This is a genomic window from Sheuella amnicola (assembly GCF_010499255.1).
GTDB lineage: Bacteria > Pseudomonadota > Gammaproteobacteria > Burkholderiales > Burkholderiaceae_B > Zwartia > Zwartia amnicola.
Window position 1 is genome coordinate 1 of the sequence record NZ_JAAGRN010000004.1, and the last position, 115,343, is coordinate 115,343.

105 protein-coding genes, 4 tRNA genes, 1 other RNA gene and 2 pseudogenes (1 of these 112 running past the window's edge) are annotated in these 115,343 nt (G+C 53.0%); 76 read left to right on the forward strand and 36 right to left on the reverse strand.

The window, feature by feature from the left end:
- The first annotated feature begins 230 nt into the window (after positions 1-230).
- Positions 231-590 (forward strand): DUF4870 family protein, encoded by a 360-nt coding sequence (locus G3I67_RS06545; RefSeq protein WP_163652993.1) that lies wholly within the window; start codon positions 231-233, stop codon positions 588-590.
- Positions 591-654: 64 nt separating this feature from the next.
- On the opposite strand, the gene G3I67_RS06550 is transcribed toward G3I67_RS06545, so the two are convergent.
- Positions 655-957 (reverse strand): SWIB/MDM2 domain-containing protein, encoded by a 303-nt coding sequence (locus tag G3I67_RS06550; RefSeq protein ID WP_163652995.1) that lies wholly within the window; start codon positions 955-957, stop codon positions 655-657.
- Between the two features lie 170 nt (positions 958-1,127).
- On the opposite strand from G3I67_RS06550, the gene G3I67_RS06555 reads away from it, so the two are divergent.
- On the forward strand, positions 1,128-2,321 hold the full coding sequence (locus G3I67_RS06555; protein ID WP_163652997.1) for a M20 aminoacylase family protein: 1,194 nt from the start codon (positions 1,128-1,130) through the stop codon (positions 2,319-2,321).
- Positions 2,322-2,323: 2 nt separating this feature from the next.
- Complete coding sequence (gene pyrC / locus G3I67_RS06560; protein ID WP_163653000.1) at positions 2,324-3,376, forward strand: dihydroorotase; 1,053 nt, start codon at positions 2,324-2,326, stop codon at positions 3,374-3,376.
- 41 nt (positions 3,377-3,417) lie between these two features.
- On the opposite strand, the gene G3I67_RS06565 is transcribed toward pyrC, so the two are convergent.
- Positions 3,418-5,247, reverse strand: a complete 1,830-nt coding sequence (locus tag G3I67_RS06565) for an ATP-binding cassette domain-containing protein (protein WP_163653018.1) — start codon at positions 5,245-5,247, stop codon at positions 3,418-3,420.
- 116 nt (positions 5,248-5,363) lie between these two features.
- Between G3I67_RS06565 and rnpB the strand changes: the two genes are divergently transcribed.
- From rnpB to lpxC, 16 genes are all read left to right on the forward strand, one after another.
- An RNA gene (rnpB, locus tag G3I67_RS06570) (RNase P RNA component class A) lies at positions 5,364-5,776 on the forward strand.
- Positions 5,777-6,047: 271 nt separating this feature from the next.
- Positions 6,048-6,476: a division/cell wall cluster transcriptional repressor MraZ gene (gene mraZ / locus G3I67_RS06575; RefSeq protein ID WP_163653021.1), complete on the forward strand. Its 429-nt coding sequence runs from the start codon at positions 6,048-6,050 to the stop codon at positions 6,474-6,476.
- A 3-nt stretch (positions 6,477-6,479) separates the two neighbouring features.
- Positions 6,480-7,544, forward strand: a complete 1,065-nt coding sequence (gene rsmH / locus G3I67_RS06580; RefSeq protein WP_311197055.1) for a 16S rRNA (cytosine(1402)-N(4))-methyltransferase RsmH — start codon at positions 6,480-6,482, stop codon at positions 7,542-7,544.
- Entirely contained in the window at positions 7,544-7,852 is a 309-nt protein-coding gene (gene ftsL / locus G3I67_RS06585) for a cell division protein FtsL (RefSeq protein ID WP_163653024.1), read from the forward strand. Before rsmH ends, ftsL begins: the two co-directional genes overlap by 1 nt.
- Positions 7,849-9,579: a peptidoglycan D,D-transpeptidase FtsI family protein gene (locus G3I67_RS06590; protein WP_163653027.1), complete on the forward strand. Its 1,731-nt coding sequence runs from the start codon at positions 7,849-7,851 to the stop codon at positions 9,577-9,579. The genes ftsL and G3I67_RS06590 overlap by 4 nt, the downstream gene beginning before the upstream one ends.
- The gene (gene murF / locus G3I67_RS06595; protein WP_163653029.1) at positions 9,576-12,404 is read left to right on the forward strand and encodes a bifunctional UDP-N-acetylmuramoyl-L-alanyl-D-glutamate--2,6-diaminopimelate ligase MurE/UDP-N-acetylmuramoyl-tripeptide--D-alanyl-D-alanine ligase MurF; all 2,829 of its coding nucleotides are present in this window, start codon (positions 9,576-9,578) and stop codon (positions 12,402-12,404) included. Before G3I67_RS06590 ends, murF begins: the two co-directional genes overlap by 4 nt.
- Positions 12,394-13,566 carry a phospho-N-acetylmuramoyl-pentapeptide-transferase gene (gene mraY / locus G3I67_RS06600; protein WP_163653031.1) on the forward strand — a complete coding sequence of 391 codons (1,173 nt, stop codon included), beginning with the start codon at positions 12,394-12,396 and terminating at the stop codon, positions 13,564-13,566. Before murF ends, mraY begins: the two co-directional genes overlap by 11 nt.
- Complete coding sequence (gene murD / locus G3I67_RS06605; RefSeq protein ID WP_163653035.1) at positions 13,563-15,095, forward strand: UDP-N-acetylmuramoyl-L-alanine--D-glutamate ligase; 1,533 nt, start codon at positions 13,563-13,565, stop codon at positions 15,093-15,095. Before mraY ends, murD begins: the two co-directional genes overlap by 4 nt.
- Entirely contained in the window at positions 15,092-16,297 is a 1,206-nt protein-coding gene (gene ftsW / locus G3I67_RS06610) for a putative lipid II flippase FtsW (protein ID WP_163653038.1), read from the forward strand. The genes murD and ftsW overlap by 4 nt, the downstream gene beginning before the upstream one ends.
- Positions 16,294-17,370 (forward strand): undecaprenyldiphospho-muramoylpentapeptide beta-N-acetylglucosaminyltransferase, encoded by a 1,077-nt coding sequence (murG, locus tag G3I67_RS06615; protein WP_163653042.1) that lies wholly within the window; start codon positions 16,294-16,296, stop codon positions 17,368-17,370. Before ftsW ends, murG begins: the two co-directional genes overlap by 4 nt.
- Positions 17,367-18,764: a UDP-N-acetylmuramate--L-alanine ligase gene (murC, locus tag G3I67_RS06620; protein ID WP_163653045.1), complete on the forward strand. Its 1,398-nt coding sequence runs from the start codon at positions 17,367-17,369 to the stop codon at positions 18,762-18,764. Before murG ends, murC begins: the two co-directional genes overlap by 4 nt.
- Complete coding sequence (locus G3I67_RS06625; RefSeq protein ID WP_163653048.1) at positions 18,761-19,708, forward strand: D-alanine--D-alanine ligase; 948 nt, start codon at positions 18,761-18,763, stop codon at positions 19,706-19,708. The genes murC and G3I67_RS06625 overlap by 4 nt, the downstream gene beginning before the upstream one ends.
- 18 nt (positions 19,709-19,726) lie before the next feature.
- The gene (locus G3I67_RS06630) at positions 19,727-20,533 is read left to right on the forward strand and encodes a cell division protein FtsQ/DivIB (RefSeq protein WP_163653051.1); all 807 of its coding nucleotides are present in this window, start codon (positions 19,727-19,729) and stop codon (positions 20,531-20,533) included.
- Positions 20,534-20,537: 4 nt separating this feature from the next.
- The gene (gene ftsA, locus G3I67_RS06635; protein ID WP_163653054.1) at positions 20,538-21,764 is read left to right on the forward strand and encodes a cell division protein FtsA; all 1,227 of its coding nucleotides are present in this window, start codon (positions 20,538-20,540) and stop codon (positions 21,762-21,764) included.
- Between the two features lie 248 nt (positions 21,765-22,012).
- Positions 22,013-23,185 (forward strand): cell division protein FtsZ, encoded by a 1,173-nt coding sequence (gene ftsZ, locus G3I67_RS06640; protein ID WP_163653058.1) that lies wholly within the window; start codon positions 22,013-22,015, stop codon positions 23,183-23,185.
- A gap of 208 nt (positions 23,186-23,393) precedes the next feature.
- Complete coding sequence (gene lpxC, locus G3I67_RS06645) at positions 23,394-24,317, forward strand: UDP-3-O-acyl-N-acetylglucosamine deacetylase (RefSeq protein ID WP_163653062.1); 924 nt, start codon at positions 23,394-23,396, stop codon at positions 24,315-24,317.
- Here lpxC and G3I67_RS06650 read toward each other — a convergent pair.
- Entirely contained in the window at positions 24,314-24,811 is a 498-nt protein-coding gene (locus G3I67_RS06650) for a DciA family protein (RefSeq protein WP_163653065.1), read from the reverse strand. The two genes, lpxC and G3I67_RS06650, sit on opposite strands and share 4 nt — an antisense overlap.
- Positions 24,812-24,829: 18 nt before the next feature.
- Between G3I67_RS06650 and G3I67_RS06655 the strand changes: the two genes are divergently transcribed.
- Positions 24,830-25,816: a M23 family metallopeptidase gene (locus G3I67_RS06655; protein ID WP_163653068.1), complete on the forward strand. Its 987-nt coding sequence runs from the start codon at positions 24,830-24,832 to the stop codon at positions 25,814-25,816.
- A 127-nt stretch (positions 25,817-25,943) separates the two neighbouring features.
- Complete coding sequence (gene secA, locus G3I67_RS06660) at positions 25,944-28,694, forward strand: preprotein translocase subunit SecA (RefSeq protein WP_163653085.1); 2,751 nt, start codon at positions 25,944-25,946, stop codon at positions 28,692-28,694.
- Here secA and G3I67_RS06665 read toward each other — a convergent pair.
- Positions 28,691-29,119: a hypothetical protein gene (locus tag G3I67_RS06665; RefSeq protein ID WP_163653088.1), complete on the reverse strand. Its 429-nt coding sequence runs from the start codon at positions 29,117-29,119 to the stop codon at positions 28,691-28,693. The two genes, secA and G3I67_RS06665, sit on opposite strands and share 4 nt — an antisense overlap.
- A 112-nt stretch (positions 29,120-29,231) precedes the next feature.
- On the opposite strand from G3I67_RS06665, the gene ydiK reads away from it, so the two are divergent.
- Positions 29,232-30,272: an AI-2E family transporter YdiK gene (ydiK, locus tag G3I67_RS06670; protein WP_163653091.1), complete on the forward strand. Its 1,041-nt coding sequence runs from the start codon at positions 29,232-29,234 to the stop codon at positions 30,270-30,272.
- Here ydiK and G3I67_RS06675 read toward each other — a convergent pair.
- Complete coding sequence (locus tag G3I67_RS06675) at positions 30,245-30,721, reverse strand: Lrp/AsnC family transcriptional regulator (protein ID WP_163654056.1); 477 nt, start codon at positions 30,719-30,721, stop codon at positions 30,245-30,247. The genes ydiK and G3I67_RS06675 overlap by 28 nt on opposite strands.
- A gap of 228 nt (positions 30,722-30,949) precedes the next feature.
- On the opposite strand from G3I67_RS06675, the gene G3I67_RS06680 reads away from it, so the two are divergent.
- Complete coding sequence (locus G3I67_RS06680) at positions 30,950-31,498, forward strand: cysteine dioxygenase family protein (protein ID WP_163653094.1); 549 nt, start codon at positions 30,950-30,952, stop codon at positions 31,496-31,498.
- 47 nt (positions 31,499-31,545) lie between these two features.
- On the opposite strand, the gene mgtE is transcribed toward G3I67_RS06680, so the two are convergent.
- The 3 genes from mgtE to G3I67_RS06695 all read right to left on the reverse strand — a co-directional run bounded on the left by mgtE (position 31,546) and on the right by G3I67_RS06695 (position 35,377).
- Complete coding sequence (gene mgtE, locus G3I67_RS06685; RefSeq protein WP_163653097.1) at positions 31,546-33,012, reverse strand: magnesium transporter; 1,467 nt, start codon at positions 33,010-33,012, stop codon at positions 31,546-31,548.
- A gap of 79 nt (positions 33,013-33,091) precedes the next feature.
- Entirely contained in the window at positions 33,092-34,135 is a 1,044-nt protein-coding gene (locus G3I67_RS06690) for a YeiH family protein (protein WP_163653100.1), read from the reverse strand.
- Positions 34,136-34,183: 48 nt separating this feature from the next.
- Positions 34,184-35,377, reverse strand: coding sequence for a M20 aminoacylase family protein (locus tag G3I67_RS06695; protein ID WP_163653103.1), 1,194 nt, complete (start codon positions 35,375-35,377; stop codon positions 34,184-34,186).
- Between the two features lie 79 nt (positions 35,378-35,456).
- On the opposite strand from G3I67_RS06695, the gene G3I67_RS06700 reads away from it, so the two are divergent.
- The 6 genes from G3I67_RS06700 (at position 35,457) to G3I67_RS06725 (ending at position 43,186) form a co-directional block, all read left to right on the forward strand.
- Positions 35,457-37,133 (forward strand): AMP-binding protein, encoded by a 1,677-nt coding sequence (locus tag G3I67_RS06700; RefSeq protein ID WP_163653106.1) that lies wholly within the window; start codon positions 35,457-35,459, stop codon positions 37,131-37,133.
- A gap of 9 nt (positions 37,134-37,142) precedes the next feature.
- On the forward strand, positions 37,143-38,861 hold the full coding sequence (gene mnmC1, locus G3I67_RS06705) for an FAD-dependent 5-carboxymethylaminomethyl-2-thiouridine(34) oxidoreductase MnmC1 (RefSeq protein ID WP_163653109.1): 1,719 nt from the start codon (positions 37,143-37,145) through the stop codon (positions 38,859-38,861).
- An 87-nt stretch (positions 38,862-38,948) separates the two neighbouring features.
- Positions 38,949-41,117 carry a glycoside hydrolase family 31 protein gene (locus tag G3I67_RS06710; protein ID WP_235931767.1) on the forward strand — a complete coding sequence of 723 codons (2,169 nt, stop codon included), beginning with the start codon at positions 38,949-38,951 and terminating at the stop codon, positions 41,115-41,117.
- 11 nt (positions 41,118-41,128) lie between these two features.
- Positions 41,129-42,439 (forward strand): amidase, encoded by a 1,311-nt coding sequence (locus tag G3I67_RS06715; protein ID WP_163653112.1) that lies wholly within the window; start codon positions 41,129-41,131, stop codon positions 42,437-42,439.
- A 34-nt stretch (positions 42,440-42,473) separates the two neighbouring features.
- Positions 42,474-42,550: transfer RNA gene (locus tag G3I67_RS06720), tRNA-Lys, on the forward strand.
- A gap of 174 nt (positions 42,551-42,724) precedes the next feature.
- Positions 42,725-43,186, forward strand: a complete 462-nt coding sequence (locus G3I67_RS06725; protein WP_163653115.1) for a MaoC family dehydratase — start codon at positions 42,725-42,727, stop codon at positions 43,184-43,186.
- A 22-nt stretch (positions 43,187-43,208) separates the two neighbouring features.
- Here G3I67_RS06725 and G3I67_RS06730 read toward each other — a convergent pair whose 3' ends face one another.
- Entirely contained in the window at positions 43,209-44,051 is an 843-nt protein-coding gene (locus G3I67_RS06730) for a methyltransferase domain-containing protein (RefSeq protein ID WP_203583570.1), read from the reverse strand.
- Positions 44,052-44,177: 126 nt separating this feature from the next.
- Here G3I67_RS06730 and G3I67_RS06735 point away from each other — a divergent pair, with 126 nt between their 5' ends.
- Genes G3I67_RS06735 through G3I67_RS06745 form a run of 3 tightly spaced genes read left to right on the forward strand, consistent with a single transcriptional unit; the run spans position 44,178 to position 45,307 of the window.
- Positions 44,178-44,612, forward strand: a complete 435-nt coding sequence (locus tag G3I67_RS06735) for a TadE/TadG family type IV pilus assembly protein (RefSeq protein WP_163653118.1) — start codon at positions 44,178-44,180, stop codon at positions 44,610-44,612.
- Positions 44,605-44,922, forward strand: a complete 318-nt coding sequence (locus G3I67_RS06740; protein ID WP_163653121.1) for a pilus assembly protein TadG-related protein — start codon at positions 44,605-44,607, stop codon at positions 44,920-44,922. Before G3I67_RS06735 ends, G3I67_RS06740 begins: the two co-directional genes overlap by 8 nt.
- Positions 44,900-45,307: a hypothetical protein gene (locus tag G3I67_RS06745; RefSeq protein WP_163653124.1), complete on the forward strand. Its 408-nt coding sequence runs from the start codon at positions 44,900-44,902 to the stop codon at positions 45,305-45,307. The genes G3I67_RS06740 and G3I67_RS06745 overlap by 23 nt, the downstream gene beginning before the upstream one ends.
- Positions 45,308-45,328: 21 nt before the next feature.
- On the opposite strand, the gene G3I67_RS06750 is transcribed toward G3I67_RS06745, so the two are convergent.
- Positions 45,329-46,450: a choloylglycine hydrolase family protein gene (locus tag G3I67_RS06750; RefSeq protein WP_163653127.1), complete on the reverse strand. Its 1,122-nt coding sequence runs from the start codon at positions 46,448-46,450 to the stop codon at positions 45,329-45,331.
- Positions 46,451-46,598: 148 nt separating this feature from the next.
- Here G3I67_RS06750 and G3I67_RS06755 point away from each other — a divergent pair, with 148 nt between their 5' ends.
- From G3I67_RS06755 to G3I67_RS06770, 4 genes are all read left to right on the forward strand, one after another.
- Entirely contained in the window at positions 46,599-47,141 is a 543-nt protein-coding gene (locus G3I67_RS06755) for a hypothetical protein (RefSeq protein WP_163653131.1), read from the forward strand.
- A 97-nt stretch (positions 47,142-47,238) separates the two neighbouring features.
- Positions 47,239-48,300, forward strand: coding sequence for a methionine ABC transporter ATP-binding protein (locus G3I67_RS06760; protein ID WP_163653152.1), 1,062 nt, complete (start codon positions 47,239-47,241; stop codon positions 48,298-48,300).
- Positions 48,281-48,934: a methionine ABC transporter permease gene (locus G3I67_RS06765; protein ID WP_163653155.1), complete on the forward strand. Its 654-nt coding sequence runs from the start codon at positions 48,281-48,283 to the stop codon at positions 48,932-48,934. Before G3I67_RS06760 ends, G3I67_RS06765 begins: the two co-directional genes overlap by 20 nt.
- Positions 48,935-48,992: 58 nt before the next feature.
- On the forward strand, positions 48,993-49,790 hold the full coding sequence (locus G3I67_RS06770; protein ID WP_163653158.1) for a MetQ/NlpA family ABC transporter substrate-binding protein: 798 nt from the start codon (positions 48,993-48,995) through the stop codon (positions 49,788-49,790).
- Between the two features lie 15 nt (positions 49,791-49,805).
- Here the strand turns inward: G3I67_RS06770 and G3I67_RS06775 are convergent, their stop codons facing one another.
- Complete coding sequence (locus tag G3I67_RS06775; protein WP_163653161.1) at positions 49,806-51,002, reverse strand: MFS transporter; 1,197 nt, start codon at positions 51,000-51,002, stop codon at positions 49,806-49,808.
- A gap of 153 nt (positions 51,003-51,155) precedes the next feature.
- On the opposite strand from G3I67_RS06775, the gene G3I67_RS06780 reads away from it, so the two are divergent.
- Positions 51,156-52,064, forward strand: coding sequence for a LysR family transcriptional regulator (locus tag G3I67_RS06780; RefSeq protein ID WP_163653164.1), 909 nt, complete (start codon positions 51,156-51,158; stop codon positions 52,062-52,064).
- A 12-nt stretch (positions 52,065-52,076) separates the two neighbouring features.
- Here the strand turns inward: G3I67_RS06780 and G3I67_RS06785 are convergent, their stop codons facing one another.
- From G3I67_RS06785 to G3I67_RS06795, 3 genes are read right to left on the reverse strand one after another with little or no spacing between them, the layout of a single operon-like run.
- Positions 52,077-52,865 (reverse strand): enoyl-CoA hydratase, encoded by a 789-nt coding sequence (locus tag G3I67_RS06785; protein ID WP_163653167.1) that lies wholly within the window; start codon positions 52,863-52,865, stop codon positions 52,077-52,079.
- Positions 52,866-52,874: 9 nt separating this feature from the next.
- Positions 52,875-53,849, reverse strand: a complete 975-nt coding sequence (locus G3I67_RS06790) for a Bug family tripartite tricarboxylate transporter substrate binding protein (protein WP_163653170.1) — start codon at positions 53,847-53,849, stop codon at positions 52,875-52,877.
- 12 nt (positions 53,850-53,861) lie between these two features.
- On the reverse strand, positions 53,862-55,022 hold the full coding sequence (locus G3I67_RS06795) for a CaiB/BaiF CoA transferase family protein (protein WP_163653173.1): 1,161 nt from the start codon (positions 55,020-55,022) through the stop codon (positions 53,862-53,864).
- 145 nt (positions 55,023-55,167) lie between these two features.
- Between G3I67_RS06795 and G3I67_RS06800 the strand changes: the two genes are divergently transcribed.
- The 14 genes and pseudogenes from G3I67_RS06800 (at position 55,168) to G3I67_RS06860 (ending at position 69,535) form a co-directional block, all read left to right on the forward strand.
- Positions 55,168-56,145: a Bug family tripartite tricarboxylate transporter substrate binding protein gene (locus G3I67_RS06800; protein ID WP_163653178.1), complete on the forward strand. Its 978-nt coding sequence runs from the start codon at positions 55,168-55,170 to the stop codon at positions 56,143-56,145.
- Positions 56,146-56,147: 2 nt separating this feature from the next.
- Positions 56,148-56,276 (forward strand): annotated as a pseudogene (locus G3I67_RS15140) (zinc ribbon domain-containing protein); the annotation flags it as partial.
- A 9-nt stretch (positions 56,277-56,285) separates the two neighbouring features.
- A complete protein-coding gene (locus G3I67_RS15145; RefSeq protein ID WP_311197070.1) occupies positions 56,286-56,525 on the forward strand; it encodes a Zn-ribbon domain-containing OB-fold protein in 240 nt (79 codons plus the stop codon).
- Complete coding sequence (locus G3I67_RS06810; protein ID WP_163653184.1) at positions 56,515-57,675, forward strand: thiolase family protein; 1,161 nt, start codon at positions 56,515-56,517, stop codon at positions 57,673-57,675. The genes G3I67_RS15145 and G3I67_RS06810 overlap by 11 nt, the downstream gene beginning before the upstream one ends.
- A gap of 67 nt (positions 57,676-57,742) precedes the next feature.
- Positions 57,743-59,833 carry a 3-hydroxyacyl-CoA dehydrogenase NAD-binding domain-containing protein gene (locus G3I67_RS06815; protein ID WP_163653187.1) on the forward strand — a complete coding sequence of 697 codons (2,091 nt, stop codon included), beginning with the start codon at positions 57,743-57,745 and terminating at the stop codon, positions 59,831-59,833.
- A 57-nt stretch (positions 59,834-59,890) separates the two neighbouring features.
- Entirely contained in the window at positions 59,891-60,826 is a 936-nt protein-coding gene (locus G3I67_RS06820) for a LysR substrate-binding domain-containing protein (protein ID WP_163653189.1), read from the forward strand.
- A 183-nt stretch (positions 60,827-61,009) separates the two neighbouring features.
- Entirely contained in the window at positions 61,010-62,215 is a 1,206-nt protein-coding gene (locus G3I67_RS06825; protein WP_235931768.1) for a CaiB/BaiF CoA transferase family protein, read from the forward strand.
- A 149-nt stretch (positions 62,216-62,364) separates the two neighbouring features.
- The gene (locus G3I67_RS06830; protein ID WP_163653192.1) at positions 62,365-63,630 is read left to right on the forward strand and encodes an ABC transporter substrate-binding protein; all 1,266 of its coding nucleotides are present in this window, start codon (positions 62,365-62,367) and stop codon (positions 63,628-63,630) included.
- 63 nt (positions 63,631-63,693) lie between these two features.
- A complete protein-coding gene (locus G3I67_RS06835; protein WP_163653195.1) occupies positions 63,694-65,175 on the forward strand; it encodes an aldehyde dehydrogenase family protein in 1,482 nt (493 codons plus the stop codon).
- Positions 65,176-65,243: 68 nt separating this feature from the next.
- Positions 65,244-66,146, forward strand: a complete 903-nt coding sequence (locus G3I67_RS06840) for an NAD(P)-dependent oxidoreductase (RefSeq protein WP_163653198.1) — start codon at positions 65,244-65,246, stop codon at positions 66,144-66,146.
- A gap of 8 nt (positions 66,147-66,154) precedes the next feature.
- Entirely contained in the window at positions 66,155-66,958 is an 804-nt protein-coding gene (locus G3I67_RS06845; RefSeq protein ID WP_163653201.1) for an ABC transporter ATP-binding protein, read from the forward strand.
- Positions 66,955-67,665, forward strand: coding sequence for an ABC transporter ATP-binding protein (locus G3I67_RS06850; protein ID WP_163653204.1), 711 nt, complete (start codon positions 66,955-66,957; stop codon positions 67,663-67,665). The genes G3I67_RS06845 and G3I67_RS06850 overlap by 4 nt, the downstream gene beginning before the upstream one ends.
- Before the next feature lie 14 nt (positions 67,666-67,679).
- A complete protein-coding gene (locus G3I67_RS06855; protein ID WP_235931770.1) occupies positions 67,680-68,549 on the forward strand; it encodes a branched-chain amino acid ABC transporter permease in 870 nt (289 codons plus the stop codon).
- A 2-nt stretch (positions 68,550-68,551) separates the two neighbouring features.
- Positions 68,552-69,535 (forward strand): branched-chain amino acid ABC transporter permease, encoded by a 984-nt coding sequence (locus tag G3I67_RS06860; protein ID WP_163653210.1) that lies wholly within the window; start codon positions 68,552-68,554, stop codon positions 69,533-69,535.
- A gap of 24 nt (positions 69,536-69,559) precedes the next feature.
- Here the strand turns inward: G3I67_RS06860 and G3I67_RS06865 are convergent, their stop codons facing one another.
- The 14 genes from G3I67_RS06865 to queA all read right to left on the reverse strand — a co-directional run bounded on the left by G3I67_RS06865 (position 69,560) and on the right by queA (position 82,511).
- Complete coding sequence (locus G3I67_RS06865) at positions 69,560-70,762, reverse strand: porin (protein WP_163653214.1); 1,203 nt, start codon at positions 70,760-70,762, stop codon at positions 69,560-69,562.
- Between the two features lie 125 nt (positions 70,763-70,887).
- Positions 70,888-70,964 (reverse strand) — tRNA-Asp (locus tag G3I67_RS06870).
- 55 nt (positions 70,965-71,019) lie between these two features.
- Positions 71,020-71,095: transfer RNA gene (locus G3I67_RS06875), tRNA-Glu, on the reverse strand.
- Between the two features lie 25 nt (positions 71,096-71,120).
- Positions 71,121-71,196 (reverse strand) — tRNA-Ala (locus G3I67_RS06880).
- A gap of 146 nt (positions 71,197-71,342) precedes the next feature.
- Positions 71,343-72,998, reverse strand: coding sequence for an apolipoprotein N-acyltransferase (gene lnt, locus G3I67_RS06885; RefSeq protein ID WP_311197056.1), 1,656 nt, complete (start codon positions 72,996-72,998; stop codon positions 71,343-71,345).
- A 32-nt stretch (positions 72,999-73,030) separates the two neighbouring features.
- Positions 73,031-73,927: a CorC family transporter gene (locus G3I67_RS06890; RefSeq protein WP_163653229.1), complete on the reverse strand. Its 897-nt coding sequence runs from the start codon at positions 73,925-73,927 to the stop codon at positions 73,031-73,033.
- 45 nt (positions 73,928-73,972) lie between these two features.
- Positions 73,973-74,458, reverse strand: coding sequence for an rRNA maturation RNase YbeY (gene ybeY / locus G3I67_RS06895; RefSeq protein WP_163653232.1), 486 nt, complete (start codon positions 74,456-74,458; stop codon positions 73,973-73,975).
- The gene (locus G3I67_RS06900) at positions 74,430-75,458 is read right to left on the reverse strand and encodes a PhoH family protein (protein WP_163653234.1); all 1,029 of its coding nucleotides are present in this window, start codon (positions 75,456-75,458) and stop codon (positions 74,430-74,432) included. The genes ybeY and G3I67_RS06900 overlap by 29 nt, the downstream gene beginning before the upstream one ends.
- Complete coding sequence (miaB, locus tag G3I67_RS06905; RefSeq protein ID WP_163653237.1) at positions 75,455-76,861, reverse strand: tRNA (N6-isopentenyl adenosine(37)-C2)-methylthiotransferase MiaB; 1,407 nt, start codon at positions 76,859-76,861, stop codon at positions 75,455-75,457. The genes G3I67_RS06900 and miaB overlap by 4 nt, the downstream gene beginning before the upstream one ends.
- A 127-nt stretch (positions 76,862-76,988) precedes the next feature.
- Entirely contained in the window at positions 76,989-77,930 is a 942-nt protein-coding gene (secF, locus tag G3I67_RS06910) for a protein translocase subunit SecF (protein ID WP_163653240.1), read from the reverse strand.
- Between the two features lie 2 nt (positions 77,931-77,932).
- Positions 77,933-79,801: a protein translocase subunit SecD gene (secD, locus tag G3I67_RS06915; RefSeq protein WP_163653243.1), complete on the reverse strand. Its 1,869-nt coding sequence runs from the start codon at positions 79,799-79,801 to the stop codon at positions 77,933-77,935.
- 66 nt (positions 79,802-79,867) lie between these two features.
- Positions 79,868-80,206, reverse strand: coding sequence for a preprotein translocase subunit YajC (gene yajC, locus G3I67_RS06920; RefSeq protein ID WP_163653245.1), 339 nt, complete (start codon positions 80,204-80,206; stop codon positions 79,868-79,870).
- Positions 80,207-80,238: 32 nt separating this feature from the next.
- The gene (tgt, locus tag G3I67_RS06925; protein WP_311197057.1) at positions 80,239-81,426 is read right to left on the reverse strand and encodes a tRNA guanosine(34) transglycosylase Tgt; all 1,188 of its coding nucleotides are present in this window, start codon (positions 81,424-81,426) and stop codon (positions 80,239-80,241) included.
- Positions 81,423-82,511: a tRNA preQ1(34) S-adenosylmethionine ribosyltransferase-isomerase QueA gene (gene queA, locus G3I67_RS06930; RefSeq protein WP_311197058.1), complete on the reverse strand. Its 1,089-nt coding sequence runs from the start codon at positions 82,509-82,511 to the stop codon at positions 81,423-81,425. The genes tgt and queA overlap by 4 nt, the downstream gene beginning before the upstream one ends.
- Positions 82,512-82,604: 93 nt before the next feature.
- Between queA and dacB the strand changes: the two genes are divergently transcribed.
- The 6 genes from dacB (at position 82,605) to G3I67_RS06960 (ending at position 86,966) form a co-directional block, all read left to right on the forward strand.
- A complete protein-coding gene (gene dacB / locus G3I67_RS06935) occupies positions 82,605-84,050 on the forward strand; it encodes a D-alanyl-D-alanine carboxypeptidase/D-alanyl-D-alanine endopeptidase (RefSeq protein WP_163653251.1) in 1,446 nt (481 codons plus the stop codon).
- Positions 84,051-84,057: 7 nt separating this feature from the next.
- Entirely contained in the window at positions 84,058-84,771 is a 714-nt protein-coding gene (locus G3I67_RS06940) for a hypothetical protein (protein ID WP_163653254.1), read from the forward strand.
- Between the two features lie 80 nt (positions 84,772-84,851).
- On the forward strand, positions 84,852-85,181 hold the full coding sequence (locus G3I67_RS06945) for an ElaB/YgaM/YqjD family protein (protein ID WP_163653257.1): 330 nt from the start codon (positions 84,852-84,854) through the stop codon (positions 85,179-85,181).
- 5 nt (positions 85,182-85,186) lie between these two features.
- The gene (locus G3I67_RS06950; protein ID WP_163653260.1) at positions 85,187-85,609 is read left to right on the forward strand and encodes a phage holin family protein; all 423 of its coding nucleotides are present in this window, start codon (positions 85,187-85,189) and stop codon (positions 85,607-85,609) included.
- Entirely contained in the window at positions 85,606-85,944 is a 339-nt protein-coding gene (locus tag G3I67_RS06955; protein WP_163653262.1) for a hypothetical protein, read from the forward strand. The genes G3I67_RS06950 and G3I67_RS06955 overlap by 4 nt, the downstream gene beginning before the upstream one ends.
- A gap of 32 nt (positions 85,945-85,976) precedes the next feature.
- The gene (locus G3I67_RS06960; protein ID WP_163653266.1) at positions 85,977-86,966 is read left to right on the forward strand and encodes a FecCD family ABC transporter permease; all 990 of its coding nucleotides are present in this window, start codon (positions 85,977-85,979) and stop codon (positions 86,964-86,966) included.
- On the opposite strand, the gene G3I67_RS06965 is transcribed toward G3I67_RS06960, so the two are convergent.
- The gene (locus G3I67_RS06965) at positions 86,963-88,507 is read right to left on the reverse strand and encodes a UbiD family decarboxylase (RefSeq protein WP_163653269.1); all 1,545 of its coding nucleotides are present in this window, start codon (positions 88,505-88,507) and stop codon (positions 86,963-86,965) included. The genes G3I67_RS06960 and G3I67_RS06965 overlap by 4 nt on opposite strands.
- An 85-nt stretch (positions 88,508-88,592) precedes the next feature.
- Here G3I67_RS06965 and G3I67_RS06970 point away from each other — a divergent pair, with 85 nt between their 5' ends.
- Positions 88,593-89,528, forward strand: coding sequence for a lytic transglycosylase domain-containing protein (locus tag G3I67_RS06970; protein WP_163653288.1), 936 nt, complete (start codon positions 88,593-88,595; stop codon positions 89,526-89,528).
- Here G3I67_RS06970 and G3I67_RS06975 read toward each other — a convergent pair.
- A complete protein-coding gene (locus G3I67_RS06975) occupies positions 89,525-90,682 on the reverse strand; it encodes a pyridoxal phosphate-dependent aminotransferase (RefSeq protein WP_163653291.1) in 1,158 nt (385 codons plus the stop codon). The two genes, G3I67_RS06970 and G3I67_RS06975, sit on opposite strands and share 4 nt — an antisense overlap.
- 32 nt (positions 90,683-90,714) lie before the next feature.
- Here G3I67_RS06975 and G3I67_RS06980 point away from each other — a divergent pair, with 32 nt between their 5' ends.
- The 3 genes from G3I67_RS06980 (at position 90,715) to G3I67_RS06990 (ending at position 94,645) form a co-directional block, all read left to right on the forward strand.
- Entirely contained in the window at positions 90,715-91,653 is a 939-nt protein-coding gene (locus G3I67_RS06980; RefSeq protein ID WP_163653294.1) for a hypothetical protein, read from the forward strand.
- Positions 91,654-91,711: 58 nt separating this feature from the next.
- Positions 91,712-94,006: an NADP-dependent malic enzyme gene (locus tag G3I67_RS06985; protein WP_163653296.1), complete on the forward strand. Its 2,295-nt coding sequence runs from the start codon at positions 91,712-91,714 to the stop codon at positions 94,004-94,006.
- 174 nt (positions 94,007-94,180) lie between these two features.
- Complete coding sequence (locus G3I67_RS06990; protein ID WP_163653299.1) at positions 94,181-94,645, forward strand: barstar family protein; 465 nt, start codon at positions 94,181-94,183, stop codon at positions 94,643-94,645.
- Positions 94,646-94,683: 38 nt separating this feature from the next.
- On the opposite strand, the gene G3I67_RS06995 is transcribed toward G3I67_RS06990, so the two are convergent.
- Positions 94,684-95,424, reverse strand: a complete 741-nt coding sequence (locus G3I67_RS06995) for a 16S rRNA (uracil(1498)-N(3))-methyltransferase (protein ID WP_163653302.1) — start codon at positions 95,422-95,424, stop codon at positions 94,684-94,686.
- A 110-nt stretch (positions 95,425-95,534) separates the two neighbouring features.
- Between G3I67_RS06995 and tkt the strand changes: the two genes are divergently transcribed.
- The 3 genes from tkt to G3I67_RS07010 are packed head-to-tail and all read left to right on the forward strand — an operon-like array spanning position 95,535 to position 99,891.
- Positions 95,535-97,580 (forward strand): transketolase, encoded by a 2,046-nt coding sequence (gene tkt / locus G3I67_RS07000; RefSeq protein WP_163653306.1) that lies wholly within the window; start codon positions 95,535-95,537, stop codon positions 97,578-97,580.
- Between the two features lie 40 nt (positions 97,581-97,620).
- Positions 97,621-98,634 (forward strand): type I glyceraldehyde-3-phosphate dehydrogenase, encoded by a 1,014-nt coding sequence (gene gap, locus G3I67_RS07005; protein WP_163653323.1) that lies wholly within the window; start codon positions 97,621-97,623, stop codon positions 98,632-98,634.
- A gap of 60 nt (positions 98,635-98,694) precedes the next feature.
- The gene (locus G3I67_RS07010; RefSeq protein WP_163653326.1) at positions 98,695-99,891 is read left to right on the forward strand and encodes a phosphoglycerate kinase; all 1,197 of its coding nucleotides are present in this window, start codon (positions 98,695-98,697) and stop codon (positions 99,889-99,891) included.
- A gap of 72 nt (positions 99,892-99,963) precedes the next feature.
- Here the strand turns inward: G3I67_RS07010 and G3I67_RS07015 are convergent.
- Positions 99,964-100,290: pseudogene (locus G3I67_RS07015) on the reverse strand (DHCW motif cupin fold protein); the annotation flags it as partial.
- Positions 100,291-100,413: 123 nt separating this feature from the next.
- On the opposite strand from G3I67_RS07015, the gene G3I67_RS07020 reads away from it, so the two are divergent.
- The 5 genes from G3I67_RS07020 (at position 100,414) to G3I67_RS07040 (ending at position 104,656) form a co-directional block, all read left to right on the forward strand.
- The gene (locus G3I67_RS07020; RefSeq protein WP_163653330.1) at positions 100,414-101,400 is read left to right on the forward strand and encodes a DnaJ C-terminal domain-containing protein; all 987 of its coding nucleotides are present in this window, start codon (positions 100,414-100,416) and stop codon (positions 101,398-101,400) included.
- Positions 101,397-101,705: a chaperone modulator CbpM gene (locus tag G3I67_RS07025; RefSeq protein ID WP_163653333.1), complete on the forward strand. Its 309-nt coding sequence runs from the start codon at positions 101,397-101,399 to the stop codon at positions 101,703-101,705. Before G3I67_RS07020 ends, G3I67_RS07025 begins: the two co-directional genes overlap by 4 nt.
- Positions 101,706-101,860: 155 nt before the next feature.
- A complete protein-coding gene (locus G3I67_RS07030) occupies positions 101,861-102,706 on the forward strand; it encodes an ABC transporter ATP-binding protein (RefSeq protein WP_163653336.1) in 846 nt (281 codons plus the stop codon).
- A complete protein-coding gene (locus tag G3I67_RS07035) occupies positions 102,696-103,889 on the forward strand; it encodes an ABC transporter substrate-binding protein (RefSeq protein ID WP_163653339.1) in 1,194 nt (397 codons plus the stop codon). Before G3I67_RS07030 ends, G3I67_RS07035 begins: the two co-directional genes overlap by 11 nt.
- Positions 103,886-104,656, forward strand: coding sequence for an ABC transporter permease (locus G3I67_RS07040; protein ID WP_163653342.1), 771 nt, complete (start codon positions 103,886-103,888; stop codon positions 104,654-104,656). Before G3I67_RS07035 ends, G3I67_RS07040 begins: the two co-directional genes overlap by 4 nt.
- 22 nt (positions 104,657-104,678) lie before the next feature.
- Here the strand turns inward: G3I67_RS07040 and G3I67_RS07045 are convergent, their stop codons facing one another.
- Positions 104,679-106,154, reverse strand: coding sequence for an inorganic phosphate transporter (locus G3I67_RS07045; RefSeq protein ID WP_163653344.1), 1,476 nt, complete (start codon positions 106,152-106,154; stop codon positions 104,679-104,681).
- Between the two features lie 154 nt (positions 106,155-106,308).
- Between G3I67_RS07045 and mog the strand changes: the two genes are divergently transcribed.
- Positions 106,309-106,941, forward strand: coding sequence for a molybdopterin adenylyltransferase (mog, locus tag G3I67_RS07050; protein ID WP_163653347.1), 633 nt, complete (start codon positions 106,309-106,311; stop codon positions 106,939-106,941).
- A gap of 6 nt (positions 106,942-106,947) precedes the next feature.
- On the opposite strand, the gene G3I67_RS07055 is transcribed toward mog, so the two are convergent.
- Positions 106,948-108,069, reverse strand: coding sequence for a methyltransferase (locus G3I67_RS07055; protein ID WP_163653350.1), 1,122 nt, complete (start codon positions 108,067-108,069; stop codon positions 106,948-106,950).
- Between the two features lie 153 nt (positions 108,070-108,222).
- Here G3I67_RS07055 and fba point away from each other — a divergent pair, with 153 nt between their 5' ends.
- The 5 genes from fba to G3I67_RS07080 all read left to right on the forward strand — a co-directional run bounded on the left by fba (position 108,223) and on the right by G3I67_RS07080 (position 113,023).
- Entirely contained in the window at positions 108,223-109,287 is a 1,065-nt protein-coding gene (gene fba, locus G3I67_RS07060) for a class II fructose-bisphosphate aldolase (protein WP_163653352.1), read from the forward strand.
- A gap of 76 nt (positions 109,288-109,363) precedes the next feature.
- A complete protein-coding gene (locus G3I67_RS07065) occupies positions 109,364-110,245 on the forward strand; it encodes a phosphoribosylaminoimidazolesuccinocarboxamide synthase (RefSeq protein ID WP_163653355.1) in 882 nt (293 codons plus the stop codon).
- Between the two features lie 62 nt (positions 110,246-110,307).
- A complete protein-coding gene (gene purE, locus G3I67_RS07070; RefSeq protein ID WP_163653358.1) occupies positions 110,308-110,841 on the forward strand; it encodes a 5-(carboxyamino)imidazole ribonucleotide mutase in 534 nt (177 codons plus the stop codon).
- Positions 110,838-111,992 (forward strand): 5-(carboxyamino)imidazole ribonucleotide synthase, encoded by a 1,155-nt coding sequence (locus G3I67_RS07075; RefSeq protein ID WP_163653361.1) that lies wholly within the window; start codon positions 110,838-110,840, stop codon positions 111,990-111,992. The genes purE and G3I67_RS07075 overlap by 4 nt, the downstream gene beginning before the upstream one ends.
- Positions 111,992-113,023, forward strand: a complete 1,032-nt coding sequence (locus G3I67_RS07080; RefSeq protein WP_163653364.1) for an L-threonylcarbamoyladenylate synthase — start codon at positions 111,992-111,994, stop codon at positions 113,021-113,023. The genes G3I67_RS07075 and G3I67_RS07080 overlap by 1 nt, the downstream gene beginning before the upstream one ends.
- Here the strand turns inward: G3I67_RS07080 and G3I67_RS07085 are convergent.
- The gene (locus G3I67_RS07085; RefSeq protein WP_235931803.1) at positions 113,016-113,951 is read right to left on the reverse strand and encodes a Bug family tripartite tricarboxylate transporter substrate binding protein; all 936 of its coding nucleotides are present in this window, start codon (positions 113,949-113,951) and stop codon (positions 113,016-113,018) included. The two genes, G3I67_RS07080 and G3I67_RS07085, sit on opposite strands and share 8 nt — an antisense overlap.
- A 90-nt stretch (positions 113,952-114,041) precedes the next feature.
- Positions 114,042-114,752, reverse strand: a complete 711-nt coding sequence (locus G3I67_RS07090) for a ribonuclease activity regulator RraA (protein ID WP_163654078.1) — start codon at positions 114,750-114,752, stop codon at positions 114,042-114,044.
- 124 nt (positions 114,753-114,876) lie between these two features.
- Here G3I67_RS07090 and G3I67_RS07095 point away from each other — a divergent pair, with 124 nt between their 5' ends.
- On the forward strand, positions 114,877-115,343 hold the 5' portion of the coding sequence (locus G3I67_RS07095; RefSeq protein ID WP_163653367.1) for a GntR family transcriptional regulator. It continues 253 nt past the right edge of the window; only the first 467 of its 720 coding nucleotides appear in the window; its start codon is at positions 114,877-114,879; its stop codon lies off the right edge, out of view.

A 115,343-nucleotide genomic window follows, 5' to 3' on the forward strand; every position in this document is an offset into this window, starting at 1 on the left:
TGAAACACCTTAGCGCCGATGATAGTGGATGTACATCTGTGAAAGTAGGACATCGTCAAGCTCTTACACCTCAAACCCCCGCATGCTATCAGCTTGCGGGGGTTTGTCTTTGGGGAGTAGGAAAACGGTGTTATTGGGGAATATACGATGATTAAATTTACCCATCAAACTAATAAGAAATTTAATAGCTCGGGTAAGATGATGCTGTTCGATAACAGGAGCCTTAGCAAATGACCAATCCAGATACTCAAGAAACAAAAACGATTGATCTCAAAACAATCGTTCATGTTGCCTATGGCATGTTTGCATTAGGCGTCATCACCGCCGGATTTTTCAGTGTCGCAATTTTGGCCACAATGGTATTGATTTACATAAAGCGCTCGGATGCCTCGGGCACTGTTTATGCCATGCATTTCGACTGGCTGACTCAAACATTCTGGTGGGGGCTGCTGTGGTTGGCTCTAAGCGGCTTGGCAACGTATGTGTATGTTGGATGGATTGGAATTATTGTTGCAACGATATGGGTGTTATATCGCTTATTGACCGGCTGGTTAGCGTTACTTGAAAACAGGACGCCTGGTGCGAATTGAATAAGCAACACTACTTATAAAAAAGGGCGCTCAATGAGCGCCCTTTTTTCATGCTACGAAGTAATTACTTCAAGTGACCACTAACGATTTTGGTCAGCTCGAACATCGACACCTGGTCTTTTCCGAACAAGGGCTTGAGCTTGGCATCGGCATTGATGTTGCGACGATTCTTGGGATCTTGGAGATCATGCTTTTTAATGTAGTCCCAAATTTTCTTGGTGACTTCAGTACGAGGCACCGGTGTTGCGCCAATCACGGCAGCAAGCGTGTCACTAGGTGTCAGTGGTTTCATGAATGCAGCATTAGGCTTGCGTTCAGCAGTTTTTGATGCGGCTTTTTTAGCTGCTGGTTTAGCGGTAGTGGCCATCCGGGCTCTCCTAGTGGACATAATTTATTGTCAAACGGACAAAGATTAACGTGTCTATGAATTAAAGACAAAGAAAATCAGGTACTAACAGGTAAGGATAACCTTAAATGTATCAATTTTAAGAGCAAGGTAAACTATTTTGCGACACAACGTTTACCCTTAAGACAAAAATGTATCCAAGATCACCTTTAGAATCAATTAGAAAATTTCATAAAGAACTGACGGAACTGAGACAGGATTTGCATCAAAATCCTGAGATCGGATTCGAAGAGTTAAGAACTTCCGGGATTGTCGCGGGTGCACTTGAGGCCCTTGGCGTGACTGTTCACCGAGGTATAGGCAAAACGGGTTTGGTCGGCGTGATCGAGGGCAATCGTACGGATTCTGGCCGAATGATTGGTCTAAGAGCAGACATGGATGCTTTGCCCATTCTTGAAGAAAATCAAATGGCGCATTGCTCGAAAGTCCCGGGCATGATGCACGCGTGCGGCCACGATGGACATACCGCCATATTGCTGGGTGCCGCGAAATATCTGGCTTCGAACAGGAACTTTAACGGAAAGGTTGCATTGATTTTTCAACCGGCCGAAGAAGGGCTGGGTGGTGCCAAGGCGATGCTTGAGGACGGACTGTTTGAAAAGTTTCCGTGTGACGAAATTTACGCATTGCATAACTGGCCCGCATTGCCTGCAGGAACGATTGGAATTAATCCCGGGCCGATGATGGCAGCATCGGACATATTTGAAATCACAATCGATGGTCGGGGTGGTCATGGTGCGCACCCTTACCAGACAATCGATCCAATTATTGTCATGGCGCAAATTATTACGGCATTGCAGACGATCGTCTCGCGTAATGTGCATCCCGTACAGTCCGCAGTGATCTCGCTTGGCCATGTCAGTGCAGGCAGTCCGAAGGCAGCAAGTGTCATTCCGAGTCACGCGAAACTTGTTGGTACCGTTCGCACATTTAGTGATGAGGTACAGCATATGGTCGAATCCAGAATGCGTACGATCATCGCAAGTGTTGCCGAAGCATTTGGTGCCAAGGCTGAATTGCACTATCGTCGATCGTACCCCGCTACAATTAATTCAACCGAACAGGCTAATGCGCTTGCGGACCTTGCGATCGAGCTATTTGGACAAGCTAACGTGGTGAGGGACTTGATTCCTTCAATGGGGTCGGAAGATTTTTCTTTCATGTTGCAGAAAAAGCCGGGAGCATATTTCAGGCTTGGTCAAGGTGGTGCCGAAGACGGCAGACTGCTGCACAATCCGACATTCGATTTCAATGACGAAGTGATTCCCGTGGGTAGCGCGATGTTCGCGGCACTGGTTGAACGCCGTATGCCCTTGGAAAAATAAACATGACATCTCAGTTTTTGACAATAACTCGGCCTGACGACTGGCATTTACATTTGCGCGACGGCGATGCTTTGACTGCAGTCGTAGGTGATACGGCTCGACAGTTTGCCCGCGCGATTGTGATGCCTAATTTAAAGCCGCCCGTTACAACCGTAGCTATGGCGCGGGCATATCAAACACGTATTGAGCAGGCTCTTGCAAAGGTCGGCATAGCCGATGGTCAATTCAAGCCATTGATGACGCTTTATCTGACGGATAACACTGATCCTGCCGAGATCGTTCAGGCCAAGGAGTCGGGTGCTGCAGTCGCAGTCAAGCTGTATCCGGCCGGAGCAACGACCAACTCCGATGCCGGGGTGACAGACTTGTTGGGGCGCTGCGCAAAAACGCTTGAAGAGATGCAACGTGTTGGCATGCCTCTGCTTGTGCATGGTGAGGTCACTGATCCGGCGGTCGACGTGTTTGACCGCGAGGCGTTGTTTATCGAGCGGGTGATGATCCCGTTGCGTCAAGCATTTCCCGAGTTGCGTGTCGTGTTCGAACACCTGACGACCAAGGATGGTGTGGATTACGTGCGTGAAGCGTCCGGCCCGATTGCTGCCACGATCACGGCCCAACACCTTCTTTACAATCGGAACGCCATATTCCAGGGTGGCGTGAGGCCGCATTGGTATTGTTTACCCATTTTGAAGCGCGAAGTGCATCGCCAGGCATTGGTTGATGCGGCAACGAGTGATAGCCCGCGCTTTTTTCTCGGTACGGATAGCGCACCCCATGCGCGAGGGTTGAAGGAGCATGCTTGTGGCTGTGCCGGTTGCTATACGGCACTGCATGCGATGGAGTTGTATGCGACAGCATTCGATCGTGTCGGCAAAATCGATAAACTCGAGGCGTTCGCAAGTCATCGCGGCCCTGATTTTTATGGTTTGCCGCGCAATACCGATAGGATCACTCTCGAGCGAACATCCTTTCTGATACCGAACGAGATTCCGTACGGATCCGAAACGCTAGTTCCATTGGCAGCGGGCGAGACGCTGTCGTGGCGTCTTGTTTAAGGATTCATCACGAATGATGCGCGATATTTAAATGTTGCGCATCAACTGTTGCGTGCTTCCAGTAGCTCCCAGCGCGCAAAGCGCTTTGCGAGCTCATCGTCGATTTCTTTGAGTCGATTTTGAATGAGGGTTAACTTGTTCGGATCATCTTTGTAAAGAGAGCTGTCACCCATCTGGGTGACCAAGGTTGACTGCTCTTCTTCAAGCGCGTTGATCGCTGCCGGTAATTGTTCGAGCTCTTTAACTTCCCATGGAGCTAGTTTGTTGGCTCTGGCTTTAGCCTGAGATTGCGTAGGCGCGGGTTTTACTTCAGTTGAACTCGTTGCGGTTGCGACCGATTTTGGGCGATCCGTCGCCGCTGATCCGGTTTGCGGCTTTTGCTGGCGTTCCCAGTCCAGATACCCGCCGACATAATCCTTCCAAATGCCATCGCCTTCACTCGCAATGGTTTGTGTCACGACATTATCCAGGAAGGTGCGATCGTGACTAACAAGCAAAACGGTACCGGGATAGTCTTGCAGCAACTCTTCAAGCAATTCGAGCGTTTCGATATCAAGGTCGTTGGTTGGTTCATCCAGAACCAGGATATTCGCCGGGCGCGCAAAAAGGCGAGCCAACAATAGTCGAGCCCGTTCACCCCCGGAAAGACTGCTCACAGGAGATTGGGCGCGAGCGGGTGCAAACAGAAAATCTCCCAGATAACTCATGACGTGTTTTTTTGTGCCGCCGATTTCGATCCATTCGCTACCTGGATTGATGATGTCTGCTAGCGTAGCGTTTTCATCCAGTTGACTGCGCATTTGATCGAAATAGGCGACCGATAAATTGGTTCCGAGTTTGACTGTGCCCGAGTCCGGTTGCAGTGTGCCGAGAATCAGCTTTAACAAGGTGGATTTGCCGGCGCCATTTGGACCGATCAAGCCGATGCGATCGCCCCTCATGATGGTGGTTGAATAATCACGCACAACGCAATGATCTCCGAACGACTTTGAGACATGCTCGAGTTCGGCGACAAGTTTTCCAGATCGCTGCCCCGCATCGACTGCCAGATTAACGTTGCCTTGACGATCCCGCCGTTCGGCGCGCTCCTTTCGCATTTGTTCAAGTCGTTTCACGCGTCCGACGCTGCGAGTGCGTCGAGCCTCCACTCCTTTGCGAATCCAGATTTCTTCCTGCGCAAGCAATTTGTCGAAGCGCGCGTTTTCAAGGCGCTGCGCTTCAAGCCATTGAGCCTTTTGTGTTTGCCATTCCGAAAAATTGCCGGGAAAGCTCAGAAGCTTGCCCCGATCTAGTTCGATGATACGTGTAGCGATTGCATCCAGAAAGCGACGGTCATGCGTGATGATGACTGCGCTACCAGGCCATTGGCGCAAAGTGGATTCGAGCCAGAGAATGCCATCCATATCCAGATGATTGGTTGGTTCATCAAGCAGTAGCAGGTTCGGTTGACTTGCCATGGCGCGAATCAGCGCAACGCGCTTGCGCATGCCGCCCGATAGTCCGGCCACATGTGCCTGCGCCGGCAAACCGAGCTTATCGATGAGCGCACGAACACGAGATGCCCGCTGCCAGTCCTCATCCTCGGGGTCGAATTCGCCCATGATGCATTCTTCGATTGTCAGGGAGTCATCAAGCTCGGGTTCTTGTTCGACCGTCGCGACCCTGACATGGCCCGCTGTAGTGATGGACCCATCGTCCGGCTGATTGCGACCGTCCAGTAGTTTGAGAAGCGATGATTTTCCGGTGCCGTTGCGTCCGATGAGTCCGATGCGCTCGCCGGATTGAATCGAGAGATCCGCGCCATCAAGCAATGGGTGGTGACCGTAGGCAAGATGGACATTGTTCAGCGTAATGAGGGCGGTATTGGACATGACAGCAACAGTGCGCGGGTGATCGCGATTTCAAATGTTCGGAATAAGATCGCTATTGTCGCAGGTCATTGGCGGTTGTGCCCGATGCGACGGTTTGAGCTTTACAATGTAGCTGCAAAGCAGATTGGGCAATCGCGGTGTCTTTTCGGACATCGAGGAAGGTCCGGACTCCATAGGGCAGGATAACGGTTAACGACCGTCCGTACGGGATGACGCGCAAGCGAAATTTCGGACGAGGACTAGGGCCACAGAGACGAGTCTGCGATGGGGGTGCGTTTGACGCACTCCGTCACGGCCTGGCCGTGATGCCGCATCCACGAAAGTGGTGCAACATCGCAGGGTGAAACGCGGCAACCTCTATCCGGAGCAACACCAAATAGGCATACGTGCGGTCTGTGACCGCGAAGGACGGCTCGTTCGAGTATGCGGGTAGGTGGCTAGAACATTTCAGCAATGAAATGTCCAGAGGAATGATTGCCCGTCAGAGCAATCTGATGTACAGAATCCGGCCTATAAATCTGCTTTGCACTCCTCATGCGCAGGCTACTTTCAAATTAGTGGCATCTCCATAATCAAAAAAATTTTCTACGGGAAAACCCTTGCCCGCCTTCTAAGTAAAGACTTTTAATTGCTATTGCAATTGCATGATTTATTTAGCTTTTTTGGTTTATAAAAAATTCTAAAATGATCGCTAAGTCATTGACCTGATTGGAAAAAATCCAATTTCGACTTGACCAAGCAAATTTGATGCCTTAGAGTGGTGAAAAGTAGGTTTTTGTGCATATTTGTGGGGATTATTTGTGTTTCAAGGTAGCAGTGCGCTAACGCTGGATGCAAAGGGGCGAATTAACGTTCCTTCCAAGCATCGCGATGCTCTGATTGAGCAGGCGCAGGGCTGTCTGACACTGACCAGGCATCCGGATGGGTGTTTGCTGGTATATCCCCGTCCCGTCTGGGAAAGCAAGCGTGAACAGATCGCGGCGTTCCCCATGCAAGCTCGGGCTTTGCAGCGTCTTTTGCTCGGCAATGCGCAGGATGTAGAGATAGATGGCTCCGGTCGGATTCTTGTTGCTCCGGAGTTGCGAAATGCTGCCGGATTGACGCGAGATGTCATGTTGCTTGGTATGGGAGCGCACTTCGAGTTATGGGATGCAGCTGCGTTGGCGCGTCGGGAAGCCGATGATTTGTCGCAGGGCATGGGTGAAGCCTTAAACCAGTTTTCGTTTTAAGCCGTGGCGGAGTTTACGCATCGGCCCGTGATGCTGGAGCCGACGGTTGATGCCTTGGTTACGGCAGGTTACGGCAAGCGCCGGGACGCCGATGGTGATTTGGAAGCGCAGCGCCAGGCTCGAATGTCCGGGTTGTATGTTGATGGGACATTCGGCAGAGGTGGGCATTCGCGTGCATTGTTGTCCAGGCTGGGGCCTCAGGCCAGGCTGGTGGTGTTTGATAAGGATCCGCAAGCAATTGCGGTGGCTCGACAGTTAGCGCAGGAAGATTCGCGCGTGACGGTGGTGCATGAAGGTTTTGGTGATATGCAGCAGGCTTTGGCAGGCCTGGGCATAGATGCAGTGGATGGAGTAATGCTCGATTTGGGTGTTTCATCGCCTCAGATCGATGATGCAGGAAGAGGATTTTCATTCATGAGGGATGGTCCGCTCGATATGAGAATGGATACCACCCGAGGTGAAACGGTTGCGCAGTGGTTGGCGCATGCAAGTGTTGAAGACATGCAGGAGGTCATAGTTCGATATGGCGAAGAACGGTTTGCTTTTCAGATTGCAAAGGCGATTGCTGCTCGCCGCGCAACACACCCGCTGGCAACTACCCTCGAGCTCGCCGAGCTCGTGTCAAGTGTCGTCCGCACGCGCGAAAAGGGCCAACATCCGGCTACACGCACCTTTCAAGCTTTACGGATTTACATCAATCGGGAGCTCGAAGAGCTCGAGAGCGCCCTCAAGGCAGCTCTGACATTACTGAAAACAGGCGGGCGTATGGCCGTGATCAGCTTCCACTCACTGGAAGATCGCGTCGTCAAGCAGTTCATTACCGCAGCATCCCGACCGGAAGCTGCGTATGCCCGCCTCCCTCTGCGTGAAAGTGAAATGCCTCAGCCGGTGTTGCTGGCTTTGGGAAGAGTGCTGCCGCAGGACTCGGAAATATCCCTTAATCCAAGATCGCGTTCAGCCGTATTGCGCGTTGCCGAGCGCACGCACACGCCGCTTGGCGAACAAGGCGCACAAGCGTATTTGCCGGCGCCGATCGGTTCGCGACGTGGCAAAAAGGGAGGGCGATAATGGGACGCCTCTGTTTTCTGGTCGCCACCTTGTTGATGATGTCTTCGATTTCCCTTGTCACGGCTAGGTATCAGGCGAGACAGTTGTATGTGGAGCTGAATCGTGCGCGCGAATCTTCGCGTCAGCTTGAAATCACCTGGAGACAGCTACAGCTTGATCGTGCCGAGCAGGCACGCAATGCGCAAGTGGATAAGTTGGCTCGTGAAAAGCTGAAGATGATCTCGATTGCTCCGGAAAAGACAATCTATATCCATCAATCCGCTCTGCAGCAAAATGCATCGGGTAAATCATCGGGAGGATCCCGATGAAGCCTTTGCCATTTCATAACAGCCCTGTTCTCAAGAACCAATATCCGATTTGGCGCGGACGTGTCGTGCTTTTGTTATTGGGAGCATCTTTTCTTGCTTTGGCCATACGCGCGCTGTATCTGCAAGGCGTGACGACCGACTTTTTAGTGAGCCAAGGGGTGAGTCGCTACGAAAGAACCCTGGTCTTGCATGCTAGTCGAGGAAAAATACTGGATCGTAATGGTGTGGTGTTGGCGGCAAGTATTCCTGCCAGAAGTATTTGGGCTGATCCTGATGACGCAGCTAGCGCAAGTCCCGCAAAGCTGAAAGAGCTTGCTCAGTTGCTGGATATGCCACAGGCTGAGTTGCGCAAGAAACTCTCGAACGAAGAAAAAAATAAAACTTTCGTATATCTGAAGAGACAGGTGCCGCTGGACGTTGCGCAAAAAATCAACGAAATGCGTATACCGGGTGTTCACCAGATTCCTGATACAAGACGCTTCTATCCCGAGGGCGAGGTTCTAGCCAATATTGTTGGCTTTAACGATGTCGAGGACAAGGGTCAAGAAGGCGTGGAGCTGGCTTTTAATGAGCAGCTTTACGGTCGCGCCGGAAGCCGTCGGGTCATGCGGGATCGTCTTGGACGAATTATCGATGATGTGCGCGCTGTGAATTTGCCTGTTGACGGTAAAGACATCACGCTAGCTGTCGATACACGTATCCAGTACCAGGTATATCGTGCATTGCAGGAAGCAATGACGGTGAACAAGGCAAAAGGCGCGGCCGCAGTTGTGATCGATGTCCAGACGGGTGAAATCCTCGCGCTTGGAAATATGCCGACCTATGACCCTAACAAACGCGATTCTTTCAGGGGCGGTAACTTACGGAATCAGGCGCTGACCGATACGTTCGAACCCGGTTCGATCATGAAGCCGTTTACCGTTGCCCTCGCGCTGGATTTGAAACGCATCAACACCAATACCTTATTTAATACGGGCGGCGGTAAGTTCTCATACCAAGGTGCGACGATTACCGATGTGAGCAAGAACGGTACATTGGATGCGGCAGGTGTATTGCTCAAATCCAGCAATATTGGGATGACCTTGATATCCGAGAAGCTGGAAGCGCGTGAAATGTGGGGAAGATTTTCCGAACTTGGATTTGGGCAAGCACCTCAGACCGGATTTCCGGGAGCGGCGGCCGGTCGGTTACGGCCATGGGAGCGGTGGCGACTGATCGAAAAAGCGACGATGTCGTATGGGTATGGCTTGTCAGTTTCATTGTTGCAGATGGCGCGTGCCTATACTGTGTTCGCCCGCAATGGTGATTTGGTTTCCCTGAGTTTGCTCAAGCGCGAGAACGAGCCGACATCCACCAAAGTCTATCCGCCGGATGTGGCACAAAAAATCCGACTGATGCTTGAAGCGGCCGCTGGTCCGGATGGTGCAAAAGCTGCGCAAGTTCAGGGTTATCGCGTTGCCGGCAAAAGCGGCACCGCTAGAAAAATTGTCGATGGCCGGTATAGCACGAGTCGTTACCGCGGTTCGTTTGTCGGATTTGCGCCCGTATCGAATCCGAGGGTTGTGGTTGCGGTGACAATCGATGAGCCTCAGGGCGGCGTGTATTACGGTGGCAAGGTAGCGGCTCCGGTTTTTGCCCAGATTGTCGGTAGTACATTGCGAATCATGGGTGTACAACCGGATGCGCCATTCGAGTCGTCCATCATTTCTGCCGGGGTGACAAGATGACGCTTCCGGTCGTAATCGATGACGCAGTATCGACCGAAAATGTCGTTGCCTTGATGCGACGTCAGGTTGAGTGCGCTGCGCAACTTCAAATCGACTCCCGTCAGATCGAACCAGGCGATATTTTTGTGGCGTGTCCCGGAATCACGGGCGATGGACGTAACTATATCCAGCAAGCCATTGTGAAAGGCGCGGCGGCGATTTTGATTCATTACGAAGGTTTTGACGGCCTGCAGACGAATCTGCCCGTGCCCGCGGTTTGCGTCAAAGGGCTGTCCGATAGATTGGGCGACATCGCACACGAGTGGTACGGTCGCCCCTCGTTCGCGCTGGATGTGATTGCAGTGACCGGCACAAATGGTAAAACTTCGTGCGCATATTGGTTGATGCAGGCGTTCGCATCGGCGGGAATCAAGGCAGGCTCGATTGGTACGCTCGGAGTGGTTTATCCGGACGGCAGGCTCGTCGATTCGGATTTGACGACGCCTGATGTGGTTTCGATGCATCGCATGTTAGCTGACTTGCGTGATGGGGGTGCCCGTTATGTCCTGATCGAGGCCTCATCGATCGGATTGGAGCAAGGACGTTTGAACGCGGTGAGAATCGTTACTGCGGCATTCACCAATTTGTCTCGTGATCATCTTGATTATCACCAGTCCATGCAAGCCTATGAGGCAGCTAAAGGATTGTTGTTCGACAGGCCGGAGTTAAAGCATCGAATCATCAATCTGGACGATGAGGCTGGTCGTAGGCTCATGGGGCGATGGTCCGGTCGATCGATCGGCTATGGTTGCGCCAAGTCGGATATGCAACTCGATTATTTCGCAGCGAACATCAGAATCGAGGATAACGGCCTAGTTTTTGAATTATGTGATGATGCGCAACGCATCGAGATTCGAACTCGCTTGCTAGGCCAGCACAATGTATCCAATCTATTATGCGTTGCGAGCGTGTTGTGCGCCAACGGATGGTCTTTGACTGAGGTTGCGCAAACCCTAGCGACTTTTCATCCAGTGAATGGACGATTGCAGCAAGTCGAGCCTCTCATTAAAACTGTCCCGACACCCTTGGTGATCGTAGATTATTCGCATACGCCCGATGCGCTTGAGCGTGCATTGGAGGCGCTGCGTCCGATGGCGGTAAAACGTCAAGGACGACTTTGGTGCGTAGTCGGATGCGGTGGGCAACGTGATGCGGGCAAGCGACCTTTGATGGCGGCTATTGCGCAGAAAATGGCTGATCATGTTGTGATCACAAGCGATAATCCGCGGGCGGAGCAACCACAGGACATTATCGATGAAATGATGTTGGGCATTACCGGTAAACCGAGTCATGTCACCACTGAAGTGGATCGTGCCCAGGCCATTCTCTCAACGTTGTTTACGGCTGATGAGAAAGATGTCGTATTGATTGCAGGCAAAGGTCACGAAACCTATCAGGAAATTGCCGGAATAAAACATCCTTTCGATGACCGACAGTGGTCTCAGGCAGGGCTGTTGCTCAGGCAGGGATGCAAGTTGCAGACTGATTCGCGCAAGCTTGAATCAGGATCACTTTTTCTGGCCTTGCGTGGCGAAACATTTGACGGACATGATTATCTTGCGCAGGTGGAGCAAGCCGGCGCGACCGCCGCGATTGTCGATCACGCAGTAGTCGGCGTGAGTCTTGCGCAGGTTGTTTTGGGCGATACGCGCGCGGCGCTTTTACAGTTGGGTCGTGCGTGGCGTCGCCAGTTCCACATTCCTGTCGTGGCTGTTGCAGGAAGCAATGGCAAGACCACCACAAAGGAAATGATCTCTGCGATTTTTGCCCAATGGACAGGCGAATCCAATCGACTTGCGACAGCCGGTAATTTGAATAACGAACTTGGCGTGCCGCTCACCTTGTTGCGGTTGAATCGCGAGCATCGTGCCGCAGTCATTGAAATGGGAATGAATCATCCCGGCGAGATCGCGGTGCTTGCGCGTGCGACAGAGGCTACAGTCGCGCTAGTGAATAATGCCCAGCGAGAGCATCAGGAGTTTATGGTGAGCGTTGAGGCTGTCGCAAAAGAGAATGGCGACGTTTTTCATCATTTGTCCCCGACAGGTATCGCGGTTTATCCGGCGGATGATGAATTCACCGAACTATGGGATCGGATGTCGGCATCATCGAATCGCATTCGATTTGGATTGCGTAGCGATGGAGATGTGTGGGCCGACAATATTCGATCGGATGCGTTGGGATCCACCTTGGCTTTGCACACGCCACGAGGCGATGTGGAGCTTGTTTTGCCTGTCCCCGGTTTGCATAACGTGCGCAATGCGCTTGCCGCAACCGCATGCGCGCTTGCGGCCGGAGTTCCTCTTGCCGTAATCATTGCAGGCTTATCGGCATTCAGCGCCGTTGGTGGTCGGATGCAGCCGCACAGGCTACCGAATGGTGTGGTGCTGATAGACGATACCTACAATGCCAATCCGGATTCGGTTCGCGCGGCGATTGATGTGCTTGCTTCGTTGCCGGCTCCGCGTGTGCTTGTATTGGGTGATATGGGAGAAGTTGGGGACAACGGTCCCGAAATGCATCGTGAGGTCGGAACCTACGCGAAACAGAAAGGGGTTGAGATTTTGTTGACGCTGGGTCAGGCAACGCATGAAAGCGCGCTTGCCTTTGGAGATCAGGCAAAAGCATTCGAGCAAATCGAAGCGCTGAATGCCGAGTTGGAAAAAATCGATGCGCGAAGCCTTTTGATTAAAGGATCGCGTTTCATGAAAATGGAACGAATCGTTCGGGGCTATCTAACCCGATGCGGAGTGAATTCCGGGGAATTGGTGTCGCATGCTGTATGAACTTTTCGGATGGTTGGCTGAAAATCACGTGCGAGGCTTTGCGGTCTTTGAGTACATCACTTTGCGGGCCGTTCTCGCATGTGCGACCTCGTTGCTGATCGGCTTGGTCGCCGGACCTCGCGTCATTCGCAAGTTGACTGAACTCAAAATCGGGCAGGCTGTTCGCACGACAGGTCCCGAAACGCATTTGATCAAGACCGGAACCCCGACGATGGGCGGTGCGTTGATTCTGATTTCGATTGGAGTGAGCACATTGCTCTGGGCAGACTGGACTAACCGCTATGTATGGGTAGTGTTGCTGGTGACGTTTGGTTATGGCTGGATCGGCTGGCGGGACGATTATCGAAAAGTCGTGTATCGCGATCCCGAAGGAATGCCTGCAAGGCAGAAGTTTTTCTGGCAGGCGCTGATCGGATTGGTTGCATCTATTTATCTGACTTTCGCGATTTCGGCCTCTTCGAATGAAAACGTGTGGATATTAATCAAGGACGCATTTCTGAATGGTCAATTCGTGACATTGCCGACGCGTGCCGATTTGATTGTTCCGTTTTTCAAAAGCCTCAGTTATCCGCTGGGTGTTTTTGGATTCGCGGCATTGACTTGGTTTGTGATTGTCGGAACCAGTAATGCGGTCAATTTGACCGACGGGCTCGATGGACTGGCGATTATGCCGACTGTGATGGTTGGTTCTGCGTTGGGAGTCTTTGCCTACGTGGTAGGGCGAGTCGATTATTCGAAATATCTGTTGTTCCCGTATGTCCCGGGTGCCGGGGAGTTGATGGTTTTGTGCGCGGCGCTCGCCGGTGCCGGCCTTGCATTCCTTTGGTTTAACGCATACCCGGCCCAAGTCTTTATGGGGGACGTGGGTGCTCTGGCTCTTGGCGGCATGTTGGGTACAGTTGCGGTCATTGTCCGGCAGGAAATTATCCTGTTCATCATGGGAGGCGTATTCGTTGCCGAAACGCTATCGGTCATGATCCAGGTAACCTGGTTTAAATACACCAAGCGCAAATATGGTCAAGGAAGACGTATTTTGCGAATGGCGCCATTGCACCATCATTTCGAAGTGGGCGGTTGGAAAGAAACCCAGGTCGTAGTGCGATTTTGGATTATCAGCATGATGCTGGTATTGATTGGCCTGTCGTCATTGAAAATCCGATGAATGAAATAAATACGAATCCCGACCCGCTCCAACGCGTCCTGATAGTCGGACTCGGGGAGACAGGCGTTGCCGCAGCACGCTGGTGCGCGCGCAAGGGGTTTGCCTTGCGTATAGCGGATACGCGTACAGCCCCTGCCGGTCTGACTGCATTGAAAGAAAATCTGGCCGATGCCTCGGTTGAATACCATCTTGGATGTGATGTGTTTGCGCGCACATTGCTTGAAGGCGTTTCGTTTTTGGTATTGAGTCCGGGGCTCGCACCGGATGTTTCGCCGGTAAAAGAGTTGCTGGACGAGGCGACTCAGGCGCAGGTCGAGATTATTGGTGAAATCGAATTGTTCGCCCGTGCGTTGAAGGAACTGAGCGCAGAGCGGCAATATGAGCCGCGAGTCTTGGGAATTACCGGCACGAACGGCAAAACGACAGTAACAGCCATGACGAGGCATATGCTTGAGGCGGCCGGCATCAAGGCGCGGGTGGCGGGCAATATTAGTCCTGCCGCCTTGCACGCATTAATGGATGCGCTTGACCAGGATGATTTGCCTAAAGTCTGGGTGCTTGAGTTATCAAGTTTTCAGCTCGAGACAACGCGCAGCCTCAAGATGGTTGCGGCCACTGTCTTGAACGTGACGCAAGACCACCTGGATTGGCATGGATCGATGCAGGCCTATGCCAAGGCGAAGTCGAGAATCTTTGAAATGACTGATCTGTGCATCGTCAATCGAGATGATCCGACTGTTATAGCTATGATCCCAGGCCTGCAAAATATCAATATTCGTAGTTTCGGACGAGATGTGCCAATGTATGCCGGCGATGTCGGTATTGAAGTCAGTCATGATGTTCCTTGGCTTGTCGCGGCGAAAGCGAATGACTTCGAAGACGAGGAGGCACCTGCGCCAAAACGCAAGAAAGGTGCACCGCCACCGGAACGTCAGCCGGGTCGATTGGTGCGATTGATGCCAGCCGAGGCGTTAGCAATTCGTGGCCTGCATAATGCATTGAATGTTCTGGTTTCGTCTCAGCTGGCTATGGCCGCGGGCGCGACATGGGGACCGGCGTTACGTGCTGCAAGAGACTATGTGGGCGAACCGCATCGTATGGAGTTTGTTCGCAGCATTCGCGGGATTGATTTTTTCAACGACAGCAAAGGAACGAATGTCGGCGCCACTGTTGCCGGATTGGAAGGTCTGGGAAGACAATCCGTTCTGATCGCCGGTGGGGTTGGAAAGGGTCAAGACTTTTCGCCGCTCGTTCCGATTGTGGCTAAACACGTCAAGGCAGTTTTGCTAATTGGCCAAGATGCTCCAATTTTGTTCGATACGCTTTCCGGGACCGGTGTGGCGTGCGAACTGGTACCTGACTTGAAGCAAGCTGTGGCCAAAGCGTTCGGCTATGCTCAGGAAGGAGATGCTGTCGTGCTGTCGCCGGCATGCGCCAGTCTGGATATGTTCCGAAACTATCCACACCGGGGTCAGGTATTTGTCGAGGCGGTCGCAGACTTGGCGATGGATCAGGGAGAGATCGTATGAGTCTCTTCGCCGAACTCACCAACAGCGTCAATGCCGTGCGACCCGGTCGTACGATGATGCGCAATTATGATTTGTCGCTTGTTATCGCCTCCACCGTTCTCGTCGCGATGGGAATGCTGATGGTGTATTCGGCTTCAATCGCATTGGTTGATGGCCCGCGTTATGCCAACTTCGGACGTTATTACTTTGTGATCAGGCAAGGCTTGTTTGTCACGGTCGGACTGATTGCCGCTGCCGTGGTGGTCACGATCCCGATGTCTTTCTGGCAGAGAGTGAGTATTCCGCTTTTTGTTATTTCATGTTTATTGCTGATTCTGGTGCTTGTGCCCGGAATTGGACGAAAGGTCAATAACGCCATGCGTTGGTTGCCGATCGGGCCGGTGCAGTTTCAACCCTCGGAGTTGATGAAGCTATCGGTGATGTTATTCGCTGCGGATTACACCATCAGGAAACAAAGCTATATGCAGAGTTTCTGGTCGAGTTTGGTGAGAGGCTTTTTGCCGATGGCTTTGGCCATGATCGTCGTCGGATTTCTATTGTTGAAAGAGCCTGACTTAGGCGCTTTGATCGTGATTCTCGCCATCACGATGGGTATTTTATTTTTGGGTGGCATCAATACCAAGATTTTCTCCGGCTTGATTGCGGGACTGCTTACGATCTTTTCCATGGTGATCTGGTTGTCGCCATGGCGACGCGCGAGGATCTTCGCCTATATGGATCCATGGAATCCCGAAAACACTTTAGGCAGTTCCTATCAGTTGTCGCACTCTTTGATGGCAATAGGCCGGGGTCAATGGACGGGCGTCGGCCTGGGCAGCAGTGTTGAAAAATTGCATTATCTTCCCGAGGCCCATACTGATTTCATCATGGCAGTGATTGGCGAAGAACTCGGTTTTGTCGGTGTCATGATGATGATTCTTCTTTTCGGCGTCGTTGTACAGCGATGCATCGAAATCGGACGGCAAGCCATTGCCATGGATCGTCCCTTCGGAGGATTATTGTCTCAAGGGGCGGGGATTTGGTTTGGCGTGCAGGCTTTCATTAATATCGGCGTGTGTCTTGGTCTGTTGCCGACAAAGGGTTTGACGCTGCCACTTGTAAGTTATGGCGGCTCCGGCATCGTGATGAATCTGGCCGCGCTGGCGATGGTTCTGCGGGTTGATTACGAAAGCCGTTCGATGATGCGGGGAGGGCGCGGATGAGCCAAGCTCCGATGCTTCTGGTAATGGCGGGCGGAACCGGTGGACATATCATGCCCGGATTGGCGGTTGCCGATGTCCTGGCATCTCGCGGATGGTCCGTGACTTGGCTGGGCGATCCGGACAAGATGGAAGGGCGGATTGTGCCATCGCGGGGTTATCCGCTAGCTCCCTTGCGCTTTGCAGGTGTGCGTGGCAAGGGACTGATGTCGAAGTTGAAGGCCCCGTTTTTGTTGCTTGGCGCGTTATGTCAGGCATGGACTCGATTTAGTCGCGTACGTCCGGATGTCGTGCTGGGAATGGGTGGTTATGTCGCATTCCCCGGCGGGGTGGTTGCATGGATGCGGGGTAAGCCCCTGGTGCTGCATGAGCAAAACGCGATAGCGGGCATGACCAACCGATGGCTCTCGAAGCTCTCTGCAAAAGTATTAACCGGATTCCCCGATGCGTTGGCCGGCGCCGAAGTGGTCGGCAATCCCGTCAGAGCGGATGTGGCCCGGTTGCCTGACCCGCAGGACCGATTCGCAGGCCGCAATGGTCCGTTGCGTCTTCTGGTTGTAGGCGGCAGTCTAGGAGCCACCGCCCTGAATTCGATATTGCCTCGCGCCCTCGCTTTGATGGCGCCGCAGAATCGTCCGCAGGTGACGCATCAGGCCGGTACGCAACATATCGAATCCTTGCGCAAGGCATATGAAGAAGCAGGGGTCGAGGCAACATGCGTAGCTTTTATCGACGATATGGCGAACGAATTGGGGCAGACCGATTTGTTGATTTGCCGTGCGGGCGCGATGACTGTTGCGGAAGTTGCTGCTGCCGGAGTTGCCGCTTTGTTTGTTCCGTTTCCCGCGGCGGTGGATGATCATCAAACGGCAAATGCGACCTTCTTGAGTAGGGACGAGGCCGCCTGGATCAGGCAGCAAAGGGATTTGTCACCGGAGTGGCTTGCGCAGTGGCTCAGTGAGCGCAACCGTCATGAGTTGTGCATTGTTGCTCAGCGCGCCCGAAAGCATGCCCGATTGCAATCGGCGCAACGCATTGCGGATATTTGTGAAGAATTGGCAGGAGTGGGCGCATGAAGCACCGCATAGAACAGATTCATTTTGTCGGGATCGGCGGCTCCGGTATGAGCGGTATCGCTGAAGTGTTGTTGAATCTGGGATACAGAATCACCGGCTCGGATTTGGCTGAATCTGCGGTAACGCAAAGACTTGCCGAGCTCGGAGCCAGGATTTTTATCGGCCATCAGTCAGAGCATGTTGCCGGTGCGGATGCAATCGTGACCTCGACTGCAGTGGCCAATAATAATCCCGAGGTGATCGCAGCCAGAAATGCGCGCATTCCGGTTGTGCCCAGGGCAGTTATGTTGGCCGAACTTATGCGTTTGAAGCGCGGTATCGCAGTGGCCGGCACGCACGGAAAGACGACAACAACCAGTTTGGTGGCAAGTGTGCTTGCGGCCGGCGGGCTTGATCCGACGTTCGTGATTGGCGGAAGATTGAATTCGGCCGGCGCGAATGCGCGACTCGGGCAAGGTGATTTCATCGTAGTCGAGGCCGATGAGTCGGATGCGTCGTTTTTGAATCTTTTGCCAGTGATGGCCATCATCACCAATATTGATGCCGACCATATGGATACATATGGCCATGATGTCGCAAGACTGAAAAGCGCATTCGTCGAGTTCACCCAGCGTTTACCGTTTTATGGCAGCGCGATCGTATGTTCGGACGATGCGAATGTGCGCGAGATCATGCCATTCATTTCTCGTCCCATCACGACCTATGGGTTGAGCGAGGATGCGCAAGTATCCGCAAGCAATGTCCGCGCCAAGGGTACGAGGATGCTGTTCGATGTCAGACGGAAAACGCGTGATGCAGAGTTGCCGTTGTTGCATATCGAATTGAATTTGCCGGGGTTACATAATGTGCGCAACGCCTTGGCTGCCATTTCTGTGGCAACCGAGCTTGGTGTTTCTGATGATGCGATTTGTCAGGCACTGGAAGGCTTTCGCGGAGTCGGTCGTCGATTTACGCAAGCCGGCGAATTCAAGGCGGATCATGGCGGCTCCTTCACGGTCATCGATGATTACGGCCATCACCCGGTCGAAATGGCAGCGACTCTCGCCGCGGCAAGAGGTGCCTGGCCGGACAGAAGAATTGTTTTGGCTTTCCAGCCGCACCGTTACACGCGAACCAGGGATTGTTTCGAGGATTTTGTGCAGGTTCTTGGACAAGCCGATGCTGTTCTGCTGACAGAAGTGTACGCAGCAGGCGAGCCGCCTTTGGTCGCCGCTGACGGTCGTGCACTTGCGCGAGGCGTGCGGGTTGCGGGCAAGGTCGAGCCTTTGTTTGTGGAAGACGTTGCCGATATGCCCGGCGCGATCAAGAATTTTGCGAAAGATGGCGATGTGGTCATCGTGATGGGTGCCGGGTCGATCAGTAAAGTGCCCGGACAGTTGGGAGTTTCTATATGAGCAGTCAGTTCGGAAAGGTTGGCGTTCTGTATGGTGGACGGTCCGCCGAGCGCGAGGTGTCGATCATGTCGGGAACCGGTGTGAGTGAGGCCTTGCGTAGCCAGGGCGTGGATGCTCATTTGTTCGATACAGGCAAACGGACGATTGCGGAACTCGCTGCTGAAAAATTCGATCGTGTTTTCATCGCGTTGCATGGTCGTTACGGTGAAGACGGCACGATACAAGGTGCGCTCGAGTTGCTCGGCATTCCATACACCGGAAGCGGGCCGATGGCTTCAAGCTTGGCAATGGACAAGGTGATGACCAAGCGTGTCTGGCTGGAAGCCGGATTGCCGACGCCGCGCTATGTTGCATTGACCGGTGAAGGCGAACTGGATTCGGCTATCGCAAAAATTGGTTTGCCTGCAATCATGAAGGCGCCTCACGAAGGTTCGACGCTTGGAATCGTCAAGGCGGAAAAAATTGAAGACGTGTTGCCAGCCTACAGAGAGTCCGCAAAGTTTGATGATGTTGTTTTAGCGGAACAGTTTATAACCGGCCGCGAACTTACCATCGCAATTCTCGGTGCACGCGAAACGACACGAGCGCTTCCCATTATCGAGATCGTCGCACCTGAAGGTAAATACGATTATCAGAACAAATATTTCACGGATGACACACGCTATTTATGTCCGGCCCCGGTGTCCGATGAGATCGCTGAACAAGTCGCAGCCATTGCTGTGCGGGCTTATCGCGCATTGGATTGCGAGGGGTGGGGACGTGCCGATGTGATACTGGATGCCTGCGGCAACCCTTGGTTGTTGGAGATGAATACTTCGCCCGGCATGACCGGGCACTCTCTTGTTCCGATGGCTGCGAAAGCAATTGGAATGAGTTACGCCGATTTATGCATGCATATTCTTGCGGATGCGCGTTGCAAGGTCGGTCATTTGCAATCAAAATAGAGATGACTGGAGCACTCTGTGTGGAACGAAGCCCGTACGATCAACCGCATTGCCAACACCTTAGCGGTGCTGGCTGTGCTGGCTATGCTCGCGGGCGGTGTGTACTGGTTGATCCAGCGACCTTTTTTCATGTTGCGCACGATCGAAATCGAACCGGCGGGCAACAGCAGCCTCACTTATGTGACTCCCGAGAATTTGCGCACGGCGATTGCCGGAAAGTTAACGGGCAATTTCTTTACGATGAATCTGGATCAGGCCCAGGATGTCTTTGCCGAGGCTCCTTGGGTTCGCAGCGCGATGGTGCGTCGCATCTGGCCCGATACGATTCGCGTCACCATAGAAGAGCAGCAGCCTTTCGCGATTTGGAACGAAAATCAGATGATCAATACCTGGGGACAGGTCTTTACGGCCAACCTGGGGGAGCTCGACGACGATGCGGTGATGCCGCAGTTCGAAGGGCCGGACGGCACGGCCGGTCTGATTGTCCAACGCTATGCCGAGCTCGAGCGATGGTTCGCACCGCTGGATTTATCGGTTCGCAGCATCAACTTAAGCGACCGTTACGCGCTGCACGTGACCTTGTCCAACGGAATGACGCTTGCTCTGGGGCGCGATCCCGGTGCCGAAGCGCCGGATCCGACTGCGGGCATTCCCGGGGCGCTTTCATTTACTGCCAGAATCGAGCGCTTTGTACAGGCCTGGCCCACCGTGAATCAAAAAATTGGAGGGCGTCCCGTGACGAATGCCGATCTTAGATACCCAACGGGCTTTGCTTTGACGCTTGCCGCTTTACCCGAAAACACTCAACCCAAAAAGAAACGATAACGCCATGACACGTGATATCAAGGATCTAATCGTCGCTCTCGATATCGGCACCAGCAAAGTGGTTGCCGTAGTCGCCGAAATATTGCCCGAAGGGCGTTTTGAAGTGCTTGGCCTTGGGCAGCACGAATCGCGCGGGATGCGTAAAGGAGTCGTGGTTAATATCGAAACCACCGTGAACTCGATTCAAAGAGCGCTGGAAGAAGCTGAGCTGATGGCCGATTGCAAAATACGCGATGTCTATACCGGTATCGCGGGTAACCATATCCGGAGCTTCAACTCGAGCGGAATGGTGGCGGTCAAGGATAAGGAAGTCACCGCGATGGATGTCGCGCGTGTCATCGAAACGGCGAAAGCGGTGAATATTCCGACGGATCAGCAAGTCTTGCATGTATTGACGCAAGAATTCATCGTGGATGGCCAGGAAGATATTCGTGAACCGATAGGAATGAGTGGTTTACGTCTTGAAGTCAAAGTTCATATTGTGACCGGTGCAGTGAGTGCCGCGCAAAATATCGTGAAATGCGTGCGGCGCTGCGGGCTGGAGGTTCAGGATCTCATCCTGCAGCCGCTTGCCTCAAGTCTGGCTTGCTTGACTCCCGATGAAAAAGAGCTTGGCGTCGTTCTCGTCGATATCGGAGGTGGAACGACCGATGTGGCGATCTACACGGGTGGGGCGATTCGCCATACGGCCGTTTTGCCGATCGCGGGCGATCAGATTACAAGTGATATCGCGGCAATGTTGCGCACACCCACGCCTGACGCAGAAGATATCAAGTTGCGCTTTGGCGTTGCCAAGCAAGTTTTGGCGAATCCGGACGAAACCCTCGAGGTGCCGGGCCTTGGCGATCGCGGTCCTAAGTTGATCAAGCGGATGGCCTTGGGTGCTGTGATCGAACCTCGCGTTGAAGAGTTGTTTGGCTTGGTGCAGACAGTGATTCGCGACTCCGGATATGAGGATTTGTTGTCTTCGGGAATTGTATTGACCGGTGGCTCATCGCTTATGCCAGGCATGGTCGAGCTGGCTGAGGATGTATTTTTGAAACCTGTTCGTGTCGCGGTGCCTGATTATGAAGGCAGTCTTGCGGATGTCATGAGAAACCCAAGGTTTTCGACCGTGATGGGTTTGCTGGGTGAGGCAAGAATGCAACGCATGCGAGGTCGTAAAGTGGCAGCGCAATCTGGTAGTTTCAAGAGTGTGCTGACGCGCATGAAGGAATGGTTCATGCACTAGGCTCAGTACTAAGTGCGCAAGTACGCCGTATGGAGTATTGTTTAAGGTTGTAAGGAATTGTAGTTATCGAATTGGCACTTAAAGTGCCAAACAGGCGGGCGAGTTCTTAAAACAATGAACCGGTCTGGAGGAGAGGCGTTTCAAATCCGTCGCGGACACTGTCGGCGACGTGTTTGAAACGATTTCTGAATGTAGTTGGGGATATTTAGACAATCGTTTAACTGATATAAGACTTGAGGGAGTCACTCATGATGTTTGAAATGTTAGATACCGTTAATAAAGGTACGGTCATCAAGGTTGTCGGGGTTGGTGGGGCAGGTGGAAATGCGGTCTCCCACATGATCAACTCGGGCGTGCAGGGTGTGGATTTCATTTGCTGCAATACCGATGCGCAAGCTTTGGCTGCGACAAATGCACCTGTGCAAATTCGCCTTGGTCGCACCGGCCTAGGCGCTGGCGCCAAGCCCGATCAGGGTAGGGCTGCCGCGGAACTGGCTCGTGAAGAAATTCGTGCCGCCTTGCATGGCGCCAATATGGTTTTCATTACCGCAGGTATGGGTGGTGGAACCGGTACTGGTGCAGGCCCTGTTGTTGCCGAAGTCGCCAAAGAGCTCGGCATTCTGACGGTTGGCGTTGTCACTAAGCCGTTTTCTTTCGAAGGCGGCAAACGGATGAAAATGTCCGAAGAGGGGATCAGCGAGCTGTCCAAGCATGTTCATTCGCTGATCGTTGTACTGAACGAAAACCTCTATGATCTGATGGATGAGGATGCGACGCAGGCCGATTGCTTCAAGGCCGCGGATGACGTGCTTCATAACGCTTGTGCCGGTATCGCCGAAATCATCAACGTCGAAGGTAACGTGAACGTCGACTTCGAAGACGTCAAGACAATCATGGGCGAACAGGGTCAAGCGATGATGGGCACCGCTGTTGCAAGTGGTCCGGATCGCGCAAAAATAGCCGCAGAACAAGCCGTCGCATGCCCACTGCTGGAAGGTGTGGATTTGAACGGAGCACGTGGTGTTCTGGTCAATATCACAGCCAGCACCAGCCTGAAGATGAAGGAAACGCGCGCGATTATGGATCATATCCGCAGCTTCGCTTCGGATGACGCGACCGTTATTTTCGGTACTGCATACGATGAATCGATGGGTGATAATCTGCGAGTGACCGTCGTGGCGACCGGCTTGGGTCAGAGCAAGGCGCAAAAGCGTCCGATGCTGGTTCCCGAGCCTGAGCATGTCGAGGTTTTGCGTACGGGTACGGATAATGCACCACTTGGCCACGCTTCCGACTTCAGCGTGCCGACTGTGATGCGTAATCCGCGTGCAAGCAACGCAACGGCCCAGGTTCGTGCCTTGGAAACAGCCGGTATGGAGCATTACGACATTCCGGCATTCTTGCGTCGTCAGGCCGACTAAGTTGTGCCACAACAATCCGGTGCTTAAACGTTAAGGCCCCGGATAGTTGAATGATGTCCCTCATAAGGGGTGTTTTGCGACACTCCCTGATAGGCATTCGGGGTTTCCCCTCCCGAGTGCCTATTTGTCTGCTCAAAAATGGTGCAATGCGGGGTAAAAGCGGTATAATGCGGTTTGATTTCAACGACTTCCATCAAGTAGCCCGCCAATGTTTCAGCAACGCACGATCAAACAGGTTGTCAAAACGACAGGGGTCGGTCTGCATTCCGGCCGTCGCGTCGAGCTGACCTTGCGTCCTGCTGCACCGGATACCGGAATCGTTTTTCATCGTGTCGATTTGCCGGAAGTGGTTGACCTGCCTGCACAGGCTGCGATGGTTTCCGACACCCGGATGGCTTCGGTCCTGCAACAGGGCAACGTTCGCGTTTCAACGGTTGAGCATTTAATGTCGGCGCTGGCGGGACTTGGTATTGACAATTTGCATATCGATCTGACTGCCGAAGAAGTTCCGATCATGGATGGCAGTGCGGCAACATTTATTTATCTGTTGAGGTCTGCCGGAGTCGAAGAGCAGGCCCGACCCAAGCAGTTTTTGCGCGTACTTAAGACAGTGGAAGTTCGTGAAGGCGAAGGCAAGGATGCCAAATGGGCCAGACTTGAGCCGCACGATGGTTTTGCATTGGCTTTTTCGATTGATTTTCGTCATCCTGCCATTGACTCCACTGCGAACTTTGCCGAAATCGATTTTGCTTCGCAGTCCTATATCAAGGAAATCGCTCGCGCACGTACTTTCGGATTCGTCAATGAGGTCGAGGCACTGCGCTCCATGGGATTGGCTCGGGGAGGCAGTCTCGACAATGCGATCGTGATGGATGAGTACCGCGTTCTCAATAGCGATGGCCTTCGCTATGACGATGAGTTCGTCAAGCACAAGATTCTGGATGCGATCGGTGACCTCTATCTGATTGGCAAGCCCCTGGTCGCGCGTTATGTGGCCTGTAAATCCGGGCATGCGCTGAACAATCAACTCGCCCGTAAATTGCTGGCTCAGCAAGACGCTTGGGAGTTAGTGACCTATGCGTCACAGACCGAGGCTCCGCAGGCATTCCGCCAAGAGTGGAAACTGGCCTAGTTTTCCGTTTGGTTGCCGTTATTCGCGTGATGGTGTTTAAGCAATTTTGATACGGCATCAGCCAGAGGTCCAGGCCTTAAATTTTGCTTCAGGTCTTCAAACGATTTGAGATCGTTTTCGTCCAGTAATCTCGCTTCCCTAGGTGGTTTTCCGGCTGGATGAAGTCTTGTTCCGCCATGGACACGAAGTTTGATTTCGGCGATATTCCATCCTAAGGTTTGTAAGTGTGTCGAAACCCTCGGTGCCATTTGGCGAAATTTTGCTGCGAAAGCGGCACTCGATACCGTTAGTGTCAGGGCTGTTTGTTCGATCTTGATGACCTCGAAGGCACCTCGCATCGACGCGGGAAGGATTTCCGAGACAGCTGAACGGATTTTCAGATGAAGCTGCGCGGTTGCAAGCACATTTGCGGATTGCGTCTCGTTGCCGAGCCATCCGATCAGGTGTGATGCGGATGAGCCTAGTTTGACGCGTCGCGAGGAAGATGTAGCCATGGAAGGATGTTGTTAGGCATGAAGTTGATCATAATGCACTCGCGCAGTGGTGCGGAAGCGAAAATTTCACTTCAATCGAGATGGCTCGTAGTTTCGCTATGTATTTTATTCGTGATTGCAATGGTGGCGGGGGCTGCCATTCAGAGAATGACATGGTCTGTCAATGCGCCGGTCGAAACCCATGGCAGTCATTTGCAAGATCCCGATCTGTCATTGACGCATGAAACCGTGCATGCCTTGGCCGCCAGGCTCGGCGAAATACAGGCAGGCATGACCAGGCTGGATGGTCTGGGACGTCGTGTTGCCGAGGTGGCAGGGTTACCGCAGGATCGTATCGCATTTGTTCGGGATGTTGAGCAAACGAACACAGTGATTGACGAGATGTTCGTGCCTATGGATGCCCAAGCCGGTCGCCCTCCGGTTTCCGAGCTCGAAAGAAAAATCAACGCCATTCAGGCGGGGCTGGCCAGGCAAGATGATCAATTCTCAACACTTGATCTTCGTCTGACTGCCCTGGTCGCAAGTGTTGGTCACCTCCCTACGACCATGCCAATTAGTACCCATTCTCATCTTAGTTCGACCTATGGCTGGCGGCGCCATCCATTTAATGGGCAAATGAGCATGCATGAAGGGTTGGATTTCAGCGCTCCCGTAGGAACGCCTATTCGTGCGTCCGCCGGGGGCGTGGTCAAGACAGTCTCGTCACATACCGGATATGGCAAGATGGTCGAAGTAGATCATGGCAATGGCTTATTGACACGCTATGCACATGCCCAGACGATTTTAGTGTCTGAAGGCGCATTGGTTACCAGGGGTCAAGTCATAGCTAAAGTGGGATCGACCGGACTTTCGACCGGACCACACCTGCATTTCGAGGTGCGAAAGCATGATAAAGCCCTGGATCCAAGGGTGTTTCTGGCAGGACAGCCCCAAATGGAGGCGATTGCTCGGGCGCCCACCCCGACGAATTTGCCGGGTGTATCCTGGCGGCCCAGATTGCGTTGAATTCTGGCATCAAACAGAGAGTATTTCTGCGCAATCCGTTAAACTCCATGGTTTGTGGGCAAATTTTGCCTTAATTCCTTTCGATAGGTGCTTGCGATTGTCGTAGGCGCTCCCGGGTCAGGTACGCATGCTTTCTCTGTTAAAAAAAATCTTTGGTAGTCGCAATGATCGTCTGCTCAAGCAGTTGCGTCGTCAAGTCTTGCAGATCAACGCTTTCGAGCCGCAAATACAGTCCTTGTCCGACGAGCAATTGAAGGGCAAGACCGAAGAGTTCAAAAACCGTTTGCAAGCCGGTGAGACCCTTGATCAGATTTTGCCTGAGGCATTTGCCGTTGTGCGTGAGGCGGGTAAGCGTGTTTTTGGCATGCGTCATTTCGACGTGCAATTAATCGGTGGAATCGTATTGCATAGCGGCAAGATTGCAGAAATGCGTACGGGTGAGGGCAAGACCCTGATGGCGACGTTGCCTGTCTACCTAAATGCATTACCGGGGCGTGGCGTGCATGTTGTGACGGTCAATGATTATCTGGCTCGTCGCGATGCCGAATGGATGGGGCGGCTGTACAACTTTCTGGGCTTGAGCGTCGGAGTGGTAGTTCCCCAGCAGTCGAATGAAGAAAAAATCGATGCTTATCGCGCCGATATCACGTATGGCACGAACAATGAGTTCGGTTTCGATTATTTGCGCGACAACATGGAATACCAACCCGAGGCGCGACGTCAGCGCGGGCTGGTTTTTGCAATCGTCGACGAGGTCGATTCGATCTTAATCGACGAGGCGCGCACTCCGCTGATCATTTCGGGGCAGGCGGAAGATCATACCGAGATGTATATCAGGATGAACGCAGTGCCCAATCTTTTGCAGCGTATGGCTACCGAGCCGAAGCCGCAGGAGCCTGAACCGGAAGGCCATTACTGGGTGGATGAAAAAAATCACCAGGTCTATTTGTCCGAATCCGGACACGAGCATGCTGAAGGCGTACTGACGCGGCTGGGTTTATTGCCCGAGGGACAGTCCTTATATGAGCCCCGTAACATCACATTGATGCATCATCTGATGGCCGCATTACGCGCGCATAATCTGTTTCATCGTGACCAGCATTATGTTGTTCAAGAAGATGAAGTTGTGATCGTGGATGAATTCACGGGACGTCTGATGGTGGGACGTCGCTGGTCGGATGGTTTGCATCAAGCGGTGGAGGCCAAGGAAGGCGTCAAAATCCAGCTTGAAAACCAAACTCTTGCTTCCATTACCTTCCAGAACTACTTCCGCATGTACGAAAAACTGGGCGGAATGACCGGTACGGCAGATACCGAAGCATATGAGTTCCAGGAAATCTATGGTCTGGAAACGGTGATTGTGCCGACCAATAGGCCGATGGTGCGAGTGGATCAAAACGACCAGATATTCAAGTCGACCCCCGAGAAATTCAATGCGATTCTTGCCGATATTCGTGATTGCCGTGAACGTGGCCAACCGGTTCTTGTCGGCACGACCAGTATCGAGAACTCAGAGCTGTTGTCCGGTCTGTTACAGAAGGCCGGCTTAAAGCATGAGGTACTGAACGCCAAGCAGCACGCACGTGAAGCCGAGATCGTGGCTCAGGCCGGCAAGCCCGGCCACATCACGATTGCCACCAACATGGCAGGCCGCGGTACGGACATTGTTTTGGGCGGAAGCATCGAAAAGCAGATCGAGTTGATTCGTCAAAACGAAAGCTTGAGTGAAGCTGATAAGCTGATTCATATCCAGAAAGTCCGGGATGAATGGCAACCGCTCAACGAACAGGTCAAGGCGGCGGGTGGCTTGCGCATTATCGGCACTGAACGTCATGAGTCGCGCCGAATAGACAACCAGTTACGCGGTCGTGCCGGGCGTCAGGGTGATCCCGGCTCATCGCGTTTCTATCTTTCGCTTGAAGATCCGCTGATGCGAATTTTTGCGGGTGATCGCGTGCGAGCCATCATGGAGCGATTGAAGTTGCCCGAAGGTGAGCCGATCGAAGCCGGCATGGTGTCACGGTCGATTGAATCTGCCCAGCGCAAGGTCGAGGGGCGCAACTTCGATGTGCGCAAGCAGTTGCTTGAATACGATGATGTCGCCAACGACCAGCGCAAGGTTTTATATTCGCAGCGTAATGAAGTGCTTGAGGCTCAGTCTATCGCTGAAACAGTCAATCACTTGCGCGACGGCGCGTTTTCGGATCTTGTCAGGCAGTATGTGCCCGTCGACTCAGTTGAAGAGCAGTGGGATGTGCCGGCATTGCAAATGGCGCTGGAGGCCGATTGGCAGGTTTCGGTGCCATTGGTTGATCTGGTTAAAGAGTCCAAAGGCATTACCGATGAAGATGTGCTGGAGCAGGTATTGCTTGCAGCTCAAAAAGCACATGCCGCCAAAGCGGAAATCGTCGGGGCAGAGTCATGGTCACAGTTCGAGCGTTCGATCATGCTGCAGGTGATGGATTCGCAGTGGCGCGAACACTTGTCCTCACTTGACCATCTGCGTCAAGGTATTCACCTGCGTGGTTATGCCCAGAAAAATCCCAAGCAGGAATACAAGCGTGAAGCATTCGAATTGTTCTCGGATATGCTTGATCGTGTTCGTGATGATGTCGTGAAGGTGTTGATGACTGTTCGCATTCAATCACGCGAAGAGGTCGAGCAAGCTGAGCTTGAAGCATCACAAGCGCACATGCAAAACGTGTCGTATCAGCATGAGAGCTATACGGAATCCGAGTCGTCCAATGCTCAGGAGCAGGATCGTGCCGAGCCCGGGCAAGCCCCGATTCGCAATGTTTTACCCAAGGTGGGACGAAATGAGCCTTGTCCTTGCGGCAGCGGGAAAAAATACAAGCAGTGCCACGGTCAGTTGACCTAAGTTTTGCTATCGGCTCCGAATCTGGCTAGCCGCAAGCCGGATTCGAATGCCGCCATGATTTCCTTTTCGCATTTGAATACCCAATTCCAGGAATGACCGTTTTTGTCGCCTTGTACGTGAAGTCGGGTTGAAAACCAACCTGATTCCATGTCATGTTTATTGATTGAGCTGATCGGAATATCTTCATCCTCAGCGAATTCATTGTTCCAAATCATGATGCGTTGATTTGTGCAAATCAGTGCTTCAGCAGGTTGCTTTTTCGAGTTCGGCAAAAGAATAAAGCTGAAAAACACCTCGTCGTCGTGCATCCGTTCGAGAATGCTGTCGGCATGCTGGGGTGCGGTAATATGAAAAAAGCGTTTTGCGATCAGACCGTTGACACGGGTATTTTGCATGGTCCGAATAATGTCTTCTTTTCTGCTCATGAAATGGCTGTCCAGTCATTGTGTGGCAATGTTGTCCCTACATAGTAATCCCCATTAAACTGCGTCTCGATGTACTTGTACTTAGGGCAGACCCTTCCCAGCGGATTTTCAAATGCACCATGATCTGACTCGCAACACACTAGCAATCGTCGCCATACTTGGATTGATCGGTTTGTCCTTATGGGTTTTGCGCCCGTTTCTGGCTGCAACAGTCTGGGCATCCATGATTGTCGTGGCCACTTGGCCATGGCTAAAAGGGTTGCAACAGTTCTTTGGAGGGAGAAGAGGCCCTGCTGTCACCATCATGACCGTAGGCATGCTTCTGTTGTTGGTTCTGCCGATGTGGTGGGCGATCAGCACGATTGTCGAGCGGTCCGATCAACTCATCGAGTTGGGAAAAAAAGTTGCCAACAATGGTTTGCCTCAGCCGCCCGAGTGGGTCAAAAAAATCCCCCTCATTGGCGGACAAGTGGATGATGCATGGACAAGCTTCGTTGCAGGAGGTGCTCAAGGGTTGATCGAACATGTGAGTCCGTATGCTGCGGACACAGGCAAGTGGGTGTTGGCCCAGTTTGGCGGTTTAGGTGGCATGTTGATTCAGTTTCTCCTAGTGGTAGTGGTCGCTGCCATTTTGTATTCATCGGGTGAAGAGGCTGCCGCTATGGCGCGCACTTTTGGACGCAGGCTGGCTGGTGATCGTGGAGAAAACTCAATGATTCTGGCTGGCCGCGCGATTCGCAGTGTGGCCCTTGGTGTGGGTGTGACCGCAATTGTCCAGTCTTCGCTGGGTGGTATCGGTCTGGTGGTTGCGGGAGTGCCCTATGCCGCCGTATTCACTGCGGTCATGCTGATGCTTTGCATTGCGCAGCTTGGCCCAAGTCTTGTGTTGTTTCCGACAGTTGCCTGGATGTATTGGTCCGGAAACAACGGATGGGCAACTGCGTTATTGGTCTGGTCTTTGTTTGTCGTTAGTATCGATAACTTTTTGCGGCCAGTGCTCATTAAACGTGGCGCGGACTTGCCTTTGCTGCTGATTTTTGCCGGTGTGATTGGTGGCATGCTCAGCTTTGGATTGATCGGTATTTTTGTCGGTCCCGTAGCCCTTGCCGTGACATACACATTATTTCAATCGTGGGCATCCGAGGTGGAGTAGTCTAACGGTAGTGCGGTTGTGCATTTAATTGTTTCCATCGCAAATGCCGAACTCACATCAAGCAGTTCGACTGATCTGATCAGTCTTTTGTAGACGCTGTCATATCTGGCGATATCCGGTACGACGATTTTTAAAAGATAATCCGCATCCCCGCTCAATCTGTAAATCTCGACGATTTCCGGGATGCTGGTTGCCCCCGCCACAAAGCGTTGCATCCATTCTTCGTTGTGTTGACTGGTGCGTATTGTGACGAACGTTGTCAGTCCCAGGTTCAATTTTCCGGCATCACACAGGGCCACCTGTTTTCGGATCACGCCATCTGTTTGCAGTTTCTGAATGCGTCGCCAACAAGGTGTTGGAGTCAGATTGACCTTCGCGGCCAGATCGTTAAGAGAGATGGTTGCGTCTTCCTGCAAAATACGCAAAATTTCACGGTCTTTTTTATCGATTGGCATAATTTTTCTAAATATCTTAATAAATTAGAATTATTTTCTAAAAATATCAGTATTTTATGTAAAAAAGCAAATTATTTTCGAAATTGATCATTAAGATGATGGTTTGAAAAAGTAAAAAGAATATCTAATTCGAATCCTCCCCTCGTATTTCGCCTAGAAAATATGCAAAACCAGCTGGCAACATCCATCTCCACAGGCTCTTCTCGGGCGCATTCAGTCATCATGAATTCATTTTCTAACCATGAAGATTCGCTTTTCGATTTGACCGCGCAAATCCAGCTGGCATGTTGCGAGCAGGCTGTTCTCACCCCCCAGTCGGTGAGAAAGGCATTGGATGAGGCCTTGGTCGGGATGACGGCGACTGAATTGGCGCATCAAATTTTGACGTTGCCGCGCAAGTCCGAAACTTATACGCGGCATATTCTGCATGCGGATCCGAAAGGCCGATTCACGATTGTTGCCCTTGTGTGGGAAAAAGGCCAGGCTAGTCCTGTGCATGCGCACTTTACGTGGTGCGCATACAAAGTACTCAACGGCGTATTGAGCGAATCGCATTTCGAGTGGGACCGCTCTGCACAACAGGCCAGGCTGACCGGTGAGGTTGAGCGGCCGTCCGGACAGAGCGTATGTGGACACGCCGGTCTCGAATTGATTCATCAATTGGGAAACCGGCAGGAACAACCGGCAGTTTCAATTCATGTATATGGCATGGACTCCGATCGCATTGGTACACATGTGAATCGTTTGCTGGTTTGCGACCATCACGCCTAGTGCTTAGCATCGCGCGATTTTGCCCATCACCGATGGACTGAAGGACCTTAAAGCAAAAAGAGCGTTGCCAGTCCGAGAAAAATAAAAAAGCCTAGCGAGTCCGTGGCGAAGGTCAGCAAAACCGATGAACCCATGGCCGGATCTTTGCCAAAGCGTGAACGGACGATCGGTACGAGCACGCCTATCATTGCGCCAACCAGCATATTGCATATCATCGCAGCCATCATCACTAGCGCGATGGGGATGGACCTTGAAATGACCCAGGCAAAAATCGCGGCAACGGCACTTCCCGCCAAGCCAACCAAAAATGTCACGAGCATTTCACGCTTGACCAACTGCCATACGTTTTTGTCGGTGATTCGGCCAACCGCGAGAGCGCGAATAATGAGCGTCATGGTCTGATTGCCCGAGTTGCCGCCGATTCCGGCAACAATGGACATCAGGAAAGCCAGCATTACGATGGTGCTGACGGTTTCCTCAAACTGCGAAGCGACAAATGAAGCGATGGACGCAGTACAGAGATTTAATATCAACCAGGGTGCGCGGTTTTTTAGTGCCATGATGACCGGCGCAAAGATGTCTTCTTCCTGCATACCTGCACGAGACAGCGCTTGCTCGTCGGAGTCTTCGCGGATCACGTCCACAACCTCGGAAATCGTCACGCGCCCCACCAGTCTGCCCAGATCGTCGACAACCGGTGCGGAGACCAGGTCATAGCGCTCGAACGCACCGGCCGCCTCGGAGTCGGCATCCAGCGGGCTAAGTGAAAGGTAGTCCGTTCCCATCACATTTCGCACTTCGACTTCGGGTTCGTTGACCAGAAGCGATGACAAGGTCAATGTGCCCAGCAACTTATCCTGACGATCGACGACAAAGATTTGATCGGTGTGATCGGGTAATTCGGGTAATCGTCTCAAGTATCGAAGCACCACTTCAAGCGTTACATCCTCGCGGACGCGAACCATCTCGAAGTCCATGATCCCGCCAACGCTGTCGTCCGGGTAGCCCATTGCCTCTATTAATCGGGCGCGCTCTTCAACGGTCAGGCCTTTCTGCACTTCGGCTACAACATCGGGCGGCAGGTCCGGGGCAAGGTCCGCTAATTCATCGGCGTCCATGCTCTCGGTGGCCGCCACGAGATCCTTTCGGTCCATCGCCTCAATGAGCGATTCTCGTACCCAGTCGTCAACTTCGAGCAGAACATCGGCGTCGTGCTCGGCGCTGACAAGCTTCCAGATTAGTTGCCGTTCCGAATTGGGCAGTGATTCGAGGATAAAGGCGATATCCGCTGGGTGCAGATCGTTGACGAGTTCTTTAAGTTCGGCTTCATGCTGACGCTGTAATAGTCCCTCGACAAGCGTTGCGCGTTCATCGCCTTCTTGTTGACGATGCACCAGGTTTTCGACCAGTTCATGACGGTGCAACAGCTCTTGAACCTGGGCAAGGGCTTGTTGCGCGTCTTCAGGGTCTAGCCTGCGAACGGAGGGGGAAATGTCGGTGGTTGTCTGAGCCATGAAGACCACGTGAGGCTAGCGGATGAACAAGCAAGATTATGCTTGAAAATAGCCTACGTGGTTGAAGCCGGGCTCGATTTCAGGCAACAAATTTTACAAGCGTATAGCCACCGAAAGCCAAAATCAAAAACAGAATGAACGCTAGCGCCAAAACCCTGGGCCCGGCTTGGCGCATCTGGGCAAAGCGGGTTTCTATGCCCAGTGCTGTCATCGCCATGGTTAATGCAAAAACATCCAGTGCGCGCATGGTTTTGAGTACGTCCGGCGGGATGATATTGGCTGAATTGATCAGGGCAAATATCAGAAAGAAAATCGCAAACCAAGGGATTGGCAGCTTGGGCTTTGTCTGACCGGGAGCGAGTTTTGCGCTTGCGGAACGCTGTAGCCACAAACCTAGCAAAATGAGCAGTGGAACAAGTAATGCGACCCGGGTCATTTTGACGATGGTGGCAACCTCGGTGGTTGCTGCATCGATATTGCTGGCTGATCCAACAACTTGGGCCACCTCGTGAACCGTGCCACCCAGAAACATTCCGAATGAGCGGGTGTCCAGGTCAATCCAACCTAGCTGAAACGCCAGCGGATATACAAACATCGAAATCGTGCCGAATAAGACGACGGTCGCGACTGCGACAGCACTTTTGTGAGGGGGGGCTTTGAGAGTGGATTCAAAAGCCAGAACGGCGGCGGCGCCACAAATTGCGCTGCCCGAGGCGGTCAGCATGGCTGTGTCGCGGTCAAGCTTGAGAACTTTCGTGCCGATCCAGGTGCCGATGAACAATACCGACAGAACGACGCCTGTAGAGATGATGAGACCAGGCGCGCCAATCTCGGCAATTTGCTGGATGCTGATGTTCAATCCGTAAAAACCGACAGCAATTCGCAGGAGTCGCCGGGCAGTCCAGTGCACGCCAACGCCCCAGCCAGCGGGCATCGTGCCGCGCAGAAAATTTCCGTAGAGCATTCCACAAACGATACCGACAACCAGCGGGCTTAATCCCAGCGATTTGACGAAGGGGAAGGCTGCGACTTGAACAACGGCCGCTGCAAGCAGACCGACAAACAGCATGCCATTGACTTGGTCGCGCCATGGCGAGGCGCCTGCTGAAACTTGCTGTGACATGCTGGCTTTTAGCTTATTACTTTTGGCTATGAATGGTAGACCGAGATACTACCTTTTAAACCAATCTTCCGCCAGTTTTACCCAATAAGTCGCACCAATCGGCAACAGATCGTCGTTAAAGTCGTAGGATCCATTGTGCAGCATGCAGGGGCCGAGCCCATGGCCTGCGTCGCGATGGTCGCCTTGACCGTTGCCGATCCAGACATAACATCCGGGCACTTCCAGGAGCATATAGGCGAAATCTTCGGCGCCCATCGATGGCTGGATCTGGGAATTGACATGCTCGGAGCCAACAATTTCCTGCATCACTTTGACGCAAAATGCCGTTTCTTCGGGGTGGTTGATCGTTGGCGGATAACTGCGGGTGAACAGGAAATCGGCCGTGGCCCCCATGGCGTTGGCCGAGTGCTCGACGACTTCGCGCATTCTTTGCTCGACCAGATCAAGTGTCTCGAGCGTGAAAGTGCGAACGGTTCCGCGCATGACGGCTTCGGTCGGAATGACGTTATCGGCACTGCCTGCATGAATTTGAGTGATGCTCAGGACCGCGGCGTCCAGAGGATTGCGATTGCGGGTGATGATTGTTTGCAAGGTTTGGGCAATCTGGACGGCCGTCATGACGGGGTCGATACCCAGATTCGGCATACCGCCGTGAGCGCCTTTGCCTTTAATGGTGATGCAGAATTCGTTACTGGACGCCATGATCGGGCCGGGAGTGACACCGAAAGAGCCGACGGGCATGCCTGGCCAATTGTGCATGCCGAAAACAGCCTGCATGGGAAATTTTGTGAACAGTCCGTCATCCATCATGCGCTTGGCGCCTGCACCTGCCTCTTCGGCGGGCTGGAATATGACGTAGACCGTTCCGTCGAAATTGCGCGTTTCGGCTAGGTAGTGCGCGGCGTTGAGCAACATTGCCGTGTGGCCGTCATGACCGCAACCATGCATTTTTCCGGTGTTTTGACTGGCGTGAGCAAACGTATTGAGTTCTTGCATCGGCAAAGCATCCAGATCGGCTCTCAAGCCGATGGCGCGAGAACTGCCGCCTTTACCCTTGATTTCTCCGACAACTCCTGTGCCGCCCAATCCCCGGTGAACTGTGATGCCCCACTTTTCGAGCGCCGCGGCGACAAGGTCCGAGGTACGTTGCTCTTGGTAGGACAGTTCAGGGTGCGCATGGATGTCGCGCCTGACTGCACGAATTTCGGATTGCCAGTTGAGAAAGGGTTCGAGGATTTTCATTCGTTACGCCATCACGAAAGGATTACAAGGGGTATTATCGGTGAAAAGCATTGCTAAAGCGTAATAACCCCCAAATGTTATGAATATTCCGCAGCCGTGGCGCACGAGTTATCCGGAAGGGATGCCAGTCGAAATCGACCTCAATGCCTATTCTTCACTGAATGACTTATTAGGTCAGGCGTGTAAAAAGCATGCGGATCGGGTGGCGTGCATCGCTCTGGGTGTCCCAATGACTTTTCGGGAGCTTGACTCCAACGCAAGGGCTTTTGCGGCGTGGCTGCAGTCACTTAATTTATCTGAGGGTTCTCGGGTCGCACTCATGATGCCCAACGTGCCGGCGTATCTGGTCGCGCTGCTGGGTGTACTGAAGTCGGGAATGGTGTTGGTGAACATCAATCCGATGTTTACCCCCAGAGAGTTGCAAGGTCAGTTACAGGATAGTGGCGCACAAGTCATCGTTGTTCTGGAGAATTTCGCGCACACGCTTGAGCAAGTCCAAGGGTGTGATGCGTTGCTGCATCGCGTTGTGGTATCGCCTGGCGATATGCTGGGGCGATTCAAGAGGCCGCTGGTGAACTGGGTTGTTCGACACGTCAAAAAGATGGTGCCTCGTTGGCGATTGCCCGATGCCCGGCACTGGCGTGATGTCTTGAGGCTAGGCCAGGGGCTTGATTGGCACCAGCCTGCGATAGATTCGAATTCTCTTGCTGCGCTTCAATATACGGGCGGAACAACTGGTGTGCCCAAGGCAGCCATGCTGACGCACGGAAATCTGGTGGCGAATGTATTGCAGATCGAGGCGATTGCCTGGCCCGCATTGCATACAGTAAAGGGCAAACCGCTGAATATGTTGACTGCTTTGCCGCTCTATCATGTGTTTGCCATGACGGTATGTGGCTTGTATGGAATTTACGCCGGAATGACCAACTTGCTTGTCATGAATCCGCGTGATCGTCCTGACTTGATCAAAATCTGGCGGCGACATTCCGTTCATATCTTTCCGGGCGTCAACACATTATTCAAAGTTCTTTTGCAGGAACCTTCATTTCATCAATTGGATTTTTCGTCGCTGCGGCTCGCTTTTGGCGGTGGAATGGCCTTGCAAAGCGCAGTGGCCAAACAGTGGTTTGAGCTGACCGGTCATCCCTTGATCGAGGGGTACGGTTTATCCGAGGCTTCCCCTGTAGTCACCGCCAATCCGACGAATGCGACGACTTTTTCAGGAAGTATCGGGTTGCCGCTGCCCGAGACTGAAGTGTTGATCGTTCGTGAAGATGGCCAATCTGTTGCCTTTAAAGAGCATGGTCAGATTGCTGTGCGAGGCCCACAAGTGATGCGAGGATATTGGAATGCGACGAAAGAGATGTCCGCAGCGTTGCGGGAAGATGGTTTTTTTCTGACTGGCGATGTTGGATGGATGGACGAGCGCGGTTACATATTCCTGGTTGATCGACTAAAGGATATCGTGATTGTTTCCGGGTTCAATGTCTACCCCAGTGAGGTTGAGGCGGTGGTGGCGAATCATCCGGCAGTGCTAGAGTGTGCGGTGATCGGCGTGCCGGATGAAAACACGGGAGAGGCGCTGCAATTGTTTGTCGTCCCTAAGGATGATTCGTTGACTCATGATCAGTTGAAAGATTGGTGCGCTCGCAATCTCGCGCGGTATAAATGCCCCCGGTCGATCGTGTTTCGTCCCGAATTACCAAAAAGCACAATCGGCAAAGTCTTGCGTCGTGCTTTGAAAACAATTGAATGAGTTAAGAAATTGTCGAGTATCGAAGCACTTCACTTGCAATCACGCTGGCGTGATCGCCAACACTTCACGATTCTGGATGCCGATTTCGGAATAGGTTTGCGTTTTCTTGACATATGGGCAGACTGGCAAGCGCATCCCCAGCGCCCAGACCGGTTGCACGTGATTGGTTTGGTGAATGCGTTGCCCGATGCGATCGCATTGAGCAAGCAGTTTGCTCTTGCTGCATCGACGGCAAGGAAAGTATGCGTGGACAAGCTCATTAACGCATGGCCCTTGAATCTTCCGGGGTTGCATCGAATGGATTTTGAGGATGGAGCGGTCACCTTGACGCTGCTTGTGGGCGACCGGGGTCTTTCGCTTGAACGTTTACGGGCCAAGGTGGATTTGTTCTGTCTATCATCGGAGGATTTGACGGATGATTTATCTGCGCAGGGCAAATTATTTGAAACGTTAGTGAGGCTGGCCGGCCCTGATGCCGACATTGTGTTTCCCGCAGGCCTTGATGTCGATTATCGTGAACTGACTGAACGTTTGAACAAGCGTTCGCATTCAACCACTTCAAATTGGGAGCAGTTCGCCCAAAAGCCTTTGGATCGTTGTGCAATAGTCGTGGGAGCGGGCTTTGCGGGGATGGGCGTCGCGCATGCCCTTGCATTGCGGGGCTGGGCAGTGACGGTGATCGATAAAAAATCAGCTTCAAATCCATCGACCTCTGGTGAAATGGCTTTCACTACTCACGCTCGTCATGTCTCTGCTGCGCAGACTCCGATGGTGTCGCGAGATGATGATTTGCGCGCGCGCTTGTCCAGGGCAGGAAGTTTGAGGTCAATGGCTCGATGGCGCCATCTGCCGAAAACCGTCGTCAATCGTTGCGGAGCGATTCAGTTACAACGCGATCAGGGCCGCATAGTCGATTTGTCTTCGGTTCTGGCTGCGTTGCGCTTTCCGACTGAATGGGCAAGGTATGTCGATGCGCAGGAGGCTAGTGTTTTATCGGGTCGCAAGCTTGCGCGTGGGGGTATTTATTTTCCGACTGCGGCTCAAGTTAACCCGCAAGGTTTGATCGATGCACTCGCATGCACCCCCGGTATTCAGCTATTGGAAGGCGATGTCGATCGGCTTGCCAAGGCAAATGACCAGTGGCTCGCGCAGGATGCGGGTGGAAACATCCTCGCGCAGGCTCCCTACGTAGTCGTCGCCAGTGCCATGGACAGTTTCAATATTCTCAATAGAAGCCATGTTTTGCCGGAGGATTCCAGGCTTTCCAAAATGCATGCCTTGGCAGGAGAAATCACGTTATTGCCCAATGAGGCACTTGCAGGTGGTCCCCGCTGCATCGTGAGCGGAGATGGCTATGTTCTGCCAGCTGTGGATGGGTTTTGTGTCGCAGGCAGTAGTTATGTGCATGGTGCCACTCAGGCCGTGTCGACTGCCGAGGGCAGGATCGGCAATCTCAAGCGAGCTGCTGGATTGTTGAATCAGCCTCACATACCGCAAGATCTGTGTGAAACAGCCTTGCCCGGTTGGGCCGGCTGGCGAGCGGTCATGCCAGGCAGGTTACCGGTAGTCGGGCCCGTACCCGAGACCTACGGGTTGTGGGTTGCCTGTGGTTTCGCCTCGCGAGGCCTGACCTGGGCGCCCTTAGCAGGTGATTTGATTGCCGCGGCCCTGAACGCCGAGCCTCTTCCTCTGGAAAACGATATAATTGATGCGATTAGCGCTATTTAGAATAGTTTTCGTCCCAAAAGGCCATAAAAAATATAACTTAGGTTGGCTTTACGTCACCTAGGCTGGTACACGGCTACATATCAAATCATGCAACTCGATACGCTCAAACTTGTCGACACACTCCCTACCAGAGTCGTATTCGACACGGGCGCTGGAATGAAACTGGTGATTGAGCCCCACGCGCCCGGGGTATATCGTTTGCGTTGCGGCAAACCCGAGCTTGTGGCTGCAGATATCGCGCCGGGAGCGCGTGCACGTGTCCATTCCGAAGTGTTGCTTGCCAGACCCGAGGCGATTGGTGAGGCAGTGACCGAACCATTAGCAGGTTCAGCCAAGGGGTGGGGTATTGCTCAAGGCGAAATCGTGCTTGAAGTGACTGCCCAGCCTTTTGCCTTGAATCTGAAGCGCCAGGGCAAGTCTGTCCTTAGCCTGTCTGAAACGGGTGTTCATTGTGAAGAGGGTGTCTGGACCGTAGGACTGAATCTGGCTGCGACCGAGAAGATTTATGGATTGGGCGAGACACATGGCGACCTGAATCGACGAGGCGAATATATCGTTTCCGATGATACCGAGCATAGGGCATTGCCCTTGGCCTGGAGTACGTCCGGTTGGGGTGTTTACGCCAATACGCTTGGCTTGATTTCGCACGATCTCGGCTCCGAAAACCCGGGCGAGTATTTGATCGCTTTGGAAGATGTCACGCTGGATCTGTTTTTGTTCGCCGGCGAACCCGCTGAAATCCTGAATCAATATACTCAATTGACCGGAAGAGCCGGACAGCCTGTCTTATGGTCGATGGGTGTCTGGATCGAGCAGCACGAGGGCCAGACGGCAACGCAGACCGCCGAGGTGATTGCCGAGTTTCGTCGTCAGCAGGTGGCAATCGATGGCGTATTGATGCTGCCACCGGCAGCCTGGACTTACCAGGACTCGAAGCTGCTGCCTGAATGGGATGCAGTCCGATTTCCCGATCCAAAACAGATTCTTGAGCTTTTCGGCAAACATGCCGCGCACCTTTGTCTTCAGACGTTGCCTGCAGCACTTGCGGATTCGCCCACTTTTGCCGAACTAGAAGATCGTGGCTGGCTGCTTGCGACCGAATCGGGCGATGCCCATGTGTTCCCCGGGGTCCCTGCCACCGGTAATCAACCCTTTGGCTTGCTCGATCTGACGCATCGCGATGTATTGAATGCCTGGTCCGAGCGCCATCGTCAGTTGATGGAAGAGGGCGTGGGCGCCACGGCTTGCGATGTTCAATTCGAAATTCCCGACTCTGTCGTCGCTCGTGGTGGCGAGTCGGGTGCAGTGTTACGCTCGATTTATCCGGCCCTGGCTCGTCGCGCCTTGTTTGATGCGGCAGCAGGACAGAAAGTCCCGCCAGAAGGCATTGTCTTCAGTTCGGATTTGTTCGTTGGTGCGCAAAGGCTGCTATGGCAGTCAGCCCCTCGCGTCTCGAACGACTGGGCCGGTTTGCAACATACCTTGCGCACCGCATTGTCAGTAGGAGCAAGCGGTATTCCGGTTCAGATGCACTCTATTGGCAATGCATCCGGATCTGTCGACCAAATGACACCCGAGCTGTATCTGCGTTGGTTGGGCATGGCGGTTTTTTCGGCCAACTTTTGTTTTCAGGCTCATCCCAAACTGATACCCACAGCGTTTGACGAAGCAACCCGGGCGCATATTCAAAACTGGTTGCAATGGCGTTATCGGCTGGTTCCTTATGTGTTGGGGGCGATCGAGGATGCTGCGCGCACCGGATTGCCGGTGCAGCGTTCGATGGCGTTGTCATTTCCCGCGGATGAAGAGGCGCATCGTTGGGATACTCAATATCTTCTGGGTCCGGCTTTATTGGTTGCGCCCGTGATGCAACCTGGCGAGGATGTTCAGGTCTATTTGCCTAAAGGCGAGGCATGGTGGGATTTGAATACCGGCTGGCGCTACGAAGGTGGCACTGTCTGGACAATTAAGTGCGGTCTTGATTCGATCCCCGTGTTTGGTCGCGAGGGCCACATGCTTTGCCTCGGACCGACGGCCTACCATACCGGTGAGTTCAATTCGGCTCGAATTCTGGATGAAGTATGGATGTTTGGCATGCCCATGAACAACCCGGTCGTCATGCGCAATAAAATTCGCGTGATGCAAATGCAAGGTTCGAGTTATATCAAGGGCCTTGAGGGACTTAAGATTTCTCCTTCGGAAGGCCTTGAGGTCAAGCGCCGTGGCGCCGAGGTCAGGATCTCCCGCGCCAGATAACGGAGCATCCGATGGCTCAATCCGACAATCTTTGCTTTCGAACGGAGTCGGATCTGCGATCCTTGATCGCATCCGGCGAAACTACGCGCAACCATGCTGTCGAGTCTCAATTGGACCGCATCTCGTTGCGTGAACCGCAAGTCCAAGCCTGGACTTGGCATGACCCGGATTCCGTACGTCGACAGTTGCAAGATTTGGCTTCGATGCCAGCGGGTCCTTTGTCCGGTGTCACGATTGCGGTCAAGGATTTAATCGATACTGCCGATATGCCGACCGAGTATGGATCGGCTGCTTATCGCGGTCACCAACCCGTTGCGGATGCCGGTGTCGTGACTATCCTCAAAGCAGCCGGCGCATTGATGATGGGCAAAACAGTGACGACCGAATTCGCTCACTCTCATGCCGGACCTACCGTTAATCCCCACAATTTGTCGCATACGCCCGGTGGGTCATCAAGTGGGTCTGCTGCCGCCGTTGCAGATGGAATGGCAACGATTGCGCTGGGCACTCAGACCGGAGGATCCGTCATTCGTCCTGCCGCCTATTGTGGTGTGGTGGGATTCAAGCCAACAATCGGTCGCATTACGCTGGCAGGTGTGATGCCGTTATCGTTTTCGATGGACACGCTTGGTGTAATGGCAAGATCGGTTGCCGATGTGCAGCTCATTTCCGACGTATTGCTCGGACACTCCGAGTCGTGGGGCGCGAATGATGCAAAGGAAACGAAAGTTCGGCTGGCGTATTATCCGGGGCCTGATGTGGATGGTGCCGATCAAGATGCGGTTGCTGCGCTGGATATAGCCAGGTCGGCACTGGCTGAGCAAGGCGTTGAGTTCGTGCCGATTATGTTGCCACTTGATGATTTTGCAGAGCTTGGTCGGGCAAATCGAACCTTGATGGCCTATGAAGCTGCGCGTCAGCACCGGAATGTTTTTCGGATGCACTCGCAAGCGTTGGGCGAAACAACGCGAACACTGATCGAAGAAGGGGCAGGGATGGCGCGTTCAAAGTACCTGGAAGCCTTGCGGCATCAGGTGTATTGCCGTCAGATGTTTGCCGATCAGATGCAAAATATCGATGCTGTTTTGACATTGAGCGCACCGGGGCAGGCTCCGCTTTACAAAGACGGAACCGGGTCTTCGATTTTTAACAGGACGTGGACAACAATTGGCGCGCCATGCCTGACTCTGCCCGCCGGTCATGGGTCGAAAGGATTGCCTCTCGGAGTTCAATTTGTAGGCAAGATGGGGCAGGATCATGCATTGCTTGCTCTTGGTCGAAGATTTGAAGATTTGTTTAGACAAACGATGATTGGCGTTTGACACGCAGAATCGTTTTTGTCATAATTACGGGCTTGGGTCGGTAGCTCAGTTGGTTAGAGCAGCGGACTTTTAATCCGTTGGTCGGGAGTTCGAGTCTCCCCCGACCCACCAAGCAAAAAGCAAAGGTCTTGAGTCATAAACAGCTCAAGGCCTTTTGTTTTTTATGGCACCTTGTTGAGAAGCCTCTTCAAGTCTTTTGATTCTGCAATTTGCAACTAGTGCGGTGACGTTCGAGCCCCTGGATCCCGGAATTGAAAGTCAATTAATCCATTTAATAGGGTCACTATGATTCAGCATGAACTTTGCGAGCAGAAATATTTTGAAGACTTCAAGATTGGAGAACGCTTCAATATTCCCTCCCGAACTATGACTGATGCATTGTTTGCTGCATTTCAGCTAGCGAGCGGGGATAACCATCCGGTTCACTACGACGTCGAGTATTGCCGGGCTCATAGCATGCCTCACATGCTGGCGCATGGGTTTCAAGTTGTCATCCAGACTGCTGCGGGTGCCGGACTGTTCCCGCATATGGTTGAAAAGTCTCTCAAAGCGTTTATTGAGCAAAGTTCGCGATTTTTGCTGCCAGTGTATGTCGGTGACACGGTGTATCCATCTCTGACAGTGAGTGAGATGTTGCCGAACAAAACTACCGGCGTTTTGGTTTTGCGGTCCGAAGTGAAAAACCAACGTGGCGAGCTCGTGATGGAAGGCGAGCATCGGTATTTGTTGCGCAAGCGTCCGGTTTGAGCAAGGCTTCCGGTAGACGTGTTTAGCGACGCACGCCGGAAAAATCGATTTGGGTAATCGCCCCTTTGCTGCCACCCTTCATGGTCGATCCGTTGATCGTCGCATGAACAACGCGCAGAAGATTGTCCTGGTCGATGTAGCTGAATTGCAATTGATCGCCCGTCAGTCGTGGATTTAAGAGTGGCTGGGTTTTGTCGCCTATCGTCAGGCTACCACCGATGTGCTGAAAGCGCTGGGAAAGACTTAATGAGGCTTTTAATTGCGGATCGAAATGCTCAAGCGCCCAAACGCCGGCCACATCCGCGGGCACAATCCAGAAGAACGCTTTTCCAGGTTGATCGATTTCGACATCAGGCTCCCAGTCAACCATATCGAATGTGTTTGAAACAATCCGCGTCCCGGGTTTCATTTTCAGAAGAATAGGGCGTAGTTGCAAGTTTAATTCGGGCAATAGATAAAGCGTAACAACGGATGCTTTGGAAAAGTCTTCTTTGAACAGATCGCCGGAGATGATTTTCACCTTGTCCGCCACGCCGGCTCGTTCAGCATTGCGTTGTGCCAACGCCGCCAGTTTTGGGTTGTACTCGATCCCGATCGCGCGTGCCCCAAAATCCTTGGCGGCGGCAATCGCAATTGCGCCATCACCCGCACCTAGGTCATAGAGGAGGTCTGAGGGGCCGACCTGCGCCGTTTTAAGCATTTTGGTAACCAAGTCGTCGTTTGTCGCAATCCAGACAACGTCTTTACCGGTTTGACCTCTTACCGGTTTGTATTGATCGTCACCAAAATCAAGTTTGATTTGCGCAATGCCGGGTTGAGCAACGAAGAGAAGTAATAAAAAAAACAGGGCATTAAGTGCTTTCAAAACTATTCCACCTTGATATCTTTTAATTGTTCGCTGATTTTATGTGCCAATCGTGTAATATTTTTACAGCACTCTGGCGAAGACCATTATTTTATAAACACCACAGACTCGCAAGGCATTTCCGAAATGCTTCAAGATCGATCCTGCAAAAGCGAAAAAGGTATTGCGGCGATTGAGCTTGCCTTGGTTTTGCCCATATTTGTGTTGCTGATCATCGGCCTGATGGATCTTGCCGTGATGATGTACAACACGCAGGTCATCACGAATGCAAGTCGGGAAGGCGCCAGATGGGGCGTGATCACCAACAATAATCCTACGCATCAGCCTTGGGCGTGCAGTACGACCTCGACTACCGAGGCATCGCCGTGTGGCATCGCCAATAAGTTGGCCAGCGGTTTGCTCGTTTCGTTCAAGGGGACTCCCATCAGCACGTCAACAGCGACCGGAGGCGGTACTGCTGGTAGTACGGTCACGGTGGTCACAACGTATCAATTTAGCGGTATGGGCTTGTTTCCGGGGGCGGTGACCCTGACAGGTGAAACGAGAATGAATTATGAATGATCCTCGTGAAAGCGAAAAAGGGATTGTTCTGCCACTGACAGCGTTGTTAATGATGGTTCTGAGCGGTTTTTTGGGACTAGCGCTTGATTTTGGTTACATGCTGATACGTGATGGTCAGGTGCAAAACGTGGCCGATGCAATCGCATTATCTTGTTCCGGAGCAAATTATCGCAGTGCTGATAGTTGCGTCACAGGGGATACGAATGTGTCCAACCCCACCTATGTGGGCAGTGTCCGTGTTGCTGATTTCAGGTTGTGCGTCCACACAATCAGACGGCAGTCAATTGATGGGGCAGATTTCGGCCGGTAGCGTCCCTGATGCCATCGCGAAGTTGAACCAGCGTCAAAAAGAAGAATGCCTGAAAGCCGAGTACGAGCCCTTGCGCGTGAAGGCACCCTGCAGCGCTAAGGATGTGACGTTTGCGCAACTGGCTGATACGACCAAGATGACGGACGCTCAAAAAGCCTTGTTTTTGAAGGCAGCGTCCGCCATGGATAGTTACTCCAAATCGATTACGGATCTTTACAGACAGACCGGTACACCCGCAGGCATGAAGATTGCGGATGCGCGCGAGTGGGCCTATTCCCAATCGACCAACAACCGGCTCGAGTTGGTCGATCGAAAGATCACGTGGGGAACGTATCTGAGGAATCGCCAAAATATCGAACAGGAAATGCTCAAGCGCGCGCAGTAGCGTTTAAGGATCAAGTACAAATCACTTCAAAAGAAACGGCGTCAGATCATTGCCTGGATAAGGCAGGTTGGATATTTTCCAGGTCTTTGGCTTGCCCTCTTTGAATACCTGATTCAAGTCGATTTGCAGATAATTCGTGCGATGGTTGTAATCGGCGATCAGCATGCGGTTATTGCTCAGATCCTTGATGTTTACCCATTGCGTGTAGTCGGAAACGATTTGATTGTCGCCCTTGCTTGCTGCGACACCGACAGGAATGTCGACAGTGTTAAGCAAATGAGTCATCAACTGGATGCCGTCGTTCGACGCCTGAGGCTGGGTGGAGAAGTGACGCAAATAAGCAGCGCGCACAAAGCGCGATGGGGGCGTGTAGTCACCAGGCAGCCCCATCATGCCGCCGCCTTGGCCGATTTCGGTGACATTTTGGTTATTCAGTGTCACGGACGCTTTCGCATAGTTCGATAACGAAAGATAGTTTCGGACGTTCGAAATATGCCAGTCATAGGTTGGAGCATTGGTCAGTACATTTGCCACGTTGTCGTGGATCCTCATCTGGCCTTTAACGAACTCGACGACAATGCTGTCGCCGGTTTTATCCGTCAGAACCAAATGCAGCCAAGGGGGTGTGGGCAGTCCCTTGACCTCGGTTGGGTCGAACCATACTTTGTATTTAGGCAATTCTGCGCGAAGCTCTTTGACATTGCCATACATGCCCAGAATCAACCGGCCGAAATTCAAGATCGAAATGTATTTCGTATCCTGCGGCGTGACGGTTTGATATTCGGTGAAGCCGGGCAGAAAGTTTCCGCTCAAGCCCAAGCCCGCACTGTTCTGTCCTTCGAGGAATGCAGGTGGACCTTGCAGCACGCCCGGCGCCACGGCAACGAATGCGTATTTGCTGGTCATTTTTGTGGCTGGCAGCTTCATACTTTTAGGCGCGTCGAGATCGATTTCAGTGCCGCGAGGCATAGAAAACAACGTCCAGTCCATTTCGAAAGCCCATTCCATGGTTCTGCCGGCGATGACGGTGCCGTCCTTGGCGGTAATGTTGATGGCAGTACAGGCAATTGAAGAAACCGAGAAAGTAGCAAGACAGACACTTGCAATGGCTTTGGCAAAAGTAGAGCGGACAAAATTTCGCATAAAAATCCTTGATAAATCCAGAGGCTGATGTACGCCTTAAAGATAATTTTTATTTGATTCAACTACCCATAGAATCATCAAAATCAAAGGGAAATACTACTCTGGATACGAAATGCGGTGCAATCTATTTAAACCGAGTATTCTGCTCATGCTAGCCGTAGTATTACAGCCCGCACACGCACAGTTGCTAGAGATACTCAATACCGTTAAAACGGCGACGGATACCTTTAATGCAGTGAGCGGCGTAGTTGGCAAGGTTGCACCTGCGCCCGCGCCTGGACAGGCGCCCAGTGCGCCTGCAGGTAATGCATCGCCAACGCTACCTGTTGGCCCGGCAGGGGATTCGACCGATGAACCCAAACTTTTGACGTTATCCGGTACGCAAAAGACCAGTCTGGAGCAAAAACAATCGTTTTGCGTCAATGGCACCAGGATCGCTGCCTTCCCTTATGAGGGGGACTATCAGGGCGTGGCCTTGATCATGAATATCAACGGATCGGAGAGAATCATCCCGATCCAGTCCACCGATAAAAACCAGGAAGGGCACCATACTTTATGGAAAGGCACGGTGCATATAGGTCAGATAAACGGGTATCAATTCAAGGTGTCGAAGCTTGACTCCGTTCTTTTCAATTTCGAATTGACGAAATCGGAAGGGTATAAAAAAACCTATATGACCAAAATTTGCTGAATTCGTGAAATTGGCCTGTTTGTTTATTATCATAAGTAATAAAGCAATAAAGAAATTTTCGTTATATTTATAATGAAAATGGGTCAAAATTCACCTCATGATTGAAATTAGCAATTTAAGTAAGTCGTACTCGACTCCAAAAGGGACTTTCGAGGCGCTGCGGGACATTAACCTGCATATAAAAGAAGGCGAGATTTTTGGTGTCATCGGACCTAGCGGCGCCGGTAAAAGCACGCTGGTCAAGTGTATCAATCTGCTCGAACGGGCAGATCGGGGAACCATCAAAATCGGCGGACAACTTTTGTCCGATCTAAGTGAGTCCGACCTGCGCGAGCAGCGTCGACGCATAGGCATGGTGTTCCAGGGGTTCAACCTGCTTGCTCGCCGAACTGTGTACGGAAACGTTGCGTTGCCGCTTGAAATCGCAGGCGTTTCGCCAAATGAAATCAAAGCACGCGTGACTCATTTGCTGGAACTTGTCGGGTTGACTCATCTGGCGGATCGGTTTCCGAATCAAATCAGTGGCGGTCAGAAGCAGCGCGTTGGCATCGCACGTGCGTTGGCCAATCACCCGGATGTTTTGTTGAGCGACGAAGCGACTTCTGCACTGGATCCGGAGACGACTCAGAGCATTTTGGCGCTGTTGCGGGATATCAATCGCCGCACGGGCGTGACGGTGATTCTGATCACGCACCAGATGGAAGTTGTACGCCAAATTTGCGGGCGTGTCGCCGTGCTGGATGGAGGAAAAATCATCGAACAGGGTGATACCTTAAGCGTATTTTCCGAACCGAAGCATGCCGTGACGCGCAGTATGGTATCGGCGGCGACAGCATCGGATTTAACCGAAGAAACACTCAGCGCGCTGAACGTTCGAATGAACGCGATGCGAGAGCAAAAACCGCAAGCGCGTGTGGTGCTATGGCGTTTACAAATGTCGGGGGGTGACTCGGGTGACTTGATATCGACCTTGACGCGCGAACAGGGCATAACGCTTGTCATTGTTCAGGCAAGAGTCGAGGACATTCAGGGCGTGCCCGTCGGCACGATGTTTGTGATTGCCCAGGCAGATCAGCAGGCGTTGAATTCGGCGTATCAATATATCTCTACTCATCACGCAACCATACAGGAGATCTCGCATGAGCCCGCAACTGCTTGAGCTTTTATGGTTGTCCTTTCTGGAAACGCTGTTGATGGTTGGCGTGGCGGGTCTGTCTGCCGTAGTTTTCGGTATTCCGCTTGGCGTGGCATTAAGTGTGACGGCAAAGGATGCCATGCTGCAAAACGGGGCTGTGAATAAAGTGCTGGGTAGTGTCGTCAACGCGACGAGATCTGTTCCTTTCGTGATTCTGATGGTGGCGATTATTCCGTTGACTCGACTGATTGCCGGGACATCGATCGGCACGCAGGCCGCGATTGTGCCACTGGCGATCGCCGCGATTCCATTCATGGCCCGCATAGCCGAAAACGCATTGCGCGAGGTCGATCCCGGCCTGGTCATTGCGGCTCGTGCCATGGGAGCTACGCCAAGCCAGATCATTCGCAAAGTTTTGTTGCCCGAAGCCTTGCCCGGATTGATCGCGGCGACAACCGTGACGCTGGTGAGTTTGATCGGTTATTCGGCGATGGCCGGTGCAATCGGTGGCGGCGGATTGGGCGACTTGGGCATCCGTTATGGTTATCAGAGATTTCTGCCTGAAGTCATGCTGGCGGTAGTGGTTGTTCTGATCGCATTGGTGCAATGTTTGCAAAGCTTGGGTGACTGGTTGGTCAGGCGGCTTTCGCACCGGTGAAATGCAGACCGGATTATTTTTTCAAAGCAGTATTTACCATCAAGAGAAAGGTGTTTCGATGAAATTCATTTTTACAAAAGCACTCGCCACAATAGCATTGGGCGTGTTGGGTCTGTCGCAGACCGCATTGGCGCAAGACAAGCCGTTTAAAGTTGGTGTCACTGCCGGACCGCATGCCCAGATCATGGAAGTTGTTAAAGAGCAGGCCGCAAAAGAAGGCCTGAAAATTCAGATCGTCGAGTTTACGGATTACGTCCAGCCCAATGCCGCATTGGCTGCCGGAGACTTGGATTTGAATAGCTATCAGCATCAGCCCTACCTTGATACCGCTAATAAGGATCGTGGTTACAAGCTGGCAACCGTGGGCAAAACCGTGATTTTCCCGATAGGTATTTACAGCAAGAAAATCAAGTCCTTGAAAGATTTTCCCCAGGGCGGCAAATTCTCGTTGCCCAATGATCCGACCAACGGTGGACGTGCCTTGTTGCTGTTGCAAGACCAAGGACTGATTAAGCTGCGTGCGGATGCCGGCCTGAAAGCCACGCCGATTGACGTGGTTGAAAATCCGAAGAAGATCAAATTCATCGAACTTGACGCCGCTCAGTTGCCGCGTTCGTTGGACGATGTGGATGCAGGTGCCGTTAACACAAACTTTGCTCTGGAAGCCGGACTCAAGCCGGGTCGCGATTCAATCGCGATGGAATCACCCAACTCGCCCTATGCCAACATTCTGGTTGTGCAGGAGAAAAACAAGACCGATCCGCGCGTTCTGCAATTCGTGAAAATTTACCAGACGCCTGTTGTCAGAGAGTTCATCATCAAGAAGTACGATAACTCGGTTGTGCCCGCATTCTAAGCTGAGTCAACTTGCTTATCCGGATGATTTCGATTGATTTATCGGAATCATCCAGAGCGCGATAAATACACTCATCCCCAAGCCCCAAGTCAGCCAAAGCGAGTTCGAACCCCATTCGGACAATGCCAGTCCGAAGACGAACGGTGCTGCGGCTTGAGCAAATTTTGACGGCATCATGAGCCATCCTTGTCTTTGACCATATCCTTTGGTTCCGTATATGGCTAATGGAAGCGTGCCTCTCGAAATAATCAATACGCCATTGCCAAGTCCGTGCAGAACCACAAAAGGCAAGGCAAACGGGGCGCCGATCAGTAGTAGCAAGGCCCCACTCAAGGGATGCGCGAGTGCCGCAATGCGCGTGCCGATGAGAGGGTGTATTTTGCGCAAGAAAGCGAAATCGATCAGTCGACCCATGACCTGAGATGGCCCAACGAGCGCGCCGATCGAGAACGCCACCGCTAACGGGACGCCCATGCCTTCAAGCAGTCGAGGCAGGTGCGACATAAGGGCCATGCCGATGAAGGCGCTGATGGCAAATACAAAGGCGAGCAAATAACCGGTGAGCTTGCTTGGCTCCGGTGGTTGGGATGGCTCTTCAATCTTGATTTGCAAATCGGATGCCGCAGGCGCGGCATTGTTGACGCGCGTTTTCGATATTGAAGGCAATAAGCTGTGCAAGGGCAAACCAAAGCACAAATGCAATAAAGCCCAGAACCAGCATACCCCTCTCCAGCCGTAACGCGATTCGACGTAAACGGAAGATGTCCAGCCGACGGCGCTTGCGAAGCCTGCCAGAAGCGTGACGCCTGTGATCGCATTACGGGAGTTTTTGCCGATTAATCTGACAATGGCGGAAAATGCGACCTCGAACAAGCCCATTGCCATTCCAAATCCGATTATCGCGAACGATATAAATAACGAGAGCGTTCCGATCGATAAGGCCATGAGGATGAGTCCTATGGCGAAAATAACGTTCGACATCATCAGTACGGGTCGACCACCCATCCGATCGACCAAGCGACCGGCGAATGGCCCGGCCAAGCCCGAAACCGCGAGAGCCATGGAATAGGCGGCGAAAAAAAGGCTGTTCGATAATTCGAGTTCCTGGCAGGCTGCTGCGGCAATCACCGCAGGTAAATAATGCGTCGCCCCGGAGGCAAGGATTTGAGCTGCGCCGACTACACCGACGGAACGATAGACAAGGTTGATCATGCGGACTTCGGACAGGAGAAAAGATCGGTCAATGCAAGATCTTCAATCGGATTCACTCAATTTGCAAGCTCGCCGAATTTGAAAACCGGCATAAAGACGAGTCGCATGTTAGATTCTTTTTTTGTCGATTCATAATGAAAGTGCGAATTGCCGATGCGGTATGAACTCACCGATTTGAGATTGTTTTTAGCGATCGCCGAGGCGCAAAGCTTAACGGTTGGTGCGAATCACGTCCATTTGACGGCATCATCAGCGAGTTATCGCTTGAAAAACCTGGAGTCGGCGATGGGCATGCCGCTTTTTGTCCGAACATCGCGGGGCATGGAATTGACTCCGGGGGGGCAGGTTGTGCTTCAGCACGTCAGATCCACGCTTGCCGGCCTTGAACGGATGCATGGCGAGGTCGGAGGGTTTACTTCCGGTCTGAAGGGTAGCGTCCGATTGTTCGCAAACAGCAGTTCCTTGAATGGTTTCATTGTGCCGAGCTTGAGTCGATTTTTATCGGCTCATCCCAGCGTCAACGTTGTTTTGGAAGAAAAAACCAGCCAGACGATTCTTTCAGCAGTCGTCGCCCAGGAAGCGGATATCGGAATTTTCGCAGGGCAAACTGAATCGACTGATGTCACTGCCCATCGGTATGCGATCGATGAATTGATTCTGGTTGCGCCTGTCAATCATCCTATCGCTGCGCATCAATCATTGCGGTTTGCGGCGGCCCTTGAGCTGGATTTTGTTTGCATGAGCAAAGCGAGCAGCAACTACGCGTTTTTGCAGGAAATATCCCAGAAACTGGGGCGTAGTCCAAACGTCAGAATACATGCGCACACCTTCGATGCGCTACTGAACCTGGTAGCCGACGGCGTGGGCGTCGCATTGGTTCCGCGAAGTGTGACGGTGGACGCAATACGCGCCAATCGCGTGGCCGAGGTCATCCTGAGGGAAACCTGGGCGCGTCGCGAACTGACGTTGATTACAAAGGCCGGTATTCAGTTGTCCGCATATGTCGAGTCTGTCGCTCAATATTTGCTGACAGACCCGATTGTCGTATCCACTCGGGGTTAGCCGCTCGGAAATTCAGGATTTCTTTTTGCGCTTGTGCTCCAGAAACTCGTTCATGAATTTCTGAGGCTCGCCTGTTTCGAACGCTTTGCCGAACTCTTGCACGGTATCGTTGATTGCATCGGTCAAAGAAAGTTTTTCCCAGCGCCTGAGCAAAGTCTTTTGCTGGCGCAAGACAGCGGGTCCGATGGCGGCGAAGTTTTGCGCGATCTTCATCGTGCGGGCATCCAGTTCTTCCATCGGCACGGATTCGTTGATTAATCCCCAATTCAGGGCTTGCTCGGATCCGATATTTTCACCGCTTAGCAGCATCCATGCAGCACGCGACTCCCCGATCAGTTTTGGCATCAATGTGGCGTGAATGACTGAGGGTATCCCGACTTTGACTTCAGGCATTCCGAATTGCGTGCCATGGGATGCGATACGCACATCGCAAGCCATGGCAAATTCAAGTCCGCCTCCCAGACACCAGCCAGGGATGCGTGCGATGACAGGGACCGGAAAGCAGCGAACTGCTTCACATAGGTCTCGCAAGCCTGTAATGAATTGCATGGCTGTTTCGCGCGTCAGCCCGGACATTTCACTAATGTCGGCACCCGCCACAAAAGCTTTGTCTCCCGAGCCCCGCAAAATCAATGTCCTGACATCCTGATGCAATGCGAGGCGATTAAGCGCTGCGGTCAGATCTTTAATGACTGGTGTGGACAGAATGTTTAAGGTGCCGGCTTCACGAATGGAGAGGGTTGCAACGCCCGATGCGTCCATTTCTGCGTGTGCATGCTTGAGATCAATGACAGTATTCATGTTTATTTATCAATTGAGTTTATTGAAACCGATGTCTTTCACGACTTTTACCCATTGCGCATTCGATTGTTGAATCAATTCGCCGAAATCTTTCCTGGACATCGGACTTGGAATGGCGCCTTGTTTTTCGATCGCAGCAACGGTCTCGGGGTCTTTCAACGCCTGGGTGACAGCTTGATTCAGTGTATCGAGAATAGCATCGGGCGTATTGGCCGGAGCAGCCAGCCCGAACCATGAGGGATTATTCAGTTTTGGAATACCCACTTCGGCATAAGTTGGAACATTGGGCAATGCTTTGAGGCGCTCTTTGGCCGCAACAACAAGCGGACGGATGCGTTGACCCTGGATCAATGCGAATGAAGAGGGAATATTATCGAAAACAACCTGCAATTGACCTGCAACCAGATCATTCAAAGCCGGGCCCAGTCCTTTGTATGGAACGTGCAACATTTTTGTTCCGGTCACGGACATGAATAATTCGCCGTTCATGTGGCTCAGTCCGCCATTGCCCGAAGATCCGAATGCGTATTTGCCAGGATTGTCTTTCAGAAGCTTGATGAATTGTTCCATGTTTTTGGCAGGCAAATCAGGATTCACGACTAGAACGTTCGGCACATCGGCCAAATTACTAATGGGAGCAAAGTCTTTAACCGGATCGTACGGGCTTCTTTCGTAAACGTTTGGATTGACCGCATGGGAGCTTTCGACCGCCATCACAAGGGTGTATCCATCTGCAGGTTGCTTAGCCGCGTATGCGCTGCCGACGCTGCCACCCGCACCCGGTTTGTTTTCGATCACGATGGTCTGGCCGAGAATCGTGCCCAGTTTGACGCCCACGACACGTGCAATGATATCTGTCGTGCCGCCCACGGCGTAAGGGACAACCAGCTTGATCGGCTTGTCGGGGTAAGCCGCCGCAGCGATCGATGTGTGGGCCGTCACATAAACACAGCCCAAGAGCAGGGCGATCGATTTGAATTTCATGGATATGTCCTTTTAATAATTTTGTGTATGTTGACCCAAGGTCGGTGGAGCTTGATCTGCAGTCATGGCCGGGCTGCCATAGAGTAGTGGATTGCGAACCAATTGCATCTTGCCGAACTTCGGGTGTTCAATTGTCTGAAGCATTTCTCTGTGCTGCACTTGCGGATGAGCAAACACCTCGTCAAGCGTGTGGATCGGACCCCAAGGAACATTATTCGCATCAAATGCTTCGGTCCAAGCTTTACGCGAGCGAGTTTTGAATAGATCGATTAACAACGGGCGCAACATGTCCATGTTTTTGAGTCGATTCGAGTTCATCTTGTATCGATCATCGCTTGCCCATTGCGGACGTTGCGCCAAATTGCAGAATCTTTCGAATTGACCATCATTTCCGATCGCCAGAATAAGATGCCCATCTGAGCAGGCAAAAACTTCATAGGGTGCACAATTTGGATGTGCATTGCCTGTTCTTTCGGGAGTTTTTCCGCTAACCAGATAGTTCGCCCCCTGGTTTGCGTTCATCGCCACGGCAACATCAAGCAGACAGATATCCAGAGCCATGCCTATTCCGGTTGTGTCACGTTGTCGTAACGCGGCAAGCACGGCCGTGGTGGCATACATGCCAGTCATCAGATCGACGACGGCCACGCCCGTGCGCAATGGGCCCGCGCCCGGTGTGCCATCCGGATGACCGGTATAGCTCATCAATCCCCCCATTCCCTGAAAGACGTAGTCATATCCGGGCTTGTCCGCCATAGGCCCTGTTTGACCAAAGCCTGTGATCGACAAGTAAACCAGGCGAGGATTGATTTTGTGCAGGGAGGCGAAATCCAGGCCGTATTTAGCCAAGCCGCCCGCTTTGAAATTTTCGACGAAAATGTCCGCGTCTTTGACGAGTCGACGAACCTGGTCTGCGCCTTCAGGCGTTGAGAAGTCGACAGCAATTGATTGCTTGCCTCTGTTGCACGCCATGAAATAGGCCGACATGGTGTCCGATCCATCGGTCGAGCTTATGTCCGGTGGTCCCCACCCCCGAGTATCGTCTCCACGACCCGGATGCTCGAGCTTGAGGACTTGCGCGCCCATATCTGCCAGATTTTGAGTGCACCAGGGACCCGCGAGTATTCGGGATATGTCAACGACTTTGACGTCCTTCAAGGCATGGTGAAGCATGGATTTTCCTGCAAGATCACTTGTTGGCGGCAATTCTGGCAGTTTTCATCCGTACCGGACAGTTTAATTTTTCGAATTGAGCGTTCGAAATTTTCGGATTGCCACCGGGTTGAATCCCAAACATACTGAAAAAAAGGAGACAGCCATGAAACGATCGTTACTTCAATCATTATTGTTCGCAGCTTCCGGGTTACTGACGGTGATGTCATCGGACGCGCGAGCTGCGTATCCGGACAAGCCGGTTACCCTCGTGGTGTCATTCGCCCCCGGCGGCATGACCGACACGGTTGGTCGCATACTCGCAACCGAGTTGGGAAAAAAGTTTGGTCAAACCTTTGTGGTTGAAAACAAAGCGGGTGCGGCAGGTCAGGTTGGAACAGAATACGTCGCGCGCCAGAAAAATGATGGCTACACCTTGTTGATCAGCGCAACAGGTCATGTCATTGGACCGGCGGTCAGTTCAAATGTCAGATATCAACCGGTCAAGGATTTCGAACCCATCGCCATTTTGGCGCGTGCGCCTAATCTGTTTGTGGTGAATCCAAAATTGCCAGTGAATAACCTGTCCGAGTTCATCGCCTGGGGAAAGGCGCAAAAATCCGTTCCCTACGGATCGGCGGGATTCGGCGGGTCGACTCATCTTGGCGGTGAGTTGTTCAGGCATGTCGCGGGCGTGCCGCTGGAACATGTTCCGTACAAAGGGGCCTCACCTGCAACCTTGGCCTTGGTCTCTGGCGAAATACCCTTTGCGATTCAAGACTCGATGAGTGTCGCGCCCTATATCAAATCAGGACAGTTGCGCCCGATCGCGGTGGCAAGTGCTAATCGAAGCGGATTGTTTCCGGACTTGAAGACCGTGTCCGACTCCGGATTCCAGGGGTTCGATGTTTATACCTGGTTGGGTTTGTATGCTCCGGCGGGAACAGATTCGAAGATTGTCGCCGAGTTGAACGCGGCAACGAATCAAATCATGAATTCTCCGGAAATGACAGAGCGCCTTCAGCAACAAAATAGCGAACCGGGCGGTGTCATGACGCCCGTTCAGGTCAAAGATTTCGTTCAAACCGAAACTGAAAAGTGGAAGGAAATGGTCAAGGTCACCGGAGTCAAGGTGGACAACTGATGATGTCGAAAATTCAATCTGCGGATCAAAGATATTTTGAGTACTTAAGTCAGAATGTTTTTGAAATACCGAAGTGCGGTGAGTGTGGGAAATTTCATTTTTTCCCCAGAGTGCTTTGCCCGTTCTGCGGATCGGAAAATTTGCAGTGGACCGCGCCAACCGGATTCGCTACTGTTTATTCGACAACAACCGTTCGCAGGCAAGAGGGAGATTACAACGTATCGCTGATCGAGCTCGAGGAAGGGCCGCGTTTGATGAGTCGCGTTGAAGGAATCGATCCGGATGAAGTCCGGATCGGATTAAAGGTGCGTACACACATACTTCAGCGCGAGGATGGCCCCATGCTTGTATTCGTCAAGAGAGAGAACATTGAACACTAACGCGAAAAGCAGGATCTCGATTCTCGGTACGGGATTGGCGGGGCTGGGGGATGCCGGCGGTGTGACCGAGCAGGAGATCATCGCAAAAGCCTGCGCGAAAGCGGTTGTCGCAAGCGGACTGAAGATGAAAGACATCGATGGCATCATCACATCCAGTTTGACTTCGCCTTGGTGGGTGATGCGCATGAGCGAATATCTGGGTATCCGCCCGCGATTTTCTGATAGTACGATGTTCGGTGGCTCATCCTTCATCGCTGACCTGAAAATCGCTGCACTCGCCATCGAAGCCGGCGAGTGCGAAAACGTACTGATATGTTATGGTGCCACGCCTCGCAGCGTGCCGAGCAGTTCGCGTATCAATCAGATGCGCGCCGAACTCGATCCTCAACCTTACGAGCATCCATACAAGGCGTTTAATCCGCCCTCCAGCTATGCGCTGGCCGCAGCGCGTCATATGCATGAATTCGGTACCACGCGCCGTCAGCTCGCCGAAGTGGCCGTCGCCGCACGCGCGTGGGCACAGCTTAATCCGGATGCATTTTCGCGCAAACCGCTAAGCATCGATGATGTCTTGAATTCGAAGATGATTTCCGATCCTCTTACTGTGCGTGATTGTTGCCTTGTCACGGACGGTGCGGGAGCGATTGTCGTGACAAGTTCCGAACGGGCAAAGGACTTGCATCTCAGTCCCATTAGTGTCCTTGGTGTAGGGCACGCTCATTGGCACCGGCAAATATCCTGCATGGACGATTTGACCGTGACGCCGGCGCTCGAGTCGGGTCGGGTCGCGTTCGAGGCTGCGGGATTAACACCGGACGATATTGATGTCGTTCAGTTGTACGATGCGTTCACCATCAATCCGATCCTTTTTCTTGAGGATCTGGGTTTTTGTAAAAAGGGTGAAGGCGGATCTTTCGTTTCGGGGGGAAGGATCGCTCCGGGGGGGGAGTTTCCCATGAATACGAACGGCGGTGGCTTGTCCTGTGTTCATCCGGGCATGTACAGCATCTTTCTGATCATCGAAGCGGTCGCTCAATTGAGACGCGAGGCGGGCGCAAGGCAAGTCAGTGGCGTTGAAACCGCATTGGTTCACGGCAATGGCGGCGTCTTGTCCAGTCAGGCCACCGCCATCCTTTCTTCAGTCGTATGAACTTACGATTCAGTCTTAACATAGAAAGCTAATATAAAACTACGCGTTTCATTATTTGGTGCTCAAAATGATTCAACCAGTATTTCAGCCCTGTTCAGATACCGTCTCGTATGCTCAAGTCGAGCATATCGCTATGTTGCGAATCGATAACCCTCCTGTGAATGGACTAGGTGATACGGTGCGCGCAGGGTTGTATCAAGGAGTTGAACGTGCGCAATCCGATTCCTCGATCAAGGCGATTGTCATTTTCGGTTCCGGCAAGATGTTTTCAGGTGGCGCCGACATCAGGCAGTTCAATACGCCCAAAGCGAATGCAAAACCTATGTTGCGCCAGGTAATTCGGAAAATAACCGAAATGACTAAGCCTGTGATTGCCGCTATTCATGGAACCGCGCTTGGTGGTGGTCTGGAGCTGGCGCTGGGCTGCCATTATCGAGTCGCAACGGACGAGGCCAAATTGGGATTGCCCGAAGTCAATCTGGGGCTGTTGCCCGGTGGGGGCGGCACGCAAAGATTGCCGCGATTGATTGGCGTTGAAGCGGCGGCAAAAATGATTCTGAACGCTTCGGTCGTAAAAGGACAGAGAGCGCTGGATCTGGGCTTGATTGATGCAGTCATCAAAGGCGATTTGATCGATGGCGCAATCGACTTTGCAAAAGGGATTGTTGCAAAAGGCGAGATCACTCACCCCGTGATCGATCAACGTCACCTAGTGCGATCAGAATCGACGATTGCCGCGATCAGGGGCTCATTGAACAAAAAAGCGCGAAACGCGCGTGCGCAGTCGGCCGCATTGGATTGCGTCGCCTATGCCGGTCAAGGTGATATTGAAGCGGGTCTGGACTATGAACGATCACGCTTCGAGGAGCTGGTGTCCGGTCCGGAATCAAAATCTTTACGGCATATCTTTTTTGCCGAGAAGCAAGCATTGAAAGTCGATAATTTGCCACCCGAAGTTCAAGCGTCAGATATCCGTTCCGTGGGGATCATTGGCGCCGGCACAATGGGTTCTGGTATCGCTATGGCGTTTGCGAATGCAGGGTTTACGGTCACACTGTGCGAGCTGAATCAAGCCGCACTGGATCGGGGGATGGCGGCGATCCATAAAAATTACGATATCACCGCTGCCAAGGGCAAGTTGACTCAGCAGGATATTCAAAAACGCCTGGATTGCATCAAAACCAGTACGGACATGGAAGCCTTGTCTGGTGCGGATCTGGTCATCGAAGCCGTGTTCGAGGATATGGCGGTGAAAAAATCGGTATTCACCGAGTTGGATCGGGTCTGCAAGCAAGGCGCGATTCTTGCAAGCAATACGTCCCGACTGGATGTCAATGAAATTGCTGCAGTGACTCGTCGGCCGCAAGATGTGATTGGATTACATTTCTTCAGTCCTGCGAACGTGATGAAATTGCTGGAAGTCGTTCGAGGTGACAAAACTTCGAATGAGGTGATCGCGACCTGCATGTCGATGGCGCAAAAGATCGGCAAGACACCGGTTTTGGTGGGCGTCTGCGAGGGATTTGTCGGTAACCGGATGCTGACGCCTTACTGGCGCGAAGCCTGGTTCCTTCTTGAGGAAGGCGCGTCGCCTCAGCAGATCGATAGCGCGTTGACTCGTTTCGGTATGGCGATGGGGCCGCTTGCCATGGCGGATCTGGCGGGTCTGGACATCAATTGGGCGACTAGAAAGAGGCTTGCTCCCACGCGTCGTGCCGATTTGCGTTATTCGAAAGTCGCCGATCGCATTTGCGAGGCGGGGCGTTTCGGACAAAAAACCGGAGCCGGTTTTTACAAGTATGAACAAGGTAGTCGTACACCTCAGCCGGATCCGGCAGTGGATGACATTATCAGGGCTTGCGCCAATGAGGCAGGGATTGCCCGTCGTTCGATTAGTGATGATGAAATCGTCGAACGTTGCATGTTGGCCCTGATCAATGAAGCTTGTTGGATCCTGCAGGAAGGTATCGCGCAACGCGCGTCGGATATTGATGTCGTTTATGTCAATGGTTATGGATTTCCGGCCTGGAGAGGCGGGCCTCTTTTTTATGCCGAAACAATCGGCTGGGGTGTGGTGCTCGACAAAATCAAGCAGCTTGAACGCGCTCAGGGAGGGCACTGGACTGTTTCTCGCGATTTGACCTCAAGGGTGAATTAAGCTCGTCTTTTTTGTCTCGGCGGTACAATCAAAAAAAATAATAAATGGAATGTGCACATGCTGGAGTTGAGGCAACTAAGGTACTTCGTCACGATTGTTGATGCGGGTTCGCTGACACGGGCTGCGGAATTGCTTTATGTTGCCCAGCCTGCTTTGAGTCAACAACTGGCGATACTTGAATCGAATGTCAATGCCAGGCTCTTGAATCGAAGTTCAAAAGGAATTAATCCAACCGAAGCGGGCACGGCTTTATACAAACACGCTCAAACCATCCTGAAGCTGGTTGATGAGACAAAAAGTGTCATCAAGTCTCCCGAGTCCGGAATTTCCGGTCGCGTCCGACTTGCGATGCCGGGAACAACCGGTAGCATTTTGGCTGCACCGCTTGTTGAAAAGCTGAGGCTGGAGCACCCGGGAATCATTCTGGAGGTGTATGAGCACCCGAGTAGTTATCTCGTGCCCCAGTTGCTTGAGCAGCGGGTCGATTTGTCATTTTTGGTGGACAACATTCCAAGCTCCGGATTGGAGGTGACGCCGATTGCGAACGAGAATCTCTATTTCATCCATCATAAGGATAATCATCCTTTCGGCAAACAAGCGCATGTCAAACTGGACGAGTTAATTGATATCCCGTTGGTATTGCCAACGCGCACAAGCACCCTCAGGCAACTGATCGATAATGCATTCAGCGCTCAAGATATCGAACCGATGATTGTGGCTGAAACGAGTTCAACTCAAACCCTTCTCAGACTTGCAGCAAACTCACCGATCGGCACGATTCAGACCTTGACCTCAATGGCGTCCAGTCTGGAGAGTAAGAAATTAATCGCAAGCTTGATTCAGCCGGTGCTGGCCCGGCGCCTATATCTGGCCTATCCCAAGTATGTGGCCTTAAGCGAGGCATCGACTTATGTGCACTCCGCCATCATTGTTCTGGCAAAAGAGTTGATGCTATCTGGTCAATGGCGTGGCGCGGTTCCCCAGTATCAGTGATACGGGTGATACTTTAAATTCTCTTGGCCATTGCCATAAGTTTATCTTATGGATTCATTCGTATTCAGTATTTCTAACCCAGCAGTTAGGACTATAGAGTAATCCCGCTGATTCCGATCATTGTCTGGTTCGTTAAGATGCGATCGTTAGCAAAAATAAAAAAAATTAAACGGGGAGAGTCTGATGTTGCCACTTCATGGGGTCCGCGTACTTGATTTAACCAGGGCGCTTTCCGGTCCGTTTTGCGCCATGATTCTTGCGGATCTTGGGGCTGAAGTGATCAAGGTGGAGGCCATGCCCGAAGGGGATATGTCTCGCGACTGGGGACCCTTCGATGGAGATATCAGCGTCTATTACTTGAGTGCCAACAGGAATAAAAAATCGATTGCCGTTGATTTTCGTAAGCCGCAGGGACTGGAGCTGATCAAGCAGATGGCGATCAAATCCGATATCGTTGTTGAGAACTTCAGAGTCGGCACCTTGGAAAAAATGGGGCTGGACTACGACTCGCTCAAGAAGTCGAATCCCGGGTTAATCGTGGCTTCGATTTCCGGTTTTGGTAGCAAAGGGCCTGCCAGTCAATGGGCCGGATTCGACCAGATCGCGCAAGGGTACTCCGGATATATGAGCTTAAGCGGCACGACCGAATCAGGCCCGATGCGCGTCGGCACGGCCATAGGAGACATGCTTGCCGGTATGTGGTTGTCGATCGGGGTATTGTCGGCACTCATGCAGAAAAGAGAGACCGGTCATGGCCAGCAAGTTGAGACATCTTTGCTTGCAGGGTTGATCGGGGTGTTGAGTGTCCAGGGCCAGCGCTATTTGAACCTGGGCGAAGTGCCCAAGCCTTTGGGTAATTCGCACCCTGTAATTGCTCCCTATGGAACATTCAAAACATCGGACGGTCCGCTAAACCTCGCGCCTGCTACACAAGGCATGTGGCTGAATCTTTGCAATTTGCTTGGACTGGAACATTTAATTGATGATCCAAGATACAAGACAAACGGCGATCGAATGAAAAATCGCGACTCGTTGCAGATTGAAATCGAAGCCGTATTGACTCAACATCCCAGAATGCACTGGACACCTTTGATGATCGAGAAGGGAATCCCGGCAGGACCGATCAACAAGATGGACGATGTCTTTAAGGACGATCAGGTCGAAGCTTTGAAGCTGATCGAATCCGTCAAGCACCCGGTGCTTGGCGTGCTCAAGCAGATTGGCATGCCGGTTGCAATGGAAAGCATCCCCGAAGGTGGTTCGGTACGATTCGCGCCCCCTTTGTATGGTCAGCATACACGGGAAATCTTGAAAGCATATGGAGTTAGTCAAGACGAGATCGAGCATTTGATCCAAACGAATATCATCCATCAAGCAACGGTGACATGAGGAAATCCCTTGGTTGGAATCAAAGAAAATTCAGTTAAGCTTGACCGGCAAGGGTGAAAGTTCAGGAAGGAAAGTTTATTCACAACCGATGAAGTATCGATACATCAATCAATCAAGAACACTTGATGAATTGCTTAAAGGAGACAAGCATGTATCAACAAAGCAAGAAAGGTAAAAAGACCGTTTGGCATCAAGCTTTGCTTTTGTCATTGGCTTTGGGCGCCACGGCGAGTGTGAACGCTGCCGATCCGGGTATCAGCGATAAGGAAGTCGTATGGGGCTCAACCCTGCCACTGTCCGGACCTAACGCGGGCTACGGCACGATCGGCAAAGCGCAACGTGCCTGCTTTGACTACTTGAACGCGGAGTTTGGCGGCGTCAAGTTTGGTGATGGCAAGACCAGAAAGGTCAAGTTCGTGATGTATGACGACTCGATGGAGCCGGCTCGTCACTTGCAAAACTCCAGACGCATGGTCAGCAAGGATGAAGTGTTCGGAATGTCGGGTAGTCCCGGTACCGGTGCAAACCTGGCGTCTCGTCCGTACTACAACTCGGAAAACGTACCTCAGGTGTTTCTGTACACAGGCGGCCCTATGTTTGGCGCCAAGCCTGATGTCGAAAAATTCCCGATGACCATGCTGGGCATTTTGGCGTACAACACGGAAGCGGCGCTCTACGCGAAATACATCAAGGATAATTTCCCGAACGCCAAAGTCGCGCTGCTTAACGACGATAGCGGTGGTCCGTTCTTCTCGAAAGCGTTTGTGCAGGCCGCTAAAGATTTGGGCGTCAATATCGTGATTCATGAAGAGCATTCGTATAGCGAGCCTACAATCGATGCGAAGATCGATCGCCTGGCCGCATCGGGTGCCGACGTCTTTGTCGATGCGACCACGCCGAAATACGTGATCCAAGCGATCAAGCGCATGAACGCGGTGAACTGGAAGCCCAAGCATGTGGTATGGGGCGTGGGTGCAAGTATCGGCGGCACGCTTATTCCGGCCGGTCCCGATATCTCTAAAGGTGTCATCACGAGTTTGTGGCTCAAGGATCAAGCCAACCCCGGCTTCGCAAATGATGCCGATATGAAGCTGTATGTCGAGAAGCTGAAAAAATACGATAGCAGCCTGAATCCGGCCGATCAGTTCAACGCGGTTGGATGGTTCTTCTGTCATGCAGTCAAGAACGGCTTCGAAAATGCCAAGCAGCCTACACGCAAAGCATTCATGGAAGCGATGCGTAATATGAATCAGGTCAAGGTACCGCTTTTGCTTGATGGAGTGACTTTGACAACGAAAGGTGCGCAAGACGGATATCCGATCGAATCGGTCCAGATGGGTCAGTTCGACGGTGAAAAGTTCGTGCCGATCGGCAGTGTGATCAATTACGAAGGCAAGACACCTCAACCGCAATAAATGGTTGAAGTTGTTTGAAGTGACTCGGAACAAAGATTGGATAGATTAATTTCAGGAATCAACATGAGTGAGAATGTAAAAACTTTCAAAATGGTCATTGATGGCAAGTGGGTAAACAGTTGTGACAATGACTGGATCAATGTTGAGAATCCTGCGAATAAAACAATCTTTGCCCGAGTCCCGCGCGGCAAGGCGGCCGATGTTGATATCGCCGTCGCCGCAGCGAAAAAGGCTTTCAAAACCTGGTCGCAGACGTCTGCCCCCGAGCGCGCAAAACTTCTGCATGCCATTGCGAACACCGTCGAACAAAACGTTGAGCATCTGGCAAGGACAATCAGCAGTGAAAACGGAAATGCCTTGCGAACACAAAGTAGGGGCGAAGCAAACCTGACTGTTGACATTATTCGTTATGTCGCAGGGCTTGCCAGGGAAATAAAGGGAACAACTAGCTATCTGAATTCACAAACACTGGATTACACCCGCAGAGAGCCGTTTGGCGTGGTGGGTGCGATCGTCCCGTGGAACGCGCCACTAATGCTGGCTGCATTGAAAATCATTCCGGCGATCATGACAGGCAATACGATTGTGATGAAAGCGTCCGAAGAAGCACCCCTGGCTGTGTTGGAACTGGCCAGATTCTGTAATGAACACTTGCCGCCAGGCGTTGTGAACTTGATCACCGGCAGTGGTATCGAGTGCGGAGCGCCGCTGGTCGAGCATAAGGATGTGCCCAAAATTTCATTCACCGGATCGACTGCGGTCGGCAAGTCGATTCTGGCCGCGGCAAGCTCGCGTGTCGCCGCTGTCACGCTTGAGTTGGGCGGCAAAAGCGCACAGGTTGTCTTTCCCGATGTGGATCTGGACTACACGACGGATGGCGTCATCACTGCGATGCGTTTCAGCCGTCAAGGCCAGTCATGCACTGCGGGATCCAGGTTGTTTGTACATGAGTCGATCGCCGATGCCTTTCTCGAAAAACTGATCGGCAAGCTCAAAAAACTTAAAGTGGGTGATCCACTTAACGAAGAAAACGATGCCGGCAGCCTGGTCAATGCCAAGCAATTCGCGCGTGTCAAGGGTTACATCCAGGAAGCGATCGAAGCTAAACCGAATGCTTTGTTGCTTGGTGGCATGCCGCCTGAAACCGGGCCTTTGTCCGAAGGATATTTTGTTCAGCCTACGGTGTTTCTGAACCTTCCTCCCGAAGTGCGGATGACCAGGGAAGAGGTTTTTGGTCCGGTGTTGTCGGTCACCACCTGGAAGCACGAAAGCGATGTGGTTGAGCGTGCGAATGATTCGGAGTACGGTCTGGCCGCGTTTATCTGGTCACGTGCCGGTGGACCGGCTATCCGGATGGCGCATGCACTGGATGCCGGTTGGGTGCAGATTAATCAAGGTGGTGGTCAGCAGTTGGGTCACTCTTATGGCGGATTCAAGCAAAGCGGAAAGGGCAGGGAGTTCTCACTTGAGGGCATGCTTGATAGCTTTACCGACGTGAAACAGATATCGATGAATATTGGAGATGCGGGTTTTCCAAGGCTTTAAATCACGTTGCAAACTGATTAGTATCAATTTGACTAATAAAGAAAATCAAAAAAGGGTTGGGAGACAGCATGACTAAATACAAAAAAATCCATACGGTGGGTTTTGTAGGCATCGGCGTGATGGGAAGCCGAATGATTCAAAACCTGAAAGGCAGTGCGGAGCTGCTGGTTTACGATGTGGATCACGAAAGAGCCAAGCAGGTTGCCAAGGATGCTTGCGCTTCAGCTGTAGCGGATATGAAAGAGCTTTCCAAGGCCGATACCATCATCATGATGCTTCCGAATAGCAATATCGTTGATGCTGTGGTGAAAGGCTCGGATAAAGGCCCGGGGTTAATCGATATACTCGGCGCTGATGCCATGATTATCGATATGAGTTCATCCACTCCCGCTAATACGATCGAAAACGCCAAGCAGTGCGCTAAGAAGGGCATCCATTACATTGATGCTCCCGTTTCGGGCGGTCCGTCAGGTGCGGCTGCGGGAACGCTTGCCATCATGGTGGGCGGCACGCAAGCGGATTTCGATCACGCCAAACCCTTGCTGGACAAACTAGGTGGAAACGTCTTGCGCATTGGTGACATCGGCTCGGGCCATGCAGTCAAGTCATTGAACAATCTGTTGGGTGCAACCGTGCTTGCCGCTACAGCCGAAATTTTTGCCGCAGGCGAGAAATTCGGTCTCGATCCCAAGATCATGCAGCAAATCATTAATACGTCCAGTGGCGGTAGTTTTGCGACCAATCTGACTTATCCCAAAGCCGTGTTACCCAAGACTTGGGATTTCGGTTTTGCAATTGGCTTGATGAATAAAGATATCGGAATCGCCATGTCATTGATTAAATCGACAGGCGTGGACACGGTATTGAATCGTCAGGCATCGGAAATGTGGACCAAAACAATGGAAAGCTCGGGTCCGACTTCCGATATGACAGAGATTGTCCGCCAGATTTATAAACGTGCCGGCCTTTGAGGTAGCGTATGCCTCCCGAAACTGTCAAACCGGTATCAAGCGCGAAAGTTCCCAAGCTTGAGGTATCGGATATGTCTCTGCGCTTCGGCGGCATCGTTGCGTTGAACAACTTATCTTTTAGGGTGGAAGAAGGAACGATTTGCGGTTTGATCGGGCCCAATGGCGCAGGAAAAACAAGTTGTTTTAATTGCATCAGCCGTTTGTATTCTCCGTCTTCGGGTCGGGTCGCGTTCGAGGGGCAGGACATTACGCGAGTTAAGGCTCAGGATGTTGTTTCGATTGGCATCGCCAGAACATTTCAGAATCTGGCTTTGCTACCTTCCCTGACTGTGCATCAAAACGTCATGCTGGGTGGACATCATTACGGCAGGACATCTTTATGGAAGGCTGCTTTCAAGCCTTTATCGAAGAGGGTTGAAGAAAAAGAGCTGGGTGATTTTGCTTTTGATTTATTGAAGCGGCTCGATCTGGATCGCTTCAAGGATACTCGTGTGGACGATTTGCCTTACCCCACGCTTAAAAAGGTGGAACTGGCTCGTGCGCTCGCTTCGAAACCAAAATTATTGATGCTCGACGAGCCTGCCGGCGGCTTGTCCCATTCCGAAGTGGACGAGCTGTCCGATACGCTTGTGCAGATTCGTGAAGACTTCAACTTGACCCTGCTGTTGGTTGAGCACCATATGGGCATGGTGATGAAGGTTTCAAACAATATTGTGGTTCTTGATTTCGGTCATAAGATCGCCGAAGGTTTGCCCGCAGATATTAAGTCCAATCCCCGTGTGATCGAAGCCTACTTGGGGAAACCAAGATGAAAGTTCTCGAAGTTAAGAATCTGGAAGCCGGGTACGGAAGAATTAAGGTCTTGCACGGGATTTCCTTATCTGTTGACGAAGGCAATGTTGCCGTGCTGTTGGGTGCCAATGGCGCAGGTAAGACCACAACGCTTAGAGCCATCTCGGGCTTGATTAAAAGTCAGGGTAGCGTGTTGCTCGATGGCAAGGAAACCAATGGCATTCGCTCGGATGTGATCGCGCGATCCGGAGTGGCGCACGCAGCCGAAGGGCGCGGCACGTTCACCGATTTGACGGTCGAGGAGAATCTCAAGGTTGGTGCGTTTCGCCGCACTAATAAAAAAGAGATTGCCGATGATCTTGAGCAAATGTACGAGTTGTTTCCTCGTTTATTGGAGCGCAGGCATCAGAAAGCCGGCAGTCTGAGTGGCGGCGAACAGCAAATGCTTGCGGTTGGTCGCGCGTTAATGTTGCGTCCCCGCGTATTGTTGCTTGATGAGCCATCCCTTGGCTTGGCACCCGTGATTATCAATGGACTGTTTGACACCCTGGGCAGAATCAATCGCGAGCTGGGCACGACGATGCTGATTGTCGAGCAAAACGCGAATTTGGCGCTTGAAATCGCGAATTACGCCTACGTGCTCGAGTCCGGAAAAATCACATTGCATGGTCCCGCGGCCGAAATCGCATCGAATGATGGTGTACGCGCTGCCTATCTGGGAGATTGAAATTGCAATATCTAATGCAGCAAGTACTGAACGGAGTGACCATTGGCGCCGTTTACGCATCATTGGGATTGGCTTTGGTGCTGATATACAGAACGACCAATATCGCCAATTTCGCCCAAGGTGAAATGGCGACATTGTCCGCATATATGTCTTGGCAGTTGGTGCAGTGGGGCGTGCCGATCGTGCCATCGATCATGATCGTTATTCTGATTTCGGCCCTAATCGGCGCTGTGGTGTATGCCGTTTTGGTGCGTCCGGTTCAATACAAGGACGAAATGACGATCATCATCGTGACGCTTGGCTTGTTTCTCGCCTTCAATAGCGCAACCGGTGCGATTTGGGGATACATGCAAAAGACTTCCCCAAGTCCTTTTCCGGATACGACATGGCTCGTTGGCAATGTGCGTATTTCCGCGGAGTTAGTCAGCTTTTTACTGGTTCTGGTTGCTATTTCGTTTGGCCTGTATCTACTTTTTCAAAAGACCCGCTTGGGCAATGCCTTGCGCGCGGCCGCTTCCAATGCCCAGTCGGCCCAATTGGTAGGCATTCCCTACACCAGAATGATGATTCTGGGTTGGGGCATGGCCGCAGGTCTTGGCGCGATCTCGGGTTCGCTGGTTTCCTCGCGTCTTTCACTTGACCCGAATTTGATGGCCGATGTGATCATTTATGGCTTTGCATCGGCAGTCGTGGGTGGAATGAGTAGCTATGTCGGAGTAGTCGTGGGCGGGATGATTGTCGGCATATCCCAGGCGCTCACCATCGCGTTTCTGCCCGGACTGGGCGCAGACTTGCAGATTGTCGTGCCGCTGGTGCTGATTGTTGCTGTATTGATCGTCAAGCCTGAAGGCTTGTTTGGCAAAACTGTTGCGGCGAGGGTCTGATTGTGACGAATCCTACAACTACACATGCAGACTCGAACAAAATGTCGTTCACCAAGAAAGTGGCAATCGGAGCAGTCATTGCCGCTTTTCTGATCGTCTTGCCTCTTGTCGTGCCCGGATATTTGTCGTTCCAACTAAGCGGAGTGATGGCATACGCGGTCGCTGCGATCGGGTTGAACTTGATTACAGGATACGCCGGGCAGATTTCACTGGGACACAATGCGTTTTTTGCCCTTGGCGCCTACACCGCGGCAATGAGCATGGTGTATTTCAATGTTCATTACATTACATCGGTTTTTTTGGCCGCAATCGTGACGTTTGTCGTCGGTTATCTTGCCGGCTTTCCTGCGCAACGCTTGCGCGGCCTTTATCTGGCTTTGATCACCCTTGTGCTAGCGGTTTCGGTTGCGCCAGTGATCAAGCATTTCAAGGAGGTGACAGGCGGCATGCCCGGACTGGTTCTTGATCGTCCAAAGCCGCCCGAATGGCTGGGTATCACGCGTGATGCATGGATTTATTATCTGGTGTTGATGTTTACGGTGGCATGTTTTTATCTCGCCCGCAATTTTGTCTCCGGCAGCACGGGCAGAGCCTTGACTGCGATCAGGCTGGCACCGTTGGCGGCTTCTTCCATGGGGGTCAACGTCAATGGTTACAAAGTCCTGATTTTCGGCCTTGGATCGATGTTGGGTGGCGTGGGTGGAGCATTGTTCAATTATTCGATCGGTTTTGTCGGGCCGGATTCTTATTCCCTGATGTTGTCCGTTAGCTTTCTTGCCGCCATCGTAGTCGGTGGCTTGGGAACGATTTGGGGAGCTTTGATCGCGGGACTGTTTCTGCAGTTTGTGCCGACCTATGCTTCGGATATCAGTGAGGCACTGGCAGGCGCCGTATATGGCGGCATTCTCATCGCTTGCATGTTCTTTATGCCTAAAGGCATTATCGGCACATATCTTGAAAAGAGACGGCATAAGCATGCGACGTAATCGCGTCGCATGTAGAGACAACGATCAGAATTTGTGCGTCATGCCAACTGCAAAGACTGCGCTGAACAAGCCGTCAATCATGGCTGAGTTCATGCCATAACCCGCATAACTGTAAAAGCTGGTTCTTTTGGATAACGGATATGTGTATCCGGCGCTGACAACGCGTTGGGTTGCTATCGGGCTGAAGGAGCCGGACTGCATGCCGCCGGATGGTTGAGCCATCTGCCACGCTGCAAAAACCTGTCCATATGATGATACGGGAGAGGCAATCCCGATCATGTAGGATGCTATCGATAATGAACTATCGAAGATGATGCTGCTGTTGGTGTTGTCAAAAGTATCGTTTCTGACCACGCCAAGAACGTTTTGAAGCGTATTGACGGCTCCATTTTTGGTCTGACCGTACGCGCCGGATAATTTGAATATTTCAAAATCATATGCACCGCCAAGTATCCACGCATTCGCGTTTTTGAAATCGTTGTTGGCGGTGGCTGCGTTGGGATAAAAAGAATCGTAGGTCAAAACCAAATAGACGGGCCCATCGGAATATTTGATTCCTGAAGTGAATGAGCGCAGATTGTTTACTGTCGAGTAGTTGTATCCGGAAGTGCTGCGATCCAGGCTGACGACATCACCGCTCTTGGCGTAGCCGGAGGTCATTCCCGTGGAAAAAGAGTAACCAATACCCAATTTAAAACCACTTAATTCAGTAGTTTGAATCTTGATTAAATTGCTTAAGCGTTCAGCACTGGCTGTGCCAAACGACATCCCAAGTGAAGCGTTTCCGTATTGGCCGGTAAATGGGGAAAGTTGGCCCATGTAGTCAGAGGCAATATTATTTTGCCGGCCAAATTGTATTAGTCCGGCAGATTGATTTTCGTAACCGATCCAGGACTGGCGGCCAAAAAGGCGTCTGCCTTGTCCATACGTGGCATTTCCAAGATTAAAGCCGTCCTCAAGCTGGAATTTGATAGCTTGGCCTGAACCGAGTTGCTCGGATCCTTTGAGCCCAAATCGATCCCCCGATTGCCCACCGCTGATTAACCCAATGCTTGTTTCCGGTCCGTATCGATCGCTTGGTGTGGAGGAATGTTTGCTGATTGCAAAGCCGGCATCAAGCGTGCCGTAAAGCGTTAGGCTGGATTGCGCATAAGTAGGCGGGCTAAATTGCGTTAACAGGGCTAACACACAAAAAAAGACAATATTCTTGTAAATACGTCTAGCCACGAATGATTACTTACCCAGTTTTATGAAGTTGTATTAGAAGTACCAGGGGAGAAAGAGATAAGGCGGACTACAGAGAAATTGAAGAGTCGTTTGAGTTTAACGCGTATTTGTTATTTCGCATTTTGTGGCGGAGCGGACGGGACTCGAACCCGCGACCCCCGGCGTGACAGGCCGGTATTCTAACCAACTGAACTACCGCTCCGCAGCGGTAAAACTCTTTACTGCTAAACACTGCCATGTGGCAATGCTTCAAAACCTGGCGTCCCCTAGGGGATTCGAACCCCTGTACTCACCGTGAAAGGGTGATGTCCTAGGCCTCTAGACGAAGGGGACAGGACGACTGCAACTTCACTTCGACTGGTGGAGGTAAGCGGGATCGAACCGCTGACCTCTTGCATGCCATGCAAGCGCTCTCCCAGCTGAGCTATACCCCCAAAAAACAAATTTCGTTTTTGGCACCCCGGTTACAGCCAGAAGTGTGTCTAGCGAAGAAGCAGAATTATGCACGTTTTTTTAAAGGCGCGCAAGTCGGAATTGCCTAAGCCGCAAATCCGGGGCAATCCGCCTGCAGGGGAGTAGGTCAGCAATCGTTCTTATGATGACGTATACAGTGCAGGTACAGCGCAATCACCAGAATGCCGAGACAAAGCAAAAGTATGGGTGCATTTCCTGTGCGCGTGAAAATAGTCAGGCCTTGTTGTCCTTGAATCGATACATCTAGTACGCCGGGACGGTATGAAGGAAGCACCGCAAGTGCGCGTCCCTTTTCGTCGATCGCTCCGGTGGTTCCGGTGTTGGTCGAGCGCAGCGTCGGGCGAGCCGTTTCCATCGATCTCATGCGCGCCATTTGCCAGTGTTGGCGAAGCGCAAACGAGTTTCCAAACCAACCAAGATTACTGAAGTTGGCAAGCACGCTTGCGCCATGTTCACCGCGCAACGCAGGCAGTAAATCTTCTCCGAAAATATCTTCATAGCAAATATTAGCTGCGATGCGTTGCCCTGCGATGTCGAAAAGAGGCTGATCGATTCGGCCTTGGGTAAAGTCGCCTAAAGGTATGGCCATTAAATCGACGAACCAGCGGAACCCCCAGGGGATGAATTCGCCAAAAGGAACAAGATGCTGTTTGTCATAACGGTGGGGTGTGTGCGCTTTCAATAAAGATTCGACCGAGGTGTCGGCATTCAGGCCGATGACGCTGTTTGTATAACTTCGGGTGGCAGGGTCGAAAATTGCCGTACCCATCAGAACCGTGCTGTGGTTGCGTGCGGCGAGTTGTCTCCACGCCTGCCACACGGTCGGAGAAATTTGATGTTGAAATAGTGCGAGCGCTGTTTCGGGAAGCAAAATGACTTCCGGTTCAGGTGCGCCAGGCGGGACTGGTGTTGCGGCAAGCTTTAAGTGTGTTTCGATATTGCTTGCCACTTGTTCTGAAGAAAACTTCAGGCCTTGATCGACATTGCCTTGAATCAAACGCGCAACAAGGGGAGGGCCATATGGCTGGGTCCACTGAATATGCGATAACGTCCATCCGATACTGATCAGGATGATTGCGATCAGGGCAGCGAGCGCACGCTGAGGTTGATGATGTGGCGAGAAGTGTGTTGCACCGACCAGGCCGGCAAGGGTTGCTGCCGTAAACGCCGAAACGAACGTCACGCCATGTAGTCCGATTACGGATGCCCAGCCTGAGGTGATGCTATCAACATGTGCGTAACCGGTGTTCAGCCAGGGAAAGCCTGTGAATAGGGTGCCTCGCAGCCATTCGGATAATGTCCAGATCGCCGCCCAGATTAAAGCCGCGAGTAAAGGTCCGGTCGAAGATGCGTGACCGTCGGACCAGGCTGCGAATCCGATTTTTCGGGTGAGCCATCCCGCCATGGCCGCAAACACCGCCAGATAAGCGCTCATCGCCAAGAGCGCGGTGATGGCCAAAGGCAATGGCATATGGCCATAGGTGTGCATGCTGATCGTCAGCCAGTACAGCCCCATCGAAAATTGTCCCAGCGCAAAGAAAAATGCGCATAGAGCTGCTGCATGCGCAGTGCCGGATAGCCAGATGCTTCGCACGAGCCAGGCCATCAAAACGATTTGCAATGGACTGATGATCCATGCCGGAAGCGGATCCGGGGCAAAGCATAATGCTTGAATCAGCCCACCAAAAAAAAGCATGACCGGCTGGCGCAAATCGATCAGTGCGGCACGCATGCGCACAGAATGAATACTGTCATCACTCACAGAAATGTGTCCGTGTGGAAAAACGTTCGGGCTTAACGTCCCTGGGTTTTCGTGTTGAATGCATTTGCAAGGTGGCGACGTCGAACACGCAACCAAAGTGCCCGACGGGCATCAGCCCTTAAAACCTCGACCTGCAAATCTTCGAATTTGACCGTGTCGCCACGTTTCGGGATACGCCCCAGTTCATGGGCGAGCCAGCCACCCACTGTGTCATACTCGCCTTCGGGCAAGCTGGTTTTGATCGTTTCGTTGAAGACTTCGATTTCGGTTGTCGCCATGACGCGCCACGCATGATTGCCATCGGCAAAAATCGTTTTTTCGCCTTCGATATCGTATTCGTCCTCGATCTCTCCAACAATTTGCTCAAGAACATCTTCCAGGGTCACCATTCCGGTGATGCCGCCATGCTCGTCAATGACGACTGCAATATGATTGCGATTACGGCGAAACTCCTGCAACAAAATATTCAGTCGCTTTGTTTCAGGAATGAATACGGCCGGTCGGACAAGTTCACGCAAGGTCAGATCGGGATTAATCATGTGACCGAGGAGATCCTTGGTCATCACGATACCGATAATGTTTTCCTTCGAACCTTCAAAGACCGGAAAGCGTGAATGCGCAGTTTCGATAATCTGGGGCAAGAGGGTTTCGATAGATTCGCTGGCGTCCAGCATGTCCATTCGCGCGCGTGGAACCATGACATCCATGGCAGTCTGCTCGGACATGGCAAGCGCGCCTTTGAGCATGGAATAGGCATCAGCGTCGATTAATTCGCGTTCGCGGGCCGCATCAAGAACGACCATGATGTCTTCGCGATCTTCGGGCTCTCGTCTTACCAGCGAGACCAGTCGATCAAGAAGGGAATGGCGAGGGCGGTTGGGATTGACCGACGGGGTTGTCGAGTCGGCAGCAGGGTAAGGATCAGACATTGTCCGGGGACAGAGTTTCGATGAATACTAGGATAACCCACTTCTTCAAGCGTAGGGGTCGCTTATTTTCATTTTGGCAAGCACATTTTTCTCGATCGCTTCCATTTGTTTGGCCTGATTTGCCTTGATGTGATCGTAACCAAGCGCGTGCAATGTGCCATGAATGGTTAAATGGGCTGCATGGTCGAGTACGGTTTTGCCTTGTTCGCGCGCTTCGCGAACAAGTACGGGCAGACATAAAACGATATCACCGGTCGCGCAGCCTTCAGGATCTACGCCGTATTCGAAAGTCAACACATTGGTCGCATAATCTTTTTGGCGATAGTCCGAGTTCATTTTTCGGCCTTCGCCCTGGCCAACCAGGCGCACGCCGAGGCTGACGCGATCGAACGTAATCAAGCCGTCTTCATGGGCAGCCTTGATGGCCGCATCCACCCAGCGACGAATACGCCAGCGAGGCAAGCGTGTGTCAGAGACACCATACTGGACCGAAAGAGATAAATCAGGCTTGGTCTTTGTCTGCTTGCTCATAAGCGTCCACAATGCGCGCCACAAGAGGGTGACGAACTACATCTTTGCTGGTGAATCTGGTCACCGCGATGCCTTTGACATCGTTAAGAATATTGACCGCATGCGCTAATCCGCTCTTTTGACCTTTAGGTAAATCAACTTGGGACGGGTCGCCAGTAATAACGGCTTTGCTGCCGAAACCAATTCGGGTCAAGAACATTTTCATCTGCTCCGGCGTCGTGTTTTGCGCTTCGTCCAGAATCACAAATGCGTGATTAAGGGTACGTCCGCGCATATAGGCCAGAGGCGCTATTTCGATCGTTTGTTTTTCGAATAGGCGTTGCACACGCTCGAAACCCATCAGATCGTAGAGTGCATCATAAAGCGGGCGAAGATAAGGGTCGACTTTCTGAGCCAGATCGCCTGGTAGAAATCCAAGCCGCTCACCAGCTTCGACAGCCGGGCGTGTCAGAATGAGACGTTGTACGGTATCGCGCTCCATGGCATCGATCGCGCAGGCAACGGCCAGCCATGTTTTACCGGTGCCCGCCGGACCGACACCGAAGGTGATGTCATGTTTCAGGATATTGTTCAGATAGTCGCGCTGTCGAGGTGTGCGCGGGCGCAGGTCGCTTCGACGTGTGCGCAGAGCGATTTGACCGCTTTCATCGTCAATTGGCGGAAACGCAGTCGGATCGAAGTTTTGAGGCGCCGGCGCATGGCTGCGACCAACGCCAACTTCAACAAGCCCTAGCTGAATATCATCGACCGACAATGGGCGTTGGCCCGCCAGTTCGTGAAAAGCGAACAGCATTTTGCTCGCAGCCTCAGCGTTGGTTCCGGTGAGGCTGAATCGGTTGCCTCGACGTGAAATTTCGATATCGAGACCATCTGCGATTTGTCTGAGATTTGCATCCAGCGGTCCACAAAGATTGGCGAGCTGCTGATTGTTGCCGTCCAGATTGATTTTCAGTGGAGCCGGTCTCGAACGAATGGATGTTTTTGCGGGCGAACGACTCATGCTGACACCTGGTCCTTCGAGGTGAGGGTGTCAGGCAAGGCGACCCTGGCTCGAAACGTGTTTGTCATGGCATCCGTGATCACTACATCGATCATTTGCCCGATCAGTCGTGGATGACCCGCAAAGTTGACGATCCGATTATTTTCCGTCCGGCCGCAAAGTTCTTCGGAGTTACGGGTGGAGACACCCTCGACCAGAATTCGTTGCGTGGTTCCGACCATGCTTTTTGCGATTGCGTAGGCTTGCTCGTTGATTCGCGCCTGAAGACGCTGCAGGCGTTCGAGCTTGACAGTTTGTGGTGTGTCATCCGTCAGGTCTGCGGCGGGGGTGCCGGGTCGGCGCGAATAAACGAATGAATAAGACGTATCGAAACCGATGTCGTCGATTAATTTCATTGTTTTTTCGAAGTCCTCTTCAGTTTCGCCTGGAAAACCGACGATGAAGTCGGACGACAGCGTCAATCCGGGGCGTGCGGCGCGCAATTTGCGAACGACCGACTTGAACTCGAGGGCGGTGTATCCGCGTTTCATGTTGGCAAGTACGCGATCGCTGCCTGCCTGGACGGGCAGGTGCAGAAACGAAACCAGTTTGGGAAGACGGGCATATGCATCGATCACACGCGCGGTCATTTCCTTAGGGTGCGAGGTGGTGTAGCGGATACGTTCAATCCCGGGAATTTCGTGAACGTATTCAAGCAAGGTAGCAAAGTCGGCGATATCGGACGAATCCGACATCTTGCCGCGATAGGCGTTAACGTTTTGTCCGAGCAGCGTGACCTCTTTGACTCCCTGATCGGCAAGATCAGCCACTTCAGTCAGGACATCTTCGAACGGTCTAGAGATTTCTTCGCCACGCGTGTAGGGGACCACGCAGAAACTGCAGTATTTGCTGCAACCCTCCATGATCGAAACGAAGGCGGTCGGGCCCTCGATTCGAGGTGGTGGCATGGCGTCGAATTTCTCGATTTCCGGAAAACTGATATCAACTTGAGAGCGACCCTCCGCTTTGCGACGGGCAATCAGTTCGGGCAGGCGGTGGAGAGTCTGGGGACCAAACACCACATCGACGTAAGGCGCACGATCCACGATAGCCGAGCCTTCCTGACTGGCGACGCAACCACCCACGCCGATCACCAGGTCGGGATTCAATTTTTTGAGATGCTTGATTCTGCCGAGATCGGAAAAAACTTTTTCCTGAGCCTTTTCACGTACCGAGCAAGTGTTGAACAGAATGACGTCGGCTTCTTCAGGTGTCTGGGTGACAATGGCTCCGCTTTCCTGTCCAAGCATATCCAGCATCTTGTCGGAGTCGTATTCATTCATCTGGCAGCCAAATGTGCGTATGAATACTTTTTTGGGTTGAGCGGGCGTGTTGTCGGAAACGACAGAGGTGTTTTTTTGCATGATGGCGCCGATGCGGGTGTTCATCCCGAGGGCTATAAAAGATAGAAGCCCTCATTTTAACAAACTGCAGACAGTAAAAAAAAGCCGCGACATAGTCGCGGCCTGCATGCGTTTGAGGATTAGAAAATTATTCCTCGTACACCTCTTCAAGTTCTTCCGGTTTTTTAATCGGTTTGATCAGGTCTTCACGCTTAACGCCTAGCCACATCGCAATCGCGGCAGCCACGAATACCGATGAGTAAATGCCAAACCAGATGCCGATTGTCAGTGCGAGCGCAAAATAATGCAAAGTCGGGCCACCGAAAATCAGCATTGCCATCACCATCATCTGTGTCGATCCGTGCGTGATAATCGTACGCGATATTGTCTGGGTGATTGCGCCGTTGATCACTTCCTGGACGCTGACATCGCGCTCTTTTCGGAAGTTTTCGCGGATCCGGTCCATGATCACGACCGACTCGTTGACGGAGTAGCCGAGCACGGCCAGCACGCCGGCCAGAACCGACAAGGAAAATTCCCAGCCAAAAAACGCGAAGAAGCCAAGAATGATGACCACGTCATGCAAGTTAGCTAGCACGCCCGCCACCGCAAATTTCCATTCGAATCGGATCGCCAGATAAACAACGATGCCGATCACGACAAAAAGCAATGCGAGCAGACCGTTTTCGACGAGCTCTTTACCGACCTGGGGGCCAACGAATTCGACGCGACGCAGTTCGACGGTGGCATCTGCGGCTTTAAGCGCGGACATGACCGTGTCACTTTGTTTCGCCGATGACTGACCTTCTGCCAAAGGCAAGCGGATCATGACATCGCGTGATGTTCCGAAGTTTTGCACCTGAAAGTCTTTGTAGCCGAGTCCGGATACCACCGAGCGTACTTGCTCAAGCGGTGCCGTCTGGCTGTAGTTGACTTCCATCACCGTGCCGCCGGTGAATTCGATCGACAGATGAAAGCCGCGGGTGACAATAAAGAAAACGGCTGCAACGAACGTCAGAAAACTGATGATGTTCAGAATCAGCGCGTGGCGCATGAACGGGATCGTGCGCCCGATACGGAAAAGTTCCATGATTAGCCTTTGGGTTTCCAGACCGTGCCAATTGAAATCGATTGGAGTTTTTTCTTGCGTCCGTACCAGAGATTGGCGAGGGCGCGTACTCCAACAACCGCCGAGAACATCGACGTCAAAATTCCCAGACAATGAACGACGGCAAACCCCCTGATCGCACCCGATCCGAAGGCGAGCAAGGCCACGCCGACGATCAGCGTCGTCAGGTTCGAGTCGAGAATCGTGCCCCATGCACGCTCAAATCCCAAAGCGATTGCTTGTTGCGGCGATTCGCCATTGCGAAGTTCTTCTCGAATCCGTTCGTTGATCAGAACGTTCGCATCAATCGCCATGCCCAGCGTCAGCGCGATAGCGGCAATGCCAGGTAGCGTAAGCGTCGCTTGCAACATGGACAAAACAGCCAGCAACAAAAGGACGTTGAGTGCCAGTCCGAGAGTCGAGAATACTCCGAACAAATGGTAATAGATCAACATGAAAATCGCGATGGCGATAAAGCCATATAGGGTCGAATTGAAACCCTTTGCGATGTTGTCTGCACCAAGGCTTGGTCCGATGGTTCGTTCTTCGATGATCTCCATCGGCGCGGCTAGCGATCCTGCACGCAACAGCAATGCAGTATCCGCAGCCTCTTCGGCGGTCATGCTTCCGGAGATTTGCACGTTGCCCCCGGGAATTTCACCTCGGATCACCGGTGCAGTGACGACTTCGCCCCGGCCCTTTTCGAACAGAAGGATAGCCATGCGCTTGTTGATGTTGTCGCGCGTGACATCGCGGAAAATACGTGCCCCTTTGGCATCCAGCGTCAGATGCACTGCGGGTTGCTGAGTTTGTGAATCCCGTCCGGCTTGCGCGTCCTGAAGGTTCTCTCCGGTCAGGACAACTTGTCGGCGAACCAGAATCGGTCTGCCGTCGCGATCTTGATAGCGCTCAAGCCCGAAAGGAACGGTACCTGCCGCAAGTGCGGTTGTGGCCGCGGGCGAATCATCCACCATGCGAATTTCAAGTGTCGCTGTACGCCCGAGAATGTCTTTCGCTTTGGCGACGTCTTGCACGCCGGGCAATTGGACAACGATCCGGTCCGAGCCTTGCTGTTGAATCACGGGTTCGGCTACGCCAAGCTCGTTGATCCTGTTATGCAGCGTGGTGATGTTTTGCTTTAACGCATTGGTTTGCACTGCAGTGATCGCAGCCGGGCTTAACGAGGCTACGATCTGAAGCTTGGCGCCGTCGGCGCGTTCAACCAGTTGCAGGTCGGCATTGCGTGTGCGGATTGCGGACAGGGCGCGATCCCGCAATGATTCGGAATTAAACGATGAAACGACAGTCATGCCGTTGCGTTCGATTCCGATGTTCTCTATTTTTTGATCCCTTAAAACGGACCTGATGTCGGTGACCAGAGAATCGTAGCGAGCGGTGAGCGCACCTTGCATGTCGACTTGTAGCAGGAAGTGAACGCCACCGCGCAAGTCCAGGCCCAGATACATCGGGTGCGCGCCGATTGCAGTCAGCCAGTCGGGAGAGGCGGGCAACAGGTTCAGGGCGACGGTATAGGCGGATTCAGCCGGATTAGGATTGAGTGCCTTCTCGATCAGGTCGCGAGCCTGGATTTGGACATCCGTGCTGTTAAAGCGCACCCGAACGGTACCGATTGGTCCGTTTTGCTCGAAAGAGGCCCCGGAATGGGGGATGTTGGCCTGGCGCAGGATGCCTTGCACGCGATCAAGCGTGGCGGCATCTATTTTCAGTGTTGCTTTGGCGCTTGATACTTGAACAGCAGGCGATTCGCCATACAGGTTCGGTAGCGTATAGAGCAGGCCGATCACAACAGCAACCAGCACCGTCAGGTATTTCCAAATGGGGTAGCGGTTCATTGCCGACGCAGTAGGTAAGAAATTAAAAGGCCCCGTCACAATGTGGCGGGGCGATGCCGGGACGGCTTAAAGCGCTTTGATCGTGCCTTTTGGCAGGACAGCCGAAACGGACGATTTCTGCATCATGATTTCGACCGGCTTGTCGGCCAGTTCCGCAACTTCGACGGTAACGTAGTTGTCGGCCACTTTGCTGATTTTGCCGAGCAAACCGCCGGCGCTGATGACCTCATCGCCTTTGGCTAAGCCTGCGAGCAGGGCTTTGTGTTCTTTCTGGCGCTTCATCTGGGGACGAATCATCAGGAAGTACACCACGACAAACATCAGAACCGGCAGGGCCAGATTCGACAGACCGCCGAGATCGGCGGCTTGGGCCAGCACAACGCCGGTCATTGCTTGAGCAGACATTAAGGTCTCCTTTAGAAAATTAGTTAAACGGACTATTGTACCGACTTGGAGGCGCGATCTCTTGTAAAGTTCGCACGCCAGGCGTCAAAAGTGCCGGAAGCGATCGCTTCGCGCATTTCGGCCATGATGGTCAGATAGAAATGCAGGTTGTGAATGGTGTTGAGTCTGGCGCCAGTGATTTCGTTTGCCCTTTGCAGATGATGCAGATAGGACAGGGAAAAGTTCTTGCAGGTATGGCAGTGACAGCTCGAGTCCAGGGGGCGGGTGTCATCGCGATATTTGGCATTGCGGATCTTGACGTCGCCAAACCGGGTAAATAGCCATCCATTGCGCGCGTTGCGTGTCGGCATGACGCAGTCGAACATATCGATGCCGCTTGCGACGCCCTGCACAAGGTCCTCGGGCGTGCCAACACCCATCAGGTAGCGCGGGGCTTCTTTGGGCAGTCTGGGAGCTACATGCGACAGGATTCGCAACATGTCCTCTTTCGGTTCGCCTACGGACAACCCTCCGATCGCATAGCCGTGAAATCCGATTTCCTTTAATCCTGCAAGCGATTCGTCGCGCAACGACTCGAACATGCCGCCCTGAACAATACCGAACAGCGCATTGGGGTTGCCCAGCGCATCGAAGGATTCGCGGGATCGTCGCGCCCATCTCAGGGACATGCGCATGGAACGTGCGGCTTCCTGTTCGGTCGCCGGACGGTCGTTGATCATGTATGGGGTGCACTCGTCGAACACCATCGCGATGTCCGAATTGAGCTCAGTTTGAATCCGCATGGATTCCTCTGGGGTTAAAAACAGCCGCGCACCATCTATGGGTGAAGCGAACTTGACGCCTTCCTCGGTGATTTTGCGCATTCCCTGCAGACTAAAGACCTGAAAGCCGCCCGAGTCGGTCAGCAAGGGTTTGTGCCATTGCATGAAACCGTGCAGTCCGCCATGTTTTGCGATGACTTCGGTTCCTGGGCGTAGCCAGAGGTGGAAAGTGTTGCCCAAAATAATTTGCGCGCCGACTTCGGTGAGTTCATGAGGCATCATGGCTTTGACGCTGCCATAGGTGCCAACAGGCATAAAGATGGGTGTTTCGACGACCCCGTGGTTCAGTGTCATGCGGCCGCGACGAGCCTGCCCGTCGGTTGCGAGGAGTTCGAATTCGAGGCCCGATTGCGGCGCCCCTGTGAGCGACTTGTCAATAACTGGTTGAGAGGTGGTCACAGTAAAGGATTCCGTTCGAGAAACATGGCATCGCCGTAACTGAAAAAGCGATAGCGTTGCTTAATTGCATGGCTGTAGGCCGCTTTCATTTGCTCCATGCCGATAAAGGCGGATACCAGCATGAGTAAAGTCGATTGGGGTAGATGAAAATTGGTCACCATGGCATCGACAACCTGATAGGCAAACCCGGGAGTAATGAACAGACGTGTGTCGCCGGAGTTCGCCAACAGCTGGTTGCGTGGATCCGGGATGTTGCGATCGGGGTGCGCAAGGGCATCCTCGCGTTGGGCCTTGGCGGCGGATTCAAGTGCACGCACGCTTGTGGTCCCCACGGCAATGATGCGTCCTCCTTCTGCACGCGTGCGGGCAATCGCTTGCGCCGTCGCGGCGGGGACGGTATAGCGCTCGGCATGCATGACGTGATCGGATAGTTTATCGACGCGAACCGGTTGGAAAGTGCCTGCTCCCACATGCAGAGTGACAAACGCCCGGGCAACACCCATGCGCGCGAATTTTTCCAGAATATTTTCGTCGAAATGCAGGCCTGCAGTCGGGGCGGCAACCGCCCCGGGCTCTCGTGCGTAAACAGTCTGATAGCGCAAGTCATCTAGGGCATCGGGTTGATGCGATATGTAAGGGGGCAAAGGGATCGAACCATATCGATCAAGAAGGTCCAGGATCGGACCATCGAACTTCAGTATAAAGAGATCATTATCCCGCCCCATTACGGTGACATCGATCGCATCGCTTAATCGCAAGCTTGTACCCGGTCCGGGCGATTTGCTCGCGCGAATGTGCGCAAGGGCTTCGTGTTCCGATGTGATGCGCTCGATCAGAACCTCGACCTGGCCTCCGCTTGCTTTGCGTCCGAACAGCCGCGCCTTGATGACGCGTGTGTCATTGAAGACAAGCAAATCTCCAGGCCGAACAAGGCTGGTGATTGCAGTGAAATCCAGATCGTTCAGTCGGCCTTCCGAGTCCAAATGAAGTAATCGGCTATCGGTACGGGCAGCCGCAGGCGCCTGCGCAATAAGCTCGGAGGGCAGGTTGTAATCGAAATCGGCAACGGTAAGGGATGAAGACACGGGTAAAAAATAAAATCGGCAACCCGTCATTTTAAGCCTGCCAACAGACTTTTTTTGTATGCTGTTAGCTTGGACAGGTAAATGGGTGTTTGAATGATCGCGAAACAAAGCAGAAAATTGGCCGATTGGGCCCGTCATGGCCTGATCACGCTGATGTGCATTATGCCGTTGGCTGCTCAGGCACAGTCGGGCTTGCCTGCTGAATTGGCCAGTGCATGGGCAAAGACCAAGCTGCCGGAGTCATCGCTTTCCGTTGTCGTTCAGGAAGTTGGCGGACCGCGGCTTTTTCAAGTGAGTCCCGAAATTCCACGCAATCCCGCATCGGTCATGAAGTTGGTGACGACCTATGCCGCGATTTCGCGGTTGGGGCCCAATTATGTCTGGAATACGGATTTCATGATCGGGTCGGACGCCCGGATCAATGATCAGGGCGTGTTGTCCGGACCCCTTTATTTGCGCGCCGGCGGTGACCCGGTTCTCATGGTGCAGGACCTGTGGCGCCTGATGCGCGATATGCGTTTACGCGGAATCCGTGAGATTTCCGATGTGGTGATCGACCGTTCGATTTTTGGCGATGTCGCCATCGACCCTGCACGCTTCGATGGCGCAGGAGACCGTCCTTACAACGCAAGTCCGGATGCATTCATGGTTGGTTTTGGAGCAATTCGACTGGTATTCATGCCGGATCCCGCCCGACGCCTGTGGAAGGCATTCGTCGATCCCGCGATTCCCGGCATCGAAATAGATGGAAATGTTGAATGGACCGACTCTAAATGCCCCGGATCGCCCGCGATTTCGACAGACTCGACTTTTGTCGATGGAATCATCCGTTTCCGCGTGAGCGGAAAAGCGGCCGGCTCTTGTGGTGAATTTGATATTTTTCGTCTCGGGTTTTCTCAGCAAGAATACGCTGCGCGGTTGTTGAAATCTATGTGGGAGGAAGTTGGCGGAAAAATGACCGGGCAAGTTCGATCCGGATTGGTGCCCGCCGGTGCTATTCCTGTAGCGTCACATCAGTCGCCACCCCTATCTGAAGTGATACGGTTGATCAATAAACGAAGCAATAATGTGATGACGCGAGTTTTATTGTTGACCCTTGGCGCTGAAGCGGGACGGCGTCCGGCAACGGTTCAGAGCAGCGTCGAGGTTGCCACCGGCGTTCTGGCTCGACAAGGACTGGATATGAAGGGGCTGGTTCTGGATAACGGGTCCGGCCTTTCGCGCGAAGGTGTTGTTTCAGCAGACAGCATGGCAAAAATGTTGCATACCGCCTGGATGTCGCCCGTTATGCCCGAGTATGTCTCGTCGCTGGCGATTCTGGGGATGGACGGAACTGCCCGCAACCGCCTGCGCGATCCTTCGACGCAGTCGCAGGCGCATGTCAAGACCGGTGCATTGCGCGACGTCAGATCGATTGCGGGTTATGTTTGGGGGGCGAGCGGAAAAAGGTATATCGTTGTAAGTATGGTCAATCATGAGCGTGCGCATGATGCCCGTGCGTTCGAGAATGCATTGATCACTTGGTTGACGACAAAGTGAGGCGCAAATGAAAAATCTGCAGCGGTTGGCCTTGATGTTGATGATGGCCTTGACTACGGGCGTCGCTCACGCCGAAGTCTGCAATGCCAGATTTTTTCACGATGGCGGGGAAATCGAAATCGGCGGCTCGGGGATACTGTCGCTGAACGCTCGCCTGGCGTTTAGCCAGGTTAAAAAAAATACTCCCGAGGTGTGTCAGGCGCATGTTCGCGGGTTTGCCAAGTACGCTTACATGGGGCTGCTCAACGGATCGAACAACCTGGATCATCTTATGAAGGTCAACGCCGGTAAATCGAGCTTCACTAAGCCCGGTTCGGGCAAGCAGGGCGAGGCAGGGCAGTTGGACTTGCGGCTGTTCAGTTTGTTCGGATACGGCGCACCGATTCAATCCGCCGGTCAACGTCTTCCGGCTCAATCGTTCAAGTTGGTGCTAGGAGACCCTGGACAGCCAACAACCCCTCTTACTGTCCGCATGAGCGAAAAAACCGTGGGTGCCCAACAGTCGATTCAAACAGCCTTGGGGCAACAGACTTGCTGGCCGGTTCGATATTCCCGCAATACCGATGCGACGATGGCCAATGTGCGCGGGTTGATGGTTGCAGTTCCCGCGATTCAGTCCAAGGTAGTCGACTGGTTTTGTCCGCAAGTTCGTTTGGTGATGAAGCAAGAGATCGATCAGGGCGGGCAGAAGGCTGTGATCGAAGTGAAGTCCGTGAAGTGAGCCGTTGAAACGATTATGGATTAGTCTGTTTCGGCGATGCCTGCTATTATGAATTTGTCCTTTTCCGGTTAGGAGCGATCATGAAACATCAGGAATCCATTGCAGACGAAGTTAAAGCCGTTCAGGAAAAGCTGATTTCAAGCGTTAAGGGCAGTCTGAATGATGCCGAGGCGTTGCTGCGCGAAGCTGCCGGCGCGACAGGAGATCGTGCCGACGAGTTGCGAGCCCAGGCGATGAAGTCATTGCGCCAGACACGGGAAGCGTTGAATGACGCTCAGGATGAGGCGTTGGCGCAAGGTCGGCGCGTTGCACGTGCCACGGACCATTATGTACATGACAATCCCTGGCAGGCCATCGGTGTGGCCGGTCTGGTTGGCCTGCTGCTGGGCGTGCTGTTGACCCGGCGCTGATCGCGATGGGACTGCGTCACACCATCGCGCAAGCCGCGGGCGACATCGTATCGATGTTGCGTACCCGGGTCGAATTATTCGGTGTCGAGTTCAACCTCGAAAAGTCGCGGCTGTTCAAATTGCTTGGGTTGGCCGCGACGGCATTTGTTTTCTTATTGCTGGCCGCTTTCGTCGCGACTTTTTTATTGATAGCAGTCTATTGGGATACGCCGCACAGATTGCTTGTGATCGGGTTAATCGCGGTGTTTTACGCGATGGTGGGTGCGACATTGATCGCGTTGATTATTCGCAGGCTGAATTCGGGTTCGGTGCCCTTTCAAGCGACCACACAGGAGCTCGCGCGGGATGTGAAGATGCTTTCCGGTTTTGCTCGTCACGATTCCTCAGGCAATGCGGATGATGATTCGAAATATCGGGACCGGTTATGAGTAACGGAAATCAGGTCGAATTCGACGCAGCGGTTCGCATAGAGGTTTTGCGCGCTCGCGCCGCGCTCGAGCGATTGACTCTTGCCGAGCGCGTCGAGCAGTTGAGTCAGGAGTCCAGTCCGTTGAATCTGCTGACAGGGCTTGTTGGTGGGCAGCGTCGCGGCTGGATGACCAAGGGCGTGAATTTTTTCGAAAAGTATCCGATGATTCTTGCAACACTCGCCACGCTGTTGGCGGGAAGTTCATCCGGCTGGGTTCGGGCCGGCGGAATAGCGCTTTCGACCATTCAGAGCGCGCTTGAGAAGCAGGATGGTAAATCCAGCCAATCCTTCTGATTGACCTGTTGCGTCTCGTTTAAGCCACGCCCATGTTCCGATCCGTTCGACTGATCATTGCACTTTTGGCGCTCTTGCTCGTGATGCTTTTTGCTTTGAAAGCAGGGGCGGTGGCAGTATCCTGGCCCGAATTCCTGTCTTTGCTGCTGCAGCCGTCTTCTTCCGATGAATTACAGCGACTGGTTGTTTTTCAGTTACGACTTCCCAGAATTCTTTTTGCAGCTGTTGTGGGCTCAGCTTTGGCCTTAAGCGGCGCATCCATGCAGGCTTTGTTCCGTAATCCACTGGCCGAGCCCGGTCTTGTCGGGTTGTCCGCCGGTGCTGCCTTTGGAACCGTGCTGGCCCTGAGCATTGGCTTGAGCGGATTGTTTTGGATCGGCATGGCCGGTTTTGCCGGAGGGCTGCTCGCTTTGGCGATCGCCTACTACCTCGGTCGCAGATTCGAAGGGCTAGCCGGAATATTACTGGCCGGCGTGGCGATCAATGCTTGTGCGATGAGCATAGTGAGTGTGCTGATCACTTACGCGTCAGATGCTCAGTTAAGAAGTTATTCTTTTTGGTCCCTAGGGAGTCTGACTCGGGCAAACTGGACCTTGATCGGACTTTTGCTCCCCTGGACGTTTATCTGGTCATGCGTGATTTGCTTTCACTGGCGTGTTTTGAATGCCTTGCTGATTGGTGAGCGCGAAGCCCACCATCTGGGATTCGATTTGGTGCGCACCCGCCGGATCATGATGCTATCCATCGCATTGCTGGTTGGCCCTCTGATTGCAGTGACCGGTGGCGTTGCCTTTGTCGGTTTGATCGTGCCACATTTGCTGCGAATGCGTGCAGGATCCGATCATCGATTGCTGTTGCCCCTGTCGGCTTTAGTAGGTGCGATCGTTTTGGTTTTGGCGGACTGGTTATCCAGAGTGGTCGTGCTGCCCGCCGAATTGCCGGTTGGGGTAGTCACCAGTCTTGTCGGCGGCCCTTATTTTTTATGGCTGCTGGCGCGCATCAGAAACGTCGGCAGCAATTAAAGTCCGAGTTTGCTCCACATGTCATCAACGTTTTTGCGCGTGACGGCATCCATTTCGATGGGGCGGCCCCATTCCCGTTGGGTTTCTCCCGCCCACTTGTTCGTTGCATCCATCCCCATTTTTCCGCCTAGTCCCGAAACGGGCGAGGCGAAATCAAGATAGTCGATCGGAGTGTTTTCGACCAGCACGGTGTCCCGCACGGGATCCATGCGGGTTGTCATCGCCCAGACAACGTCTTTCCAGTCGCGGGGATTGATGTCCTCGTCCACCACAACAATGAACTTGGTGTACATGAATTGGCGCAGAATGCTCCAGATGCCGAACATGATGCGCTTGGCGTGTCCCGGATATTGCTTGCGAATGGACACGACCGCGAGACGATAGCTGCAACCTTCGGGTGGCAAGTAGAAATCTACGATTTCGGGCAATTGACGACGCAGAATCGGCACGAAAACTTCGTTCAGAGCCACGCCAAGGACGGCAGGCTCATCGGGCGGTTTGCCTGTGTAGGTCGAGTGATAGATCGGGTTTCGACGCATGGTGATCCGATCCACCGTGAAAACCGGAAACCAGTCCTGTTCGTTGTAATAACCGGTGTGATCTCCGTATGGACCCTCAAGCGCGAGTTCGTAATCCGAAGCGGGCGGGGCGGTGACGCCGGGAGGGACTTCAGGACGAACGGCCCGGGGGTCGGAGCTGGGAAGCAAATGTCCTTCGAGCACGATTTCAGCTGTTGCAGGGACGGACAAGTCGCTTCCGATCGCCTGCGTCACTTCGGTGCGAGCGCCTCGCAACAGCCCGGCGAATTGATATTCCGACAACGAATCGGGTACGGGAGTCACCGCCCCGAGGGTCGTGGCAGGATCCGCTCCGAGCGCAACTGCGATCGGAAAGGGTTTGCCGGGATTTGCGAGCGCATGATCCCGAAAATCAAGCGCACCACCTCGGTGGGATAGCCAGCGCATGATAAGTTTGTTGCGACCGATCACTTGCTGGCGGTAGATACCGAGATTCTGGCGTTTTGCATTGGGGCCGCGCGTGATCACGAGCCCCCATGTCAGCAGAGGGGCAATGTCGCCGGGCCAACAAGTCTGAATCGGTAATTTGCCCAGATCGACATCTTGTCCTTCCCAGACAATTTCCTGGCAGGAGGCCCCCTTGATATTTTTAGGGCTCATATCCCATAAAGCTGCTTTGAGCATGGACACTTTTGCGAATGCATCCCTTAAACCCTTCGGTGCCTCAGGTTCTTTTAGTGATGCAAGTAATTCACCGATTTCCCTCAACGCGGCAGTGTCATGGGCACCCATACCCCGGGCAACACGTTTTGGAGTTCCAAACAAATTGGTTAGCACCGGCATGGACGATGTTTGACCGCCGTTCAGGGCGTTTTCGAAGAGTAGGGCAGGACCTTGCGACCTGAGGACACGATCCGAAATTTCGGTCATCTCAAGGGCGCAGGACACCGGAGAAGCGATGCGTTTAAGCTCGCCGTCACGCTCAAGCTGTCCGATGAAATCTCTCAGGTCTCTGTATTTCAAGGTATTTACTCGCTAAAACGGTTACATTTCAGTAGATGAATGGAAGGTTAACATCCGAGTCCCCACGTTTGTTCAGGAGGCACAGATGCCGCTGACAACGGCAACTACACTGAGTCGCCACCTCGCAAGCGGCCTTTACCGCAATATGTCCGAGTTTGTTCGCACTTCTGCGATTTATCTCGGTATTGCCGTTTTGGTTGCGACCGTCATGGTTTTTGGTATGCCGGGTTTGCGTGCGCAGGCCCTGCAGATGCATAGCGCTCTCATGTATGCCTTGGCGCCGGATACGTTCGGACCTCCGCCTTCGGCGTTGAATGCCGGACCGATCGGCCCCCTGGTAGGGGCGATTTCACTGGATTCGATTCCCGAGAGCATGCTGCCGCCGACCGGGGAGCTGCAAATTTCTCCGGTCCGCAGTCCCGCTTCACAGCTAGCGGCGCCTGCTTCACCCGATTCGGAAATTTCGCCCAAAACAACTGCCTTGGCGAAGGCGGCTGAGCCTGCTGATTTCAAGGCCGCCAAGACGCCGGCTCAGGCCCTAGAAAGCATGGGCGTTTCCCGCGCGCAACAAGAAGCGTTGATCAAATACATTTCCCGTAAATATCTGGTTGCCAACGATGCCGCCGCGATGATGATCGATACCGCTTTTGTGGTGGGTAGCGAATTCAAAATCGATCCATTACTGTTGCTGTCCGTCATGGCGACAGAATCACGTTTCAATCCTTATGCAGGCAATCAATCGGGCGGTCCGACGGGATTGATGCAGGTCATGTTGAGTGTCCATCGTGACAAGTTCGCAAAATACGGCCGAGCGGATGCGATGGCGTTCAATCCGGTTGCCAATGTGCGTGTCGGGGCAACGATACTCAGTGAGTGTGTCAAACAGCGAGGCTCCATTTCCGGAGGATTGCTGTGCTATTGCGGCGCATCCAGCCCCTCTACCGATGGCGGATACACTGAGAAAGTGTTGTCCGAACGTAGACGGATGGCGCTTGCTGCCTCAATCGCGCTCAAAGACTAACCCAGATAAGTTTTGATTCTGTGTATAGCCTCTTGAAGTCGATCCAGTCCGATCGTGTAGGCAAAACGCATCATGCTATTTGCATGGGCGGGTCCGAAGTCGACTCCGGGAACAACCGCTACCCGTGCATTGTGCAGTAACGATGTCGACAGGACATTGCTGTCCGGGGTGTGGGCCGATACATCGGCATAAATATAAAAAGCACCGTCTGGTTTGACAGGAACTTTGATGTTCAGCGCTTCCAGCGCCGGAACAAGATAATCCCGGCGCTGTCGGAACGCCTCACGTCTTTGTTCGTAGATTGCAATGGATTCAGGCTCAAAGCATGCAACCGCCCCATATTGCGCGAGGGTGGGGGCGCAAATAGCGAGGCTTGCAGCCATTTTTTCAATCGGCTCGACCATGTAAGGTGGTACGACCATCCAGCCCAATCGCCAGCCGGTCATATTGAAGTATTTCGAGAAGCTGTTGATGATGATGACGTCATCGTCCAGAGTCAGTGCCGTTTGGCGTTCGCTTTCGTAGGACAGTCCAAGATAGATTTCATCCATGATGACAAAACCGCTTTTTGCCCGCACAGTCTTAAGCACCTTGTCCAGTTCCTCACGGGTAAGCGAGGTACCGGTAGGGTTGCCGGGCGAAGCGATCAGCACGCCTTTTGTTCGGGAGTTCCAGTGTTGTTCAATGTCGCCAGCGGACAATTGGAACCGATTTTGCGCCGTTGTAGGAATCAATCTGGTGATTCCGCCGGCGGCACCGATAAAATTGCGATTGGCGGGGTAGTACGGATCCGGCATCAGCACTTCGTCGCCTGGATTGATGAGTGCCATGGCAGCCAGTAGCAACGCACCGCTGGCACCCGAGGTGACGATAATTCGCGAAGGATCCACATTGGCATGAAGCTGATTGGCGTAGTATCCCGAGATGGCCTCCCTGAGTTGCGCAATCCCGGCTGGTGAGGAATAACCGCTTAGACCCGCATGGGCGGCGCTTTGCATCGCGGCGAGTACGGGCGGTGGTGCCGTGAAATCCGGTTCGCCCACGCCAAGGCTGATAATGTCGATACCCGCGCGCTTAAGATCGTTGGCTTGTTTCATCAGCTCCACGGCGTGGAAGGTTGCGGTTTCACGGGTGCGTGCGGCTAATGCGATCATGTGTGTTCAATCTCCAATGAATAGGAATTGTAGTGGTTACGCCTAATTCGAGACGGTCCTTTCTGTTCGGGCGACGCGCCCCCTCGACATCGTGGGGCAGTTTCTGCGCGCGCTTGGCCAGAACTTGCCAGGGATCGGTACGCTGGGAGCAGAATTCTTCAATTCTTCAAGCCTGGTTGATTCCGGCCAGGGAAGGTGACTTGGAGCATGCCATTGCGCTTTGCAAGGAGTACGGCGTGAAAATGATGCTTGATGGCATCGCCGTCGAGCCCTGCGCGACTGCGATGCCTTTACTTTGGGTGGAGCCCGGCAGGGCTTGGGCGACGCATGCAATCGAGCAAAGTGCAACAGATCGATTTTTGCGGACCGATGCCGGGTGCAAGCTTTCCGATTTGAGGCAGCAAGGCCTCGAATGGGTTGATGAAAAATTGCAGGACTGGTCGGTCGCGCACTGGTTCGCCTCGTCTGAGGCCGCGCAATGGCATACTGCGCAAAGCGGACTCAGCGTCATCGATCGTGTTCAAGTGCGCTTGTCGGACGGGACAAGCGAGGTGCTTGGCCCTTTCGGTGCGAGCGCCCTTACTCCGTTACGATCCATTCGCGTTCAGCAAATGGTCCCCAAGCTTTTCGAGTTGGCCGCTAGCAAGCAGGCACTGACGTGCGCCCGTTCGGCCGCTTGGCCAGCCCGCTTTCGATTGGATGCGTTGATGTCCACTGATGGGCAAGAGCCTAATCTGGCCCATCTTCTTGCCGGCCATGCTGGCTCGCTTGCCTGGGTGCAGCAAGTCTGGTTCAGACTGGGGCCGTCGCGCATTGCCGGTTCGGACAGCGCAATCGAGCCCATATCCACCGCAAGTAAACCCGCGGAATTGGCAGAGCCAACCTCTGAACTGAACCAGGCTGCAGCATGGCTTGATTCGGAAATTAAAAAAACCTTTGACCCTGTCGGGCTATTCGCTCCGATCCAGTAGGCAAAAGGGATAGAATCTGCAGATCAAAAGACTGACTTAACTAATTTGGAAGACCAAGATGGAAGAAACTTTTCGTAAAGCCGCGCTTGAATACCATGAGCAGGGGCGTCCAGGCAAAATCTCCATCGCCCCCACCAAGCTTTTGTCCAATCAACGGGATTTGGCGCTTGCTTACTCTCCAGGAGTGGCTGCCGCATGCGAAGAGATTGTCACCGACCCCGCCAATGCATTCCGGTACACCGCAAGAGGCAATCTCGTCGGTGTGATTACCAATGGCACGGCTGTCCTGGGTCTTGGAAATATCGGACCGCTTGCCTCAAAGCCCGTCATGGAAGGCAAAGCTGTTCTGTTTAAAAAATTCGCCGGTATCGACGTGTTTGATATCGAAATCAACGAACAGGATCCGGACAAGCTCGTCGACATCATCGCGGGCCTTGAGCCAACTTTTGGTGGGATCAACCTTGAGGATATCAAGGCGCCGGAATGTTTCACCGTCGAAAGAAAATTGCGCGACCGCATGCGGATCCCTGTGTTCCATGATGACCAGCACGGCACCGCCATTTGTGTTTCGGCCGCATTCATGAATGGACTCAAGGTTGTTGGCAAAGATATTTCCCGGGTCAAGGTCGCCGTATCGGGGGCCGGTGCAGCCGCATTGGCCTGTCTGGATCTGATGGTTGATCTGGGATTGCCGCTTGAGAATATCTGGGTCGCAGATATCGAAGGCGTCGTATACGAAGGCCGGGTCGCTTTGATGGATCCCGATAAGGCACGTTTTGCGCAAAAAACAGAGGCTAGGACATTAGCCGAAATCGTCAAGGACGCGGATGTATTTCTGGGATTGTCCGCTGGCGGAGTGCTCAAGCCGGAAATGGTCAAGACCATGGCCGCGCGACCTTTGATACTTGCCTTGGCCAATCCTAATCCTGAGATTCTTCCCGCCGATGCGCATGCAGTGCGCGATGACATTGTGATGGCTACGGGTCGATCCGATTATCCAAATCAGGTCAACAATGTTTTGTGCTTTCCCTATATCTTCCGAGGTGCGCTTGACGTTGGCGCAACGACGATTACGCGCGAAATGGAAAAGGCCGCAGTAGTCGCCATTGCGAAACTCGCACAGGAAGAACAGAGCGAAGTGGTTGCAGCAGCATATGGCAGCTACGACGTTTCGTTCGGTCCGCAGTCTTTCATTCCCAAGCCATTCGATCCCCGTCTCATCGTCCGGATTGCACCGGCCGTTGCGAAAGCGGCAATGGATTGTGGCGTAGCCACCCGTCCGATCACCGATCTGGATGCTTATGTCGAACAGCTTGAACAATTTGTCTACCGTTCTGGCTCGTTCATGAAACCGATGTTTTCCGCTGCGAAAACCCTGGTGCGCGAAGGCGGCAAGGCAAGGATCGTGTTCACCGAAGGCGAGGATGAGCGCGTACTGCGTGCTGTTCAGGTCATCGTCGATGAAAAGCTGGCCAAACCGATTCTGGTCGGTCGTCCTACTGTTCTGGCTTCGCGCATAGAAAAATTCGGTCTGCGCTTGCGCTTGGGGCAGGATGTCGAAGTTACTAATCCCGAGTTCGATGAACGATTCCACGACTACTGGACGTATTACTGGGAAAAAATGTGCCGCAACGGTGTCACCAAGGAAATGGCGCGCGTCGAAATGCGCAGGCGCCTGACCCTGATTGGCGCAACCATGATACGCATGGGTGACGCCGATGGAATGATTTGCGGCACGGTAAGCGGTTATGCGGATCATTTGCGCTACGTTGACGATGTGATCGGCAAGCGTCCGGGCACTAAAACGTATGCAGCCATGAACATTCTGTTGCTGCCGGATCAGACGATTGCTCTGGTCGACACGCACGTGAACGATGATCCGACTGCAGAACAGATTGCCGAATATACGATTGCAGCGGCCAGAAAGATGCAGTTGCTTGATATCAGTCCGAAGATCGCATTGTTGTCGCGTTCCAATTTCGGGTCTAAAAGTTCGGCTTCCGGCGCAAAGATGAAAGCCGCGCTTGAGCTGATTCGGGAGCAGGCGCCCGATCTTGAGGTCGATGGCGAGATGCATGGCGATTGCGCGCTCGACGAGTCATTGCGTTTGCGGATTTTGCCATCTTCCACATTGAAAGGGGCGGCTAATTTGCTTGTCTGTCCGAATGTGGATGCGGGCAATATCGCTTACAACCTGCTTAAGACTGCAGCGAGTGGTAACGTTGCGATCGGACCGTTCTTGTTGGGCGCGAATGCGCCAGTCAGTATTTTGACATCAAGCGCAACGGTGCGCAGAATCGTCAATATGACCGCATTAACTGTTGTGGATGCTAATCATCCTAGATTCGCATGATACAAATGTATGATGCGAATGCATGACATGAAAAATATATCTATTTTTTTGTTTCGATGGCTAGATTCCTAATAAAGTAAGTGGTACAAACATTGCAATCATCTGTTGTCCGCATGTTGCGGACAACTAATCGAACAGATAATGCTGCGGGACCTTTTATAAGGAGCCATCGGTATGGGGAAAACAGTCGATCCGAAGTTGCGGCAACTGTTGCAAAACGGAGGTGGCATCGATCCGACCAAGGATCTGGACATTCTTGAGTCATTGGCGCGCGAGCGCGGATTGAATTGGTGTGTTGCGGATTGCGATAAGGCGCGAAGCTGGTCTGCCGTTTTTCGCGCGGTTGTGAAGTCGGTCGATTACCCTCAATTCATTAGCGCCGATTTCGAGTCGCTGTTTGATTGCCTGAGCGATACCTTGTTGGATCAGAAGGACGGTGTTGTGTTGATTTTCGATAAGTTGCACTCGGCCGATCCCGCAATCGTCGAGCAAGGAAACGAATTTTTGCAGACATTGAATGACGCAGTCACTTTCGCCCACGAAAATGGTCGCGTTTTTATTTACGGTATCCATCATGCCGGCAAACATGAAGAAGCGACTCCGGGAAAAGTGAATAACTGGAGCGATGAGCCGGCGTGATCGTTTGCAACGAGCTTTCTGTTGCGGTTGTCCTCGTGTCACCAGCCCAGTAGTGCCGTTGCTGCGGCAACAAGCGCGAGCCCGGCCGTTTCGGTGCGCATGACGCGCGCACCAAAACGGATGGTTTTAAGGCCCGTTCGATTTGCAGTAACCAATTCCTGCTGGCTCCAACCGCCCTCGGGGCCGACTAGAAATGAAATTGCCTGTTGAGGCTGGGCCGATTCAGGCTGTTTCAGCAATGCGTCTGCGAGCGAGTACTCGCCCTCGGGGTCGCACAGCATGGGATTCGTCAGTCCGGGTAATTCGGCCACTTTTTCGAGCGGCAAAGGCGCCTCGATTTGCATAAGTCGATTGCGTCCACATTGTTCGCTTGCGGCTTGAATTAATTTCTGCCAGTGAACGAGTCTTTTTTCCAGCCTTGAACCGGAAAGCTGCAGGACACTTCGTTGCGCTGCGACCGGAATCACACGAGTGACACCAAGTTCGACGGCTTTTTCGATCACCCAATCCATTTTGTCGCCTGATGGCAGGCCTTGAACAAGCGTGATGCTTCCCCCGAGCTCAGCCTCCCTGAGTATGTGATCCCCTAGGTGAACGACCGGATTTTTCCCGACAAAATCAAGTTCGCCGGCGATTTCTCCGCCATTTCCGTCAAAAAGAGTCACCTGACACCCAGTCGCCAGGCGCAAGACATGCACATGGTGGGCAAGAGCCGCCGGTAAAGCGACTGTCCGGTTGGCCGTAATGGGTTCGGGACAATAAAAGCGGGGGGTAGCCATGAAAGGGACTCGAGGGGGCTCAGTGTTTGTACGGGTGCTAAAATCCTACGTTTTGTAACCCATTTTCGGATCTCGTGGTCGCACGAGGTCGTTTGAATGAATCATCTCGCATGAACTCTACAACAGCCGCCCCCATCAAACTGGCCGATGCCATTCGCGCCCTCGCCATGGACGCAGTCCAGCAAGCCAACTCCGGACATCCCGGTGCGCCGATGGGTATGGCCGAAATGGCTCAGGCGCTTTTCACGCGCCATTTGAGCCACAATCCGGTGGATCCGGCCTGGGCAAACCGCGATCGGTTCGTCTTGTCCAATGGTCATGGATCGATGCTGATTTATGCGTTGTTGCACCTGACCGGTTACGACCTGCCGATGCAAGAGTTGCGCAATTTCCGTCAACTGCATTCTAAAACCCCGGGCCACCCTGAAGTAGGCGTGACGCCCGGGGTCGAAACCACCACTGGCCCCTTGGGACAAGGTTTGGCCAATGCGGTGGGGATGGCGTTGGCCGAATCCCTTTTGGCTGCGGAATTCAATCGTCCCGGCCTGGATCTGGTCGATCACAACACCTATGCGTTTGTCGGCGATGGTTGTTTGATGGAAGGCATTTCGCATGAAGTGTGTTCGCTGGCCGGTACGCTGCGCTTGTCGAAACTGGTCGTACTTTATGACGACAACGGAATTTCGATCGATGGCCGGGTTGAACACTGGTTTGCCGATGATACGGCCAAGCGATTCGAAGCCTACGGCTGGAATGTGATCCGAGTCGCCGATGGACATGACGTCGATGCGGTTGACGCTGCCATTTCCCAGGCGCAAGAGTTGGGTCGCCAGCACGGACGCCCGACTTTGGTGATCTGTCGCACCGTGATCGGACAAGGTGCGCCGACCGTGGCCGGAACCGATAAGGTGCATGGTGCGCCGCTTGGTGCCGAAGAAATCGCAAAAACGCGCGCAGCCATTGGCTGGTCGCATGATCCGTTTGAAATACCGGACGCGGTGTATCGAGGCTGGGATCAGCGTCCCGCGGGTGCACAAGCACAATCCCAGTGGAATCGAGTATTCGAAGCCTATCGCGCGCAGTATCCCGCCGAGGCGGCTGAGTTTGTGCGTCGAATGAGCGGCAAGCTTCCCGCGGACTTCGCAAAGACTGCGCAAAAACTGCTTGAAGCGACCAACGCAAAAGCCGAAACGATTGCAACCCGCAAGGCATCTCAGTTGGCCATCACGGCATTGGTTGAGGCCTTGCCTGAAATGCTTGGTGGATCAGCCGATCTGACCGGTTCGAACTTTACGGACTGGAAGGGTGCGGTACCTGTTCGCGCGGGCGCCAACGGTATTCAGTTTGGCCGCCACATCAACTATGGTGTACGCGAATTCGGCATGGCCGGCATCATGAACGGCATGGCATTACATGGCGGTTATTTGCCTTTTGGCGGCACGTTCCTGACCTTCTCGGATTACTCCCGCAATGCGCTGCGCATGGCTGCGTTGATGAAGCAACGCGTTGTTCATGTCTTTACTCACGATTCGATCGGATTGGGCGAAGACGGCCCGACACACCAATCGATCGAGCATGCCAGCAGCTTGCGTTTGATTCCCAATCTTTCTGTATGGCGTCCATGCGACACGGTTGAGGCTACGGCTGCCTGGTTGGCTGCCGTCGAGCGTCCGGCCAGTATCGGCATGGATGTGCATGCGGGTGGCCCGACGGCCATGCTGCTTTCGCGTCAGAACTTGCCCTTCGTTTCGCGTAGCCCGGAAACGCTTGCCGCTGTCGCGCGCGGGGGCTACGTTTTGCAAGACGCCGATCAGGCGCGTGCAGCGATCATCGCAACGGGCTCCGAAGTTTCCATCGCCATCGAAGCACAAAAGCTGCTTGCTGGCGAAGGCATAGCGGTGCGTGTGGTTTCGATGCCCAGTACGGATGTGTTCGACAAGCAGGATGCGTCTTGGCGCAACAAGGTATTGCCCAAAGGCATGCCTCGTGTTGCGGTCGAGGCAGGCGTCACTGCTTTCTGGCACAAATATGTCGGCCTGGATGGGGTGGTTGTCGGCATCGACACCTATGGCGAGTCGGCACCGGCTGGCGCGCTGTTCAAGCATTTTGGATTGACGGCTGACAAAGTGGTTCAGGCCGTCAAACAGGTTTTGTAAATAAAAATTTCACAAATTTCACAACTGAGGAGCTGTTGTCATGACAATTCGCGTAGCTATTAACGGATATGGTCGTATCGGCCGCAACATTTTGCGTGCCCACTACGAGGGTGGCAAAAAGCACGATATCCAGATCGTTGCCATTAACGATCTGGGTGACCCCAAGACCAACGCACATCTGACCCAGTACGATACGGCTCACGGCAAGTTTCCGGGAACAGTCGGCGTCGAAGGCGACTATATGGTTGTCAACGGCGACAAAATCCGCGTATTGGCCAATCGCAATCCCGCCGAGTTGCCATGGGGTGAATTGAACGTCGATGTCGTGCTCGAATGCACGGGCTTTTTTACCTCGAAAGAAAAAGCATCCGCACACATCAAGGGTGGCGCCAAGAAAGTCATTATTTCTGCGCCCGGCGGCAAGGATGTAGACGCAACGGTTGTGTTTGGCGTGAATCAGGACGTTCTTAAGAAAGAACACACTGTCATCTCCAATGCATCTTGCACGACAAACTGTCTGGCTCCGCTAGTCAAGCCATTGCACGAGAAGCTTGGCGTGGTGACCGGCCTGATGACCACTATTCATGCCTACACCAACGATCAGGTGCTGACCGACGTTTATCACGAAGATCTGCGTCGCGCCCGCTCGGCAACCATGAGCATGATCCCCACCAAGACCGGTGCCGCGGCTGCGGTTGGCCTGGTGTTGCCCGAGCTCAATGGCAAGCTGGACGGTTTCGCTATTCGCGTGCCCACCATCAACGTTTCGCTGGTTGACTTGTCGTTTATCGCCAAGCGCGATACAACCGTTGAAGAAGTCAACGATATCCTGAAAGCCGCTGCTGAATCGGGTCCGCTCAAGGGTATCCTGACTTATAACGTCGAGCAGCTGGTTTCGGTTGACTTCAACCACAATCCGGCCTCGAGCAACTTTGACGCGACATTGACCAAAGTTTCAGGTCCTCTGGTTAAAGTTTCTTCCTGGTACGACAACGAGTGGGGCTTCTCCAATCGTATGCTCGACACCACAGTTGCATTGATGTCCGCTAAGTAAGCGCAACTTGTCGATAAGGGCCCTTCGGGGCCCTTTTGTTATTTTTTGGGTTTCTCGATCATGACCACAGTCAATACTCTTTCCGCCCTGGCTCAGGCCGGCAAACTGGCAGGTAAACGCGTTTTTATCCGTGCCGATCTGAACGTGCCCTTCGATGATGCGGGCAACATTTCCGAAGACACGCGTATCCGCGCATCTGTTCCTGGCATCAAGCTGGCATTAGACGCGGGTGCCGCTGTCATGGTGACCTCGCATTTGGGACGCCCAACTGAAGGCACGCTCACCCCTGAGGATTCATTGGCACCAATCGCCAAGCGACTTGAGTCGTTGTTGGGTGTGCCGGTGCCTTTGGTGCAAAACTGGGTGGATGGCGTATCGGTTGGGCCCGGTCAAGTGGTGTTGCTCGAAAACTGCCGCGTCAACAAAGGCGAAAAGAAGAACGATCCCGCGTTATCCAAGAAAATGGCGGCATTGTGCGATGTCTATGCCAATGATGCGTTCGGCACTTCGCATCGCGCTGAAGCCACCACTTACGGTATCGCCGAATATGCTCCAATCGCATGCGCAGGCCCGCTGCTGCAGGCCGAGCTTGAGGCGTTGGGCCGTGCACTGCACGCGCCCAAGCGTCCATTAGTGGCGATTGTGGGCGGATCGAAAGTTTCGACCAAACTGTCCATCCTGCAGTCCTTGGCAGACAAGGTCGATCAATTGATTGTTGGTGGCGGTATCGCCAACACATTCATGCTGGCAGCTGGTTTGCCGATCGGGAAATCTTTGGCCGAACCGGATCAAATCGAAGAGGCGCGCGCTGTCATGAAAAAAATGGAAGCGCGTGGTGCCGCAGTGCCTATTCCTTCAGATGTGGTTTGCGCGACCGAGTTTTCGGCTACGGCTAAAGCAACGGTTAAGGCTGCGAAAGATGTGGCAGCTGACGACATGATTCTCGATATCGGTCCGGATACCGCAAATCAATTGGCGGCTATCCTGAAGAAGGCCGGCACGATTGTCTGGAACGGTCCGGTCGGTGTGTTCGAAATTGCGCAATTCGCCAACGGTACCGAGGTTGTGTCGCGTGCGATCGCAGATTCGGAGGGCTTTTCGATTGCAGGCGGTGGTGACACGCTTGCGGCGATCGCCAAGTTTGAAATCACCGACCAGGTCAGCTATATCTCGACCGGTGGCGGAGCCTTTCTCGAGTTTCTCGAAGGCAAAGTCTTACCGGCCGTGGATATTTTGCAAAAACGCGCAAACGGATAGTTAATCACTTGCGCAGCCGAGTTTTATCCGACAAGTCAGCCCGTTGGCGCTTTGAGTGCCAACGGGTTTTTTATCGACGATAAACAGGGTTGCGCCTGTTGCCGTAGAGGATTGATGTGGCTCGGCTCCATCGGCCACCTGATAGCTCATCCCTGGCGTGAGTTCGAATCGCCGCCCGTCTTTCAGTTCCGTTGACAATGACCCGGCCAGGCACAGCAGAATGTGTCCTTTTTCGCACCAGTGATCTGCCAGGTAACCGGGTGAGTATTCAACCATCCTGACGCGAATCGAACCGAATTGCCGGGTTCGCCAGATTGCCTGACCGGTTGTTCCCGGGTGCAGGGTGGGCTCGACTTTAGACCAGTCCGTCGTACCGAACGGAATATTCTGAATATCCATTTTCACTCCATTAAACCTCGCTCTATCGGGCGAGACGTCATTCAATTCGCTTGAAATTTTTGTGGTTTGCCCCCATTCTAGAAGCGTCACCACATTTCGGGTGCGCCTTGAGCCACCTTACTCATGGAATTCAAAGACTACTACAAGATTCTTGGTGTGCCGCGCGATGCCTCGCAGGATGATATCCGCAAGGCATATCGCAAGCTCGCACGTAAATACCATCCAGATGTCAGTAAAGAGGCGGATGCCGATGTCCGCATGCGCGAGGTTAACGAGGCCAATGATGTGCTGCGTGATGCCGAAAAGCGTGCGGCCTATGACCAGTTGGCGGCCGGTGTGTCGGGTGGTCAGGGCGGCATGCCACCTCCCGGATGGGATCGCGGATTCGAGTTTACCGGCACGGGCGGTGGAGCCGGCGATGCACAGTTTCATGACTTCATGGAAGGCCTGTTTAAGCAGGCATCACGCCAGCGTCATCGTCAGCAAGGGTTCGATGGTGCGGGGCCAGGTGCCCACACCGGTGGGCATACGTTCAAAATGCGTGGTGAAGACCATCACGCCGATATCGAGATCACGCTTGAAGACAGCTTTGCGGGAGTGACCCGCGAGCTAGGATTGCGATCGGTGCAGTTGGACGAGCAGGGACATCCCAAGTTGGTCGACCGGACTTTGAGCGTGCGGATTCCGACCGGTATACGCGAAGGCCAGATGATTCGTCTGGCGGGGCAAGGTATGCCCGGCGAGGGTGGTGGTGAAGCGGGCGACCTGTTTCTGACAGTGCGCTTTGCACCGCATGCGATTTATCAGCCCGACGGACGTGATCTGAAGATGACTCTGCCGGTAACGCCTTGGGAGGCGGTGTTGGGCGGTGCTGTGCACGCGCCCACCATGCAAGGACAGGTCGAGGTCAATATTCCTGCCGGTAGCAAGCAAGGCAGCAAACTGCGCCTGCGAGGCAAAGGGTTGCCCGGAGATCCTCCGGGGGATCTGTACCTGACACTCGATGTCGTTTGGCCCCCGGCGACCTCGGATGCTGCGCGCGCGGCCTATCAGCAGCTTGCCGCGGCAGCCCCATTCAATCCCCGTAGCCATCTGGGAGTGCAGTCATGAGTTCGGTCACTGTGTGTACAGCTTTATTGGTTGATCATGAGGCTCCGGTTACTGCGGACGAGTTGGCCAGGTTTTGTAATCAGCACATCGACTGGGTCGTCACGCTGGTTGAGCAAGGTATCGTGACGGCAACTGTCGGACAGCAACGCGAACATTGGCGCTTTGCCAGTCAGGCCGTGACGCGGGCGCGTAGTGTGGCCCGTTTGCAACGTGATTTCGAGGTGAATCCGGATGCGGCTGCCTTGATGATCGATCTGATGGAAGAGATTCGCCAGTTAAAGGCATTGTTATCAAACCATAGGTAATTATCAAATTACTTATTAGTCATTTGGGATATATGGGGATTGGCCTAAACTGCCTTTCCCTGATCGTTTCGCGCGCGTGGTGTGTGTTTAGCGGTGATTGCGCGATCGATCCCAATTGATTCAAGGTACGGCATCTCCGTATCTGGTGAGATGGCATGATTTCCAAGGTACCAGAAAGAAATACCCATGTTTTGCAAGCAAAGGATTTACGCTTGCAGTATGGCGCGGCAAACCCTCTGATCGATGGGTTGAACTTGCATGTGGGCGCCGGAGAGATCGTCGCGATCCTCGGTCCAAGTGGTGTAGGCAAATCCAGTTTGTTACGTATTCTGGCGGGATTGCAACAAGCTTCCGCAGGTTCGGTGCTTGTGGATGGTGAACCCATTAGCGGGACACATCCGCGTGTGGCCATGGCCTTCCAGGATCCAAGCCTGCTTCCCTGGTTGACCCTTGAAAAAAACGTCGCTTTCGGGCTGGATTTTCGCCATCAACCAAAAATATCCCAGGCAGAAAAAAATCAGCGCGTGATTGCCGCGATTCGCGAAGTCGGGCTTGAACATGCACGTCTTCGCATGCCCTTCGAATTGTCCGGTGGCATGGCACAACGTACTGCTCTGGCGCGTTGCATTGCGCGACAGCCCGAAGTCATTTTGCTGGACGAACCGTTCGGCGCCTTGGATGAAGTCACGCGAACCGCCATGCAGCGGTTGCTACTCAAGTTGCGGGATGATCTGGGCACGGCGGCATTGCTGATCACTCATGATATCGACGAAGCGTTGCAGGTTGCCGATCGCATCGTCTTGCTTGGCGGCGCACCTGCGCACGTGATTGGCGAATGGCACATTGCCTATTCGCAACCCCGGGATGATCTCGTCGAAGAGTTGGGTCAATTGCGTATCGAAATTCTTCGGACCTTGCAGCGCGCCTTGCAACCCCAGTCTGCCAGGACGGGAGTCGACACCGATATGAATGTAGAGAAGGAACTTGCACATGTGTCTTGAATATATTTCCCGTCGCGAGATGCTCAAACTCGCCAGTCTATTGACTGTCGGCGGTGCCGCCCCATTGCTTTCGGCATTTAATGCCCAGGCTCAACCAAAATCCGATGGTCCGGTAAAAATAGGTTATTTGCCGATTACGGACGCGGCGCCTTTGCTTGTTGCGCACAACAACGGCTATTTCAAGGATGCGGGTGTAGAAGTCGAAAAGCCCACCATGCTTCGTAGCTGGGCCCAATTGATCGAGGCGTTTATCGCCGGCCAGGTCAACGTTGTTCACCTGCTGTCCCCCATGACCGTATGGGCACGATTCGGCAGCAAAGTGCCTGCCAAAGTCGTGGCCTGGAATCATGTGGACGGTTCAGCATTGACTGTCGCCAAAAACATTCATGACCTGAAAGATTTGGCGGGTAAGACGATTGCGGTGCCTTTCTGGTATTCGATTCACAATGTAGTGTTGCAAGCCATGCTGCGTGATGCAGGGTTGACGCCGGTCTCAAAAAAGCAAGGTAAGCCTGCTGGCAATGAAGTCAATCTGGTTGTGATGGCTCCCTCCGATATGCCACCGGCATTGGCGACGGGCAAAATTTCGGGATATATCGTTGCCGAACCTTTCAACGCAGTCGCGGAGGTTATGGATATCGGCAAGGTTTTGCGCTTTACCGGCGATGTATGGAAGAACCACGCCTGCTGCACGGTATTCATGCACGAACGTGATCTTGAGCAGCGTCCGGAGTGGTCGCAAAAGGTTGTGGACGCGATTGTGCGCGCACAACTATGGATTCGCGATCATCGCGAAGAGACTGCCAAGTTGCTGTCCAAAGAAGGCGTGAATCACTATACCCCGCATGCCTTGCCAGTCTTGTCGAAAGTCCTCGCGCCACCAGCCTCCGATACCGAAACCTATCTGGCGTCGCGTGCGATCAGACACGCACAGTGGCAGGAGAAGCGTATCGATTTTCAGCCTTATCCTTATCCGAGCTATACCGAAGAGCTGGTTGCCCGACTCAAGGACACCTTGATCGAAGCGGATCGCGGCTTTTTGACTTCATTGGATGGCAAAACGGCGGCATCGCAACTTGTGGATGATCGCTTCGTCAAGCGCGCCATCGAAGCGTTGGGTGGAATGTCCAAGTTTGGTCAGCCCGCCGGATATTCACGCAAGGAAGTGATTGAGTTGTCATGAGCGAGCGTTCAAAGTCGGATGCTGTTGTACGCGCACTTCAGGGATTAGCCGGTATCCTTCTGATGGTGGGAATTTGGTGGTTGCTCACGGTTCCCTTCACGCCCGCCGATAGCATGGGGCAGCGTTTTGCTCCGGGTCCTGCGCTTATTGCGCTTTATGAATTGCTCAAAGGTGGCGAGATCTGGATACATATTGTGGTCAGCTTGCAGCGCGTGGCCATTGGGTTGTTTTTTGCTTTACTGGTGGGCGTGCCGCTCGGATTGTTGTTGGGAGCCTCCAACTTCATGAATGCAACCCTTTCGCCCGCATTCCAATTCTTGCGAATGATTTCGCCTTTGTCGTGGATGCCGATTGCTGTGATGGCATTCGGTGTAGGTGATAAGCCGGTTTATTTTTTGTTGGCTTTCGCAGCAATGTGGCCCATCATGCTCAACACATTGGCAGGGGTTAAGCAGTTGGATCGCCGCTGGTTGCAGTTGTCGCAAAGCTTGTCGGCAACCCACTGGGAGACGCTCAAGGGCGTTGTCTTGCCTGGTGTGCTTGGGCATATTCTGACCGGTACGCGACTGGCCATCGGCATTGTCTGGATCGTATTGGTGCCATGCGAAATGCTAGGCGTATCCGCGGGCCTCGGATACTTCATCCTGGATACCCGTGATCGCCTGGCGTACAACGAATTAATGGCAACAGTCGTGCTGATCGGTCTGCTGGGGTTCTTGCTCGACACCGGCTTTAGAAAACTCTATAGCCTCTGGAACAAGCATTAATTGTCGATCTTTCGTGTTGATGTTAGTGCAAGACTTTTGATGCCGCCCAGAATAAGCCAGCTGACAACAACATGGAGGCGGGCAACGTTAACACCCATGCCATCATGATTGTCTTGACGGTGTTGGTATGTAGCCCGCTTCTATTGGCAACCATGGTGCCAGCCACGCCGGACGACAGGACGTGGGTGGTTGAAACCGGAAGGCGATAGATATTTGCCAGGCCAATCATGATGACCGCAGTCACCTGTGCGCACATTCCTTGTGCGTAAGTCATGCCTGCCTTGCCGATTTTTTCGCCTACAGTAAGCACGACACGTTTCCAGCCAACCATTGTCCCCAGACCAAGTGCCAGTGCAACCGCAAGGATGACCCAGAAGGGTGAATATTCGGTAGTTGACACGAGATCCTGGTGAAGTTTTTTCAAGTCCGACTTTTCGCGGCTTGGCAACCCTGGCAGTGCGGTGACCTTGCGGGCGGTGTCATCCAGGCAAAGCAGATAGCGTCGGGTTTCAATGCGCTTTTCGGGAGTGAGCGTCTCGTAATCGCGCACACCTTCGAGATTTTTGCGAACCGCGGCGATTGTCGCCATCGTAGTCGTAGGGTCGCAGCGATATACCTTTGGAAGATCTTCCCGGGAGTTCGCTTTTTCGAGCATCAGAAACTCGCCAAGCGTGTGGGTATTGCGTTCGTAGAACTCGCTCAGGTGCAGGGCTGCATCGTAAGTTCTTTTGATCTGGTAAGGAGTAGCTTCAAGGTCAAGCACGAACTTGGCCGGCACGATACCGATCAGAACGAGCATGATTAGCCCGATACCTTTTTGGCCGTCATTTGATCCATGTACAAAACTGACTCCCATGGCCGAAGCGATCAAAACAACGCGGTTCCAGAAAGGGGGGCGCTTTTTTTCTGCCACTTCGCGCCGCTTTTCTGGCGTGATGTGCATTTTCGAAAGAGGCGCGAAATATTTCAGCAAGACCAGAAACAGGCCTGCAAGCAGAAAACCGGCAGCGGGAGAAAATACAAGCGACATCCCGATTTCGATCGCTTTGCGCCAGTTCACCCCTTCGGTCAAGGGAATGCCGGTGATCCATGCGTTTGCCAGACCCACGCCGAGAATGGAACCGATCAGGGTATGGGAGCTGGACGCAGGGATGCCGAAATACCAGGTGCCGAGGTTCCAGGCGATAGCGGCGGTCAGCATGGCAAACACCATGATCAGGCCGCGGCTGGTGTCCACATCTATCAGGAGTTCGACGGGTAGCAGGTGGACAATGGCGTACGCGACCCCGACGCCTCCAAGCAAGACACCAAGAAAATTGAAGATTCCCGACGCCACGACCGCCAGATGGGGGGGCATGGCTTTTGTATAGATGACAGTTGCGACGGCGTTTGCCGTGTCGTGAAACCCGTTGATGAATTCGAAAGCCAGAACAAAGGTCAGCGCCAGTATCAGACTGATAATGACCCAAGGGGTCAGTCCTGCGAACAGATCGAACATGATGATTTCTTGAGTGGATTTGCCGTATTTTACTTGTAATGCTTATGTCATGTTTTTGTTCGGTTTGGCGCTACTTGTTTCGAACCCTCCAGACTTTAGGTACATTAATGGCTCGTGTTTAAGCGATGTTTCACCAATCATTCATAGAGAAATCATGTCAAACTCGTCCGTGCCTGCCTCTCAATCTTCTTCCGATACATTGCGTGTCGGGTTGGTGTCTGTTTCCGATCGGGCTTCATCCGGCGTGTATGAAGATCAGGGCATCCCCGCGCTGGTGGCTTGGCTTGAAAAGGCTATGCGCACCCCGGTGCAGACGGTGCCAAGATTGATACAGGATGACGCGTCGACTATTTCGGCGACCTTAATCGAATTGGTAGATGTCCAGAGATGCCATTTGGTGCTGACCACGGGCGGGACGGGACCAGCGCGACGTGACGTAACGCCGGAGGCGACCCAGGCGGTTGCCACCCGTGAAATGCCGGGTTTTGGCGAGCAAATGCGCCAAATCAGCCTGCAATTCGTTCCGACAGCAATCTTGTCACGCCAGGTCGCAGTGCTCAGGGAAATCGAAGGGCACGCCGCGTTGATCATCAATTTGCCTGGCCAACCCAAAGCAATCAGCGAAACACTCGAGGGGCTCAAACGAGAAGACGGCAGCCAGGTTGTGTCCGGAATTTTCGCTGCCGTGCCTTACTGTATCGACTTGATCGGTGGCCCATATATCGATACGCATGATGCCGTGGTCAAGGCTTTTCGACCGAAATCGGCTCGCAGACCTCAGGCCTGAAGTCTTCTATTTAGGGGATCGACCAAGCCGCCAGAGGGATGTGATTTCGAGGCGACGCGCATCGGCAAGCGGATCTTCCGGATCGAGCGATTTAGGGTGCACAGGGCGAGTGTCGATTCTTTCCAGCACTTCGAGTCCGGCGTGCTCTATTTTTTCGAGCAGGTATGCGCGCGAGCGCAAGCCGAGATGTTCAGCCAGGTCCGACATGATCAGCCATGCTTGTCCTCCCGGCTTGAGGTGCGCTGCTGCGCCGGACAGGAAATGGTTCAGCATGGCCTGATCCGGATCGTAAATAGCTTGCTCCAGAGTCGAGCTCGGTCGTCCGGGTAGCCACGGCGGATTGCAGATGACCAAATCGGCTTGGCCGAACGGGAACAAGTCCATTTCCTTGACTTGGACCTGTTTGTGCATGCCCAGTCGTGCGATATTTTCCGCCGCGCATGCAATCGCAGAGGGGTTGATGTCCGTTGCGATAACTTTTTTCATTCCCTTTTTAACCAGCAGCGCGGCGAGGACGCCTGTGCCGGTTCCGATATCGAAAGCCATCTCGATGCCGGGCAGAGGCGTGCGCACGACCAGATCCAGATATTCGGATCGCGTCGGCGCAAACACGCCATAGTGCGGGTGGATTGCTGCGCCGAGTGCGGGCACATCAACGCCTTTCTTGCGCCATTCGTAGGCGCTGATGACTCCTAATAGCTCAGTCAAGGGCACAACATATCCATGCGTGTCCTCTCCGTAGGCAGCCTCGCAGGCCAGTCTGATGTCAGGCGCGCGGCGGTGTTTGAGCTGGTGGCCGGAATCCACGGCAAGCAAGAGCATGCCCATGGTCCGTGCCCTTTGCGAGCGGGCCAGCCTGATTTTGTGGAATCTTTCGGGGTAGGGTAGATCCGAGTATTTGACAGGCCGTCTGGCGGTGCGCCGTCCAAGGGCTTGCAAAAGCTGCCGCGCATTCTGGAAGTCCCCGGTCCAGAGCAGTCCTACACCCTCGCTGGCAAGCCGGTAAGCCACATCCGCGGACATGGTGTCGTCGGCTTGTTGAAAGCGTCGCGGCGCAGCCCAGCCGTTTTCCGATCGCCAGGGTAGTGGTAGCGCACACTCCGGGTGTTTAATGTCGCCATCGGGCATGAGTTTGTCTCTTGGGTGTAAGGTCGAAAAAAGAGGGGTGCTTGGCTAAAGAAAGCTTTGAAATGACTTAAAAGGCAAAGACTGTCATGCTGCCGTAAAATAACAGGTTAATTCCAGATCAACCCTGACATTTTGCTCTAAAAAGGATTTCTCATGGCTCTCGTATCAATGCGCCAGCTTTTGGATCATGCCGCGGAACACGGCTACGGTATTCCCGCTTTCAACGTGAACAACCTCGAGCAGGTTCAGGCCATCATGGAAGCCGCTGCCCAAACCGATAGCCCTGTCATCATGCAGGCATCTGCCGGCGCACGCAAATACGCAGGAGAAGGATTTCTGAAGTACCTGATTCAGGCCGCCGTCGAATCGTATCCCCATATTCCGGTCGTGATGCACCAGGACCACGGACAGTCTCCCAAGATTTGCCAGGGTGCCATCGATCTCGGGTTCTCCAGCGTGATGATGGATGGCTCATTGAAAGAAGACGGCAAAACCATTGCGGACTACGAATACAACGTCGCCGTTACCAAGCAGGTAGTCGATATGGCTCACAAGCTTGGTGTAACGGTCGAGGGCGAGTTGGGCTGCCTGGGATCACTCGAAACCATGCAAGGCGACAAGGAAGACGGCCACGGTGCCGATGGCAAGCTGACTATGGATCAGTTGCTGACGGACCCTGAGCAGGCTGCCGACTTTGTCCGTCGCACACAGCTGGATGCATTGGCTATTGCGATCGGCACCAGTCATGGTGCATACAAATTTACTCGCAAACCCACCGGCGATATTCTGTCGATTGCTCGCATCAAAGAAATCAATAAGCGTTTGCCCAACACTCACTTGGTCATGCACGGCAGCTCGAGCGTGCCACAAGAATTGCTGGCCGAGATCCGCCAGTTCGGCGGCGACATGAAAGAAACCTACGGTGTGCCGGTTGAAGAAATTCAGGAAGCCATCAAGTTTGGTGTGCGCAAGATCAATATCGACACCGATATCCGTTTGGCGATGACCGGCGCGATCCGTCGTTTCTTCGCCGAAAATCCAGGCAAGTTCGATCCGCGCGAATACCTCAAGCCCGCACGCGAAGCCGCCAAGGCAATTTGTGTTGCGCGCTATCAGCAGTTCGGCACAGCAGGCAATGCCAGCAAAATCAAAGTCACTCCCTTGAAAGAAGTGGCTGCCCAGTATGCTGCAGGTAAGCTGGCGCAGGTTGTGCAGTAATCACTGCGGTTAAAATTCGGATAACTGCCGAACTAAAGCGGACGTCAGGTCCGCTTTTACTTTTATAGGTAAAAACGTGGCCTCACCTATTCTTCAATCTTCCATTAAGTCCCTCCCTTTGCTGGCGCGCGGCAAAGTGCGCGATATGTACGCGGTGGGTGATGACAAGCTGTTGATCGTTGCAACGGATCGCATTTCGGCATTCGATGTGATTCTGGATGATCCCATCCCCGGCAAAGGCCAGGTTCTGAAAGAGTTGACTGACTTCTGGTTGAATAAGCTTGCCCACGTATTGCCGAACCATTCCACAGGTATCAATCCGGAAGATGTGGTTGCAGCCGATGAGCGTGATCAGGTGGTTGGAAGAGCGGTTGTCGTTAAACGACTCAAACCCATACTGGTTGAAGCCGTTGCGCGCGGATATCTGATCGGTTCTGGTTGGAAGGATTACCAGACAACGGGTTCGGTATGCGGGATCAAGTTGCCCGCTGGGTTAAAACAGGCAAGCAAACTGCCCCAGCCGATTTTCACGCCCGCAGCCAAAGCTGAGTTTGGCTTGCATGACGAAAACGTCGATTTTGCCCATGTCGTAAAAGAAGTCGGTCAAGAGATGGCCGAGCGCATCCGCGATGTGACATTGCGCCTTTACAGCGAAGCTGCTGTGTTTGCCGCAACCAAAGGCATCATCATTGCTGACACGAAATTCGAATTCGGCCTAGATGACAAGGGCACGCTTCACTTGATGGATGAGGTTCTGACGCCTGATTCCTCGCGCTTCTGGCCTGCGGGCGAATACAAGGAGGGTATCAGCCCGCCATCTTTCGATAAACAATTTGTGCGCGACTGGCTTGAAACGCAGGTTTGGGATAAAACGCCGCCTGCGCCGCGTTTGCCCTCCGATGTCATCGCAAAGACAGCGGCAAAATATCGCGAGGCGCTAGAGCGTTTGATCAAGTGATTTGATCAGACTCACTATTCGGCCTAGTCACTTATCTATTTGCTTTTACTCAGGGAATTTGCATGTCAATTTCTACCAATCAAACCGGTTCGACAACTACCGACTCCGCTGTGTCACCGGTGGTCGGGGTGATCATGGGATCTTCGAGCGATTGGGATGTGATGCAACATGCAGTCAATATGCTTAAAGATTTCGGCATCCCTTGCGAAACACGCGTCGTATCTGCGCATCGCATGCCCCATGACATGGCAGATTATGGCGCGGCTGCTGCCGATCGCGGATTGCGTGCGATTATTGCCGGTGCTGGTGGCGCGGCTCATTTGCCCGGCATGATGGCCGCACTGACCGAAGTGCCTGTTTTTGGAGTTCCCGTTCCTTCCAAATATTTGCGTGGCGAAGATTCCCTGTTATCGATTGTGCAAATGCCTAAAGGTGTTCCCGTTGCTACTTTTGCGATTGGCGAGGCGGGCGCGGCGAATGCTGCGCTGCATGCAATTGCAAATCTGGCGACAACCGATGCAGCCTTGCGCGATAAGTTGCGTGCGTTTCGCGCCAAACAGACCGAAGCTGCGCGTGCCATGAAGGTGCCCGCATGATTGCGCCGGGTGAGTGGTTGGGTCTGTTGGGTGGCGGACAGCTTGGCAGAATGTTTTGTCACGCTGCTCAATCCATGGGATATCGCGTTGTTGTGCTTGACCCCGCGGCGGATGGTCCTGCCGCAGTCGTGGCTGATGCGCATATTCATGCCGACTATGACGACCAGAATGGTTTGCTTAAATTGTCGCAGCGTTGCCGTGCAGTGACGACCGAGTTCGAAAACGTTCCGGCAAAAAGTTTGCAGGCGTTGTCCTCTCATTGCCGCGTCACGCCTGGTGCCCATGCGGTCGAGATTGTTCAGGATCGTATCGCCGAAAAGGCTTTCATCACGAGTCAAGGTGTTGCCGTCGCACCCTATATCCCGGTGCGTTCATCGCAAGATATCGTTCAGGCACCCGTGGATTTATTTCCCGGTATCCTGAAGGTTGCCCGTCTGGGTTACGACGGCAAAGGTCAGGCCCGGGTGCGCACCCGTGATGAGGCTCTTGCGGCTTTTACCGAGTTTGGCGGTGTGCCTTGCGTACTCGAGGCGATGCTTGACCTCAAGAAAGAATTGTCGGTGGTGATGGCCCGAGGCCTGGACGGCAAGTGCGAGGTGTTTCCCGTCGCGACCAATGTCCATCATGATGGCATTCTGGCTGTCACGACTGTCGATATCACTCCGGTCGCATTGACCGAACAGGCCACGCAAGCTGCGTTTGCGATCGCAAAAGGTCTGGATTATCACGGCGTGATGTGTGTCGAATTTTTTGTTGTCGGTGACGGTCAATTGCTTGTCAACGAAATCGCTCCGCGACCGCACAATAGCGGCCACTATACGATGAATGCCTGTGTGACCAGCCAGTTTGAGCAACAGGCTCGTGTCATGGCGCATTTGCCCTTAGGTTGTACGCGTCTGTTGGCTCCTGTTGTCATGTTGAACATCCTTGGAGATGCCTGGTATCCGGACCAAAGCGATGAGCAGGCCGAGCCTGACTGGGTTTCGGTCTTGGCCGTTCCGGGTGCATCATTGCACCTGTACGGCAAGCGCGAAGCGCGTCGTGGCCGTAAGATGGGGCATGTCAATGTCACGGCCGAAACGCTTGAAAAGGCCAAAGAAGCAGCCAACCAGATCGTTCAAATCTTGCGCTTGCCTGTTGCCGTAGCCTGATGACCGATACTGTGTCGAACGCTCATGAAATTGCGCAAGCTGTCGATGTCTTGCTGCAGGGCGGATTGGTGGCGTTTCCGACTGAAACGGTTTATGGATTGGGGGCGGACGCCGAAAGTACCGAGGCGGTCGGGCTCATCTACTCCGCTAAAGGCAGGCCATCGAATCATCCCGTGATTGTGCATGTGACGCCTGAGGCTGATCTGACTTATTGGGTCAAGGTAGTGCCACCAGAGGCACAGGCACTCATTGATGCCTTTTGGCCCGGTCCACTGACCTTGATTCTGAAACGGGCCGAAAATATTTCACCTGTCGTGAGCGGTGGCCAGGATAGTATCGGTATCCGCTGTCCTTCACACCCTGTCGCGCAATTATTGATTCGGGGATTTGCCTCTCGTCGACCTGCAGGTCAGGGGGGAATCGCCGCGCCGTCGGCCAACAAATTCGGTCAGGTATCGCCCACGCAGGCTGCGCATGTGCGGCATGAATTTCCCGAACTGGTCGCAAAAGGCATGCCGGTACTTGAAGGCGGTTCGAGCGAAGTGGGGATCGAGTCCACCATTGTCGACTTATCCCGATTGGATCAGGGCGTGGGGCCGGTTCTTTTGAGACCCGGACATATCACTGCGGCACAAATCGCAGAGGTCTTGAATCAACCGGTTCTGTCCCCCGATGCGCATGCCCCTCGCGTGTCCGGTGCGCTGAAGTCGCATTACGCACCGCACACCCCTTTGCAGCTGGCAAAGATCAACGATATGCTCAAGCTTGCCGTCAAACCTGAGTTGCCCCCAGGACAAAAGCTGGCATTGGTATCGCACTCGATGATGCATGCCCCGGACGGGTTGAGTCCCCAAGTTGATTGGATTGCCATGCCTCATGGGTACGCAGCATATGGCCAGGTGTTATATGCAACCTTGCGTGCCCTGGATCAGACCGGTTATGTCCGGATGATTTGGGAGCAGATCCCGGATCACCCGGATTGGCTTGGCGTGAAAGACAGACTCGGTCGCGCCGCAGCAGCCTTTAGTTAGCAGATGCTTTCGATTTTTTGATCAGTTCCGACCAGCGCGGAATTTCGCTTGCCATCAATGTCGCGAGTTCGCTTGGCGAACCGCCCACAATCACCATGCCCATTTCCGTCAGTTTGTTTTTGACATCGGGTTGTTTCAGCGCATTCGAAATGTCGGTGCTCAAACGATCGATGATCGGTTGCGGTGTTCCCTTGGGTGCAAACACCGCTTGCCATGAAAACATCTTGAAGTCAGCAACACCCGCTTCGATCATGGTGGGCGTATCTGGCGAGACCGCGATGCGCTTATCCGTTGTCACTGCCAGCACCTTGAGTTTGCCTGCCTGAATCAAAGGCAATGCGGCAGTGAGCTGGTCGAACATGAAGACGACTTGTCCTGTCGAGACATCCGTCATGGCGGGCGGCGTGCCCTTATATGGAATGTGCGTCAACTTGATGCCCAGCCTATCGGCCAGTAATTCACCGGCAAGATGCGTTGAAGTGCCCGCGCCGGAGGATGCGAAGGTACGGCGATTCGGGTCCTTTTTAAGAACCTCGATCAATTCCGCAACGCTATTGATTCCGGAGTTGCCGCCAACCAGCAACACGTTCGGCAAGAATGCGACTAGCGACACCGGAGCGAAATCCTTGACCGGATCGTAGCCAAGGTTGGGGTACAGACTGACGTTGATCGCATGCGTGCTGATTGTGCCACCCATGATGGTGTAGCCATCGGGTGCCGCTTTTGCGACATAGTTTGCGCCAATGCCACCACCTGTGCCCGGCTTGTTCTCTACGATCACGCTTTGTTTGAGCGACTCGCTGAGTTTTTGCGCAAGCGTGCGGCCGATCACATCCGTTGATCCACCCGGGGTGAACGGTACGATGTAGCTGATTGGTTTGGCGCTCGGCCATGGCGTCTGGGCCTGGGCGAACGGTGACATCACCATGGCACAGGTTGTGGATACGACCAGCGCCAAGCCTGCAAAACGATTCATGATAGTTTTTTGCATCGATAGTCTCCTCGCGTACATAGTCGTTTAACGGTTTTTAGAAACGCGCCATGACTGGAATTCTTCTTTGTTTTTCTCGTCGGTTGGCGGGTACAAGCCCATAATGCTTCTGCCTTCCAACACTTTTTCAGTGACGAAATCTTCAAATGCCGTCATCTCGAATGCTTCGGCCGCAATTTCGTCGGCAATTTCTTTAGGGATCACGACTACGCCTTCGCCGTCACCTACGATGACATCGCCCGGAAACACGGCTACATCGCCGCAACCGATCGGCAAGTTCAAGTCCATGGCCTGATGCAGTGTCAGATTGGTGGGAGGGCTTGGACGGTTGTGGTAGGTGGGGAAGGGTAGGTTCGCGATTTCAGGTGAATCGCGAAAGCCCCCATCAGTCACCACGCCTGCTACGCCACGTTTCATCAAGCGGCTAATCAGGATGGAACCGGCGGAGGCTGCACGCGGATTTTTACGGCTATCGATCATCAAAACCGCACCCTCGGGGCATTGTTCGACAGCCACGCGCTGTGGATGCGTGCGATCCTGGAATACTGTTAATTGGTTCAGGTCTTCACGTGCAGGTATGTAGCGCAGTGTGAAGGCTTCTCCGACCATATTCGGCAGCGACGGATTCAAACGGTGCACATCCTGAATGTATTGATTGCGCAAACCGCGTTTAAACAAAGCTGTGCATAGAGTCGGTGTACTCACCTGCATGAGCTTCTTTTTGGTATCCGGGTTCATTGCCATGATCTGCTCCGTTTTAATTTTTAATTAAATTTTGATGAATTTTTTCAAGTAAAGCACTAATATATTAGTTAGTCAATACATTGATTTATTTAAAATAAATGTAAATTAAGGGTTTCCCATGACGGTGATGGATCGCATTCCTTCCCTAAAGCTTGACCGATACAGACAAAGCGCCCCCCAAGTGTTTGAGGCGCTCAGAGGGTTGATCATTTCGCTGGAACTTGCGCCCGGCACTGTTTTGCCGCGCGCGGAACTAGCCGAGCATTATGGTTTGAGTCAGACACCGATACGCGATGCCCTGATGCGGCTGGCCGATGATGGATTGGTTGAGATCTACCCCCAACATGCGACTGTGGTGAGTCGCATCGATATCACATCAGCACTGGAAGTGCATTTTTTACGCAGGTCAATAGAGGTTGAAATATTGAAAGCCTGCTGCGTGTTGCCCGAAAGCGAACATGCCGGATTAATACAAAAGTTAAAGGCCCATATAGTCGAGCAGCGATCAAGCCTGGATCCGCTCGATTACTCGAGATTTTCGAAAGCAGATCAGGCGTTTCACAGAGAAATGTATCAGGCGGCGCG

Bases quoted from the DNA above. Each gene is read 5' to 3' on its own strand.
- G3I67_RS06545 (WP_163652993.1), top strand. From the start codon at position 231: ATGACCAATCCAGATACTCAAGAAACAAAAACGATTGATCTCAAAACA.
- G3I67_RS06550 (WP_163652995.1), bottom strand. From the start codon at position 957: ATGGCCACTACCGCTAAACCAGCAGCTAAAAAAGCCGCATCAAAAACT.
- G3I67_RS06555 (WP_163652997.1), top strand. From the start codon at position 1,128: ATGTATCCAAGATCACCTTTAGAATCAATTAGAAAATTTCATAAAGAA.
- pyrC (WP_163653000.1), top strand. From the start codon at position 2,324: ATGACATCTCAGTTTTTGACAATAACTCGGCCTGACGACTGGCATTTA.
- G3I67_RS06565 (WP_163653018.1), bottom strand. From the start codon at position 5,247: ATGTCCAATACCGCCCTCATTACGCTGAACAATGTCCATCTTGCCTAC.
- ftsL (WP_163653024.1), top strand. From the start codon at position 7,544: ATGGGACGCCTCTGTTTTCTGGTCGCCACCTTGTTGATGATGTCTTCG.
- G3I67_RS06590 (WP_163653027.1), top strand. From the start codon at position 7,849: ATGAAGCCTTTGCCATTTCATAACAGCCCTGTTCTCAAGAACCAATAT.
- murF (WP_163653029.1), top strand. From the start codon at position 9,576: ATGACGCTTCCGGTCGTAATCGATGACGCAGTATCGACCGAAAATGTC.
- mraY (WP_163653031.1), top strand. From the start codon at position 12,394: ATGCTGTATGAACTTTTCGGATGGTTGGCTGAAAATCACGTGCGAGGC.
- murD (WP_163653035.1), top strand. From the start codon at position 13,563: ATGAATGAAATAAATACGAATCCCGACCCGCTCCAACGCGTCCTGATA.
- ftsW (WP_163653038.1), top strand. From the start codon at position 15,092: ATGAGTCTCTTCGCCGAACTCACCAACAGCGTCAATGCCGTGCGACCC.
- murG (WP_163653042.1), top strand. From the start codon at position 16,294: ATGAGCCAAGCTCCGATGCTTCTGGTAATGGCGGGCGGAACCGGTGGA.
- murC (WP_163653045.1), top strand. From the start codon at position 17,367: ATGAAGCACCGCATAGAACAGATTCATTTTGTCGGGATCGGCGGCTCC.
- G3I67_RS06625 (WP_163653048.1), top strand. From the start codon at position 18,761: ATGAGCAGTCAGTTCGGAAAGGTTGGCGTTCTGTATGGTGGACGGTCC.
- ftsA (WP_163653054.1), top strand. From the start codon at position 20,538: ATGACACGTGATATCAAGGATCTAATCGTCGCTCTCGATATCGGCACC.
- ftsZ (WP_163653058.1), top strand. From the start codon at position 22,013: ATGATGTTTGAAATGTTAGATACCGTTAATAAAGGTACGGTCATCAAG.
- lpxC (WP_163653062.1), top strand. From the start codon at position 23,394: ATGTTTCAGCAACGCACGATCAAACAGGTTGTCAAAACGACAGGGGTC.
- G3I67_RS06650 (WP_163653065.1), bottom strand. From the start codon at position 24,811: ATGGCTACATCTTCCTCGCGACGCGTCAAACTAGGCTCATCCGCATCA.
- G3I67_RS06655 (WP_163653068.1), top strand. From the start codon at position 24,830: ATGAAGTTGATCATAATGCACTCGCGCAGTGGTGCGGAAGCGAAAATT.
- secA (WP_163653085.1), top strand. From the start codon at position 25,944: ATGCTTTCTCTGTTAAAAAAAATCTTTGGTAGTCGCAATGATCGTCTG.
- G3I67_RS06665 (WP_163653088.1), bottom strand. From the start codon at position 29,119: ATGAGCAGAAAAGAAGACATTATTCGGACCATGCAAAATACCCGTGTC.
- ydiK (WP_163653091.1), top strand. From the start codon at position 29,232: ATGCACCATGATCTGACTCGCAACACACTAGCAATCGTCGCCATACTT.
- G3I67_RS06680 (WP_163653094.1), top strand. From the start codon at position 30,950: ATGAATTCATTTTCTAACCATGAAGATTCGCTTTTCGATTTGACCGCG.
- mgtE (WP_163653097.1), bottom strand. From the start codon at position 33,012: ATGGCTCAGACAACCACCGACATTTCCCCCTCCGTTCGCAGGCTAGAC.
- G3I67_RS06690 (WP_163653100.1), bottom strand. From the start codon at position 34,135: ATGTCACAGCAAGTTTCAGCAGGCGCCTCGCCATGGCGCGACCAAGTC.
- G3I67_RS06695 (WP_163653103.1), bottom strand. From the start codon at position 35,377: ATGAAAATCCTCGAACCCTTTCTCAACTGGCAATCCGAAATTCGTGCA.
- G3I67_RS06700 (WP_163653106.1), top strand. From the start codon at position 35,457: ATGAATATTCCGCAGCCGTGGCGCACGAGTTATCCGGAAGGGATGCCA.
- G3I67_RS06710 (WP_235931767.1), top strand. From the start codon at position 38,949: ATGCAACTCGATACGCTCAAACTTGTCGACACACTCCCTACCAGAGTC.
- G3I67_RS06715 (WP_163653112.1), top strand. From the start codon at position 41,129: ATGGCTCAATCCGACAATCTTTGCTTTCGAACGGAGTCGGATCTGCGA.
- G3I67_RS06725 (WP_163653115.1), top strand. From the start codon at position 42,725: ATGATTCAGCATGAACTTTGCGAGCAGAAATATTTTGAAGACTTCAAG.
- G3I67_RS06735 (WP_163653118.1), top strand. From the start codon at position 44,178: ATGCTTCAAGATCGATCCTGCAAAAGCGAAAAAGGTATTGCGGCGATT.
- G3I67_RS06740 (WP_163653121.1), top strand. From the start codon at position 44,605: ATGAATGATCCTCGTGAAAGCGAAAAAGGGATTGTTCTGCCACTGACA.
- G3I67_RS06745 (WP_163653124.1), top strand. From the start codon at position 44,900: ATGGGGCAGATTTCGGCCGGTAGCGTCCCTGATGCCATCGCGAAGTTG.
- G3I67_RS06750 (WP_163653127.1), bottom strand. From the start codon at position 46,450: ATGCGAAATTTTGTCCGCTCTACTTTTGCCAAAGCCATTGCAAGTGTC.
- G3I67_RS06755 (WP_163653131.1), top strand. From the start codon at position 46,599: ATGCTAGCCGTAGTATTACAGCCCGCACACGCACAGTTGCTAGAGATA.
- G3I67_RS06760 (WP_163653152.1), top strand. From the start codon at position 47,239: ATGATTGAAATTAGCAATTTAAGTAAGTCGTACTCGACTCCAAAAGGG.
- G3I67_RS06765 (WP_163653155.1), top strand. From the start codon at position 48,281: ATGAGCCCGCAACTGCTTGAGCTTTTATGGTTGTCCTTTCTGGAAACG.
- G3I67_RS06770 (WP_163653158.1), top strand. From the start codon at position 48,993: ATGAAATTCATTTTTACAAAAGCACTCGCCACAATAGCATTGGGCGTG.
- G3I67_RS06775 (WP_163653161.1), bottom strand. From the start codon at position 51,002: ATGATCAACCTTGTCTATCGTTCCGTCGGTGTAGTCGGCGCAGCTCAA.
- G3I67_RS06780 (WP_163653164.1), top strand. From the start codon at position 51,156: ATGCGGTATGAACTCACCGATTTGAGATTGTTTTTAGCGATCGCCGAG.
- G3I67_RS06785 (WP_163653167.1), bottom strand. From the start codon at position 52,865: ATGAATACTGTCATTGATCTCAAGCATGCACACGCAGAAATGGACGCA.
- G3I67_RS06790 (WP_163653170.1), bottom strand. From the start codon at position 53,849: ATGAAATTCAAATCGATCGCCCTGCTCTTGGGCTGTGTTTATGTGACG.
- G3I67_RS06795 (WP_163653173.1), bottom strand. From the start codon at position 55,022: ATGCTTCACCATGCCTTGAAGGACGTCAAAGTCGTTGACATATCCCGA.
- G3I67_RS06800 (WP_163653178.1), top strand. From the start codon at position 55,168: ATGAAACGATCGTTACTTCAATCATTATTGTTCGCAGCTTCCGGGTTA.
- G3I67_RS06815 (WP_163653187.1), top strand. From the start codon at position 57,743: ATGATTCAACCAGTATTTCAGCCCTGTTCAGATACCGTCTCGTATGCT.
- G3I67_RS06820 (WP_163653189.1), top strand. From the start codon at position 59,891: ATGCTGGAGTTGAGGCAACTAAGGTACTTCGTCACGATTGTTGATGCG.
- G3I67_RS06825 (WP_235931768.1), top strand. From the start codon at position 61,010: ATGTTGCCACTTCATGGGGTCCGCGTACTTGATTTAACCAGGGCGCTT.
- G3I67_RS06830 (WP_163653192.1), top strand. From the start codon at position 62,365: ATGTATCAACAAAGCAAGAAAGGTAAAAAGACCGTTTGGCATCAAGCT.
- G3I67_RS06835 (WP_163653195.1), top strand. From the start codon at position 63,694: ATGAGTGAGAATGTAAAAACTTTCAAAATGGTCATTGATGGCAAGTGG.
- G3I67_RS06840 (WP_163653198.1), top strand. From the start codon at position 65,244: ATGACTAAATACAAAAAAATCCATACGGTGGGTTTTGTAGGCATCGGC.
- G3I67_RS06845 (WP_163653201.1), top strand. From the start codon at position 66,155: ATGCCTCCCGAAACTGTCAAACCGGTATCAAGCGCGAAAGTTCCCAAG.
- G3I67_RS06850 (WP_163653204.1), top strand. From the start codon at position 66,955: ATGAAAGTTCTCGAAGTTAAGAATCTGGAAGCCGGGTACGGAAGAATT.
- G3I67_RS06855 (WP_235931770.1), top strand. From the start codon at position 67,680: ATGCAGCAAGTACTGAACGGAGTGACCATTGGCGCCGTTTACGCATCA.
- G3I67_RS06890 (WP_163653229.1), bottom strand. From the start codon at position 73,927: ATGTCTGATCCTTACCCTGCTGCCGACTCGACAACCCCGTCGGTCAAT.
- ybeY (WP_163653232.1), bottom strand. From the start codon at position 74,458: ATGAGCAAGCAGACAAAGACCAAGCCTGATTTATCTCTTTCGGTCCAG.
- G3I67_RS06900 (WP_163653234.1), bottom strand. From the start codon at position 75,458: ATGAGTCGTTCGCCCGCAAAAACATCCATTCGTTCGAGACCGGCTCCA.
- miaB (WP_163653237.1), bottom strand. From the start codon at position 76,861: ATGCAAAAAAACACCTCTGTCGTTTCCGACAACACGCCCGCTCAACCC.
- secF (WP_163653240.1), bottom strand. From the start codon at position 77,930: ATGGAACTTTTCCGTATCGGGCGCACGATCCCGTTCATGCGCCACGCG.
- secD (WP_163653243.1), bottom strand. From the start codon at position 79,801: ATGAACCGCTACCCCATTTGGAAATACCTGACGGTGCTGGTTGCTGTT.
- yajC (WP_163653245.1), bottom strand. From the start codon at position 80,206: ATGTCTGCTCAAGCAATGACCGGCGTTGTGCTGGCCCAAGCCGCCGAT.
- dacB (WP_163653251.1), top strand. From the start codon at position 82,605: ATGATCGCGAAACAAAGCAGAAAATTGGCCGATTGGGCCCGTCATGGC.
- G3I67_RS06940 (WP_163653254.1), top strand. From the start codon at position 84,058: ATGAAAAATCTGCAGCGGTTGGCCTTGATGTTGATGATGGCCTTGACT.
- G3I67_RS06945 (WP_163653257.1), top strand. From the start codon at position 84,852: ATGAAACATCAGGAATCCATTGCAGACGAAGTTAAAGCCGTTCAGGAA.
- G3I67_RS06950 (WP_163653260.1), top strand. From the start codon at position 85,187: ATGGGACTGCGTCACACCATCGCGCAAGCCGCGGGCGACATCGTATCG.
- G3I67_RS06955 (WP_163653262.1), top strand. From the start codon at position 85,606: ATGAGTAACGGAAATCAGGTCGAATTCGACGCAGCGGTTCGCATAGAG.
- G3I67_RS06960 (WP_163653266.1), top strand. From the start codon at position 85,977: ATGTTCCGATCCGTTCGACTGATCATTGCACTTTTGGCGCTCTTGCTC.
- G3I67_RS06970 (WP_163653288.1), top strand. From the start codon at position 88,593: ATGCCGCTGACAACGGCAACTACACTGAGTCGCCACCTCGCAAGCGGC.
- G3I67_RS06975 (WP_163653291.1), bottom strand. From the start codon at position 90,682: ATGATCGCATTAGCCGCACGCACCCGTGAAACCGCAACCTTCCACGCC.
- G3I67_RS06985 (WP_163653296.1), top strand. From the start codon at position 91,712: ATGGAAGAAACTTTTCGTAAAGCCGCGCTTGAATACCATGAGCAGGGG.
- G3I67_RS06990 (WP_163653299.1), top strand. From the start codon at position 94,181: ATGGGGAAAACAGTCGATCCGAAGTTGCGGCAACTGTTGCAAAACGGA.
- G3I67_RS06995 (WP_163653302.1), bottom strand. From the start codon at position 95,424: ATGGCTACCCCCCGCTTTTATTGTCCCGAACCCATTACGGCCAACCGG.
- tkt (WP_163653306.1), top strand. From the start codon at position 95,535: ATGAACTCTACAACAGCCGCCCCCATCAAACTGGCCGATGCCATTCGC.
- gap (WP_163653323.1), top strand. From the start codon at position 97,621: ATGACAATTCGCGTAGCTATTAACGGATATGGTCGTATCGGCCGCAAC.
- G3I67_RS07010 (WP_163653326.1), top strand. From the start codon at position 98,695: ATGACCACAGTCAATACTCTTTCCGCCCTGGCTCAGGCCGGCAAACTG.
- G3I67_RS07020 (WP_163653330.1), top strand. From the start codon at position 100,414: ATGGAATTCAAAGACTACTACAAGATTCTTGGTGTGCCGCGCGATGCC.
- G3I67_RS07025 (WP_163653333.1), top strand. From the start codon at position 101,397: ATGAGTTCGGTCACTGTGTGTACAGCTTTATTGGTTGATCATGAGGCT.
- G3I67_RS07030 (WP_163653336.1), top strand. From the start codon at position 101,861: ATGATTTCCAAGGTACCAGAAAGAAATACCCATGTTTTGCAAGCAAAG.
- G3I67_RS07035 (WP_163653339.1), top strand. From the start codon at position 102,696: ATGTGTCTTGAATATATTTCCCGTCGCGAGATGCTCAAACTCGCCAGT.
- G3I67_RS07040 (WP_163653342.1), top strand. From the start codon at position 103,886: ATGAGCGAGCGTTCAAAGTCGGATGCTGTTGTACGCGCACTTCAGGGA.
- G3I67_RS07045 (WP_163653344.1), bottom strand. From the start codon at position 106,154: ATGTTCGATCTGTTCGCAGGACTGACCCCTTGGGTCATTATCAGTCTG.
- mog (WP_163653347.1), top strand. From the start codon at position 106,309: ATGTCAAACTCGTCCGTGCCTGCCTCTCAATCTTCTTCCGATACATTG.
- G3I67_RS07055 (WP_163653350.1), bottom strand. From the start codon at position 108,069: ATGCCCGATGGCGACATTAAACACCCGGAGTGTGCGCTACCACTACCC.
- fba (WP_163653352.1), top strand. From the start codon at position 108,223: ATGGCTCTCGTATCAATGCGCCAGCTTTTGGATCATGCCGCGGAACAC.
- purE (WP_163653358.1), top strand. From the start codon at position 110,308: ATGTCAATTTCTACCAATCAAACCGGTTCGACAACTACCGACTCCGCT.
- G3I67_RS07075 (WP_163653361.1), top strand. From the start codon at position 110,838: ATGATTGCGCCGGGTGAGTGGTTGGGTCTGTTGGGTGGCGGACAGCTT.
- G3I67_RS07080 (WP_163653364.1), top strand. From the start codon at position 111,992: ATGACCGATACTGTGTCGAACGCTCATGAAATTGCGCAAGCTGTCGAT.
- G3I67_RS07085 (WP_235931803.1), bottom strand. From the start codon at position 113,951: ATGGTGATGTCACCGTTCGCCCAGGCCCAGACGCCATGGCCGAGCGCC.
- G3I67_RS07090 (WP_163654078.1), bottom strand. From the start codon at position 114,752: ATGAACCCGGATACCAAAAAGAAGCTCATGCAGGTGAGTACACCGACT.